We start from the raw sequence: 115,343 nt of genomic DNA on the forward strand, positions 1-115,343 counted from the left end.
TCTTTTGGCTCATATTTTTAAATGTAGTGATTGTATTTTCCACAATATTGTTTTGGGCATTTACTATGTTTTCTGCTTCTTTTGCAGTACATACCGTATCTGAAGTTTGATTCGCTATATCACTTATTACTATATTAATATCATTGGCAGCTTTCATGGACTGGGTTGCAAGATTACGGATTTCATCTGCTACTACTGCAAATCCCCGGCCCGCAGAACCTGCTCTTGCTGCTTCTATAGATGCATTCAAAGATAAAAGATTCGTCTGATCTGCAATTTCATTAATAAATTCAACTATCTCCCCAATAGATTTAGACTTAATCTCAAGAGCTGTAATATTATCAACAACATATTTCGTAATACGGTTTGTTTCCTGGGATTGCTTATTAAGCTCTTCCATTCTTGTAATTCCCTGAGTAATCATATTCTTAGAATCATCTATAGATTTTTCAATATTCTTAAGATTGTCATTAACCACTGTTATTTTATTTGATAATTCATCCATCTGGACTAAACAGTTTTGTGAATCTTCTGCCTGGCCTGCGATTCCATTTCCAATTTCTTCAATAGCCATTGAAATATGATCACTTGATAAAAAGATCGTATTGGAAGCCTCCATAACGTGGATTGCAGAATCTGATACCAATCCACTTACACTGGCAACTTTCCTGATTAAATTTCTCATATTATTAAGCATATCTGTAATATTATGTACAAGAATTTCAAACTCATCTTTACGATTTACACTTACTTCAACTGTTAAATCTCCTTCTGAAATCTGTTTTAATTTGTGATTAATATTCTTAATACATTTTACTATTCCGCCAGAGATAAAACTTCCAATGGACACCGCTACTATACATGCCAATGCAACAATTACAAAAGTAATTGTTCTAATATCATTTGCCTGACTCATAATATTGGTTTTTGGAATTAAGGCCGCGATTGTAATTCCAGTCTCTCCAATTTTATTGTAAAAATAAAGATGTTCTTCAGAATTATAGTTTACATATTGGGAACCTGTTAAATCTTCCCTGTTAAGGCTTTCTATATAATATTCTTCCTTGCTGAACTTAAAATCTTCAATAATTTTCGTATCGTTAGAAGAAGAATTCTGGATAATAATCTCTTTCCCATCTGGCGTTACAAGTCCCACAATACTATTTTCACCAAGATTTAAATTTTTTAGAAAGGTTTCAATTTCACTTCTTTTTACATCAATAACAATACACGCTTTATCTGGTGAGAATTTTCGTATCAAAGAAAATCCATAATCCTTTGAATCTATTCCAAGCTTTGAATCTATAAATAAATGTTCCCCAATCCAGGTATATCCATCCGGTGCATTATCAAGCTGTAACCCTTCCTCATTTTCTTTTAATTCAGTATAGAAACCATTTGTATTTTCTAATTCACTTGTTAGTACAGGAATATTTGTATCCGCAATAATATGTATATTTTCAATAAATTTTTCCAATTCTACTTTTTTCATTAATTCATTATTTATTGTGGTAACATATTTTAATCTTTCTGAAGCCGTATTATTTACCAGTCCTCTCGTAAAATATGACAATTCAGTGTCCCCAACATACTGTTTTGAAACAGCGTCAATGGAATTAAACACATATTCCATATAATCAGAACTCATATTAATTGTGTTGGAAGTAGATTGTTCATAATTTGATATTAATCCATCCGATGATTTTGAATAAGATATAATGCCCAATGCTACTATAAAAAGGACAGGTACAATGAATCCCACTATAAGTTTCTGTAAAATTCCAAACTTCATCTTTTGTTTCGGATGATTGATTAGAACCTCTTTTTTTGGTTTTCTAAAATTTAAGTTACGCAGTTTACTTAAGAAATGAGGGGATTTCCCTCTTATTTTAGGTATCTTGAATTTAGAAATAATCTTATGCTTGCCCATAATTTTCATCTCCTTGTAAGTTTTTCTTTTATTTGTATCCCTTTTCCATTATATTATGACAAGCAAAAAATGTATAGATTAAATTTCGATATTTTTCGAATATTTTATCCTATCATATATTTTTTATTCTTTTCGATTTAGAATTCTTAACTATCGGTTAAAAAAAAATACCTTGTATCAAATGATACAAGGTATTTAAAATTTCTTATGGATTGGCTGTATTAAACTCTAGTTTTGAAGTACTCTTTGACACATTTGAATCGTCTTCCTCAAAGTCCGGAGTACTGCTTGATACATTAGTTGAGCCAAATATAAATGTATGAAGAGCCTCTATGTTAGCTGGCATATTTGGTAATAGGACATCCATGGACCGGATATTGGCTGTGGTATAACCATTATCGATTGGTACACGAAGAGTTTCAAGCTTTGTCGTTCCCAGTGTCACAAATGTTCCAAGATAGCCAACGATATCTGATTTTGGAATATCGGTTGTAACAAGGGGTAGAATATCATTCAGTAGTAAAACTAATTCTGCTACATTCTTAGATTTATATTTCTCAAAAATTGCATTTAAAACCGTTCTTTGTCTTGATGTTCTGCCAAAATCATCCGCTTCTCCACTACTTGCTTTACGATAACGAACTCTGGAATAGCCAAGTGCCTGATTGCCATTTAATGTTTGAGTTCCTGTTTTCACATTACGATTCGCTGGATTAGAAATATAATTTGTGGTATTTAAATATCTGGCTTCTGAGTCTGTTAAAGTAATTTCTACGCCGCCTAATTTATCAATTATACTTTCAAAACCATCAAAATCAACTAATACGGCTCCATCCAATTCAATATCAAAATTAAGCTGTATGGTTTCCTTAAGGAGTGGCATGCCGCCTGTGTGATAAGCTGCATTTAACTTATTATCACTATATCCAGGTATCTGTACATACATATCTCTCATTAGCGAAGTTAATTTAATTGCTTTTTGCTTCACATTCATGGTAGCAATCATAATACTATCAGTACGTCCTCTGGCTCCACCTTCATTAATGGCTTCTTCTCCAACTAATAAAACGTTAACAGTATTTTTATCCTGCCTTAAAGAACCATTCGGCCCCCATTGTACGGAATCAGGATCAATTTCCTCGCCGTTTCCTTCACCCTTTTCAAACTCTTCTTCTTGATTTTTGGTGTTGCCCCAGTCAGTAAAATTTATTCTGCCAAGGAATGCATTTACAACTATAAAAAGTATTAATATTACAGAAACAAGAGCACCACCTGTGATAGCTGTAATTTTAACCCATTTTGGTCTTTTCTTATTTTCTGATGTCTCATCGTCAGATGGATTGTTTTTTGATTTATCAGCATCATCATCCATTTCAGTAGAGATTTGCTTAGCAAGAGATTCGCTTAGTTCCTGCATAAGTTCATCGTCAAAAGTTGATTCTATATTTTTATCATTATCCATTTAATAGCTCCTACAATCGAAAGAATGTTAATTCTTATATGATATTGATATTCTATTAATGCAGACTGGAAGCTCGGAAATTTCATTTTCCCGCTCACGTTGCACTTATCCATAAAGCTATGATAGTTTCTTAGTGCAAGCACAGAAACTATCATAACTTCACGGAGTAATCTGCTTATCGTGGATATTATATCATATTAATACAAATTAGTATTCTGTTTTTTTAAAATTTAAAATAGTTTATACTAATTTTATACCTTGTGTCAATATGGATTTTTTATTCCTTGCTATGAACAACTCCATTTTCATCGATAGTTACGTTAAAAGAAATTTGTTCCATATATTTGTAAAATTCTTTCCATTGTTTTTTATCTTTAAGTGTTGTGTAACCATTATTAGATTGACATGGAATAATAGAGATTACGATTTCATTCTCGGTATTAATTTCTGTTTTTAGAACCATCGTTTGAAATGTGCTGGTACCAAATACAAAATTACCCAGACTATATACGATTGGTTTTCCTCTATAATATTCAATTCCCTGTAATACATGCGGATGTGCGCCAATTACCACATCGGCGCCAGCTTCAATATATAGCTTACCCATATTTCTTTGATAATCTTTGGGGTACTCTGCCCGTTCTATTCCCCAATGGACATATACAACAACAATATCGTGGTTCTGCTTTGCAGCTTTTATCTCATCTAGTAGCAAGGCTGGATCATAAGTTGTAAATAATCCCGGCTTATTCTCCATTGCATTCCATTCGTAGACTGGTATTACTCTTGAGGCGCCTAAGAATGCTATCTTTTTATTTTGCAGTTCAAAACTTTCAAGCAGCTTTGCTTCCTCTAAATTCCTGCCAGCTCCTACATGCTTTATGTTCTCCCTGTCTAAGGTATCTATAGAATCTAGTAATGCATCTATTCCATAATCTAAGGTATGATTATTTGCTAATGTGACGATATCAATCCCCATCTCTGAAAGAATATTAACACGTTCCGGATCCACACGAAATGTATACTGTTTGTCTTCTGCCTGGGTTCCACGGGAACTAAATGGGAACTCCTGATTGACCATCATAATATCTGCTGTAAGCATAATATCTGCTAAATCCTTGGAAAGTATCCCGTGAATTTTATTATTCCCTTTATCATATTGATTTAACTGGTGATTTGACAAAAGCACATCTCCTGCAAATGCAAGTGAGATTGGTGAGTCTGGCTCTTCCACAGAATTTTCTTCTTCAGAAATATTCTCGTCACTTTCTTCTCCTTCAATTATCTCAGGTATATTTTCTTCTATAGGTACAACATTATTTTTTTCCGGAGTATCACTAATTTGTATATTATCTTTAGTATTAAAATAATTGATTACTTCCATTCCTATAACAATAGATAATGTAAGTAAAGAAAATATCATAAAACCTAATAATAAAGCAAATTTTTTTTTACTCATTAATCTTCACATAATTCCTTTAAACAATTTACCACATAATCAAACACTCTTTTTGCAGAGCTAATACTTAATCTTTCATCTGGTGTATGAATATCATGCATATTAGGTCCAAATGAGACAATATCTAAATTATTGATCTTTCCGGCAAAAATACCACACTCAAGACCTGCATGAATTGCTTCGATCTTTGGTTCTTCGCCATAGTCCCTTCTGTATACCTTGACTAAAGTATCTCTTAATTTAGAATCCTTCTTGTACTCCCATGCAGCATAATCACCACGTGCAGTATAATTTCCTCCGAGAAGTTCCGTAATATTTTGTAATTTATCACTTAAATAGCGCTTGTAAGAGCTAAGTGAACTTCTTACCGCGTAAGAGAATATGATCTTACCATCTTCCATATTAAGAATTCCTAAATTTAATGAACTTTCAACCAGTCCTTCAATATCAGAGCTATTTACCTGTACTCCGTTAGGAGCATATAATAACATAGTCATAACATTTTTATAAGATTCTGTTTTTAATACATCGACTTTAGAATTATCATTTAACTTATTTATTCCAACTTTTAAACCAGGTTCACTTGTCTTCAATTCATTCTTATAAACAGCACTAAGTGAATCTATCGTTTCCTTTAAAGTGTCCTCATCTTTACTTTGAACTAAAATCTTAGCGGTACTTTCTCTTGGAATGGAGTTATCTTTTAATCCACCTTTTACTTCTATTAAATCATAATTGATTTTTTTACCGGAATCAAATAATAATCTTCCCATTAATATAGATGCATTGGTACGATTTTTATGAATTTCAACACCTGAGTGTCCGCCTTGTAATCCACTAATATCAATTTGATATATGGTACCCTCTTTTTCTTCATGTTGAAGGGGTATTGTACAGATACTTGTCAGACCACCTGCTGAACTGCTAAGGAGGATTCCTTCATCTTCTGAGTCAATATTAAACATATATTGTCCCTGTAAAGGAGTGGTATCCAGACCTGCAGCTCCATCCATACCGATTTCTTCGTCTGTGGTTATAACAACTTCTAATCTAGGGTGAACATAAGAATCATTATCTAAAATCGCTAATGCATATGCAAGTGCAATACCATCATCTCCGCCAAGAGTTGTACCGTTAGCATAGATAAAGTCTCCATCTACTTTAAGGTCTAATCCATCTTTCATAAAATCATGAACAATTTCTGGCCGCTTTTCACATACCATATCCATATGTCCCTGAATGATAACAGTTGGTTTATCTTCATAACCTTTAGTTGCCTCCTTAACAATTACTACATTAAGGAATTCATCCTGCCAGTATTTTAATCCTCTTGTCTTTGCAAAAGATACTAAATAATCACTAATTTCTTTATTATTTCTTGAGCCATGGGGAATTGCACATATTTCCTCAAAAAATTTAAAGATTCCTTTGTAATCGATTGCACTTAATACACTGTTCATTTAACAGCACTTCCTTTCAACTTAGTTGTTTTTATAAGTAATTGGGAAACAAATCATTATTTCAAGCTTTGTGATTCCCACTTTATAAATGATTAATTTTTAAAACTATGGATTGGTGCAGGAATTCTTCCTCCACGATTAATAAAATCATCACATCCAAATGGATTTACCGGCATTACAGGGGCATAACCCAGTAAACCACCAAATTCTACAATATCTCCTACATCCTTACCAATTACCGGTATAATTCTTACTGCAGTTGTCTTTTGATTTATCATTCCAATCGCCATCTCATCCGCAATAATTCCTGAAATCGTTGTAGTCTTTGTATCTCCTGGAATTGCAATCATATCTAAACCTACAGAACATACACAGGTCATTGCTTCTAATTTTTCTAAAGTAAGTGCTCCCGCCTTAACAGCGTTAATCATTCCCTGGTCTTCACTTACAGGAATAAAGGCACCACTTAATCCACCTACATAAGAAGAGGCCATAACTCCTCCCTTTTTCACTTGATCATTAAGCATGGCAAGTGCAGCGGTGGTTCCTGGTGCTCCGGCATATTCTAAACCAAGTTCTTCAAATATTTCAGCAATACTATCCCCAACAGCGGGAGTTGGCGCTAAAGATAAATCTATGATACCAAAAGGAATATTTAACCTTCTGGAAGCTTCTGTTGCAACTAATTGTCCTACTCTTGTTATTTTAAATGCAGTTTTTTTAATTGTTTCACAAAGTGTTCCAAAATCTGCGCCTCTTACACTCTCTAATGCTTTTTTTACCACTCCCGGACCACTTACTCCTACATTAATAACTGCATCCGCTTCCGTAACACCGTGGAATGCTCCTGCCATAAATGGATTATCATCCGGGGCATTACAAAAGATCACTAATTTTGCACATCCCAGGGAGTCCTTCTCTTTTGTAAGTTCTGCTGTTTTATGGATAATCTCACCCATAAGTTTTACCGCGTCCATATCAATCCCTGTTTTCGTAGAACCAACATTTACAGAACTGCATACCCTTTCTGTACCGGCAAGTGCCTGTGGTATAGAAAGTATTAAATTCTTATCACTCGTTGTCATTCCTTTGGACACAAGAGCAGAATAACCACCAATAAAGTTAACTCCAACTTCTTTGGCGGCTTGATCTAAAGTTTTTGCAATTGTAACATAGTCCTCTGGTGATTTACATGCACTGGATCCTACTAATGAAATCGGAGTTATGGAAATTCTTTTATTTACAATTGGAATACCATATTCTCTTTCAATATCCTGTCCTGTTTTTACAAGATCTTTTGCAACAGTGGTGATTTTCTCATAGATTTTCTGGTTTAACTTATCAAGATTATTGTCCGCACAATCTAATAAGCTTATTCCTAATGTTATAGTCCTTACATCAAGATTCTCATGCTCTATCATCTTGTTTGTTTCTATAACTTCATGTATATTGATCATAATAATTTCCTTTCTTAAATACGGTGCATTTTGTCAAATATATCTTCGTGCTGGCATTTAATATCTACTCCGATTTTATTACCTAACTCTTCTAATTCAGAGGACAGATTGCGGAATTCCTTTGATGCATTATTAGCATCAACAATCATCATCATATTAAAAAAGCCTTGAATAATGGTTTGTGAAATATCAAGGATATTCACATTATTCTCTGCCAAATAAGTACATACTTTTGCTATTATACCAACACTATCTTTTCCTACTACCGTAATAACCGTTTTTTTCATATCTGCCTCCTAAAAATTATATAATTATGTAATCCGATGGTTCATCCCTTTTAGCAACTCTTAGACTTATATGCTCCATCACATTACAGTGATTATTTTCAAGTTCTATTTTCACTGTTTCATATGCTAACTCAGGATAATTATTCTCTTTACTAAGATGTCCCAGGAAAATATGTTTTAATTTGTCATGCAATAATTCACTTATAAGCCTGCCTGAATTATCATTGGAAAGATGACCTCTGTCTCCTAAAATTCTTCTCTTTAAGTGGTAAGGATAAGCTCCCACCTGAAGCATATTTACATCATGATTTGCTTCAAGTAACAGCACTTCAGAACCTTTTAAATTAGATACAATATAATCATCATATTTCCCCAGATCTGTTGCAACGCCTATTTTCTGCCCATTTGATGTAAAGGTATAGCAGACAGGATTGGATGCATCATGTGAAATAGAAAATGGATTCACAGCCATATCATTTATTTCAAAAGTTACATCTGGTTCAATATATCTGAAAAGTTCTTCTGATATTTTACCAATACTTTTAATCCTTAAAATTGCACTAATCGTCTCAACAGTAGCATAGATTGGAATCCCATATCTTCTCGCCATTACTCCTAAGCCACTGATATGATCCGAATGCTCATGAGTAATTAATATTCCATCGATTGTTTTAGGGTCTATATCGATACTGATCAGACCACTCTCGATTCTTTTCCCGCTAATTCCTACATCAACCAGCAGATTAGTATTATTGTTGCCAACATAGATACAGTTTCCACTACTTCCGCTTGCAATACTACATAATTTCATTTTTGTCTTCCTTCTGTTCTTTCGCTCACGTTGCACTTGTCCATAATGTTACATGGCATTCATACATGCAGGCATGAAGAATGCCATGTAACATTATGGACTAATCTGCTTATCGTGGACATTATATCACAATTATATTTAATAATCTATACATAATAAATCAGCTGTATTTCGTTTTATTTAGTCCCAATACAGTTCTGTAATATCACCATCGTTAATTTCAGTGGTAAATTCTGCACTTTCTCCATTCACTTTTAGAATCAGAGAATTACCTTGTGCCACTTTTGTATCAAAAAAATAAAAATCTAAAATATCTACAAAAATATAGCTGTCTTTTCCTGATAATTTTACTGCTGTATCATTTATAAGGATTTCAATCTCTTTTTTTTCTCTGGCAGATACATTAGGAATGGAATTTTGATTTTCCTCCAGGGCTTCTTTGGGTTCTGGATTCTTAATAATATCTTCCTCATTATCTTCATTATCATAATTCTGATTATATAAGTCATTTTCATTATCAGTATTCAAACTGGAGGTTGAAAATACCATACCACTGCCTATCTTGCAATCAATGGTAAAATTCTCATATACCTTTTCTGTCAGAGGAGCAGCAACATGATTCACTTCAATCTGTCCATTATACTCCACATCCATAAATTCAAGAACTTGTTCCAGTGTATAATAGTTTAATATATTAATTTCATCTCCATCAGAAATACTATAGAATTCTGATACTAACTCATTGTTTACCATAACGAATTTAGGGCAGATGATCTTCTTTCCATTAAAAATAAATTCAATTGTACTTTTATATTCGGAAAGTTGTCTTATTTCATATACTGCATCCGCTCCAATTGTGGATTCTTTAATTTCAATTTTGTCATTTTGTGATATGGATGAATTAATACTGGCGATTTCACCGTTAAGCTTAATTACAGCTGCTTCTCCTAATTCTCCCCTTACAAATCTCTTAGATCCATCCAGAGTGAAATTAATTGGCTTTCCCCTTCTTGGGAATAATTTTTCATTTGGGAACCCTACACAAAGGGCTGCATCTACAATAGTTAATTTACTATTATCATACAGTTTCACTCTTTCGTTATTTACTGTAACAGTTATGAAATTGTTTCTTTGGTTATAAAAATTCAAACAGATACCGATTGGAGTAACAAGAAGCGGATCTTTTTTAATTCCTGGTTGTAATATTTCAATTTCATTAAGGACTTCCGCACCTCTTAGGGCTACTCTGTCTTCAGAAAGACCAAGGTGATGGGCTAATAACTTAACAAAAGATGGGATTTTGCCTCCCCCTCCAACAACAAAAACGGCGCTTACTGATTTATCACCGTTTAATTCAATAATTCTATCAGCAATTCCCTTTGTTATTTTATCTACGGTATCTTCTACTCCTTGTAAAACTTCTTCTGGCTGTATTTTATGAGAAATTCCCATAATGTCTTTATAAGTTATTGCTTTTTTCTTTAAACATGCTGCTTTTACTTTCTCTGCAGTATTAAATTCTACCAGATATTTCTGAGCAATCGTCTCAGTAATTTCATCTCCAGCAAAAGGTATCATGCCATATGCTATGATACTGCCATCCTTAGTAATTGAAATATCTGATGTTCCAGCTCCTACATCTACTAATGCTATATTTAATAAACGAAATTTTTCAGGGATTGCTATGTTAATGGCAGCAATTGGCTCAAGAGTCAGACTTGCCACTTGTAAGCCTGCCTTTTCCACTGCTACATATAAACTATCAATGACTTCATCCGGAAGAAAAGTTGCTAATAGTTCTACTCCCATATTTCCAGCTTTATGCCCTTCCAGATTGGTAATAATATAATTATTTAAATAATAACGAACAGCACTATAACCGACACAGTAATAATTGGTATTATCCTCTTTCGTCTCTTCACGTATTACATCATAAGCCTTTTCTACACCAAGAAGGTCTAAGGAATGGATATGTTCTTCTGTAATTACCGTTTCTGACTGAAATTCAAAATCTGCCTTTACTGTGATGGTTTTTAAAACACGCCCTGCGGCTGCAATACAAACATCAGTTAATTTTTTCCCAATTTGCTTTTCTAATGTATTTTTAATATATTCAATTGACTCTGCTACTTTAGGAATATCATGAATTTGACCATCAAGCATTGCCCTGGTTTCATGCTCTTTCATACATTGGGCTACTACTTTAAAGTTTCTTTCGTTCTCTTTATATCCAACAGTACCTACAAGGCTTCTGGTACCGATATCTAATCCAAATACCAGATGTTCTGGATATCTTTGTCCTTCCATACAAAATCCCCCTAAATCATATTAACGCTGAGTCCCATGGACTAATCTGCTTATCGTGGATATTATAGCATAATGGATATTATTTCACTAGCAAAAGTTCAATTTGTTTTATGATCTCGTCAATTGTGCCATTATTATTAATAATTCCTGTTGCATTCTCACGTATGATCTCATCTTTTAATTGATTTTTTAAGATACTTTCAATCTTTTCATCACTATATCCACGACTTCTGCTTAATCTTTCTTTTCTGACTTTACTTGAAACGGTAACTGCCCATACCTCATCACAGATTTCTTTATATCCTGCTTCAATGAGTAAGGCGGTTTCTATGACCACATAATCTACTTTATTTTCCTTGGTTAATCTTCTGATTTCATCAAAGGCATAATTCATTACATAAGGATGGACCATATCATTTAAATCAGCTAGTTTTTCAGAGTCATGAAAAACAATTTGGCTAAGTTTACTCCGGTCGATTTCACCTACTTCATCCACAATACCCTTCCCAAAGTAATTCACGATCAATTGATAGCAGACAGCTCCTTTTTTCATTAATTCATGAGCAATGACATCTGTCAGGATCAAATGTGCGCCGTACTTGTCTTTCATAATATCTGCTACCGTAGATTTACCGCTTCCAACTTGTCCCGTAATTCCAATTATTTTTAGAGCCATCTACATCTTCCTTACCAAATACTTATTTTGCATTATACCAACTTGTTCCTTCATTCACTTCCACTTCAAGAGGTACACTTAAATCAGCCGCTTTATACATTTCTTCTTTTAGTATATTTTTTACCTGTTCCACTTCTTCTTTATGAGTTTCAACTAACAACTCATCATGGATTTGTAATATTAATCTGGACTTTAATTTTAAATTTTTTAATTTACGATTTACTCTTATCATTGCAATCTTGATAATATCAGCAGCTGTTCCCTGAATCGGGGAATTCATTGCAATTCTCTCACCAAAAGAACGTTGCATGAAGTTACTTGAAGATAATTCAGGAACCGGTCTCCTTCTGCAAAAGAAGGTTGTAACATATCCATTTTCTTTACCACTTGCTACCAGTTCATCAAGAAATTGTTTTACTCTGGGATAAGTTTCAAAATATTTATTTATATAGCTTTCGGCTTCTTTTCTTGTGATATTAAGGTCCTGTCCAAGACCAAAGGAACTGATTCCATAAACAATTCCAAAATTAACTGCTTTCGCATTACTTCTCTGAGCACTGGTTACTTCAGCTAATGGGGTATGAAATACCTGAGAAGCTGTAATTCTATGAATGTCCTGTTCCTCCTTATATGCTGCAATTAACCTCTCATCCCCTGACATGTGGGCAAGTACTCTAAGTTCAATCTGAGAATAATCAGCATCTAAGAATATATAACCCTCTTTTGGAATAAATACCTTACGGATTTCACGACCTAGTTCCATACGGATTGGAATGTTTTGAAGATTCGGTTCAGTACTGCTTATTCTTCCTGTGGCAGCAACTGTTTGATTAAACTTGCCATGAATACGTTTGTCCTCTTTGATATAATTAGCCAAACCATCTGCATAAGTTGATTTTAGCTTTGTTAATTGTCGGTATTCCAAAACCATTCCAACTACTGGATCTTCACTTCGAAGTTTTTCTAATATATCTGCCGAAGTAGAATATCCTGTTTTTGTTTTCTTGCCAAATGGCAGTTTTAGTTTTTCAAATAAAATAACACCAAGTTGTTTTGGGGAATTAATATTGAATTTTTCGCCTACAATATCATAAATCTCTGTTTCTAATTGAACTATTCTGGTTCCCAGTTTATCACCATACTCTTTTAATGCTTCCTTGTCCACTTCAATTCCACGTACTTCCATGTCATATAAAGAATAGATCAACGGCATCTCAATCTCTAAAAATAAAGACAGCATGTCCGTATTCTTTAATTCATCTGAAACTGGCTGATACGCACAATAAGCAACATAAGAATGATAACAGCAGAAATTATGAAAAGCTTCGGATTTTTCTTCTTTTGCCTTTATCAGTTTATCTTTTCCCAGAAAATCATTCCTTGAAGGAACTGTAATACTAAGATAGTCTCTTGCAATATCATCATAATAATAAGTATCTTTGGATGGATTCAATAAGTAAGCTGCTACACTCAGATCAAATATTTTACTATCTTCATCTGCTGTAAGATATGGCAGCTGGTTCTTTAAATCAATTGTAGCTACCATGATGTTCTTACTTATGATATTATCCACTTTACTTTTCAGGTAATCCAAATGGATAAAGCCAACTATTCCAATATAATAGACCTGACCTTCTGATGCTGCGATGGATAATCCCAATATATCATCCTCTTCAATAATATATTGAAGCCCAACAAATTTATTGTTTTTCTCTATTTCTTGAAATACCAGCTCTGCCTCATCCAGGGATTCAACAATTTTAAAAGAATCCTCCATACTGTTATGGTGATCAATATTGTCTTGAAATCTATTTAATAAATTCTTAAATTCAAGTTTTTTGAAATATATAAAAACATCCTGATTAAATAAATCCCCTAACTCCGCTTCTTCCAGAGAAAACTCTAATTCACAGTCTGTTTTAATAGTGGCAAGCTTTTTACTGAGTAATGCCAGGTCAATATTTGCCATAAAAGATTCTTTTGCCTTTTTAGGCATAATCTCATCCATATGTTCAATAGCATTTTCAACAGTAGAATATGCTGTAATGATCTTAGTAGCCGTTTTTTCTCCGATACCTGGGACTCCGGGAATATTGTCAGAAGCGTCACCCATAAGCCCTTTTAGATCAATAATTTGAGACGGTGTCACCTGATATTTTTCTATTACATCTTTTGTATTGTAATCTTCAATCTCAGTAACTCCTCTTTTCGTCTTAGGCATACGAATCTTTATGGTATCACTGGCTAACTGAAGTAAATCTCTATCTCCTGATACCAGTGATACCGAGATTCCCTGTTCTTCACATTTCTTTGCTAAAGTACCAAGGACATCATCCGCCTCAAATCCTGGCCTCTCCATGATACATACACCCATCGTTTTTAATACTTCCTTGATGACCGGGACCTGCTCTCTAAGTTCATGAGGCATAGATTTTCTTGTCCCTTTGTATTCAGTAAACATCTCATGTCTGAAAGTTGGCTGATTTACATCAAATGCAACTGTTAAATAGTCTGGTTTCTCTTCATCTAAAATCTTAAATAAAATATTGATAAATCCATATATGGCATTTGTGTGCAGCCCTTCTGAGTTAGTTAAGTCAGGAACTCCATAAAACGCACGGTTTAATATACTATGCCCATCTATTAATACTATTTTTTTATTCATTCTGTTCTCCTTTGTCAGTTGATTCGTTTTTATATTCAAATTGTTTTTTGTAATTTAAAATTTCATTTTTATTCTTTTCGATAAACTTATCAAGAGTGGTTTCTTTATCTAGATAAAAATAATTCTTAATAACATAATTATTACCTTCTTCTTGTTTTTCTACCTCTTTTAATTCTCCAACTACATATTCTCGAATACCAATACTGGATAAAAAGGATATAACACAAATAACAAGTATCAATACTACTCTTTTTCTAATGGAAATTATCTTTTTGTTAATAATCTTCTCTTCTTCTCTTTTTAGTTTATTAACAAATGCAAGATGAAAATCACTTGGAAGATTTCTTTCTTCATCAAGTTGCTTCATACCTGTTAAAAGAGTATAGTATACCTCCAGCTCTTCTTTACAATCGGCACATTTTTCAATATGAATTAAAAAATCTTCTAAAAGATCGCTGTCAAGTTCATCATTAATAAACGGAGTGATATAACTTTGAGCTTCGCTGCAAGTCATCTTACTACCTCCTTATGTTAAAAATATTTTCAGGTGATCGGAAAGCATAATATTTATTAGTTTTACAATTCCCTAAAAAAATTTATATTACCTGTTGCAATATATTTCTAATTATGTTAGAATAATTCTCGCAAGTCACGCGGATGTGGCGGAATGGCAGACGCATCAGACTCAAAATCTGACGGTGGTAACATCGTGTGGGTTCAAGTCCCACCATCCGCATTATAAAGGATTAAAATACTCATTGGACAATTGGTCGAAAACCTTTTCTAATGAGTATTTTTTCATATCTACATCAAATAAGTTCTATGGTTTTAACCACATCTGAATCAGATTTTACCTGCTGGTATATCATGGTGAAGAAATTAGTAAAATATGTGAAATTATCATAAGTGCTATTGATTATTATATATTAAATAGATGCGCAATGCAATCCTGCATTCAAATAATGAATCATCCTGCAAATCAAAAAAAGTATATAAAAAAATGAAAGTGAGGTCACAGTATATGAATAAAACAATTATAACATTTACTCAAATTATGGGGTTGAATCGTATTTTATTAAACGAAGGTCTGGGATATAAGGTACACTTGCAAGATGCCTGCGGCGGCCAGAGTTTTACAATAGGCCCGTTAGATGATAATACAAACGAGGAAAAGTTTGAAGAAGCAAAGCAAGTAGTTATTCAATATTTTAAGAATATTCAGATTGAGTTAGAGTTTCTGACGAAAGAAGCCTTTATTGTGATATAAAGTTTAACTTAAATTAAGTTTTCCATTTTGTTATTTACAAATAATTTCGTATCATATATGATATTTATGGTAAATATTATATATATTACAAAGCTAGTATTTTTATCTGATGACTATCAGCTATAACACTCCCCTTCTAAAGTGTGAGATAATAGCCATTACGTCCCTGGATAAATTCAACTGACAATATAAGGATTAGAAGAAAGGAATTTATTATGGCAAAACAAAATCCAATCGTTACAATTGAACTTGAAACAGGTAAAATCATTAAACTTGAACTTTATCCTGAAATAGCTCCAGTTACTGTGAATAATTTCATTTCCCTGGTTAATAAAAATTTTTATGACGGATTGATTTTTCATAGAGTAATTGAAGGATTTATGATTCAGGGAGGAGATCCGGAAGGTTCCGGAATGGGTGGTCCTGGATATTCTATTAAAGGTGAATTTTCTTTAAATGGTTTTGATAATACATTAAAGCATACTGCTGGTGTTATCTCAATGGCCAGATCTCAAATGCCAAACTCAGCAGGTTCCCAATTCTTTATCATGCACAAGGATTCACCACATCTTGATGGCTCCTATGCTGCTTTTGGTAAAGTTACGGAAGGTATGGAAGTTGTAAATGAAATTGCTACTACCCAGACAGATTATTCCGACAGACCAGCTACACCACAGGTAATGAAAAAAGTTACCGTTGAACTATTTGATGAAACTTATCCAGAACCAGAGAAATGCTAGTTGCAGACAGACGCTTTGCCCTTTAAAGAACTAAAACGCCTAAGGATAAATAATCATTTGACTGCCTTTCCCTCGTGACGGTATATTTCTTTCAAGCCTCTAAACTAATAAAAATGCAATCCATGGAATTGCATTTTTATTAAGAGTCTTGACGAAATATTAACACCGTCCTCAGCCGGACTACGTCAAATCGATTATTTATCCTTAGGCTTTCTTTATATTATTGAAGGCAAAGCTGGTATTTGAAAGAAAGGCCATTTACGGCAAAAGATAATTGTTTATCAAATTAATATTCTATATTTTGATATAATTCATTCAAATAATTAATAATTTTGGAATGGGTATCTTCCCAATCAATATACGGATTTTTAATCACTATTTTTTGAATTGGTAAGTTTTTATTTATAGCGGAAGTGAAAAACTGACTTTGGAACCTTTCCCTCCATCTTTTCCTTTATTTTCATACAGGATTTCACCGCCATGTTTTTCTACGATATATTTGCAGATAGAAAGTCCTAATCCAGAACCTGGTACACTCATATTTCTTGATTTTTCCCCACGATAAAACTTATTGAATATGTATGGAATATCATGTACAGGAATTCCGTTTCCATTGTCCCAAACTGATATTGCAATAAAACTTTCATGATCTTTTAGATATACATCAATTCCAATCTTTCCATTATCCTTCTTTCCATATTTCAAACTATTGTCTACTAAGTTGGTAATAACCTGGGTAATTCTCTGTTCATCAAATGATACCAGCATATTGGAAATATTGTTGTTATAATAAAAATCCATGCTGTGATGCTCTACAACACCCTTGATTTCTTTCACTAAATTCTCTAAGAATTCATTCATATATTGTTCTCTTGGGGTAATTGTAAGCTGATTTATTTCTGCATTTGAATGTTCTAATAGATCACTTATCATTTTTGTTAAAACCTCTGTTTTATCCACTATAATATTGGCATACTTCTGAACTTTTTCCGGTTCTGCTGCCATGCCATCTCTTAACCCCTCACTATATGCTTTTATAGTTGAAATAGGTGTTTTTAAATCGTGGGATATACAAGAAATCAATTCTTTTTGACTTCTTGTAAGTTCTCTCTCTCTCTCCATTTTTGCTTTTAATTCATCTCTCATCAATTCAAAATTATAAGACAGTTTGTCAATATCATCACTCATAACGGAATTTTCTTTTGCTTTTATTACTTTCACATCATAGTTCCCCTTTATGATTGCTTTCGAAGACTCTATCATTTCTTTTACAGGTAAGAGAAGTCGTTTTTTCATATATAAACTATGAAACATCAATATAAAGGATACCAAAATAATTCCTATAACCATCCCTTTAAATATATTCCATATTATTCTTTCTTTGCTTGCTTTGATAATCTTTTCTCTTGGTAAGAAGAATGCTGCAAAACCCACTGTACCTTCTTCCTTGACAATGGCAAATGTGGTCTTGACTATTGATTTATCATTTTCAAACAGACTTTGATCTATTTGGATAAATTCATTTATCGTCACTCTGTCTCCTATTACATAGGATGGTTTTTCACTATATATAATTTCACCTTTTAAATCTACTACTACAAAAGGATATTCCAAAGAAATATCCTTTCTATATTCAAATTTGCCTTTTATAAAACATTTACTAATTTCACTTAATTGATCTGCTGCCAATATACGTGCTTTATTAAAAAAAACAGACTCTGTATATTCATTATATTCCTTGATGCTGAACAATAAGCCCCCAAACATAATGATTATGATGAATAGATTCATTGCTATTTGATTTTTTAATAAAGAACCCTGTTTCATATTATTCACCTGTTATTCCATGATAGATAACTTATAGCCTGCACCCCATACTGTTTTAATATAATCTAAATCGTATTCTCTTAGCTTTTCTCTGATTCGTTTGATATAAACTGCTACACTGCTTATATCTCCATACTCATTTAAGCCCCATACATTTTCATATATTTGTTCCTTTGAAAACACCTGATTATGGTGAACGGCAAAGAAATATAATACCTCAAATTCTTTTGTAGTAAAATCTATCTCTTTCTCCTTGATTCTTGCTACATAACTTTCCTTGTAGAAGGTTAACTGTCCAATTTGTAATCCACCTTTGTCATAGAGAGTTCTCGGCATTTTATCAAATCTTCTTAAATGAGCTTTTACTCTGGCAACTAATTCTAAAGGACTGAAAGGCTTTGTAACATAATCATCTGCACCAATACCGAGACAAATTACTTTATCCATTTCTCCATTCTTTGCTGACAACATAATAATTGGAATATCGGATGTCTCTCTGATTTTTTTGCATATGGTCATGCCATCCACCTTAGGAAGCATGATATCCAATAAAACTAAGTCCGGCTTAAAGTCGTCAATTTCTTCTATCCCCTTTTCTCCGTCAAATGCCAGACTGACTTTATATCCTTCTACGCTTAAATATTCTCCCAGTATCTCTGCTAATTCCTTTTCATCTTCCACGATCAATACTTTGTCTGCCATAAATTCCTCCTTTTACCAACCTCTTTGGGAAAGGAAATGATATAACATTATCTCCCGTTCCTTTATATCCTCCTTATAAAAGGTACCTGTATCCAACTCCCCGTCAATCCTCCCATCGCGAATGAATACTACTCTATTCCCTCTTGCTGCTGCTTTTAGATCATGAGTCACCATAACAATACTTTGCCCTTTATTGTAAAGCATTGTAAAAATATCTAATACATTTTCACCTATACTGGAATTTAATGCTCCCGTAGGTTCATCTGCAAATAAAAGTTCCGGTTCATTCATTAACCCCCTGCAAATTGCTGTTCTTTGTTTCTGCCCTCCTGAGAGCTGGCTTGGAAATTTGTGCTCATGCTCTTTTAAATCCATCTGTTGTAATAATTCTTCCACTTTTTCATTTACATTGGATTTACTGATCCTGGATTTATACGCAGGGCTGACAATATTTTCTCTCACAGTCAGATCAGGGATTAAGTTCATATTCTGAAAAACAAAACCAATATTATCTTTTCGAATTTCTGCCATTTGTTTTTCTTTTAGGTTGGTAATATTTCTCTCCTTTAAATATACATTACCACTGGTCACTTTGTCCATACCACTTAACATATAAAGTAATGTTGATTTTCCAGAACCAGAACTTCCCATAATCACGGTAAAATCACCTTTATATATTTCAATATCCATATTCTTAATGATATTATTTACTACTCCATCAGTAACAAAACTTTTACATATTTTTTCTGCTTTTAAAATATTTTTGCTCATATTAACGCTACCTTTCTCATCTACTCACATGTTAAATCTTTCACCGGGTTATCATAAAGATTCTTTGAAGAAATAATTCCACTTAATCCAAAGATAAATAATGTTATCATATTAGTAATACTTATATTGATAATGCTGTAATCTACTCTATATTCCTTAAACCCAAAGAAAGACAGAGATACCACCATTGTTTTTGGAAAAACCGCTATAAAAACAGGCAGTACAATCATAGTTGAAATAATTGCTATCGTTAAAATATATATTATATTAGCTTTTAAGAGGTGGTTGGAAGAATAACCAATTGCTTTATAAATACTGTTTATTTTGCTAAGATCCTTGTTCTTTAGATAAACAATAGCTATTATATTTAATGCCCCTAAGAGCAGAACCATTACCATAAATGGCATAATTGCTTTTTTCTGTGGTGTACAAATCATATCCATAATAGTTACATATTTGAGTTTTCGATCTATAAATTTAATTTTATTTGAATAATTATCACTATATTCACTAATAAACCCTTCTACCTGACTATTATCCTTTAAATATAAAGATGCTTCTGAATATTGAAAAAATATATCATTTTCTCTTAAGGTCTCTCCCAAAAGTCTGCAGCTTTTCCCCATATCATAATAACTTTGAAAGGTTCCTGATATTAAAAGATTTATTTTTTGATTTCCATTAAAGTAAATCGGTATATAATCTCCTACATGCTTATTTAACTGATTTGCAACAGAATTACCAATTGCTATTTCGTTACTATATCTGGGATTTCTGCCTTCTAAAATTGGCATATCAAGGTTATCATAAGTTTCATAAATCATGGAACTCATAATCGTATCCCCTAATCCTTTTTCCCATTCTAAAGAAACTGGAACATCTGTAGTTGTTGGTATCACTTTTTTTACCCCAGGTATTGCTTTTATTTCTTCCAGGTTTTCTTCAAAATCATTTAAGTCAAGGCTCTCTAATGAAACGTCATGTTTATCAAACCCGATCCAATAATAATTATTTTCCTGCATTGCATCTATCATTGAAAACGCAGTAGAAGCAAAATTTACGCAATAGATTGACACGATACAAGTGATCACAATGAGGATCGTATTTTTTTTACTTCGAAGCATCATTCGAAAGGCCATATTAATTGGTGAAAATCCCATGCTTCGTTTTTTATTCTTTTTAATATTCATCTGGATCGATACCTCTTTGCTAAAGACCTCCAATGGTTTGATGTTTTTTAAATTACGCAGAATAAGATAAACCTGGATGAATACAAAGAAGATAACTATAAATACACAAATAAAACCGGCTTTCAAAATTCCCTTACTTGTGGTTACTCCCAGATTTTTCAATGTTTCTTTGGTAAAGGAATCTGATATGAACTTACTGCTCAAAGCACCTATGACACTTCCAAGTGTCACCAGAAATAAATAAAATTTTAAATAGATACTTGTGATTAAATGATTACTATATCCAATTGTTTTATAGATACCAATAGATTCTTTCTCTGAGATAAGCATATTTTTAATCATATACTGAATCATAATTCCACTTACGAATAAAATTAAAATACTTCCTGCGAACAAAATACCTCCCAGTATTTTCTCCGTCAGCTGATTATCATTAATTCTCGACTCAAGTGTAATACCTCTTCCTTCCAGTATCTTATTGTTTGCCTCTCTATAATAATCAATTAAATCATTACCTGTAATATTTCCTTCTGAAAACACACTGAGATAATATCTACTTCCCATATCCTTTGGAATATTTGTCACAATAAATTCCAAATCAAAAGCGACGCTCATATTATATGGATCTGCATAGATTCCTTTTACAGCATAGGATAAGCTTTCACCAATCTTAATCTTATCTCCTACACTGATCCCATATTCATTAGCAAAGGTATTTGGTATTACGCATTCTTTCTCTCCTAAGTATTCTATATTGAAATCTCCATTTATCATTCGCAAATTCTTATGTAACTTTTCATTATATTCAATCAGATCATAAAATCCTTCTTTTAAATCTGCCCCTACTTTTATTCCATCACGAATATAATAATATTTAGTGATTTCAACATTTCTTACTTTATCCAATTGCTCAAATTTATTTTTTATATTTTGAGCGTATTCCTTTTCGTCATGATATAAATATAACTTCAGCCCTGGTGAATTACATTCGTTCACTAAGTTCTTATATGGATCATTAAAAGAAGTCATAATGATCAAGGAACTTGTCATTAACATGGAACATAAGGCTACAATTAAAATTATAAATAAACTTTGGATTTTCCGCTTACGGATCTTTTTAAACCACATAGTAATCTCCTCTTCTGATAATTATTTCTAACATAATCATATACGGAAAATTTTAAATAAAAATAGGTAAATTATGAATAATTATGAATAAAGTAGATCTTTTGAATATTACTCTTGTTTTTCATTAATTCAATAAAAAAAGTGGTTCCATATGATCAGATTTTCACTTAATCACACAAAACCACTTTTTTTCGTTCAATATAATATTTTATTATTTATCAGCAGGGTCTTTTTTCGTTTCTTCTTTTACTTTATTATCCGTATATGGCATCTTAATATTAGATTTCATATTATTATTCTCGACTTTTTTCAATATTTTCTTAATTGAAAATGCCATTGCTGCAATTATAATTGCCCATATGATGAGATATGGAAGATTTACCACGAACCATACTGCAAAATTCTGTGCTCCCGTTTTAAGATTGAAGAATGTACTGCTAAGTCCGGATCTCATTCGCTGTAGGACTGTCTCATCTTCCACTGGTGTTATATGCCTTACCTCATTAATGCTAAGAGTAATTGTACTATAATCTACCAGATTGTCGAAAGTACGGATCTGAGATTCATAGGACTCTATCTCATATCTCACATCAGATAATCGATTTTCTATTTTTATAATATCTTCCAGTTTTTTTGCATTTTTTAATATATCAATCAGTCTTTCCTGCTCTACAATTAATGCATTTTTATGACTTTCTACATCTACATATTGAAGAGTAATATCTTCTGTAGACTCTGATGAATTCACAACATTTCCCATCTCTTTTACAGCAGCTACAAAACTTTTTAAATTCTTACTTGGAATTCGTATTACCATACTGGCATATCTGGACCCATTTTCATTAAAATAAGTATTTCCGCTTACTTCTGAACTTTCCATATAGCCATTTAAATTCTCAACTTTTGAATTAACAGCCTCTAATAAGCCTTCAAAATCTTTTGTTTCAACATCCATTTGAACTCGTTTGATCAGTTTGCGGTTTGTTTCGACACTATTTGTGTTTTTTGATTCGCTTGTGATTTCTCCCTCTGTTTCAGGTGCAGTGGAATCCGATGTATATTCAGATTGTACTGCGTTATCAGCTGATTCCTCTATTGCCTCCGGCATAGCCACTGATCCTGTTCGGCCTCCATAAGAAGCTTCTTTTTTTGCTCCACATGCAGATGTAAATATTGCAACTAGAATTAATGCGGTTGTTAATAATCTTAAGTTAATCTTTTTCATATAAATCCTCCTCTAAATGAAATATTGAAATTTTAGGGTATTTCAATGGATTTCACTCCCCTATACTATTAATACTAATCAATTTGTCAAAAAGTTGCAATGACAAAAAATAAAGCCATAACTGAATTAAATTTCACTTGATTGTAGCACTAGTTTTTCTTCATAAAGTTTCTGTAATGACATTAGTACTCCTAATTTTGAATGATACCAGGTCAAACCTCCCTGGAAATATACAACATATGGGGGTTTAATTGGTGCATCCGCACTTAGTTCGATAGAAGACCCCTGTACAAATGCTCCTGCTGCCATAATTACATTACAATTGTAACCAGGCATTGGCCAAGGTTCCGGAGCTACATAGCTATCTACCGGTGCAGCTGCCTGTATTCCTCTGCAGAATGCTACTACCCCCTCTTCACTGCCTAATGTAACAGCCTGAATAATATCATGACGTGGCACAGTCCCATTTGGGAATACGGGATAACCTAATTTTTCATAGACATTTGCTAAAAATATGGCTCCTTTTAAAGCTCCCGACACTACCTGTGGCGATAAGAATAATCCCTGGAATAATTGTTGATTGATTCCAAGGGTTGCCCCTACTTCTTTTCCAAGTCCAGGTGCTGTTAAGCGATATGCTGCATTATCAACATATTCCTCTTTTCCAACGATATATCCTCCTATTGGCGCCAGTCCGCCACCAGGATTTTTAATGAGTGAACCGACACAAAGATCAGCACCTGCATCTGTTGGTTCAATCGTTTCTACGAACTCCCCATAGCAATTATCTACCATACAGATTACCTCTGGTTTTATACTCTTGATAAATGAAATTAATTCACCGATTTGATTTACAGATAATGTAGGTCTTGTATCGTATCCCTTGGAACGCTGAATCGTTACTAATCTGGTTTTTTCATTGATTGCATTCTTTATTCCTTCATAGTCAAAAGAGCCATCAGAAAGCAAATCTACTTGTGCATATGTAATGCCATATTCTGCAAGAGAACCTCTCTCTTTTTTAATTCCAATTACCCCTTCCAATGTATCATATGGTTTTCCTACGGGAGACAGAATTTCATCTCCCGGACGCAGGTTACCTGATAATGCAGTACTTAACGCATGTGTGCCGGAGATTAACTGTGGTCTTACAAGTGCAGATTCCGTATGAAAAACAGAAGCATATACACTTTCAAGGGTATCCCTTCCTATATCATTATATCCATAACCTGTTGTAGCCGCAAAATGGATATCACTTAATCGATTCTCCTGCATTGCCTTTAATACTTTCATCTGATTGTATTCTGCAATTTTATCTATTGCTTTAAATCTTTCTGCTAAAGATTCTTCAATATCATAACAAAAATCAAGTACCTTGTTATCAATATTCAAATCATGATACATCTTCTTTAATTCTTCGTTCATCTTTATCCTCTATTCTGTATTTAAATATGTCCTTTAATATACACACTATTTAATAATTTTCTTATCCCTTAATTCCTTTAACATTGCTTCTAAAACGAAGTCATCGTTATCTTCATATTCATTCTTTGGAATCCACGATACTTCTTTTTCTCTTCGAAACCAGGTAAGCTGCCTCTTGGCAAAATGTCTTGTATCTCTTTTTAAAATGTAAATTGCTTCATCTAAAGTACGTTCCCCTTCAAGATATTCAATGATTTCCTTGTAGCCAAGCCCCTGCATGGACACTAATTCTCTGCCATAGCCTTTATTGTAATATAAATCTTTTACTTCATCTATTAATCCATTTCCTAACATTTTGTCAACTCGCTGATCTATTCGTTCATATAGAAGGCTGCGATCATTGGTGAGTACAAAATATGAGAATTGATATGGTGATTCATTCTGTCTTTGTTCTTCATTATGTTCTGAGATTTTTTGGCCTGTCTGATGATAATATTCTAAAGCCCGAATTACCTTTTTTACATTATTCCCATGTATGGATAGATAAGATTTTTCGTCTACTTCTTTTAACATATTATGAAGAAACTGACTTCCCTTAATTTTAGCCAATTCTTCTAATTCTTCACGATAACTGGTATCATTTTCTGTGTCCCTGAAATCAATATCGTATAAAACTGCCTGAATATAGAATCCAGTTCCTCCAACAATGATAGGAATTTTGCCATTTTCATAAATTTCATTCATATAATGATTTGCATATTCTTTAAATTTTACCACATTAAACTCTTCATCAGGTAAAAACTCATCAATGAGATAATGTTTTATTCCCACCATCTCTTCTGGGCGAATCTTAGCTGTTCCAATATCCATATATTTATATACCTGCATAGAATCAGCTGAGATAATTTCTCCATTTACTGCTTTGGCAAGCTTAATAGAAAGTTCTGTTTTACCTACTGCAGTTGGTCCAGTTAAGATAATTAAGGGTTTCTTCATAATTTGATACCAAGTCTCAAGCGAAAATGCTTCCATTTTCATTTGAGGCGCAAACACAAAGGGTGAAAGATGTGTATTTGCATTAATCCTTTCTTCTATTTTTCTTTCACCCTTCTACTCCTCTATATAAGCTGATAGTATGTCTAAGGTGTTCTGTAATGCCTTCATATGTGTTCTTTCCATCCCATGGGAAGCATGAATTCCCGGTCCGATTAAAGCAGCTTTAATATCATTTCCTCCCCGAAGTGCAGCCGATGCATCGGATCCATAATGAGGGAATATATCAATGACATAATCAATCTTTTTCTCTTTTGCAATTTGAATGAATTTCGTGGTAATATCATAATCATATGGTGCTCCGGAATCTTTGGCACAGATAGAAACTTTATATTCACTTCCCATCAGATCATCACCGATTGCTCCCATATCCACTGCTATAAATTCATGGATATCCTCCGGTATATAGCTTGCTCCTACCCCTACTTCTTCATAATTGCTTATTACGATCTTAATCGTGCGCTTTGGAAGAGCCTTTTTACTGCTCAGTTCTTTTAACAGCCCCAGTAAAATACCCACAGAAGCTTTGTCATCCAAATGTCTGGATTTAATGAATCCATTCTCTAAATATTGAAACTGAGGATCATAACTAATATAATCACCCGTTTCAATCCCTAAATCCAAGACGTCGTCTTTGGATTTAATCACTTCATCTATACGGACTTCCATATTTCTTTCAACGCGGCTTAATTCTTTGGCATTGTCATAACTGTGGACAGAAGGACTTTTTGAAAGAATCGTACCATCGTAAACTCTTCCATCTCTTGTATGGATCTTGCAATAAGCACCTTCAATACTTTCCATTGTCATGGAGCCTACCTGCATGATATTTAACATTCCTTCTTTCGTGATTGAACGTACCATTGCCCCCAGCGTATCCACATGGGCAGAAAGTCCGAGCACATTATCATTTTGTCCGGGAACGGTTATGATAAGTCCACCTTTATACAAATATTCTGTCTGATAACCAAACCCTTCTGCTTCTTCTTTGACATATTCAATGACTTTTTTCGTGAAACCGGAAGGGCTTGGAATATTAACTAAGTCTTCTATTTTTTTAATTACATAATTGACAGTATCCATTTCATTCTCCTTATCCCATTTTAAGATATTTTATCACTATACACAAGAATTCCCCGCATTGATTTAAGCGGGGATTCTTCTCTAGTTATCAGATAAAGCAAGTCGGTAGATTGCTTCAATATCATCTACATTTAATTTTACATAACTACCAAGTAAATTATCCTCAGATATTCCCATATGGCTGGCCATTGCCTTGATATCTTCTTCCTTGGCCCCTAACTCTGCAAATGTTGTAGGCATACCAATTAATTTTAAGAATCTCTGGAATCTATAAATTCCTTCATAGGCAGTAGCTTCAGGATGTTCAAAATCAATGTCCACATCCCATACACGATTTGCAAATTGTACAAATTTATTCATATTTTTCTTCATTACAAATTTCATCCATGCCGGCGTAATCACTGCAAGGCCTGCACCATGGGCTACATCATAAAAAGCAGATAATTCATGTTCGATTCCATGACTGCTCCAGTCTTGTTCACGCCCTACACCACATATATTGTTATGTGCAATCATTCCTGCCCACATAATGTTTGCTCTGGCATCATAATGATTTGGGTCTGCAATGACACGAGGTGTTTCTTTAATCATTGTTTTAAGTACAGCTTCACATAAACGGTCTGTTATTTCAACTTCTTTCGTATTAGTAAAATAACGTTCAATGACATGCACCATAATATCTGTTGCACCTGCTGCTGTTTGATAAGGAGGCAAAGTACAGGTAAACTCGGGGTTAAGGATTGAAAAAACAGGTCTTAATGGTTCACCTGCCGCACCCCTCTTTAGCATTCCCTCTTCTTTCGTAATAACAGAATTAGGACTGCCTTCACTTCCGGCTGCCGCTATTGTTAGAATTGTACCAACCGGAAGAGCTTTTGTCACTTCTTTTCCACTGTAGAAATCCCAGAAATCTCCATCATATTTTACTCCTGCTGCAATTGCTTTTGCAGAATCAATGGCACTTCCGCCTCCAATTGCCAGAATGAAATCTACATTTTCCTTTCTGCATAAATCAATTCCCTCATATACCAGGCCGCTTCTTGGATTTGGCTTTACACCACCAAGTTCTACAAAAGGAATCGCTTCTGCATTGAGAGCATTTACCACGGTATCATATAAGCCGCTTTTTTTAACAGAACCTCCCCCATAATGAATTAAGACTTTTGTTCCTCCAAAACGTTTTACATATTTTGCTGCATCTTTTTCAGTATTTTTGCCAAATGCAAAATAGGTTGGTGAATAGAAAGTAAAATTATTCATATAGTGTCCTCCTTAAATAGATATAGTTTTTATTTTAAATCAATTTCATTACTGTTACCAGCTTTATTATTATCATTATAAATTATCATTTCTTGATAATCATGGGATTTCTTCCATCTTCCCGATATAATGAAATATCCATACATTAATAGAGAAAAAGTCGGCCCTGCAATAACTGCCATTGGTACCCCGGAAAAACCAAAGAAATTAGTACAAATAATTGCAACAGGAATACGGATGAGATATTGCGAAAATACAACATTAATTAATGTCTGAATTGCATTTCCGGAACCTCTGATAAAACCAATAAATGGGTGAATAACCGCATAAATAATATATGAAATTGCTGCAATTTTTAAATAATCTATCGTTGCTCCAATCACTTCATGATCCGAATTGAAGATAGAAACAATCTGATAGGAGAATAATAAAATAATTGCAGCTATAACTACAGATATACAGATTCCAAGCTTAATTGCTTCTTTTAGTGCTTTTGTCGCTCTATCTGGTTTCCCTCCTCCAATATTTTGGGATACGAAAGAGACTAAAGACATATTAATCGCATCACTTGGCAGAACTGCAAAGCTGTCTATTTTTATCCCAATTCCATAAACCGCACTATAAACCAGACCAAAACTATTAGCAATACCACTTAGGGTCAACAATGAAACATTAAGCAAAAGTTGCTGCCCTGCTGCTGGGAGCCCTGCGGTTAATAACCGTATTAAATGATTTTTATAAATCCGTATTTCTTTTGGATGAAATGTAATCACATGCTTTTTCATACGAAAGTATACAATCCCCATAATTAAGGAAATTGCCTGGGACATCACAGTTGCAAGAGCTGCACCAAAAGCACCTTTATTTAATAAAGCAACAAAAATGTAATCTAAAATGATGTTAAATAATCCTGCTGTAATCACGAAATACATGGATGATTTCGAATCACCAAATCCCCTTTGAAAAGCACTAATTAAATTATACCCAAACATAAAAATAATACCAATAAAAATAACATGGAGATAATCTGTTGCTGCTGAAAATGCCTGTACTGGTGTATTGACCAGTTTTAAGATATAGGGTGTAAAAAGATAACCAAAAAAGGAAACAATGAGGGATAACACGAGATAAAGTGCAATTGCAGAATTGGCACTTTTCTTTACATCTTCTATATGTTTGTTACCCACATATTTAGCAATTACTATGGCAACTCCAATAGATAAACCAGATATTGTCATAATCATAATATTCATAATCGGCCCACATACAGAAACTGCCGATAATCCAATTGTTCCTGTATATCTCCCCACAAAAAACATATCAACCGCATTATATAATGCCTGAAAAAAATTTGAAATGATTAATGGAAATGCAAATTTTAATATCTGAGTTCTTATATTGCCCGTTGTCAAATCATTTTGAAGTGACAAAATAATCACCTTTTTTCTTAATTATGTATTTAAATAAAGTCTATTAAACATTGTAACTTACTTTATCCCAGAACTCAAGTGTATTCAAGGGAAATTTAAAGACTGTTGCAAAAAAAGTATACCTGCAACAGTCTGAATGAACTAGTATCATAATCTCAATTTTTTATAAATCCCAGCAATGATTTAATGGTCCGCTTCCTTTACCAAGATCTAAATCTGCATTTAAAGCACCTGTAATATATTTTTTTGCTGCCTGGACACTTTCTTTTAAATCTTTATTGTCTGCTATATTACATGCAATGGCTGAAGATAAGGTACATCCCGTTCCATGAGTATTGGTATTATTCACATTCTCTCCATAGAACCAGTATATCCCGCCATTCATATAAAGTAAATCATCACTGCTATCTGCTAAATGCCCTCCTTTAATTAAAACTGCCCCCTTATAATTTTTACCTATTTCTATCGCTGCAAGTTCCATATCTTTTTTGGTATGTATCTGTAACCCGCTCAGGCAACTTGCTTCCGGGATATTAGGGGTGATGATGGAAGCAATTGGAAATAACCTGTCTATGAGAGCCTTCATCCCATCATCACTTAGCAACTTGCTGCCACTGGTAGATATCATAACCGGGTCCAGTACAATATTACTTATTTTATATTCTTCTAATTTTCTGGACATTATTTCTATAATTTCCTTATTCGATACCATTCCTATTTTTACTGCTTCCGGAATGATATCAGTAAATATTGCATCCAGCTGCTTTTCTACAAATTCAGGAGTCATGTCAAAAACCCCATATACTCCTGTTGTATTTTGCGCTGTTAAAGCGGTGACCACACTCATGGCATACATTTTATGTGCAGTAATTGTTTTTATGTCTGCTTGAATACCAGCTCCACCGCTACAATCCGAACCCGCAATCGTTAATATTTTCTTCATTTGAACAATTCCTTTCTTACTAATAAATGCATTTCCTGAGAAGCTTTTGTGATATCCTGTTCTCCAAAAATTGCGGATATTACAGCAACTCCATCTATCCCGCTTCCAGACAATTTCATTATGTTCTTTCTTGTAATACCACCAATGGCAACAACAGGTATCTTCACACGATTGCATATCTCTTTTAAAGTTTCATAGGATACAGTTCCTGCATCCGATTTGGTATTCGTATGAAATACAGCACCAACTCCTATATAATCTGCACCATTCTCTTCAGCCATGATCGCTTCCAAAACATTATGGGCTGAAACTCCTATTATTTTATTCCTTCCTAATTTCTTCCTTGCCTGAATAATATCCTCATCACTCTGTCCAATATGTACCCCGTCTGCATCTACCTCTAATGCAATTTCAACATTATCATTGATTATGAAAGGTACCTTATATTGGTCGGTAATCCTTTTTACCTTCTTGGCGCTTATTAAGAATTCATCATGATCCAGATCCTTTTCTCTTAATTGGATACTGGTGATCCCTCCTAAAATTGCTTTTTCAACCTGTGATTCAAGAGTATCTCCTTTTAACCAGCTTCTGTCCGTTACACCATAAAGTAATAATTTATCCTTATTGAAATTCAATTTTTGCACCTGCCTTTAATTGGTCTTCATTTAATTTACTGATGCAATCAATCAAATGTACCTTTAGTGATGCTGTGCCACTATTTTCTGCTATCATTTTTTCAAGGGCCTGTTCCCCGCAAATTCCCATAGCACATACTGCATTCACTGTTGCATCCATCAATTTTTCTGGATTAGCTCCGCAAAATCCACCAATAAGAGAGGTTAACATACAACCGGTACCGGTAATTTTACTCATATGGGAATTTCCGTTATATATGGTATAATTTTCAACCCCATTGCTAATAATATCCATGGCTCCGGTTATAGCAGCAATACAATCTACTTTCTTAGAAAATGATTTGGCAAATTCAATAATACTTTCTAACGTAGATTCATTAATTTGATCGTTATTACTTGCATCCACACCTTTTGTGCTACAGGAGCCGCTATTAAGTGCTTTTATTTCTGAAAGATTTCCTCGTATCACACAAAATTTGATCGTTTCTAAAAGCCGATATGCCGTTTCTGTTCGAAACTTTGATGCACCTGCACCTACTGGATCTAATATAACTGGTATATTAAGTTCATTGGCCTTTCTTCCTGCTAAAATCATAGACTCTATGGTTCTCTCATTTAAAGTCCCTATATTAATAACTAAGGCATTGCTTATGGATGTTATTTCGGCTGCCTCATTCTTATCATCTGCCATGATAGGAGAAGCTCCTATTGCAAGTAAGATGTTAGCACAATCATTCACTGTAACGTAATTAGTTATATTATGTACAAGGGGTGACTTGTTACGAATTGCAGTTAAATACCCTGTAAACATTCTATTCTCCTTTCAGTTCCACTTTTTCTCCACTTAGAATTTTATTCGTTGTTCTCATAGCACACATCTTTCCACACATAGAACAGCTGTGTTTATCTGCAGGAGGTGTGCTCTCAAAGTATTCTCTTGCCTTGGCTCCATCAATTGCGTAAGAAAACATATCTTCCCAGTCAATCCTTCTTCTTGCATCACTCATTTTGTTATCAATTTCTCTGGCTCCGGGAATCCCATTGGCGATATCTGCAGCATGAGCAGCTATCTTAGATGCTATGATTCCTTCTTTTACATCATTAAGATCAGGCAATCGTAAATGTTCAGCCGGAGTTACATAGCATAGAAAATTTGCTCCATTAGAAGCTGCAATAGCTCCACCAATGGCAGAAGTAATATGGTCATATCCTGGCGCGATATCCGTGACCAGAGGTCCTAACACATAAAAAGGGGCTCCATGACATAACCTTTTTTGTATTACCATATTGGCTGGTATCTCGTTGATAGCCATATGACCCGGTCCTTCTACTAATACTTGTACATTCTTCTCCCAGGCTCTCTTTGTCAAATTACCTAATTCAATTAATTCTGTTATCTGTCCTGCATCTGTACTATCATGAATGCTTCCTGGTCTTAAAGCATCTCCAAGGCTGATAGTGACATCGTATTCATACAAAATGTCTAATAAATCATCGTAGAACTCATAGAATGGATTTTCATTCCCAGTCATCTCCATCCAGGCAAAGAGGAGGGAGCCGCCTCTTGATACAATATTCGTAATTCTATTAGATTTCTTAAAAGTTTCTACGGCATGTTTATTAATTCCAGCATGAATCGTCATGAAATCCACACCTTCTTTTGCATGAGCTTCTACTACTTTAAAGAAATCTTTCGCAGAAATATCCATTAAATCTTTTTCAAGATATCCTATGGCGTCATACATGGGCACTGTACCGATCATAGCAGTGGAGATATCAATCAGTTCTTTGCGAAATGTATTGGTTTTCCCATAATTGCTTAAATCCATAATAGATTCTGCTCCTAATTCTATGGATAACCTTACTTTCTCAAATTCTTTGGAATAATCGGCACAATCACCAGATACGCCAAGGTTGACATTGATCTTCGTTTTTAGTCCATCACCGATTCCTTCTGGGTTTAAAGATCTATGATTTCTATTTGCCGGTATTACAATTTTACCGCAAGCAACTAATTCTCTTAATTTATGTACATCTACCTTTTCTTTCCCGGAAACAGTTTCCATTTCCTTTGTAATAATACCAAGTTTTGCCGCTTCCATCTGTGTTTTATAATTCATATTGATCTCCTTCTAATAATAATTTATTAAGTATTCCCATCTTTCTTAACGTGACGATTAACACCAGAGAAAATCCGGCCCCTGCTAATGTGCTAATACCAAAAGGAAGAATAAAACCATAAAATGCAACTGTTTTATTTAAGAATACTGTAGCAATTGGATATGCAATGACTGCTCCGATCATTCCGGTGCCAACCACCTCTCCCAGAAAAGCCATGATTACACTTTTACTATACTTAAATAAAATACCGGATAGCAATGCACCACACATACTTCCTGGAAAGGCTAATAAGCTGCCTGTTCCTGATATGACACGGATCAATGATGTAATAAATGCCATGCATACCCCATAAACCGGTCCTAAGATCACTCCTGCCAATACATTGATAAAATGTTGTATTGGAAACACTTTTGCTACTCCAATGGGAATGAAGAATGTTGAACAAATCACTCCCACTGCAATTAGAATACCTGCTAACGATAGCTTCCTGACTCTTGACATAATAAATCTTTCCTTTCTTTTATGATCAAATTACAGGTAATTGGGAAACTAATAAATGTTCTAAATTTTAGAGTTTTGCAATTACCTAATGTTCAGATTTAAATATTGTTCTATAGATAAATAACAAAAAAAGAGATGTACCTAACGTTAGATACATCCCATGAATATTCATTCATCTAATTCCCTACGTTGGCATTATCCAAATCAGGTACGGTCGAAACTTTTGTTTCCTCTCAGCCTGTACACACAAGCTCCCGAACAATATTTATTTATTGCATCATGAACAAGTTCATGATCTTGTTGCATTCGCCAGATACTTCGTGCCTGGCTCATTGCTTTCATTGTATCATCAAAGAAACCGATAATCAATTTGTATTTTAAAAAATACATTCAGACAATTCTTTTAAACTTTTTCTCAATCTCATACTTGCTCATAGAAACAATAGTGGGCCGGCCATGAGGACAATGATAAGGATTCTCTAGAGTAAGCAATTGATCAATTAAAGATTCTGCTTCTTTAAAAGATAATTTATTATTTCCTTTCACAGCCGCCTTACAGGACATGGATGCCACTTTCTCTAATATAATATCTGGATTTTCAGACTGGATTTCCTCAACTAAAGTATCGATAAGTTCAATCAGCAACTCTTTTTCTGCGATTCCAAATAAATCAGCTGGTACCGCCCTTACAGAATATTCTTTCCCTCCAAAGGCTTCAATCTCAAATCCAAGTTGATTCAAGCTCTCCAAATGTTTCTTCAAAGCTTCTTCTTCTCTCATACTAAGGGTCAATATGATTGGAGGGTTAATCATCTGGGACGAATATTCTTTGTCTTTAATGGCTTTCATGGTCTTCTCATATAATACTTTTTCATGAGCAGCATGCTGATCAATGATGAACATTTTATCACTATATTCTACAATCCAATATGTGGAGAATAATTGACCAATGATCCTATGGCTTTTCTTTGCTTCCTCAGATAATAATTTATCTTCGAATAAACCGATCTGTTCCCCTTTCACAGTATCTGAAACAGTTTGTGCAGAAACGGCAGTATTCTTGTCTACATCTGTAGAATATTGACTTTGGTTGTCATGCAATACATTGTAATCAGCTGATATTTGGTCCTTTTCCAACCGTTCTATTCTTTCTTCCGGATGAGCTATCATCGATTGAAACTTTCCTATTTCTGTCTCCTTGATCTTTTCAGGAATCTCTCGTTCTACACTTGTAGAATTGTGTCGATTTTCATAGTTCCCTCTTCCAAAGGAATCTCTTTTTGAATCTTCCATACCTTTGATACGATTTTTCTCAAATGGTTCAGGAATGTTTCTTAATTTCTTATCCTCTTCCTTCTCTTTCACTAATACTACTTCAGGAATAAGTTCCTTTCCGGCTAACGCATCTTTAATTGTATGATAAACGATAGAATAAATCTCTTCTCCATTTTTAAAACGAATCTCCATCTTGGTTGGATGAACATTTATATCAATTAATTCTGAATCTATCTCAAAATGCAATGCTGTAAATGGATAACGATGTGTCATGGTATATGGTTTATATGCTTCTTCAATGGCTTTGTTAATGATTCCACTTTTAATATAGCGGCCATTAATATAATAATTCATATAATTCCGATTTCCTCTGGATATAATTGGCTTTCCAATAAACCCAGACATTACAATATGATCACTCTTTCCATTTGCTTCTATAATATTTGCAGATAACTCACGTCCGTAGACATTATAAATAATGTCTTTAAGATTGTTGTTACCTGAAGTATGAAGTTTAATCTGATTATTTACAATGAATTTAAAAGAAACATTCGGATGGGACACTGCCAGGCGTTCAATTAAATCACTGATATACCCTGCCTCTGTTACAGTGGATTTTAAAAATTTCCTTCTCGCCGGAGTATTGTAAAAGATATTCCTTATAATAAATGTAGTACCCTCCGGGCAGCCAATTTCTTCTATACTTTTTTCTTCTCCGCCCTCAATGATATAACGTACCCCATTTATTTCTCCCGGGGTTTTTGTTACGAGTTCAAGTTGCGATACTGCAGCAATACTGGAAAGCGCTTCACCCCGAAATCCTAAACTGGAAACACTTAATAAATCTTCTACTGTTTTTATCTTACTGGTAGAATGACGTAAAAAAGCAATTGGAATATCTGCTTTTAGAATTCCAGACCCATTATCTGTAACCCGGATAAAGCTAATCCCACCTTCTTTAATTTCTGTGGTTATAGCATTGGCTCCTGCATCAATTGCATTTTCTATTAATTCCTTTACAACTGCCGCTGGACGTTCTATTACTTCTCCTGCAGCAATTTTATTAATTGTACTTTGATCTAATATGGTAATATTAGCCATGTAATCACCATCTATCCTTTATCTTTTTCTGAAATTTATATAACGTGTTAAGTGCATCCATAGGAGTAAGACCATTGATATCCAACTCCCTTAATTCCATAATAATGTCATCACTTGCCGGTACACTAAAGAAAGATAACTGATTCTCAATTTCTGTTTTTTTACCTGCCGCTGACTTGGCAGCGCTCACTTCCTGAACTACAAGTTTATCTTCATATGCAGCACCATCTGCCAGACTTGTAGTATCTTTTCCCAAATGAGCTGAATCCACATCAATTCTCTTTGCTTTCTCTGCGATATCATTATTACTTAATTCTTCAACGATCTCCTTTGCCCGGTTCAAAACACTCTCAGGTACACCCGCAAGTTTTGCTACCTGAATGCCATAGCTCTTATCTGCTCCGCCTTTTATAATTTTACGAAGGAATACAATATCTTCTCCCTGTTCTTTTACTGCTATGCAGTAATTATTTACACTCTCAATCTTACCTTCTAATTCTGTAAGTTCATGATAATGTGTTGCAAATAAAGTCTTTGCCCCTAATAATTTAGAATTACTAATATGTTCCACGACTGCCCACGCAATACTCAGGCCATCAAAAGTACTGGTTCCTCTGCCAATCTCGTCTAAAATCAGCAAACTATTATTCGTGGCATTTCTAAGAATATTAGCTACTTCCGTCATTTCTACCATGAAAGTACTTTGTCCGGAAGCCAAATCATCCGATGCTCCAACTCTTGTAAAAATACGATCTACAATACCGATATTGGCTTCCAGGGCCGGAACAAAACTTCCTAACTGTGCCATAAGAACGATTAAAGCCGTCTGTCTCATATAAGTTGATTTACCTGCCATATTCGGTCCTGTGATAATAGATACTCTTTTATCTTTATTATTAAGATAAGTATCATTGGATACAAACAGATCATTAGATATCATTTTCTCAACGACTGGATGACGCCCATTCTTAATATCTATAATCCCATCCGTATTTATATTTGGCCGAATGTACCCACCTCTTTCAGCAACTAAGGCAAGAGAAGCAAATACATCAATTTTAGCAATTGCTTTTGCCGTTGTCTGAATCCTTTTCACCTCTGCAGCAATCGTATCTCTAATTTCGCTAAACAGATTATATTCTAAAGAGAACAGTTTATCCTCTGCTCCAAGAATCATATCTTCCAATTCTTTTAATTCAGGTGTTATGTATCTTTCTGCATTGGCAAGGGTCTGTTTCCTTGACCATGTATCCGGTACAAGATTCTGATAGGAATTAGTTACCTCCAGATAGTATCCAAATACTTTGTTATATTTGATTCTGAGATTCTTAATCCCTGTATTCTCTCTTTCTTTCCCTTCTAATTCGGCAAGCCATGTTTTCCCTTCCGTCTTTGCTTTTCTGAGCTTATCTACTTCTTCATGATATCCACTTTTTATGATGCTTCCCTCTTTTATTCCAATTGGAGGTTCTTCTTCAATAGACGTCTCTATTAAGGAACAGATATCTTCTAATATATCAAGATTATCATATATTTCATTTAATAATTTACTATTAAAACTTTTTAATAAGAATTTAATATGGGGCAGCATGGATAACGATGTCTTAAATGCAATTAAGTCTCTTGGATTCGCACTTTTATAGCTTACCTTACTGATTAATCTTTCAAGATCGTAAATGGGATTTAGATACTCCCGGAGCTCCTCTCTGGTAATTACATTTTCATTTAATTCTGTAATTGCATCTAAACGATTTTCAATTTCATCCTGATTAATCAAAGGCTGCTCTATGTAACTTCTTAATAATCTGGCCCCCATAGCTGTCTTAGTCTTATCAAGAACCCATAGCAGAGAACCTCTCTTCTGTTTTTCTCTAAGGGTTTCAACCAATTCCAAATTTCTTCTGGTGGAACTGTCAAGAATCATATACTTGCTTGTCACATATGGGGTAAGAGAAGTTAGATGGGATAGGGAATTCTTCTGTGTCTCATATAAATACTGCATTACTGCTCCTGCAGCAATCACTCCCAGTGTATAATCTTTTAATCCCAGACCATCCAGAGAGGATACTTTAAAATGCTGATTCAGGCTTCGAACACATAATTCTTCATCATAATACCATGGTTCTAAAGGAGATAATGAAATATTTAATCGGTTTGTTAAATCTTTCGTATCTATATTAGAGATTAAGAATGCTTCATTGCAAATGATTTCCGTAGGAGCAAATTTATTGATCTCATCAATTAGTTTACGATCCGTATCTACCTCAGTTACAAAATAATCTCCTGTTGTGACATCTACTGTTGAAATACCATACACATCTCCCGAATAAAATATCCCCATTAAATAGTTATTCTTTGTTTCATCGAGGACCTGGGTATTGAGATTGGTTCCTGGTGTTACGATACGGATAACTTCTCTTTTTACGATACCCTTAGTCATTTTAGGGTCTTCAACCTGTTCACAGATTGCAACTTTAAATCCCCGCCCAACTAATTTACTTAAATATCCGTCTACTGCATGATAAGGGATTCCACACATGGGAGCTCTTTCATCTTGTCCACAGTTTTTCCCTGTTAAAGTAATTTCAAGTTCTTTCGATGCGGTTATGGCATCCTCAAAGAACATTTCATAAAAATCTCCAAGTCTATAGAATAAGATACAATCTTTATACTGGCTCTTGATTTCCATATACTGCTGCATCATTGGTGTTAATTGTTCCATCTCTTTAGTCCTCTCCTAATAATCCCGTATCTTCTAGTAAATGATCTCCATCCGCTGCTGTAGTAGCAAGTTCATCACAACGCTCGTTCTGAAGATGCCCAGCATGACCTTTGACCCATATAAAAGTTACATTGTGGGGCTCTTTTGCTTTAAGTAAGCGTTTCCATAAGTCAATATTTTTTACAGGTTCATTCTTACCACGTTTCCATCCCTTTTTTATCCATCCATCAATCCAATGTTCATTAAACGCTTTGATAACATATTGTGAATCTGAATATAAGTTTACATTGCATGGTTTTGTCAGTGCCTCTAATCCTACAATTGCAGCCATAAGTTCCATTCTGTTATTCGTCGTTTTCTTATAGCCGCCGGAAAATTCCCGAATATGTTCTTGTCCTTTTCCATCCATATAGGAAAGTATCGTTCCATATCCACCCGGACCATCCGGATTTCCTCTTGCTGCACCATCTGTATATATATTAACTTCCATCTATGATCTCCTAATCTTTAAGTTAAAGGAACCCAGTTCCCATTTAATAGAAATTCATTAGCCAATTCATTGGCATGTTCAATGATATCCTTGGAATAACCCATTATTTCTAATAGTTTAATCGCGTTTTTTGAAACAGCTCTGCCACTATATAATTTATAGTCAAATAAAATATCATTCTCCTGTACTTTCTCCATAAAATGAAAATTATCAAAATGATTTTCTAAAATAGCGGTAAGTTCTATGTCGTGGGTAGCCGCAAAACATAATGTATTTCCCTGAGACAGACTGTGTAATATCTGTGTGGATGCTGCAATCCTCTCCAGCGTATTGGTTCCTCTAAGAACTTCATCAACAAAACAAAGTACGGGATACTTCCCATTTATTTTATCTAAAATTCTCTTTAATGATTTGATCTCAACGATATAATAGCTTTCATTGCTAAAAATATCATCTCTTAATGCCATGGAAGAAAATACTCTAAAATAACTTGCTTCGTATGATTTGCTAACACTTGTATAGATTGTCTGGGATAGAATTGCATTTATTGCCATTGTCTTTATAAATGTGGATTTACCAGAGGCATTGGAACCCGTGATAAGAACACTTCTATCTGCTTTGATTGAATTTACTACAGGTTCCTCTAATATTGGATGAAAGATATCTTCTACTTTAAGATAAGGCTTTGTACCTGATACTAATTTCGGTTCAGAGTAGTAATCAATCTGTTTTCGAAAAGATGCTGCTGCGATCATACTGTCAAGATAACCAATGTTTTCATATAATCCATTTAAAATATCACGGTTTTTACGTAGCGTAGTAAGCATAGTATTAAATTTAATGATATCCACATGAAAAAGCATCCTTAGATAGTCTAATATCATATCTGCAATATCGCCAGCCATGGCATTCCCGCTGATAACAATTCTGGAGCCCTTTTTAAACTTTCGAAAAGCAACTTCTGCTTCTTCAAATATTTTTGTATAATTTTCTATTTGTGGTATATTTAACTTTCGAATTTCTTTTATTTCATTAAGCAAACGAAGGATATAGGAAAACACTGTAAAATATGACTCTATCTCTGCTTTCTTCTTAAAATAAGTAATCATATTATTGGCTATGAAAAATACCGTTAATGAACCACCAATCATAGGGTTGATTAAAATGGCAGCTATAGAAGCAACTAATCCAAGAGCCATAAAATATTCCTTGGCTATATTGATTGATTGAATATTATCTGTGCGGTTAATATATTCATAAATAGATAATTTATTTAATTTCCCCATTAATGCAAACTGGGTTTGGAGTTTTAGCCTATCCTCTTCATGACTCTCGAAATAATTCATGAGGCGGTTTCTTTCTAATAGTTCTTCTTCAGAAAATACGGGCTTCCTAAGTAATGCATAGAGATATTCTTCCCCTATTGCACTTCCCGTATTGTTCAGCATCATATATATTTCTTTCAGATCCAGATCATTATAAGTTATATCGTCAATATCTAAATCTTTATCTTTGACAGATAAATAATATTTCTTTATTGATTCAAATTTTTCACTTGTGTATTCTTCGTCTGGAATCTCTCCCCAGGCTTGTTTTAATTTATGATATAATTTTCTGCGATTCTCTTTCTCATCATATCTGGACTTAAATATTAAAAACACTAATATTGCTAAAAATATATATAAATATTCCATATAAATCTCCCTTTAGTTTTATTCTTTATTATTATACATGACTGTGATTTTATCTTCAAGGGATAAGATAATTTTCATTTTGGCTAACAGCATTCAAAGAGACCTGTCTGCATGTCCATCCACGACTTAAATCAATGAATGCAAATGAATATATAGTAGTATTTATAATATACAAATAGTATAATAGGACTAATTTAAATATTTGAAACAGGAAGGTAAGAATATGAAATTAGATGAAAAAGATTTATCATTAAGCGAATTTAATGGCTGCATCCGCATCATAAAAAAGAAAGAAATTATTTTTGAGAAAAGTTATGGTTATGCAGATTTACCAAATCAAATACCTAATAAGATCGATACTAAATTTGCTACTGCTTCCGCAGGTAAAATTTTTGTTGCTGTGGCTATCCTGCAATTAATTGAAAAAGGAGTATTAAATTTTGATACCACCATAGGCAGCATACTTGATTTTAATTTAAAGGCTATTGATCCTAAAATAACTATAAAACAACTTTTAAATCATACCTCTGGCATACCTGACTATTTTGATGAGAGTCTTTTGAATGATTATGAAGAGTTATGGAAGGACTATCCAAATTATAAAATCAGAGCTTCTTCAGATATTATTCCTCTCTTTATTGATAAACCTATGATGTATCAGGCAGGTGAAAGATTTCAATATAATAATACAGGATATGTTGTCTTAGGATTGGTTATTGAAAAGGTAACTGGTTTCCCATTTGATAACTATCTAAATGAACATATTTTCAGACCGTGCAAAATGCAGGACACGGGATACTATGAATTAGACCGTCTTCCTGCAAATTGCGCCAATTCTTATATATATGATGACAAACTTAAAGAATTCTACATAAATATATATAGTGTAGACGCAAAAGGAACTGGCGCTGGGGGAGCATTTACCACTGTTATTGATGTTGGTAAATTCTGGTCAAAGTTATTAGCCTGCGATTTAATTTCTAAGGACATGTTGAATCAAATGCTTAGGGTACAAAGCCACGATGATAGACATTACTATGGATTGGGGGTCTGGCTTGATCCTGCTGACTCTCATATATTTACTCCTCATATTGAAGGATGTGACCCAGGTGTCAGTTTCATATCAGCCTATAATACGATTAACGATCTTAGTATCACCATTGTAAGTAATATTGGTTGTAATGTATGGAGATTAAAAAGAGATATTATAAATACATTAGAAAAAAACGAATGCTTCAATTAATATTTATATCGTAAAGTAAAAAGCCCGGGGATAAACCATATCCGCCAGGCTCTTTTACTTAAAATTGTATACATATATTGAATTTTAATTAATCGTTTAGAATTCGAACAGCCTTTACCGGTGTTCTATAATACATATTGGAAATCTTAATACCGCTTCTTGGATTGCTGGCATGGATTACCTGGCCATTACCAATACACATGGCAACGTGATTGATTCCGCCACCATTACTATAGAATATTAAATCTCCCGGTCTTGCCTGTGATGAGCTGATTGTTGTACCATTAGTCGCCTGTGCTCTTGAAGTTCTACTGATGCCAATACCAAAATGGCTGTAAATTGACATGGTAAAACCTGAACAATCTGTTCCATTGGTTAAGCTTGTGCCGCCCCAGACATAACGATTACCAAGATATTGTTTTGCAAAGGCAACCATATTAGCTCTTGTTGAAGAAACACCGCTGGATGCTCCCAATTCTTCGTTAGGCACTGCCTTCTTAAGATCATAAGAAATATCGACGAATTCTTTTGAAACCCATCCTTTATCATTATCAACAACTACTTTAACCCATTCATCTTCCGTCTTAATAACTTCTAATTCTTCTTCAATCGGTATTAATGTAATACATGTGGAATCTGTTGATGGTTTTTCACGTACTTTCAAAGTGGTAGTATTTACCGTTGCTGTCTTAACTCCAACTTTCTTCGCTAATTCTTCCGCTTCTTTTCCTGTTGTTAAAAAACTGCTCATTACATAACCGGTAACTTTGCCGGATTTAATCTTTGCCCAGCCATTCTTGTCAATATCATAAATAGTTGCTCCGGCATTTTTAGGGAGTTTTCCGATTATCTTTTCATCTTCGCCTGGTTTTTTTCTAATATTTAGATAATTATCGACTGTAGCGATTCCTATATTTTCATATTTCTTGATAGCTTTTTCTATTTCTGCTTCGTCAGATGTCTCCGGCTCTTCCATTACCGGTTCCTCTTCTGGAGACAGAGTATCATCAGCCATTACTACTGTTGCCTCGGTTGATGCCATATTTAATTTAACAACTGACATATTCCCTACTGTTGTTGTGTTATAAAAGCTATCTAATGAAAGTGAAATTCCTGCTACTGGTTTTTCTACTGTAAATGATGCTGCTATTGTTTTAAGTTGACTTGCTGTTAACAAAGCTGTACCTGCCAAACACAATGTCGATACCTTAACTAAATTTTTATTCACGATGTGCCTCCCTCGCAATCAAAAGATTGCTGCATTTTATATCTTCGCGCAAATTCTTCTTTGCATTTATCTGTGGTTAAAACCACATTTGAATTAAGTTTCATTTTATCTACGTAATTATTACGTAATTGTTAAATTTGTTAAGTATAATTATAACAACTGTTCTTAATTTTGTCAACTATGTGTCAATATTTTGTAATTATATTACACAAATTAGGAAAAGCCTTTAAACACACCTTATCTTTAAAGGATTCTAAAGATAATGATAATAATTATTAACTTTTTTAATACTACAAGCGTAGAATATAAAATAATCTTTCAAATCATCTTTTTATATAAATCAAACTTTTACCAGAAGGCTTGTCCCAGAACAGGTCATGAGCCTCTAATGTGCAAAAAGAAGGAGACAGTTTTGTCTCCTTCCGGCTTTAAATAATAATGCAGATTAATCCACCATTACTATCATTAATAATTTTCTGTAAGGTTTCTTGTAATTTTACCTGGCTCTCATCATTCATTTTACCAATCTTATTCTTAATTCCATCATCAACTAACTGTTTAATAGATTTTCCAAAGATATTAGTATCCCAGATTCCCTCCGGATTGTCTTGGGTATTCTCTTTGATATATGCAATTAAATCATTTGCCTGTTCTTCGCTGCCCACAATAGGTGCGATCTCTGTTTCAATATTAGCTTTGATCATATGAATGGAAGGAGCAACCGCTTTAATTTTAACTCCGTATTTACTTCCGTGTTTAATTACTTCTGGTTCTTCAATACTTATTTCTTCCTGGAACGGTGTCACGACGCCATAACCTTTATAGCGAACCTCTTCACAGGCATTGGATACCTTTTCATATTCCTGCCGTTTCGCAGCCATATCACGAAGAGTGGCGATAAATTGATATTCACCAGTTATCTCAGTACCAATCAGATCACTTAAGATATTATAATAATATTGATCATCAAAATCCACATAGACTTTTACACTGCCATCTTTCGGCTCTATACGGTCTAGTTTGAAGCGTTTTACAAATTGACTGTCTGTAGTAAAATTTCTCATATTAATGTCACGAAGAATAGATAAATTTTTCAGGATTTCTTTCACCGAATTAATTAGGTCTACTTTTAGCCAATGATCATTTGGCAGCATCTCTGCCCATTTAGGTATGTAGAAATCAATTTCAGAGATTGGGAAAACGGAAAGGATTGTTTCCATAATCTTGGTTATATCATCTTTTCTTAATTGTTCACAGTTCACTGGCATAACCGCAACATCATATTTCTCTGATATTTCATCTGCAAGAGCGACTGTTTCGTCAGAATGTGGACGGCTTGAATTAAGAAGAACTATAAATGGCTTTCCAAGTTTCTTTAACTCTTCAATTGTTCTTTCTTCCGGTTTACGATAATTTTCTCTTAAAAGCTCACCAAAACTGCCATCTGAAGTAACAACAATTCCTATAGTGGAATGATCGTTAATTACTTTCTTAGTTCCAATTTCGGCAGCCTCTGTGAATGGAACCTCATAATCAAACCATGGAGTTTTCACTAATCTTTCCTGTTCATCTTCAATATGTCCTGTAGCACCTTCTACCATGTAACCAACACAGTCGATCAAACGAATATTAACATCTGTATCATCAGATAATTTTATTTTAGCAGCTTCTTTTGGGATAAATTTTGGTTCAGTAGTCATGATAGTTCTTCCTGCTGCACTTTGTGGTAATTCATCTACTGCTCTTTCTTTACTATGAACATCATCGATGTTCGGAATAACGAGTAGATCCATGAAACGTTTAATAAAAGTGGATTTTCCTGTTCTTACCGGTCCCACTACACCTATGTATATATCCCCGCCTGTCCTAGCCTTGATATCACCATAAACGTCATACATCTGACCCGTTGTATCGCCAGTCTTGCCTTGGTCTAGCATATTTCACCCTCCCTTAGACTTCTCATCAGAAGGGATAATACCCATTCTGAGTGATTAGAATTTCTTGATAATTATACATATGCGTAACAAAAAAAGATTAGAACATATTCTATTAGTTCTAATCTTTCTATTTACTACTTATCTAGTTTCATTTATTCCATTTTAAATCTGAATATTCTCTTCTTTTGTCTCTGGTAAGAAGATCATCTACTGCTTCTTTCGCCGGTTTGTTTTCAAATAATACTAAATTAATCTGTTCCACAATTGGCATAGGAATATCATGTTTTTTTGCTAATGCATAGGCCGCCTTTGCAGAATAGACACCTTCTACAATTTGTTTCACTTCATCCATAGCTTCATTCATGGTATAACCTTTACCAATAAGGTACCCTGCAGTACGATTACGACTATGTTTACTGGTACATGTAACGATTAAATCCCCTACACCGGAAAGACCTGCAAATGTTTCGATTTTCCCACCCATTGCAATTCCAAGACGGCTGATTTCCGCAATGCCTCTTGTCATAAGGGCAGCTTTTGTATTGTCTCCAAATCCCAGACCATCCGCAATACCAGCTGCAAGTGCTATCACATTTTTAATAGAACCACCTAATTCGATTCCAATTATGTCAGGGCTTGTATAAACCCTGAATTTTTCGCTCATAAAAATATCCTGAATAAAATATGCTGTAGCTTTTGACTGGGCACCAACTACAACCGTTGTTGGAATACCATGGCTTACTTCTTCCGCATGGCTGGGTCCGGATAGTACTGCAACATCTGCATTATTTAATTCTTCATTTAAAATATCTGATAAAGTGTCAAGGGTTGAATCTTCAATTCCTTTCGCCACATTGACCACAATCTGGTTTTCTTTTATGAAAGGTACCGCTAATTTAGCAGTCGATCTTACATAAGGGGATGCAACTGCAAACACGATTAAATCCTTATCTTTACAAGAAACTTCTAAATCAGTTGTTATTGTTATATTCGCAGGAAGCTTTACTCCTGGTAATTTATCTATTTGTTCTCTGTGAGTATTTAACATCTCTACTTCTGCTTCTAGGATTGACCATAATGTTACCTCATGACCATTATTCGCCAAAAGAATTGCAAGTGCTGTGCCCCAACTTCCTGCACCTAATATACTTACTTTATTCATTAGTATTCCTCCGTTTTTCTTATTCACTATTTATTAATTTCAATTTTTTGTCCAAGCTTTCTTTCTGTACCATTTAATAATCTTGTAATATTACCTCTATGTTTCACATATGCAAGTACTGTAAATATAAGACTGACAATAAGCATATGTATTTGACCTGGATAAAAGATTAAAACTCCAATTGGAAAAAGTAATGATAAGGCCAAAGAGCCTAAGGAAACATATCTTGTGATCGCCACTAAGATAACAAAAATTACAGCAGCAGCTAATCCGAATCTCCAATCAAATGCCAGCATAACACCTGCTGTTGCCGCAATACCTTTTCCTCCTTTAAAATGAAGCCATGCTGGAAAATTATGTCCCAGTACTACACCCAGGCCTGTATAGAGTAACAATAATTGTAAATTACCCTCAGGTGCAGGAAAATAAAAACGGATTAGCATAATTGGAATAATAGCTTTTAGGGCATCTCCTAAGAAAGTTAACAAACCCGCTTTAAACCCTAAGGTTCTAAGTGCATTTGTGGTTCCAGAATTACCACTTCCATAATTTCTAATGTCAATATGATTCATTTTACCTACAATATATCCTGTTGAAAAACAACCAAAGGCATATCCTACTACTAGACAAATAATGATTCCCATCATACTATTCTTTTTCCTTCCTTTCCCTAATTAGAAATCTTAATGATGTTCCTTTAAATCCAAACGCATCTCTAATTTTATTCTCGATATATCTGGTGTAGGAAAAATGCATTAATGCTTTGTCATTTACAAAGATAACAAATGTTGGTGGCTTTATGGCAACCTGGGTTATATAGAATAACTTTAATCTCTTACCTTTATCTGATGGCGGCTGCTGCATCGCAGTGGCTTCCATCATTATCTCATTTAATACTCCTGTCTGAATACGAAGGGTCTGGTTTTGAATTACCATTTCAATTACATCAAAAAGTTTTGGTAATCTTTGTCCAGTAAGGGCTGATATAAAAATAATCTCAGCATAAGTCATAAATGAAAGAATTTCTCTTACTTTATTAGTATATTCGTAGATAGTTTTATCGTTCTTTTCTATAGCATCCCATTTATTTACCGCAATGATGATGCCTTTCCCACGTTCATGTGCAATACCAGCAATCTTGGCATCTTGTTCCGTCACACCTTCACTTGCATCAATGACCATTACCACTACATCTGCACGCTCTACTGCCGTTACAGTACGGATAATGCTAAAACGCTCCAATTCTTCTTTTATCTTGCTCTTACGTCTAAGTCCTGCCGTATCAATAAATACATATTCTTTATCATTATGGTTTACCACGGTATCAATGGCATCTCTGGTTGTTCCAGCAATATCAGATACAATGACTCTGTTTTCACCAATTAATTTATTGATAATAGAAGATTTCCCTACATTTGGTTTCCCTACAATTGCAATTCTAGGTCTTTCATCTTCCTCTTCCAATAAATCTTCCGGATTAAAATGTTTGATTACTTCATCCAGCATATCACCAATCCCAAGTTTTGAATTTGCTGAAATTGGTATAGGATCACCAATCCCAAGATTATAGAATTCATATACATCCGGCATTAGTTTATCAAAATTATCAACTTTATTTACCACTAAAACAACTGGTTTTCCTGATTTTCTAAGCATATCAGCTACTTTAAAGTCTGAATCTACTAAACCTTGTCTCACATCTACAAGGAACATAATTACATCAGCAGTTTCAATAGCAATCTCTGCCTGCTGTCTCATATGGGATAGCATCAAATCTTTGCTCTCCGGTTCAATACCACCAGTATCGATCATCGTAAATTGCTTATCAAGCCATGTTACATCTGCATAAATACGATCTCTTGTGACACCAGGATAATCTTTTACAATGGATATTTTTTCTCCGGCAAGAGCGTTAAATAAAGTTGATTTTCCTACATTGGGTCTGCCAACAATCGCTACAATTGGTTTACTCATCTTATATCTCCTTTAAATGATTGTATCAATCAGTGATTTCCCATCTGATTGAACAATACGTATCTTTGTTCCTAAAGTTTTTTCCAAATCTGTAAGTGTATAATCATCAAGTAGGACTTCTTCTCCACTTCGAAGGAGGGCACTTGGTAGAATCAGATACTCTCCCAATTCTTTTCCTTTTAGCTGTTTCATAATATCCTGTCCTGTTAAGAGCCCGGCGACAGTGATGTCCGGTCCAAAAAAATCATTAATAATTGTATAAACATGCACTTTGACATTCGGAAACTTTTGTACTAATTTACTTGTTAAATCTTTAATTGTTGGCGCTGCCAGTTTTCCTGTTGCTATAGACACCGTCTTTTTTCTATCATTACCCTTTAAAGTATCATAATATTCTTCAAACTCATCAATTAAAGAGCGAATCATTCCAACACCATTTTCAATCTGACCATATCCTTCATAAACTTCTGCATCTGGAATTGGCAGTTCTGCAATTAAATACCATTCATCACTTGCATGAACAAACCTCGTCCCGGACTGTTCTAAAAATTGTGCCTGGTATTTATGAATGATATCAAGAACTTCTCTCGCATCATCCTTTTCAAATTTTTCTAAAGGTGCAAGTCCTTCCCTGAATTTTGTAAGGCCTACAGGAACAATAGAAAGACTCAGCATATAAGGCATATAATCAAATAAATCCTTAATGGTTCTTTCTAATTCTTTTCCATCATTGTATCCCTTACAGCACACGATCTGGCTATTCATCTCAATACCATTCTCATAAAGCTTTTGTATCTTTTCCAGAGCATCTCCTGCAAAACGATTCTTTAACATCCTGGCTCTTAATTCTTTATTGGTAGTATGAACAGAAATATTAATCGGTGCTAATTTATATAATATGATCCGGTCAATATCTTCATCCTTTAAATTCGTTAATGTAATATAGTTTCCTTGTAAATATGATAATCTTGCATCATCATCTTTGAAATAGAGAGTTTCTCTCATACCCTTTGGCATTTGATCTATAAAACAAAACATACATTTATTCCTGCATGAATTATAGGAATCCATCAAACCTTCTTCAAATTCGATCCCTAAATCTTCACTAAAATCTTTCTCTATCTCAAGTTCCCATTCTTCACCATCTGGCTTTCGAATAATTACTGTAATTTCACAATCATGAATTAAGAATTCATAATCAAAAATATCTTTTGGTCTGGTATCATTTATACTTATCAGGATATCACCAGAAGTGATACCAAGTTCTTCTGCAATACTTCCTTCTTCAACACATTTTATAATATGTCTTTTTTCAATCATGTTACACCTCAATTAGTTCACTCACACTTGTCAGATCAAGTGTGATACCCATGAATAGCAAACTCTTATTATCTTAACAGTTAATGGTCAGATTGTAAATATGTTCCCTCAAAATAAACATCAACCAAAGTATGTATCATGTTTTTACCTATACAATTGTAAGAAAAGCCGCTAAATTACCTCTCATTCCTTGGGAAGCACGATGGGAATATAACAATGTTGAATTACAACAAGTACAAATTCCAGATATAGATATATTTTCAATAGGGATCCCAGCTTCTAAGAGGATATATTTATTAGCCAACCATAAATCAAGCTGGTATTTTTCGCCTGTTTTTTCTTCGAGTATATCATCTAAATTTCGTTTTGAAAAGGATTGTTTAAATTCTAACACAACATCTTTACTTACTTCATAACAGTCTCTGCAGATGGAAGGTCCAATTACTGCAATCACATCTTTCGGATTGGTCCCATACTGTTTTGTCATAGCTTCTACAGTTTTAAGTCCCATTTTATTTACTGTGCCCCTCCATCCTGAATGACTTAATCCAATGGCTTTTTTCTTCGTATCTACAAAATATAGAGGAACACAATCTGCGTAAAAAGTAACCAAAGGAAGATTGGGTATATTAGTAATTAATCCGTCAATTCCAATGATTTCCCGTTCCTTTGCGACACCTTTCCCCCGGTCTTCTTCTGTTGCCACATGAATCTTTGTATCATGTATCTGATCTGTAAACACCAGATCATTTTCATTCATTCCCATGGACCCGCAGATTCTTTGATAATTGGTCACCACAGTATCCCTGTCATCACCCCTGGTAAAACTTAGGTTCATAGAACTAAGATGTTCTTTACTAACGCCCCCAAGCCTTGTTGAAAATCCATGCCTGATAAAATCTATTTCAGAAAGTGACGGAAAAACAAGAATATTCGGTTCTACCTCAACATTTAAAATACCTTCCATAGAAGGTATTTTATTATAGGTTATATTTGAAATTTGATTTCTATATTTATATTTAATTTTATCTTTATTCACTTGAAATAAACTGGTATTATTTACACATTCTCTCATTCTGTTTAAGCCTTTCTGATTATGGTGTCATTGTATGTAAATACTTCCTGATAAATGCTTATTCATTATAATGTAAATGCATCAGAAATTAGTTTTATCTCTTCCCCTAACATCACCACTACATCGAATCTACAAGGGGTATCTTCACTAATGCCATGAGTTAACATATAAAACCTTGCAGTTCGGATAATAGATCGTTGTTTTCTGACATGAACTGCTTCTTCCGGATAACCCATTTGCAGGTTACTTCGATATTTTACTTCTATAAAAACAATATAGTCTTGTTCTTTGGCAATAATATCTATTTCTCCCAAACGGCAATAATAATTCATATCAATTATAGTATATCCATTCTTTCTTAAGAATTCAGCAGCAAGCTGTTCATGTTCGGCTCCAATCTTTCTTTTATTATACATACCTCTCCTTATTACATATCTTTTCGTGGGAGCACCTTACTTTTTATTCGATCCATGCGATCGACAAATACAAGGATTTCTGAGACAACTTCATATAATTCTTTGGGAATTGCATCCCCTAATTCTAATTTTGATAAAGTGGAAGCTAATCTTTCATCTTTATGAATTGGTATCTGGGATTCTTTTGCCACATCTAATATTTTATCAGCTAAAACACCACGTCCTGTAGCAATGATCTTAGGTGCAACATCAGTACCAGGGTCATAACCAAGAGCAACTGCAGTTTTATTTCTATTTTTATTATTCTCCTGTTTCATCTGTGCTACCCCCTGATATTTTCATTGCAAAACAAAATTTCCTATAAAACTATTTCTATGAATTGGACTCGGGCCCAATTTTTTTAATGACATAATATGTTCACTGGAACCATATCCTTTGTTTCTAACAAATCCATACTGAGGAAATAATTTATCATATTCCTCCATCATACGATCCCTGGTTACTTTTGCTACAATACTTGCTGCAGCAATAGATACACTTTTACAATCTCCTTTAATAATACCAACCTGCTTTATGGAAACTTCCGGTATATGTACTGCGTCATTCAATAATATGTCAGGTTCTACAGATAAGTTTCTAATTGCAATTCTCATGGCCTCATAGGTTGCTTGTAATATATTGATCTCGTCAATACGTGTTGGGGAAATTACTCCAATCCCAACAGAAATGGCATTCTCCATGATGATATCGTATAATTCATCTCTTTTTTTAGCACTTACCTGCTTAGAATCATTTAAATAAAGAATATTCTTATCCTTTGGTAAAATAACAGCCCCTGCAACAACCGGCCCTGCAAGGGGGCCTCTGCCCACTTCATCTATACCACATATATATGAGAAATTGCTGTATTTTTTCTCGAATTCCTTCATTCTTTCTGTTCGAATGATTTCCTGTTCATATTTCTCTTTTTCTTTTTTATATTTGTTAATAAGTTTAATAACACCATTTCTTTCGTCATTACTATACTTATTAATTATATCGTCAATTTTACAGATATCTGAATCTTCAAATTCTTTTTTAATATCACTTATCTTAAGTTCCATAATCTCTCCTCTTATTAATAAAACAAGGATAGGTTGATCTTCCTATCGTTTAGGGAATTCAAGGGTTATTTTTCCTAATTTCCCTCCTTTAAAGTCATCCATGAGCAAGTGGGCTGCTTTATCAATATCAAGTTCGTTTCCTTTTAAAAGACATCCCCTTGCTTTGGCTATATTATTTAAAGTCTCAAGATTCGTTCCTTCTTCTTCCAATTCATACCTGGATTTTAAACTGCCAGGATAATTCTTCTTAAGAAAGTCGATAAGTTCCATTGCTAATTCTGTAATATTAAGTATCTCTTCTTTAATAGAACCGATTAATGCCAGTTTTAATCCTACTGACTGATCTTCAAATTTAGGCCATAAAATGCCTGGGGTATCCAGCAATTCAACATTCTTATTTAAACGTATCCATTGCTTACCTTTGGTTACACCTGGTCTATTTCCCGTTTTGGCTGCTGCTTTTCCGGCAAAGCTGTTTATAAAAGTAGATTTACCTACATTAGGGATACCTACAATCATAGCTCTTACCGGTCTGTTAATAATACCTTTTCTTCGATTACGTTCAATTTTTTCCTTACATGCCAACATAATTACATCATTTACAGCTTTCACGCCGGCACCTGACTTAGAGTTAACTAAAGCTACATGAAAACCTTGTTCTTCAAACCAGGCTTTCCATTGATTGGTTTGTTCCATGTTGGCTAAATCATATTTATTTAATAGAATGATCCTTGATTTATTTTTTGCTATATTATCAATATCCGGATTCTTACTGCTTAAAGGAACTCTTGAATCAACAAGTTCTATTACTACGTCAATTAATTTGATATCCTCTTGCATCATACGTTTTGCTTTGGTCATATGACCAGGGTACCACTGAATATTCATTATATTACCTCTTTATTCTTGTTCTTGTACGTTTTCATCATCAAATCTTGTTTCTGTCGTTAACTGATTTACAAAATTAAATGGTTTTAATCGTATCCAGGCCTTACCGATAATATCCTCTTTCACTATATTCCCAAGGCTGGCAAAACGACTATCTTCACTATTATTACGATTATCCCCTAAAACAAAAAACTCATTCTCATCAAGTAAAATCTCTTCTTCTGCTACACCGGCTGTTGTCATAGGGTCAACTGTAATTTTTTCCTGTAAAAGTTCACCATCAATATATACTAGTCCATCTTTGATGAAAACTTTCTCTCCAGGCAGTCCAATAATTCTTTTTATATTATAAAAACTGTGTTCTTTTCCACTTTGTTTAAAAATAATTATATCAAATCTCTCAGGCTCTGTAAAACGATAGGCAAATTTATTAATTACTATCTCATCTTCATTTAAAAGAATCGGTTCCATGGATTCACCGACCATAGTAGTCTTTTCAACGGCATAATGGATAATAAAATATGCTGCTCCAATTACTAAGATAAGTTCCAAGACCCATATAATTATTTCTTTTAATATTTTATTAACTTTTTCTTTTCTTTCATAGGACTCAAAATTATAACCCATTTAATCACGTCCTTTCATACTCTCCTGTGCAATTATTTATTATATGAATAATAATTTCATTATACAATGTCTTGTGCTTTTATACAAATAAGAAAGGGGACAAAACATATGTGTTGTCCCCTGGATCGTCTCATAAAAAGTTAGGTCTATTTAACTAATTCTTTAACCTTAGCTTTCTTACCTACTCTTTGACGTAAGTAGTTAAGCTTAGCTCTTCTTACTTTACCTTTTCTTATAACTTCAATTTTCTCAATGATTGGAGAATGCAATGGCCAAGTTTTTTCAACACCAATTCCATTAGATGTTTTTCTAACAGTAAATGTCTCTCTTGAACTACCATTTTGTCTTTTTAATACTGTTCCTTCGAATACCTGGATTCTTTCACGGGAACCTTCTTTTACTTTAGCATGTACTCTAACAGTATCACCAACGTTAAAGTCAGCTATGTCAGCTTTTAATTGAGCTGCTTCAATATTTTTAATAATATCGTTCATTTGTGTGACCTCCTTTAAATTTAGATGTTCTTAAATACTTTCTGTAACAGAGGAACATCTCATCTCACAACAACTTACTCTACCACATATCTTCCAATTATGCAAGTAAATTTTTTTATCAGACAGAGCCACCGCCCTGCTAAGCCAAATTAGAAAACACTAATTTATCAATCTATCTGCCATGGCTTCATCAAAAATTTCCGCCATATCAGACTGTTTACCATATTCGAAACCTATCCTTCCATCATATGTCATGGAATCGCAGGAATCGGTAGCGATAAATACACGCAGAATTTTACCATCCTCCCGTGTAAACTTTATCGAAGCAATATATGGACAGCCGGAAAAGCCGTATATCTCCTCGCTGTTTATCGCTCTATCCATGAGCTTTGACAAAGCATTGAGCTTTTCCGGATCATTTACGGTCTGTGACCGCAAATCAGTGATATAGGAACCATCGACTTGCTCTACACGTTCCGGGAAATCAATACTGGCACTTTTAAGAGGAATTTTAAACCATTGTGCATCAAAGCTTCCATAGTCTATTTTCATGACATTCTTTATTTTATCCATAACAAAGCTATATACGGCTTCGTTAAATTCAAGGACAATAAATCCCTGCTCATCCATAGTAGACATAATATAGCCTGCTGAATTACTATTGCCTAAAAATTCATACTGCTTCCCGTCTATATGCAGTCTGGCACCTGTCGAACGTATGGAGCTGTCTTTTACATGCATATATTTCCACGCCTCTTGTGGTGATTTTACATTATCTACAACCTTTGAAGCGGAGAATAGGGTGATAATTTCTTCGAGTTCATCGCCGCTTATGCTGATGAAACAGGAGTATGGCGATGAATAGAACTTTAAGGTATCATCATCTTGATAATAAAATTCAATGCAGGGAGAATTCGCCCTATATAACGACAGACCTGCGTTCTTTCTAATAAAATCAAGCTGAGTTCTTCCGTGTTCTGTAAACGCAAGGATGAATGTCTGATTTGCATATTCGTCAGAGCTTTTGCTTTCACTGAAGCAAAAGCAGTTAAGGTTTTCGTTACCAAGAGGTAGTTCAAGAAGATCATAGCCTTCAATCTCATATAGAATGTTTGAATCAATGTCCTTATCGTAATAACCGATTTGAAGAACCTCACTCTTTGCACCGGCTTCTGAAAAATACCCTATATCAATGCTGCTAAAATCATCATATACGGGAGCATCCATGCGCCGTATGGCTAAGTAATAATCCATGCCATTTCCTGTTGTTCGCCCTATAATATCGTAATGTCCCATCAACATATCAGACAGTTGTTTTGTTCTGCTTCCGTCCATCTGCTGAAATGAGACGTCATCAATATAGCTTTCAACAAGAGCAATATACTCTTCATGAAAAGTAAGTGGCATTGGCTCCGGTATTGCATTCATTGACGATGGAGATATGGAGTCCGTATGCCTACTTCTTTCAGCACCTAGCCTCGTACACGAAATTGTTAAAAGTGTAACAAATAGTAATATAACAAATAAGTACGTTTTTTTCATATTTCGGATACCTCCCAAATTAATTTCCTAAATATCTCCTTTAAAATCCTTGTATGTGATCATACTATGTACGACTCCAAAAACCAGAGTTGGTAAAATGGCTGGATAATTTTTAATCCATATTTCACCCAAAATGAAATAAATAACAGGAAAAACAGCCATACACATTAATATGAACAAATTCTTATAGCCCAAAATTAACAATAGCCAAAGTAAATAATAAGGAATTAAAAATATGATCATACCTATTAGAAATATCCTTTGTAATGGAACATCATTCTTTGTTGAGAAAAAAATCAATAAAACGAATAAAACAGCCTGACTTCCATGCTCTATAATATCTAGTAATACGTGATTTGTACTTTTTGAGGGTAATATCTTAGGAAATGCAAAATAAAGAAAATTAGGTATCATAGGTAATAGAAAAATAAGCAGACCTTTCCATGAAAAACCAAATGAATAATTAATTTAAACCACTCCCGTCTGATTGAGAATCTATTTTTTTCATTGTATCTTCATTAATTGCCTGTTTTAATTGTTTCATATAGCCTGAGAATTCAACTTCCTTCGTGCCATAGGTCAGATTCAAATCATATTCTAATGGTAACCAGGTTGCGATGTCTGCCTCATTATGCTGTATGATCGCCTCCATTTTATCAAGGGCTTTATAAATTTTTGCTTCTAACGTTTCCAAACCATTCATCTCAGCAAATAAATCTGATAATTCCTCTTTATATGGCTGTGGAATGGTATCTAACAATTTAGAAACTGCATCATTTTCAACAGATTCATCTGATTCTGTTTTTAAAAAGGCTGGAATATCGCCGGTAATTGCCTCTCCTAAATCATGACACAAACACATTAATATTACTTTGTTTATATCGGCTTCCGGAAATTCATCTTTCATAAAATAAGCCATTAATCCTAAACGCCAGCTGTGCTCTGCTACACTTTCGTGACGACCTGATGATGTCCATGAGTGACGTGTATTATTTTTTAAATTTTCTGCAATTGACATCAAGTCAAGAAATTTTCTTACATTCATTTGTTTTTTCTCCAATCTACTTTTTACTTTTGATCCAATCTTTTTCTTTATCACTCATTTCAGCCTTTTCAAGTAAATCAGGTCTTCGCTCAGCCGTTCTTAAAATAGATTGTTCCCTCCTCCATTTTTCAATATTTCCATGATGGCCCGAAAGGAGGACCTCAGGTACTTTCTTACCCATAAATTCTTCCGGTCTGGTATATTGAGGATACTCTAATAAATTATCCTGGAAAGATTCGAATTCTGCTGAGACATCATTATTTAAAACTCCAGGAACTAATCTTGATATTGCATCCATTAAGACCATGGCTGGCAACTCACCGCCAGTCAGTACATAATCTCCTATGGAAATATTGTCAGTAACAATCATCTCAAGAACACGTTCATCAATTCCTTCATAATGTCCACATAGAAAAATAAGGTCTTCTTCTTTGGAAAATTCCTCTGCTTTCTTTTGATGAAAGACTTCCCCTTGTGGCGTTAAGTAAATCACTCGGGGTCTTTGATCAGTTTTCGTATACTTCTTATCACTATTATCAATATTAATCATCTCTATGATACTTTTATATGCGCCATATATAGGAGGCGCCTGCATAACCATACCAGCTCCTCCTCCATATGGATAATCATCTACTTTAAGATGTTTGTTTTCTGAGAAATCTCTTATATTTACGGTATTTAAGTTAATCTGGCCTTTTTCAATGGCTCGTCCTGTAATGCTGGTATTTAGACCATACTCAATCATTTCTGGAAACAAAGTCAATACATGAAAATTCATCTTATCTTCCCTTCCCTGCTAATCCAACAAGCCTGGCATAATGTGGGCCTGAATCTGTTTCTGTTCAATATCAACGTTTAAAATACATTCTTTGATATAAGGCAGTAAAATTTCTTTTCCATCTTTGGTCTTTACCACATATACATCGTTGGCACCAGTCTGCAGTACTTCAATAAGTTCTCCCAATTCCTGTCCCTCATCTGTAATTACATTACAGCCAATTAAATCGAAGATAAAATATTCACCTTTTTTAAGTTTAACGGCATTTTCTCTTGTAATTAAGAGATCTTTGCCCTTATACTTTTCTATATCATTTATATTATCGATACCTTTGAACTTTAGAATTACAATTTGTTTAAAATATTTAACTCCTTCAATTTCAAGGTTAATCTGTTCTTTTCCTGTATCTAAAATAATATTTTTTAATTTTTTAAATTGATTGACATCATCTGTTGTTGGAAAAACCTTAACTTCTCCTCTTATTCCATGGGTAGAAGTAATTACGCCAACTCTTATTAAATTATCCATACTATCTCCTTTGAAACTTAAATTATATATTTATTTCAAGAAAAGAGACTGCCTCAGTTCATGAGACCGTCTCTTAATAATTATTGTTGAATTTCAACAACAACTTTTTTATCATCTTTCGATGCGGCTGCTTTCACAACTGCACGAATTGCTTTTGCAATACGCCCTTGTTTACCGATAACTTTACCCATATCATCTGATGCTACTTTAAGCTCAACAACAATGGATTTCTCAGTTTCTGTTTCTGTTACAACCACTTCATCCGGATGATCTACAAGTGACTTAGCAATTACTTCAACTAATTCTTTCATTACCTTGCACCTCCACCAAGCATAGCTTGTTGCGTGAATTTTTTACTAGTTAATTATTTAATAATACCAGCATTTTTAAATAGCTTATTAACTGTTTCAGTAGGTTGTGCACCGTTTGATAACCATTTTTTTGCAGCTTCTTCATTCACATTGAAAGCGCTTGGTTCCTTAGTTGGATCATAAGTACCAATTTCTTCGATGAATTTACCATCTCTTGGAGATCTTGAATCAGAAACAACTATTCTATAGAAAGGAGCCTTTTTTTGTCCTAATCTTTTTAATCTAATTTTTACTGCCATTACATTTCACCTCCTTAAAAACATTCCTTTGTTTTTGTTATATTTTTAAATGCCATCAGCTTAAACCAACAACAATATTATAACCTTTCTTAAAAACCAAATGGAAGCTTAAATCCGCCTCTCTTTTTCCCTTTGCCTGACATCATACCAGACATTTGTTTCATCATCTTTCTGGAATTTTCAAACTGTTTTACTAATTTATTCACTTCGCTGATATCTACACCAGCACCAGCAGCGATTCTTTTCTTCCTGGAAGGATTTAAGATGTTGGGATTAGAACGTTCTTCTTTCGTCATGGAATAGATGATTGCTTCCACACCAGACATTGCATTCTCATCAATGTCTACATTCTTAAGCTGGCTTCCAACTCCTGGCATCATACTGAGAATATCAGTAAGTCCGCCCATTTTCTTAATCTGCTGCATCTGATCCAGAAAGTCATTAAAGTCAAATTCTGCTTTACGCATCTTCTTCTCTAATTCTTTGGCTTTATCTTCATCAATTTCAGCTTGTGCTTTATCAATCAATGTGAGGATATCGCCCATCCCTAAAATTCTTGAAGCCATCCGGTCCGGATAAAACTGTTCTAAATCAGAAAGTTTTTCTCCCATGCCGACATAGAGGATCGGTCTTCCAGTAACAGCTCGAATGGAAAGGGCTGCACCACCTCTGGTATCACCATCTAACTTAGTAAGAATAACACCATCGATACCAATCTTTTCATTAAACATCTCCGATACATTAACTGCATCCTGACCTGTCATTGCATCAACAACTAAGATTGCCTGATGTATTTCAACATTTGTCTTAATCTCAATTAATTCTTCCATCATCTCTTCATCAATGTGAAGACGTCCTGCAGTATCAAGGATTACCACATTAAAACCATTCTTTGCGGCATGCTCGATTGCTGCTTTTGCAATATTCACCGGCTTATGTCCATCTCCCATAGAGAATACATTCACACCTTGTTTTTCACCATTCACCTGTAATTGTTTGATTGCGGCAGGTCTATATATATCACAGGCTACAAGTAAAGGTTTCTTACCCTTACTCTTTAGCTTTCCGGCTATTTTAGCAGTAGTTGTTGTTTTACCGGCACCCTGGAGACCACACATCATAATTACTGTAATCTCATTGCCTGATTTTAGGGCTATTTCAGTAGTCTGATCACCCATCAATTTAACCATTTCTTCGTTAACTATCTTTATTACCATCTGTCCAGGAGTTAAACTGCTCATAACATCCTGTCCAATCGCACGTTCTTCTACCGACTTTATAAAATTCTTAACAACCTTAAAGTTAACATCTGCTTCAAGGAGTGCCATCTTAACTTCTTTTAAGGCAGCTTTTACATCTGCTTCTGATAATCTGCCTTTTCCTCTGAGGTTCTTAAATACATTCTGAAGTTTTTCGGATAAGTTATCAAATGCCATTCATGCACCTCCTGCATTTATCATTATAATTCATTTAATATACTACTGGATAATTCTTCTATTTCGTCAATTCTTGATATCTCTTTCGTTTCTTTTATCAAATTAGATATCCTGATGATTTCATTCACTTTTTCTTTCGTATTTTTAAATTTATCGACTAATTTTAATTTTACTTCATAATCTATCAGCTGCTTACTGCATCGTTTAATAATATCGTGGACTCCCTGTCTGCTAATACCTGCATCCATTGCAATCTCACTTAACGATAAATCATTTTGAATATAATCTTCAAAAATTTGTTTCTGGCTTTCTTTCAGTAATTCTCCATAAAAATCATAAAGTATGGATAATTCTATTCGATTTTCAATAATATTGCTCTGCATAAATCAAACACCACCTGTAAAGTAATTTTCTTTACAGGTGGTAGTATATAACACTTAAGTGTGCTTTGTCAAGACATAAATATAAATAATGGCTATAATTTTATACCGGATAAGCGCCATTCGCTGTATCTGCAATTGTTTGATCTACTTTTGTCTTTTGAGCCTGACGATATTTAAAGAACTCAGTAGCTACCTGAGGGAATAAAGCATAAGATAAAATATCTTCATCCTGCTCTTTATATTGAATCATTTCTGCCTCTATCTTCTTAAGTTCCGGTTCTAAAAGATCGGCTGGACGGCAGGTAATTGGTTTATCATCTCCAATTGCCTTCTTTTGAACTTCTGGATCAAATGGTTTTACTGTCTGACCATATTCTCCACGAAGTACTGCCTTACTTTCTTTTGTCAGCATCTTATAACGTTCTCCGGCTAATACATTAAGTACTGCCTGTGTACCAACGATTTGACTTGAAGGAGTTACGAGAGGCGGTTCCCCGAAATCTTTACGTACTCTTGGAATTTCTTTTAAAACTTCATAATATTTATCTTCTGCTTTTTGTTCTTTTAATTGTGAAACCAGATTGGACAACATACCACCTGGTACTTGATATAATAAAGTCTTTATATCAACCCCCATAACCTTTGGATTAAGAAGACCACTAGCCAATGCTTCATCCCTCATTGGTCTGAAATAATCTGCAATCTCAGCTAATAATTGCTGATCAAATCCGGTATCGTATGGAGTTCCCTTAAATGTTTCAACCATAACTTCAGTTGCCGGCTGACTTGTTCCCATAGAGAATGGAGACATTGCCGTATCAATTACATCACATCCAGCTTCTACTGCTTTCATATAAGTCATTGCAGCCACACCGCTTGTATAGTGAGTATGAAGTTGAATTGGAATTTTAACAGCTTCTTTCAATTCTGTAATTAATGAAGTTGCTTCATAAGGAACCAATAAACCTGCCATATCCTTTAGGCAGATAGAGTCTGCACCCATTTCTTCAATTCTTTTTGCCATACTAATATAATACTCGTGAGTATATGCATCTCCTAAAGTATAGGAAATTGCCACTTGTGAATGAGCTTTTTCTTTATTTGCTGCCTTTACGGCACATTCAAGATTTCTCAAATCATTTAACGCATCAAAAATACGAATAATATCAATACCATTAGCGACAGATTTTTGTACAAAGTATTCAACTACATCATCTGCATAATGACGGTACCCTAAAATATTTTGACCTCTAAATAACATTTGAAGTTTTGTATTCTTAAATCCTGCTTTTAATTTTCTAAGCCTTTCCCATGGATCTTCTTTAAGGAAGCGAAGTGATGCATCAAAGGTAGCTCCACCCCAACACTCAACCGAATGATAACCAACTTTATCCATTTTATCAATGATTGGAAGCATTTCTTCTGTTGTCATTCTTGTTGCGATAAGAGATTGGTGCGCATCACGTAATATTGTCTCAGTTATTTTAACTGGTCTTTTTGTTTGTTCTGCCATTGCGAAACCTCCTGTTTTTATAATCTATAATTATTTCCCATATGTGAAATTGCAAAACTCCTATTTACCATAGATTGCAAGGAAAGTACCAGCGGCTACCGCTGTTCCAATTACACCTGCAACGTTAGGTCCCATAGCGTGCATTAATAGGAAGTTTGTCGGATCTGTTTCAGCACCTACTTTTTGTGAAACCCTGGCAGCCATTGGAACGGCAGAAACACCTGCGGAACCAATCAGAGGATTAATCTTACCACCGGATAATTTACACATAATCTTTCCTATAATAACACCGGCAGCGGTTCCAAAAATGAAAGCTACCAGGCCTAATGCAACAATTTTTATTGTTGATACTTTTAGGAATGCTTCCGCACTTGTGGTGGCACCTACAGATGTTCCTAATAGTATAACAATTATGTACATAAGTGAATTTGCGCTTGTTTCTACTAATTGTTTTACATTGCCGGCTTCTCTAAAAAGATTACCAAGCATAAGCATACCCACAAGTGGTGCGGTTGTTGGTAAAAGAATAGATACTACAATCGTGATGATAATAGGGAAACATATCTTTTCAAGTTTGGAAACAGGTCTTAACTGCTCCATCTTGATTGCTCTTTCTTCTTTCGTTGTTAATAATTTCATAACCGGTGGTTGTATGATAGGAACCAGCGACATATAAGAATAGGCTGCAACTGCAATTGGTCCTAATAAATCCGGTGCAAGTTTTGATGCAAGATAGATAGATGTAGGACCATCTGCTCCGCCTATGATACCGATTGCTCCAGCAGCTCCGCCAGAAAATCCCATCAATAATGCTCCCAGATAAGCTACATATACACCAAACTGTGCTGCTGCTCCAAGAATAAAACTCTTTGGATTTGCTATCAATGGACCAAAGTCTGTCATTGCACCAACACCTAAGAAAATAAGTGGCGGGAAGATTCCCCATTCATCTCCAACATAAAAATAATGCAGCAATCCACCAGGAACAACATTCCCTGCTGCATCTACAGTTGGCCTTGCCATAATCTCCGGAAATAAATTAACAAGTAACATACCAAATGCAATAGGTATTAATAATAATGGTTCAAAATCATGTCTGATTGCTAAATACAGAAAAATTAACGCAACACCTATCATTACATAATTTCCCCAGTATAAATTCTGAAAAGCCATCTGGTCTATCAGACCTTGTAATGCATTACTTATATACTCCATATGTTTACCTCCTGGGTTAGTTAAAAACTAGTTAAGTGTAGCAATGATTTCTCCTGGTTCCACTGTTTGATTCTTCGCAACATTAATGCTTGCTACTACACCATCATTTGGAGCAACGATTTCATTTTCCATCTTCATGGCTTCAAGAATAACTAATACAGTGCCCTTCTTAACAGTATCGCCCACATTTGCTTTAATGTCTAAAATCTTACCAGGCATTGGTGCATTTACTTTTGTTGCCCCTTGAGAACCTGTTGGTGCCGCCGCTGGTGCTGGCGCTGCCACTGGTTGAACTGGCACTGCCGGCTGAGCTGGTGCCACTGGCTGAACTGGTGCTGCTGGTTGAACTGGTGCTGCTGGTGCTACATAAGAACCTGCTGCAACTTCTTCCACTGCTACTTGATATACTTGACCATTAACGGTTATATTATAATTTCTCATTATTGATATCCTCCTATTGATTACGCTCTAATCCAAGTTGCCTTATTTGCTTTTTTAATTGATCGTACAACAAATCCATCCGCTGGAACATTATCTCCCATGGAAGCCATGATAGCTGCTGTTATTACAGCTACTAGCTGAGCATCTCCAATTAAGTTTTCTTGTTCGCTTGCTTCGATTTGTGAAATAGTAGTATCTACTGCTTGTCTAACGGCAGTATTTGTTTCCTCTTTTTTTTTAAAGCTGTCAACTAACATAGGTATGAACTTCAATGCCCAGATAATAATTGCTAAAAAAATTAATAGTACAAAGACTATACCCATACCAAACGCTGTATCCAACAATCCTTTGGTTAAAATTTCTCCCATATGATTCACCTCGACTTTTCTATGGAAAGTATTCTGAATTGAACACTATTATTCTTACAATATATGAAAGTTATATACTAGATTGTTCCATGTTTCTTAGATGGTCTGCTATCTCTTTTTGTAAATAACATTTCATACGCGTAAATTAAATGCTTTCTTGTAGTATCTGGTGAAATGATACTGTCCACATATCCTCTTTTTGCGGCTGCTTCCGGGCTGGATTGTAATTCCTGATATAAAGCTGCCTTTTCATTGATAACAGCCAGTGCTTCTTTGGAGTTTTTAATTTCATCTCCATAAATGATCTCAGCTGCTGCCTTGGAGTCCATCATTCCAATTTCAGTACCTTCCCATGCAAAGACTAAATCTGCACCAATATGTTTAGAATTCATTGTTACATATGGGCTGCCATAAGCTTTACCAACAATAACATTTACTTTAGGGACAGTTGCGTTGGCAAATGTATAAGTCAATTTTGCTGAAGCAATAGCAATAGATTTCTCTTCTTCCACTGTTGCTTTAAATCCAGTTATATTTGTAAATGTCAATACAGGAATATTAAAAGCATCACAGATTGAAACAAATCTTGCTGCTTTATAACATCCAGCGCTTGTTAAAAGACTATCAAACTTCTCAGTTGCCTTGAAATTTGAATCAAGAATTTCAGTACGGTTAGCTACAGCTCCTACTGTCATTCCATTTAAACGAATAAACCCGGTTACCATTTCTTTTGCATAATCTGCTTTTACTTCAACAAAAAAACGGTCATCCGATATTTCGCGAAGTGCTACTGCAGTATCTTTAAGATCTATACCTAAACTTGGTACGACACGATTTAAATCATCCGTACATTCTTCATAAGAAGCATCATCTTCATTGTTTGAAGGCAAAATAGTAATTAAAGTCCTAATTTGAGCTAAAACAGAAGCATCATCTTCACCAACAAAATCCACTACACCTGCATTTGCTTGAAATTCAGCCTTGCTGGTATCTAGCTTTGCTGTATAATTACCATCCAGTGCATTTGGTGAACTAACAAATAGATTTGCTTGCTTTGTCATAAATGTAAAATCACTTAATGAAGCAGACACTGAAACACCACCACCACTGTGGCCAAAAATACCAGTAATTTGTGGAAGTACACCAGATGCCAAAGATTGTTTTAAATAAATCTCTCCAAATGCATTTAATGCATCTGTAGCTTCTTGAAGTCTCAGACCTGCACAGTCAACTAATCCAATCACAGGTGCTCCAACTTTTAATGCCAAGTCATAAATATGTGTAATTTTTTTTGCATGCATTTCACCAATGGTTCCATTTAATGAACTGGAATCTTGACTATATACATAGACCAGGTTGCCATCAATAACGCCATAACCGGTAATTACACCATCTGCAGGGATTTCTTTTTGCTGCAAGTTAAAATCAGTACTTCTTTTTGTCACCAAAGCGCCAATTTCAACAAAACTATTATCGTCAAGTAAAGAGAGTATTCTTTCTCTTGCTGACAATTGTGCTGTGTTACTCATTTTAAGCCCTCCAATTTATATTTTTTTAAAGTAAAACCAAAATTCCACCGATTATAATTGTATACCTTTTTCTTATAAATTTCAATATAAATTACTATATTTTGCATATTTTTTAACAATTATACAGTATTCAATAAAATCACATTTTTAGGGGATAAAAATTGCATAATTCGAATTTCATCCCTCATCATCTACCATTCTATATCCCACTCCCACTTCTGTAATGATATATTGGGGTTCTGCAGGATTTTTTTCTATCTTGCGTCTTATATTCGCCATATTTACTCTAAGTGCTTGATTTTCATTTATAAATGGCCCCCATATTTCTTTTATGATGCTTTCATGAGTTAAAACCTTTCCTATATTTTTCGACAGTAATGTAATAATTTTATATTCAATTGGTGTTAAATGAACGATCTTATCCTCTACTTTAACGATTCTTTTTTCGTAGTTAATGTTAAGATTGCCAATGGATATTTCTGACTCTGGGGAATTATTGCTCATTTTATTACTATGTCGGATCCCAGTCCTTATTCTTGCCAGTAGTTCAGAGGTACCAAATGGTTTTGTAATATAATCGTCCGCTCCAAGATCTAACGCTCTGACCTTATCTTGTTCATATTCCCTTGCAGAAACAACTATTATAGGAAGAGTGCTCCAGGAACGAATTTGTTTAATGATTTCTTCTCCATCCATATCCGGTAATCCTAAATCAAGTAGGATTAAATCCGGGCAATGGGATGTTGCCAGTGAGATTGCATCTTTCCCATTATTTGCTTTAATAACATTATAATTATGAGTCGTTAAGATAGTTGATATGAAATTGCAAATTACAGTTTCATCCTCAACTAACAAGATTAATAATTTATGATTCACTATCTGTCCCTCCTTCTAATGGTAAGGCAAATCTAAATATAGCACCGCCGCTTATATTATTTTCAACTTCCATTTTTCCATGGTGAGCTTTGATTATAGACATGCAGATTGAAAGTCCTATTCCCATACCTCTTGAGGAATCCGAGGCTTTCTCTTTCTTTGGATTGAAATTATCTAATAGATAAGGCAGATCCTGTTCCGTGATTCCTTCCCCATTATCGCTTATTTCAAAAATCGCTGTATCCTGTTCTTTCTTTACGTCTACATTAATTTCTATATCTACTCCCGAATGTTTAATTGCATTTTCCAATAAATTTATAATTACCTGCTCGATTAATATGCCATCCATTGGAACAATTAAAAGTTCATCGGGCACCTTCACATTTATCTTACAATCTTTAAATCTTTTTCTTGTCCTTCCAATTGCTGCAGCTACAATTTCTTCTGCTGCTTCTGGACATTTCCTGACTTCGCTGGACTCTCCGTTGATTCTTGTGACAGATAAGAGATTTTCAACCATTCGTATGAGCCATTGTGATTCTTCTTTAATATTAGATATCAGGTTCAATTTCGTATCTTTATCTAAAGTATCACTATTTTCTAAGATCGTTGAACTTGCTCCTAAAATTCCTGTCAGGGGGGTTCGTAAGTCATGAGAGACAGCGCGCAGCAAGTTGCTTCGCATCTTTTCTTTCTCAGACTGAACAAGAATAATTCTCTGTTTATCTGATAGCTGTTGGCGTTCTAATGCCATTGCTGCGATTGAAACAATCATTCTTAGAAATAGGAGGTTGTTCTGATCTATAAAGGAGCCATTCATACAGGATAATCCAATGACACCAAGTACTTGTCCTCTTGAAATGACAGGTATATAGAACACTTCTGACGCCATTTGGACCTCTGTTCCTGCCCCTGCTCTCTTTTGATTTAAAAATACCCAGTGAGCTACTGCTTTTTCAGCTTCAGACATCATAAAATCCATATCTTCCTCTTCTTCATATTTCATTAAAATTCCCTCTGCTCCATTAAAAGGATCGCTGATATAAAATATGACCGAGCGACGAAAAATTTTTATTATATATTCATTGGTCAGATGAACAATGTTCGTAAGTCCGGTAGTTACAAGTAGTTTTTTATTTATCTCATATAGTATTTCTGTTCGTTTTTCCCGTTCAAATGCATAATTAGCCTGTGCTTTCACTCTGACAGTTAACGTACTAGTCGTAAGAGCTACAAACAGCATAATGGTAAATGTAATGAGATCACCCTTTTGTATTGCTATAAATGAATAATATGGTTCTGCAAAAAGATAATTAAAGATTAAAACACTAAAAACAGACCCTGCAACACCATAAATATAACCAGTGGTAACCCTGGATATAATAAGAACAGATAATATATACATCAAAATCATATTTTCATTCTCTATATGAATCCTATTTAAAAATAGCGAGATCACACTTGCACAAATTAGAGTGAATAAAGTAATTCCCGTATCTTTCCATGTCAATACAGGTTTAATCAATAAAATCTTTGGATTCTTACGATATGTCTTAGTAATATTATGATCCGGTAATACATGAATTTCTACGTCAGGTAAAAGAGACATCAATTTATCTTCCAGATCCAACTTAAATATGTTTATAAATGTTTTTTTATTTCTACTTTTACCTACTGCAATATCAGTAGTACCTGTACGTTTTGCATATTCCGCAACAGCCATGGCAATATTATGCCCATTAAGAGTAACTACTTCTCCCCCTAACTGTGTAGCAAGCTCCATATTAGATTGAAGGCTTTTCTTTTCACTGTCTTTTAAATATAAGCCCTCATCACTCTCAACATAAACGGCTGTCCAGGCCGACGAAAATGTTTCTGCATTTTTCTCCGCCCAATAAATACATTTTGCAGAGGTAGGTGAACTGCCTATACAAACAAGGAACTTCCTTGTTTCAGTAATTTTATCCATATCCATACTCCTTTTAAATTCTTATTCATTCAAAAGAAACCCTCGTAAGTTATACGAAGGTTCCTGTCATTTTATCTAAAAATACTTTTGAATTTTTTACGGATGCTTCTTTCCTTGATCTCAATATATCATGATTTACCATAGTTTGTATATCATCTTAACTAAATTCTAATTAAGTGAATATGTTATTGATCTATTTTCCTAATCCGTTGCTTTAAAACCATTGAGAATTATAACTCTTTGCATTTTTCATTACAATATATATTCTGAATCCTTAACACAATCTTTATACCATAGCTTACTGTTATCATTCGTATTAAAAGAGGATATTGCAAAGTATAAACATCTACTATGGGATCATTCAGATACTTATTTTGCACTATCCCCTTATGAATAATTATTCTAAAAATTCATTTATAACTTTATCGAAGCACCATTTAAAATCAATCTTTTCAACATCTCCATTGGTCACTATCGTGTCTACCTTACATATCTTGCCATCTACTAAATACTTAATTTCACCAACAACTGTTCCTGCTTCAACAGGAGCAGCCAGTTTATCTTTAAGTTCATATTCTGTCTCAATGATTTCATCATCTCTCATAAGCATTCCATATTCAGGTCTCTTAACTTCCAGGCCGACCATTGCAGTTTGGCCGATATACTGAGTCTGGCCATCTTCAACCATGATTGGTTCTAACTTCCCTTGATTCAGCTCAATCTCATCAAAAGTGCGGTATTTATAATTTGCCAATCCATAATTCATTAATTTTTTAGTGTCTACCCATTTATATCCTTTATTATTTGGCCAGCCACAGGCAAGTAATGCAACAATAAAAGTCCTTCCATCTCTTTCAAGTGCACCTACGTAACAATATCCCGCTTTTCCTGTAAAACCGGTTTTACCGGATAAGGCCCCATCCATCATAGTAAGAAATGCATTATGATTTCTGCAGGAGAAAGAACGCTTTCCTTCAATATCAGAGAATGTATGGTTCGAAGTCCTTGTAATCTTTAGAAATTCATCTTTTTTGGAAGATTCTTTGATACAATAGCTCATTATCCTTGCAAGATCAGCAGCTGTAGTAGAATGTGCTCCCTGACCATCTGTTGCATCCAATCCATTTGGTGTCACAAAATGTGTATCTTTGCAGCCAATTTCCTCTGCTTTCTGGTTCATAAGCTTTGCAAACCCTTCTACAGAGCCCCCAATATGTTCTGCAATTGCAACCGCTGAATCGTTGTGGGATTCCAGCATGAGTGAATACATTAAATCTCTTAGTTTATATTTTTCTCCCGTCCTTATATTCAACTGAACATCCGGCATTCTTGCTGCATATGATGATACAGTTACAACATCATCCATATTTCCATTTTCAAGAGCGATAATTAAAGTCATAATTTTAGTTGTACTTGCCATTGCTAATTTTTTATTACTGTCTTTTTCATAAAGAATCCGATTATTTGAAGCATCTAATAGAACAGCTGAAGTTGCATAAAGTTTTATATTTTCCTGTTCTGGCTTTTCCTTATTTTCTTCCTTTTTTTTGTTTTCTACATCTGTAGAATCCTTATTGTCCTGCCCATTTAAATCTTCCTTTTGTTCTGAATTATTTTCTTGCTCCATGCTGATACGAGAAGTATTATTTATTCCATCACTGATACCATCAGAATTTATTTGATAAAAATAATACCCGTAAGAAACAGAACACATTAACACTCCCACCAGAATAGAACTTTTAATCTTTTTCTTCATATACCCAACCTAATTAATTTCTTATTTAAATGTATAAATCATAATTGTTTTTTATTACTATAAAATTTATGGTCCTCCGGAAAACATATTACAATCTAATAAAAAGACTATTTTAAAATATTCTTCTCTCAGCTTATACAGAAGTTATATTTTAAAATAGCCTGTTTTTATGATATTTATACTATTATTTTCTTTTAAAGTTATTCATTGCAATGGATAACATTAATTTTATACGATTCAGCTGATTTACATGAGATATTCCTGGGTCATAATCAATGGGGACAATATTAGTCTCAGGGTATTTCTCCTTTAAAGGTTTAATCATCCCTTTTCCGGTAATGTGGTTAGGAAGACAGGCAATCGGTTGAACACATATAATATTTTTTACTCCATTTACAAGAAATTCAATCATCTCTGCTGTCAAAAGCCATCCTTCACCCGTCTGATTTCCAAGAGAAAGGATGGAGGATGCAATTCCTGCCAGTTCTTCTATGGATGTTGGAGAAGTAAATCGTTTACTTTTATCTAATTCTTCCTTCATTACTTTACGATAGCTTGTAATATAATTTGCAAAAAAATCATTCATCTTTTTATTTATTTTATTTCCCGCAAGATATTTATATTTGAAATTATAATTATAGGCAGAATAGAAGAAAAAATCCGTTAAATCAGGAACGACTGCTTCTGCACCACTATCTTCTAACAGACTGACAATATCGTTATTGGCAGTAGGATGATATTTTAACAGAATCTCACCTACAATACCTACTTTCGGTTTCTCTATCTCTAACAACTCCAGATTTTCATAATCTCTTATGATTCCCCGGATATTTTTGTGATACTTTCTTTTATTATCCAGTCTGATACTTTCCTTTATTTTTTCTTTCCATTTTTCATAAAGAGCTCCTGAAGCTCCTTTTTCTTTTTCATAAGGCCTGGTTCTATTTATGACTCTCATTAACAGATCCCCATAGATTAAAGCCATAATACACCGGTTAATAAGACCGATCGAAAATTTAAAACCTGGTTGTTTCTCGAGACCTACTGCATTTAATGAGATAATAGGCACATGCTCAAAGCCTGCCTGCTTCAAGCCGAGTTTTAAGAAACCAATATAGTTAGTGGCTCTACAGCCACCACCAGTTTGCGAGATGATCACTGATGTGTAACTGGTATCATATTTACCGGATTTTAAAGCTGCTATGATCTGGCCCACTACAATAATTGCTGGATAGCATGCATCATTATTTACATATTTCAGGCCTTCTTCCACTGCTTTTTGATCTATTGCCGGTAAAACCTCTAATTGATACCCGCAGGCTCTTGTAGCTTCTTCAATGAATTCAAAATGGATTGGAGACATTTGAGGTGCCAGAATAGTATGTGTCTTTCTCATTTTCTTTGTAAATGGTACTTTATGATAGGACATATCTTCCGTCTCCGGTTTATATTTCTTTCTGTCTCTTTCTTCCATTGCTGCTTTTAAAGATCTGATCCTAATTCTGGCTGCACCTAAATTATTGCCTTCATCAATTTTTAACATGGTATACATTTTTCCGCCGGATCCAAGAATCTCTGCAATCTGATCTGTAGTAACAGCATCTAACCCACATCCAAAAGAGTTTAGCTGTATCATGTCAAGGTATGGCTCTTTTGCAACTAAAGAGGCAGCTCTATATAATCTTGAATTATATACCCATTGATCCACAACTCTTAAATGATATTTTAATGGCTCAAGATGGGATATACTATCTTCTGTTAAAATTGCCAGATCATAAGAATTAATGATTTCTGGAATTCCATGATTGATTTCCGGATCTACATGATATGGCTTTCCACACAAAACAATACCTTTCTTGTGGTGCTTCCTTAAAAATTCTAATGTTTCTTCTCCTTTCTTTTGGATATCTTTCTTGTATCGTTCTCTTTCCCTGCCTGCAGCTTGTACTGCTCTTGTTGCTTCTTCCATTGTCACATTAAATTTAAAAAATTCATCAATGATACGATTTATAAGTATCTTTTCATTATCTAAAGAGAAAAAAGGCCCCATAAATTTTACATTATTTGCTTCTATCGCATCAATATTATTCTTGATCACTTCCGGATAGGAAGTTACTACAGGGCAATTGTAATGATTATTTGCATCATGAAATTCTTTTTTTTCATAAACTATGGATGGATAGAAAATTAATTTTACCCCTTTTTCTATCAGATCCATAATATGCCCATGGGTAAGTTTAGCCGGATAGCAAACAGATTCAGATGGAATAGTTTCTATCCCTTTCTCATATAGCTTCTTCTCTGATATCCCAGACAATTCTACCCGAAATCCCAGTTCTGTAAGCAGCGTAAACCAGAAGGGATAATTTTCATACATATTAAGAACCCTTGGGATTCCAATGATCCCTCTTTTTGCATCTTCTAATGGTAATGGTTTATATTGAAATGTCCTTAGATTTTTATATTGATAAAGATTTGGGAGTTCCTCATATTTATTTTTATCTAAACCTGCTCCTTTTTCACATCGATTTCCGGAGATAAATCTTTCTTTCCCTGAGAAACTGCTGATGGTTAGTAAGCATGTGTTTCCACATTTTTTACATCTCTTATAATCTGTTGAAATATTAAAATCTTCTAAGGATTCCCCGGTCATTAGTGTGGATACATATCCTTCTTCATATCTTTCTCTCCCTATTAAGGCTGCACCAAAAGCTCCCATTAGACCGGCTATCTCTGGTCGTATTGCATTTTTTCCGGATATTAATTCGAAACTTCTAAGTATTCCATCATTATAAAAAGTTCCGCCCTGCACTATGATCTTCTCGCCCATATCCTTATCATCCCTGATCTTAATGACTTTAAACAGGGCATTTTTAATGACGGAATAGGATAAACCTGCGGAAATATCTCCAATGGTCGCTCCCTCTTTTTGAGCTTGTTTTACCCTGGAATTCATAAATACAGTACATTTTGAACCTAAATCAACAGGAGCCTTTGCATATAAAGCTTCTTTTGCAAATTCGGATACTGTCATGTTCAAAGAACTGGCGAATCCTTCAATAAATGAACCACATCCGGAGGAACAGGCCTCATTCAAAAGAATATTATCAATTGCTCCTTTTTTTATTCTTAAACACTTCATATCCTGTCCACCAATATCCAGGATGAAATCTACCCCAGGCAGGAAATACTCTGCTGCTTTATAATGAGCAATTGTTTCGATTTCACCTAAATCTACATGCAGTGCTGCCTTAAGTAACGTTTCTCCATATCCGGTAACCACAGAATGAGCAATCTTTACATCCTTTGGAAGTTTTCTATATAATTCTTTTAAAATATTAATTACTTTTCTTAGTGGATCCCCTTCATTGTTTCCATAATAAGAATATAAAAGCTCTGCTTTTTCTCCTATGAGTGCTATTTTCGTGGTGGTAGAACCGGCATCAATTCCTAAAAATGCCCTGCCTTTATATTCTTCCAGAGCCATTCTTTCTACCTTCGATTTATTATGTCTATCTTTGAATAATTTATAGTCTTCCTCACTTTGAAACAGTGGATCTAATGTATGAATATTATTGTCAGTAATATTTGTAATTGATGCTGCCTTTTGTGTCAATTCCTCCAATGAAATTATATTCTTTTCTTCTGACAGGAGAGCTGCTCCTATTGCCACGAAGATCTGTGAATTATCCGGCGTTATCATTTTATCTTTGGATAGTTTTAAACTCTCTGCAAATCTTTGCCTGAGTTCGGATATAAAATAAAGAGGGCCTCCTAAAAAAGCAACCTTTCCTTTGATTGGTTTTCCACAGGCAAGACCACCAAGCGTCTGATTGACTACAGCCTGAAAAATGGAAGCTGCGATATCTTCTTTCCTTGCTCCATCATTAATCAGAGGCTGTATATCTGTTTTGGCAAATACTCCGCATCTGGAGGCAATTGGATAGATTACTTTATAATTTTTTGCCAATTCATTTAACCCTAAGGCATTTGTATTTAGCAGGGTTGCCATCTGATCAATGAAAGCGCCGGTTCCTCCGGCACAGCTTCCATTCATTCGATATTCCAATCCGCCTTTATAATAGATGACCTTTGCATCTTCACCACCAAGTTCAATGACCACATCAGTTTTTGGTATGAGTGTTTCTACGGTTTTAGAACATGCCATCACTTCTTGTACAAAATTTAAGTTCAGCCACTTAGAAACAGAAAGTCCTCCTGAGCCAGTAACACTGACAGTACAGGAAAGATTCCCTAATGCTTCATAGCAATCCCCTATCAATTTGATTATCGTACTTTTTATATCTGACATATGTCTTTTATATTCACTGTATATCAATTCATTTTTCTCGTCCAGAATTACAATTTTAACTGTAGTTGACCCTATATCTAATCCTAATTTATAAATACTCATATATAACTCCTTTTAAAATTTTTCCAAAGATATCCATCATTTACTTCTTACTTAATTATTATTTACAGATATTTTCGTAAAATTCATCCGGAGTTAAAAAACTTTGAACTAAAGTAATGCTTCCAAATCAGATTCTCCTAAAACAGTTATTCCATTCTTCACCAACAGCTCTGCCGTTACTCCATTTCCATCCATTAGTCTGCCTGAAAAAGTACCATCATAAATTCTTCCATAACCGCAGGAAGGACTGCGTTCTTTCAAAATTGCATATTTACAATCATAAAAAACTTAGCTGTTCCATCGATTCTTTTTCTTCAAACTCATGCAAATATTTAAAGATATCATCATTATTACATACAATATTATACTTTTTACATTCTTCATAAAATATACCCATAAGTTCCTTATTATGATCACTCATAATTTCATAAGCATATCCATATTTTTTATGATACCTTTCTTTCATTCCGGGAAAATGTTGATCTAATTTTTCATAAAAATATTCCCTGTTTCCTTCTCTTAGGGTTAATCCTATTCCAAAACATATAATTCCATATACTTTTGCTTCAATGCAATAGTTTAGTAATCCCCTTAAATTCTCTTTGGTATCATTAATAAATGGTAAGATTGGAGTCATCCAGACTACTGTTGGTATATCGTGCTCTTTCATTACCTGTAGAACCTCAAAACGTTCCTTTGTGGTACTTACACTGGGTTCTATAATCTTACACAAGTCTTCATCATAAGTGGTCAGTGTTGTTTGTACCACACATTTTGTCTTAGCGTTTATCTTCTTTAACAAATCCAGATCTCTTAGAATTCGATTGGATTTCGTTTGAATGCTGATTCCAAAGCCATATTCTTCAATGAGTTCCAGACTTTTTCTAGTAGATTTCAGCTTATCCTCCATATGAATATATGGATCGCACATAGCCCCAGTTCCGATCATACATTTCTTTCTTTTTCTTCTCAAGGAATCTTCTAATAATTGATTTCCATTACTTTTTATTTCCACATCTTCAAAATCATGCTTCATGCCGTAACATTTACTTCTGGCATCACAATAGATGCAGCCATGAGTGCAGCCACGATATAGATTCATACCATTCTTTGAAGATAGTATTCCTTTTACTTCCTTATAGTGCATAATTTATGACCTCGTTTTTATTAATCAATCTCATGTAATAAAAAAGGCATAAAACAAATTATGTTCTATGCCTCATGATAGTCTATATGTTTTTTAATAAATTCATTACCGGAACATTGTAATTAATCTGTTGTGATGCAAAATAATTGGATTCTTCTTGTTCTTCTTCATTTTTATTTACTTCTGCCAGCAACATATCTAATAGCTTTAAATAATCAGGATAAGAGAAAATCTCATCAAGTTTTTTATCTGTGTCTTCCATAACCACTGGTTCCTGTATGATAGTAACCGGCGGTAAGTTTGGAGCCTCAGTCTGACTGCTGCCACTTTGATTAGATGGTCTTGTAGTTACTGTTGCGTTTGTATCAATATTCTGTCCCATATAATTAGTTACTTTTACAACATAATTCTGAGTTTCTTTAAAAGGAGGAATTCCTCCATACTTGGCTACATTACCACTTCCTGCATTATAAGCGGCTAATGCCAGTTTGGTATTACCATCATATCTTTTGAGTAATCCAGCAATGTATTTAGTGCCACCCATAATGTTCTGTTCTGCATCGAATGAATTCGTGACTCCAAGTTCTTTCGCTGTTGCAGGCATCAATTGCATTACTCCTTGTGCTCCGCTTCTTGAAACTGCATTCGCATTAAAATTAGATTCTGCTTTGCCAATTGCCTTAATTAAATTTACAGGCACATTATATTTACTGGCAGCTTTATCAAAAATATCATCCATAGATTTGGTTTCTCCAAGAAAAGAAGAAAAGTTCGATTTACCTGTGCTTGTTTTCTTTGTGGATTTTATACCATTCATATTCTGTTGTTCAATATTTGATATCCCATTCACTTGTGACATGATATTCTCCAATCTATTTTCTAATCATCTGTACTTATCCAAATTATTATGGCACCATTATGCAGATTAGGAGCTAATCTGCTTATTATGATTATTATACTTAAATTTACATATATTTTCAACATAAAAATCGAAAATATATTATTTTTCTACTTTAACCATTCCTCTTTCTCTAATAATAGTTGCTCTATTTTTGGTGTACATCTCCTGCCACCGCATGGTCCGCTGCCTGCACCCGTTATGCCTTGAACTTCCTTTAAAGTACCAGCTCCCTCTCTAATTGCTCTCTTCATGGTAGATCTTGGTATTCCTTTGCAGATACAGACTTTTGTCATCTTATCTATAATTTCTGTATTTCTATTTTCCTCCAATTTCATTCTCCCTTCCATCCATGATCATAATGATCAATCATATGCAGATCTTCATTTTTTATTCAAAGACTCATTTAGCGTGTGCCAGGCTAAAACAGCACATTTTACTCTGGCCGGCATATTAGATATATTCTTAAGAGCAAGAGCATCTTCCAATTTCTCAAGTTCCTCTTCTTCTGTAATTTCCCGCTTGATCATACCCAGGAAAGTCTCTATTAGTTCTTTTGCTTCTTTTACTTCCTTTCCCTTGATCAGGTCAATCATAATAGATGCAGAGGCCTGAGATATAGCGCAGCCAACACCGGTAAATCCTGCATCTTCAATCCTGTCATCAACGATTTTTATTTCCAGTTCAATTTCATCACCGCAACTGGGATTGTGACCTTTTTCTATCATAGTTGCACCTTCTATATGATGTTTATTATGCCCGGAGGCATTATGGTCCGTTATGATTTCAGAATATATACTATTTAGATCCATACCCCAGCCACCTCCTTGTATTTTCTAAGGCATTTACAAATTGATCTATATCTTCTTTGGTATTGTACAAATAAAAGCTTGCTCTGCAGGTTGCGTTCACATTCATATATCTCATAAGTGGATGGGCACAGTGGTGACCCGCTCTGATTGCCACCCCATAAGAATCTAAAATACTTGCTACATCATGGGGATGTACCTCTTTTACATTAAAGGAGATTACCCCTGCTTTTTTATTCATGTCCTTCGTTCCATATACAGTAATATGAGGATTTTCACTTAGTTTATCCAATGCATAGCTTACTAATTCTTTTTCCAATTCCTCTATTTTTTCCATTTTAAATTCATTAAGATAGTCAATTGCAGCGGATAATCCAACTGCTCCACCTACATTTTGAGTTCCTCCTTCAAATTTATATGGTATTTCCCCATAGGTGGCTTCCTGTTCCCAGACATACTCAATCATATCGCCACCGTAGAGAAATGGAGGCATCTTCATGAGAAATTCTTCTTTACCATAAACCACTCCAATTCCCATGGGCCCTAACATTTTATGCCCGGAAAAAACAGCAAAATCAGCATCTAAATCTGTTATATTTACCTTTATATGAGGTACACTTTGCGTAACGTCTACAATTGCCAGCGCTCCCACATCATGGGCTTTCTTTATTATCTTTTCTACCGGGTTGATCACTCCAAGTACATTGGAGATATGAATCACAGAAACAATCTTCGTTTTCTCTGTTATCTTACTTTCGATTTCCTCATGAGATATTAATCCCTCTTCATCCAGGTATAGGTATTTTAATATTGCACCTTTCGCTTTTGCTACCTGCTGCCATGGAACCAGATTTGAATGATGTTCTGCAATGGATATTACGATTTCATCCCCTTCTTTGATAAAATTCATACCATAAGAATACGCCAGTAAATTAAATCCTTCCGTTGCACTTTTTGTAAATATGATTTCTTTCTCTTTCTTCGCTCCAATGAAGTTTTTTACCTTGCTTCTTGTGTTCTCATACATTTCAGTGGCCTTCACACTAAGAGAATACGCTCCCCTATGAGGATTGGCATTATAAAGCTTATAATATTCCTCTACTGCACCTAAAACAGATAAAGGTTTCTGGGTCGTAGCAGCACTATCTAAATAGGCCAGCCTTTTATCATTTATCTTCTGATGGAGGATTGGAAAATCCAATAATATATTATCCATAGACTAATTTCCTCCTAATCTCATCATAAATGATTGTCTTTATATTTTTATCCGGTATTAAATCAATAATTGGACGAATATTAGCCTCTATTATTAATCTTTTCGCTTCTTCTTCCCGAATACCTCTTGTCATAAGATAAAATAATTTATTCTCATCAATTTTGCCAGCACTGGCAGAATGTTCTCCCGAAACATCTTCTTCTGTACACAAAAGAATTGGAACAGATTTATTCTTTGCTTCTTTACTAAGTAGTACAGCATATTCTTCTTCTTTTCCAATTGATCCGGATGCACCCTTCTTAAAGTCAATGGTACCTCTGAATGTCTTTTGGGATTTATCCATCAATGCACCTTTGACTTCAATATTACTTTGGGTTTCTTTTCCATAATGGTTTATTCTATAATTCATATCAAGGGTTCTTCCCTTATCTCCAATATATACCGTATGCACACTGGCAGAACTGCGATATCCTTCCAGCTCTGAACAGACATTGGTTACACTGGTTTTTGAACCTAGTTCCACCAGAATAAAATTCACCCTGGCATTCTCTTCTAATTTGACTATACTACCATCTAAATGTATACTTTTATCAGAAAGAGATTGCACTTTTATAAGATTTATTGTTGAGTTCTTCTTACCGTAAATACGGGTTAATCCATTATGAAAACTATTTGTTTTATCTTTAGAATCATATTCAATAATGAATGTGCTTTCGCTGCCTTCTTCAGCAATAATGATATTATTATCATATATCACATCGGAGTCCGTATCGAACTCATAATGAATTGTTACTGGCTCTTTGATTCTTTGGTCCTTATTTATCTTAGCATAAAAACCCGTGTTGTAATTATCTTTCACAAGTTCACTTAACTCTTTACTGATTCCATCATATTGGAAAGAATTTAATAAATCTATAGAAGAATTCATTTTATCAATTGGTTCAATATCTATTGAACTGTTCTTCCCAATTTGCAATATATCTAATGTATATGGCTTCATTTCCGGCATATCCCTGTCAATAGAGATATCATTGACTCCAAGCCAATTCCATGTCCTGACCGGAATATAATTTATATTATTTAATAAATTCTCACTCATACTCTCACTCCTATCCTATGGTGCCTTCTAATTCCAGCTTAATCAGATTATTCATCTCTACTGCATATTCTAATGGAAGTTCTTTCGCAATAGGATCTGCAAATCCACGTACAATCATGGCCTTTGCCTCTTCCTCACTAATACCTCTTGTCATTAGATAATAGATTGTATCATCGCTGATCCTTCCAATCTTAGCTTCATGTCCAATCTCCACTTCATTATTTCTGATATCTAACACAGGAATCGTATCTGATCTTGAGAGATCATCTAGCATTAAGGATTCACAAGATATGACTGATTTTGCATGATGGGCATTCTCCGTCACTGTAACCGAACCTCTATAAACTGCTGTTCCACCGCTTTTTGAAATGGATTTCGTACTAATGGCAGAAGAAGTATATGGTGCTGCATGAACTACTTTCGTACCTGTGTCCAAATACTGATCCTTTCCTGCAAATGTAATTCCGGTAAATTCTGATTTTGCATTTTCTCCCTTTAAGATACTCATTGGATATAACATGGAAATCTTAGAACCAAAGGAACCGGATACCCATTCAATAGTACCATTCTTTTCAACAACGGCTCTCTTTGTATTCAGATTAAGCATATTCCTGGACCAGTTTTCAATGGTTGAATATCTTAATGTTGCTCCTTCTTTTATATACAGCTCAACACAGCCTGCATGCAGATTGGTCACATTATATTTGGGAGCAGAACATCCTTCAATAAAATGAAGTTTCGCATTCTTCTCTAATATAATAAGTGTATGCTCGAACTGGCCTGCCCCTGGTGAATTCAAACGAAAATAAGATTGAAGAGGAATATCCACCTCCACTCCTTCCGGAACATATACAAATGATCCGCCCGACCATACTGCACCATGAAGAGCTACAAATTTATGATCACTTGGAGGCACTAATTTCATAAAATATTCTTTAATAATATCTTCATATTCTATAATTGCAGATTCCATATCGGTATAAATAACTCCTTGTTTTACAAGGTCTTCTTTAATACTATGATATACTACTTCTGAATCATATTGAGCTCCAACTCCTGCAAGGGATTCCCGCTCAGCTTTTGGAATTCCCAGTTTTTCAAAAGTGTCTTTAATTTCTTCCGGAACTTCGCTCCAGTCACTGTTCATCTGGGTATCCGGTTTAACATAAATAACAATATTATCCATATCAAGTTCATCAAGAGCCGGTCCCCATGCAGGGAGTTCTATTTCATTATATATTTGTAAGGATTTCAGTCTAAACTCAGTCATCCATTCAGGTTCACTTTTCTTTTCAGAAATATCTAATATAACTTCACGAGTTAAACCAGTTTTGGTTTTATAGCTAAATTTGTCTTCATTCTTTATATCATAGATTCCTCTATCTAAATCTTCTATTATGGTTTTCTTTTTTTCCATAGTCACACCTCCCTATGAACGGACGATATCTTTAAAATCTGCAAAACCATTATCAATGACTTCTTTTGCTAAGGAAGCATCACCGGTTTTTACAATCTTGCCATCTAATAAAATATGAACATAATCTGGTCTTAGATACTCTAACATCTTACTATTATGAGTAATAATGATTACTGCATTTTCTTCATTTTTAAATTGATTTATCCCATTTGACACTATCTTGACCGCATCCACATCCAGACCTGAGTCTGTTTCATCTAATACAACCAGTTTAGGATTTAAGAGCATCATTTGAATAATTTCATTTTTCTTTTTCTCGCCACCAGAAAACCCCACATTTAAATACCTGGCAGCATAACTTTCATCAAACTGTAATAATTCTAATTTTTCTTTTAATTCTGTTCGAAATGATCTCAATTTAATAGGTTTCCCTGTAATTGACATTCTTGCACTGCGAAGTAATCCTTCCACTGTAATTCCAGGCACTTCTTCTGGTGTCTGAAAAGATAGAAAGATCCCTTTTCTTGCTCTTTCATCTGTTTTTATATCTATTATATTCTCTTCCTCGAATAGAATCTCTCCACTTGTCACTTTATATCTTGGGTGTCCCATAATTGCATTGGCCAGGGTAGATTTACCGGCACCATTGGAGCCCATGATTACATGGACTTCTCCTTTATTCACTGTTAGGTTGAGCCCCTTTAATATTTCCTTTTCCTCTGTTTTTGCATATACATCTTTAATTTCTAATAATCTATTCATAATCATCGACTCCTATATTTATTTCCAATTTAATTCCGAGTTTTTTAATTCCGACTAATTTACTTGGATATCGATATTATTCTATTACTATACACTTTGTTTGTCAACTATGTATTCTGCTATTTTAAATTTTTATCCCAAAAAAGGAACTGTTCCTAGAAATATAGAAACAGTTCCTTTTTTAAAAGTATTTTCGATTTCCCCAAAGGTTACTCTTCTTTAGGTCCATATATTCATTATAAGCTCTCTCTAGAATTTGTTTTTCATTTGAGAACTTTAGCAAATGATAAGCTTCATGGAATTTATAATAACCAGAATCCATAAAATACTCTTCACGTTGTGGTTTACTATAGTAACTATCAGTCATCATTAAGTACCAATGAACTTCTTTCATTACTGTGTCAGAAGGGGTATTAAAACTATACTGACTCTTACCGATATATTTAATTATAGATGCATCAGCACCAGTTTCTTCTTTGACCTCACGAATAGCAGTTTCTTTGTATTCCTCTCCTTCTTCAACTGTACCCTTTGGCAAAACCCATCCCTCATATTTGTTTTTATAATTTTTATACAGTAATAAAATTTTACCCCTAAAAATGACCACACCGCCACAGCTCGTTGCTTCAATCATCGCAAATCCTCCTGTTATGCTGACCTAAAGATATATTAAGTAGCCATTACTTTTTAATATATGCTTTTAAGTCGAGTGTGTCTCTTTACTTAAGATAAGTATACAACGTTTTGTATGGGTTTTCAATCACTATTTGTAATAGGAGGAATATATAGGAATATTTATCGATTAAAATATTCCTGAAATATTTTCTTGGCAATAGGTACTGCATGAGAACTTCCAGTACCTGCTCCCTCAACGATGATACTGACTACCAGTTGAGGTTTATCTGTTGGAGCAAAGCCAACAAACCACGCATGGGATTGCTGCTTATCATTAAATTCAGCGGAACCGGTTTTCCCTGCGGAATGTATCCCTAAGCCATTCAGTGCTGAGCCAGTTCCACTGGTTACTACTTCTTCCATCATCTGGGTTAATATCTTTGCTTCTTTTGAAGTCATTAAAGTACCATAAATGTTAGGTACATTTTTCTTAATTAAAGTACCAGAAGAATTTGTAATGTGGTCCACTACATATGGTGTCATAAGAGTTCCACCATTGGCTATGGTAGCTGTAATTAAAGCATTATGAAAAGGTGAAACCAATGTTTTTCCCTGCCCGATCACTGTCTGAGGTACTTCCGATTTTTTAGAATGAGAATCAAGTACAAAACTGCTTTGCTTATAAGGAATATTTGTTGGAAGACTACGATTAAATAAAAATGTTTCATTTAATTTACGGAAAGAACCTATATTTAAACTAGTACCCATATTGGCAAATGAAGTATTACAGGATTCTGAAAAAGAATGGAGTAAATCTACCTTTCCATGTTTTTCATTCTTGTAACAGTTAATGGATACACTATCAAAGATTCCTTGTCCGCTACAGGTATATTCATAATCTTTATAAGTATTTTCATTTTCTCTGATATATTCAAGGGCAGTCAGTATTTTATAAGTGGAACCAGGAGGATATAACCCCTGCGTTGCACGATTTACCAAAGCAGAATTATTATCCGTATCATCCGTTAAGTCTTCCCAATTCCTACTTACTTCATTAGGATCATAATCCGGCTTGGATACCATTGCAAGTATTTTCCCTGTACTTGGCTCTAATACGACAACAGCTCCCTTTTGACTGCCTAATGCATTGTAGGCTACTTCTTGTAACTTTACATCCAGGGTAGTTATAATATTATCTCCAGGATTCTTAACACCTGATATTTCATTGTATACCATCATAATAGGGTTATTGTGGGAAGTTAAAAGATTAAAATTCTCACTTGACTCAATTCCCGTTTTTCCTTTTTCAAATCTCCCAACAATATGGGCAAACATTTCATCATAAGGGTAGACTCTTGAAGTATTCCCTTTTTTATCTTCTACGGTTTTTGCCAATGTTTCTCCATTACTTCCTTGAATCTCTCCTCTGATCACACGCTCTGCTAAAAGATCCTGCCTCTTGTTATAAGAATTATTGATGACTTCATCGCTATCTGCAAAAAGAAAGTAGGCAAAATACGTAGTAAGCAGCACAAATAACCCAACAAAGATATAAGTAATCATGACAATTTCCCGGTTGGGATTCTTTGTCTTGTCCAGGCTCTTAATATTTTCTTCTATAAGAACGTCATTATTCTCTTTCTGGTTCCTGTTCATCTGCTTTTTGAATTTTTTCTTTTTTTGTTTTTCTTCTTTCACTATTACCAACCTCATTCTGGTTTAACACATACATTCCCTGAATAATGCTAAACATAATTATTGTACTAAGTGCAGAACTTCCTCCATAGCTGACTAATGGTAAGGTTACCCCTGTGGATGGAATGAATTTAATTGCTCCTCCAATTGTCAGGAATACCTGAAATATATACATTGTACTTAAACCTAACGCAACCAGTTTATAGAACTCTTTCTTCATCTTCATTGCTATATTTATAAACATAACAAAGCAGCTAAGACAAATCAAAATAATACATATGGCAGTAATGGCCCCCAGTTCTTCTGAAATCGCCGAAAAGATAAAATCACTTTCAACAACAGGTATACTGTTAGGTAATCCTTTTGCCAACCCAAGGCCAAACCATCCTCCTGTCCCGATAGCAAATAAAGACTGGGCCACCTGATATCCTTCTTTATCGATATAAGTCCATGGATCCCTCCAGGCTGTGACACGCACCTTTACATGAGAAAATAAAAAATAAGCGATATAAGCTGCAATGGAGCCTAGTCCGAATCCTGAAAATAAATAAAGTGATTTCTTAGTCGCAGCATACAGTACAATCAGGAAAGTCACAAAAAAGATAAGCGCACTTCCTAGATCCCTTGATACTACAAATACAAGTACATATACTGCTGCAAGTATTGTAATCTTTATGAGATCTTTAAATTCCTTATAGTCTGATAACAATGATGCTATAAAAAATACAAAGATAATCTTTACAAACTCAGAGGGCTGAATCAAAATTCCAAACACATTGATCCAGTTCGTTGCACCATACTTAGTAGTTCCAAATACTAAAACCAATAACAAAAGTGACAGTCCGACAAACCCATAGATCCAGCCTAATTTACTTAAGTATTTAAATTTTTCTATGATTACTGGTACGACTAAGCATATCCCAAAGGAAGCACCAACAATCATAAATTGTTTTATGACCATGTCAAAAGAAAGCCTTGTTAATATGACAAAGCTAATCATGATTAAAAACAACATATTATTAAGAATATAAGCTGACAATTTCTTATACACCAGTTTATATACTAATTTCACAAGGATAAAGAAAGCAACTTGCGCAAAATAAAGATATACCACTTTTATATTTTTAGAATCTAAAAACAATAGCCCATAACAAATAAAATGCACCAGATACATTAACAGGCTTTGCTTATGAAATATGTTCCTTTGCCTTACTTTATTAGCACTCCGAAAAGCAGTAAAACAATATAATGTATAAATGGTAGTAAATATAATAATGATATATTTTGATAACTGAAAAACTATATTCTCCATGTTGTCACCTGCTTCTTATCTTTATTCGATACCACGTTTAAAATGTCCTCTTGTAAATTCTTTTAATGTCAATGAGGCTTTTTTATGATTCTTATATACATCCACAAATCCACGGATAATATTTGCAGTATCCTTCTTTTCTTCTATCGTAAAGTTTAACCGGATGTTTCTTGGTTTCAACTCACTCACTTCATGGAAATTATCCAACAAAGAAATTGGTTGACTATTATATATTACATTATAACAATAATTACAATAATTCTTAACATAAAAATTTTTATTATATCGATCTGTCAGATTGGCAAATACGCTGTTTTTAGTACAGCCTTTCGTGGTTTTCATTAAGCATTGGGCAGAGACCATCAAAGGCAGATGTCCATATACGATAATATCAGAATCCCTGCATCCCAGTTCTCTTAACTCACCATAATTTAATTCTACAGAAGCTGTATAATGTGTAATGCCGCGATTTTCATAGAACTTTTTACTTTCTTTATTCATAGTATAAACATTATAATCCAATATAATCTTTGATGGAGTAACCTTAAGATCATTCACAAGATAATCATACTCTTCAAAATTCTTAATGAGAAAGCCTTTAATATTATCTAATGCTTCCAGAATAAATTCTTTCTTTTTAAGAAAAACTTCACAAGTCTCCCTGCGAAAAACAGACGGCAGCACAAGATAAAAGTTTTTCTTATTATTTACTACCTTTAGAGCCGTTTCATTTATTGTTTCAAATGGCAGCTCCGCCATATCAATATAAACGTTATCCACTTCTTCAATGGAAAGTACCGTATCCAATAATCTTGTATCTATTAAATTTACACTTAATCCAATAGAGTCTCTTTCTCTATCCTCACTGGTTTTTTCCTGAGAAGATTCAATAGGATCATCTTCTCTATGGTTATTTTTATTGATTTTACCATCATCAGAAATGGAAATATTACTATTTATAACTTCTCTTCTATATTGTTCGACAATCTTGACTTCTAACTTAATAAGAGCAGCTCTGCGAATTTCATTTAAAAATGCCACCGGAATAAAGATATTATCATCTATAATTATTTCCAACGCTTCAAATACAAACTCTGTTGCATTGGTTTTTTCTAATTGTGTACGTATCTTATCTTTTGACATTGGCTGGTTTAAAGCCGGTTCTACCACATTTCCATATTCTTTCACAGAAATTCCAGAAAGCGATACCTCAAAAACCATTGGTTCCCCTGTTTTCCCAATAAATCTCCCCTGTATTTTCTCTTTAATTCCATTGTCGATATATAGACCTTTGATCTCATCCAATAATCTTTGATTTTTTGTTCTGTATACAGACTGGCCTTTTTTCACCGGTGATTTAGGCAAAAAGTTTGCTTGAATTACAGCACCCCTTTCCCCTCCGTTTTTTACAGTAAATTCATAAATCCCTTCATTTTTCTCCCGTATTTCTAAAAGATCCTGGGGGTTAAGGTTATGACTTAACTTAATCTGCGCCGTATTTCCTTTTACTCCTATTACAGATCCAATAAGAATGCCATTATGATTCGGGCGGTCCAAAGAAATCATATTTTTACTGTTATGTGTATCATAATAACCATTGGTAAAACTGCCCCGATTATAAATGTCCATTAATTCTACGATATCATCCTCATATTCCTTTTTGTTTTTTTCTATATACCTGTTATATTGGTCTTTACCCAAGTCCGTATAAAGATCAACATATTTACGGTACTTGCTGACAACAACGGCAGTATATTCCGGTCTTTTCATCCTGCCTTCTATTTTAAAAGAATCAATTCCCGCTTCTATTAAATCTGGAACCATGGATAAGGTACAGATATCCTTAGGGCTGAGCAGGTATTTATGGTTCAGATTAGATATCGCTCTTCCATCTTCTTTTAATTCATATGGCATTCTGCAAGGTTGTGCACATCTTCCACGATTGCCGCTTCGTCCACCCAGCATACTGCTCATTAAACATTGCCCGGAATAACAGTAACATAATGCACCATGAACAAAGGATTCAATCTCAAGATTCGTATTCTCCCTGAATATTTTTATTTCAGCAAGGTTTAATTCCCTTGAGGTCACCAGCCTTGTTACTCCCATCTCTTCCAGTATTTTTAGACCACCGGCCATTGTAAGGGTCATCTGAGTGCTCACATGGATTGGCAGATCCTTAAAATGTTCATGTATAAATTTAAGTACTCCCACATCCTGAACAATAACTGCATCAATCCCATGCTTATAGTACTTTACCAGATACTCATATAATTCATTCTCAACTTCCGAATCCTTAAGTAACGTATTAATGGTCAGATATATATTCTTTCCATGTAAATGGGCATAGTCAATTGCCTTTCGCATATCTTCTTCTATTAAATTATTGGCATATGCCCTTGCTCCAAACTTACTTCCTCCAATATATACAGCATCTGCATTGGCATTCACTGCTGCTATAAGGCTTTCGAAAGATCCTGCCGGAGCTAATATTTCTATTTTCTTCATATATTTCACCTATTATAAAATGGCTGTCATATGTATTCTGACAGCCATCGATTCTCTAAAATTGTTGATGTTTTTTGCTTTCTTCAAGCTCAGTTTCTAATTTAACAATCCTTTTTTGAGCTTCATTATATTCTTTCTTAAGTTCAAGAAGTTCCTGGGTTATAGAATCAAGTTTTGTTTGTGATGAAATTACCTCATGCTTCATATTGAATAATTCCGTACTTTTTCGATCACTCTCTTCTTCTTTCTCTTTTAACTTCTTTAAAGCTTTAAAATAATCATCTGCAATATTTATCTCAAGTAATACATTTTTCAAATTGTCATCCAACCTGGAATAACTTTCTTTTGTTTTAAATTCAAGGTATTTCCCATTGATATATGACGCAACCCGTTGCAGATATTCTGGGCTTTCATATCCACATAAGGTAAATCTCTTATTATTAATTATTACCTCAATATCAGTCATAGTATTCATAAAATCACCCCTTGTGTCTAAAAATAATCCCATCTCTATTCATATTATAACTGATAATCAAATAAAAACAACAGTTATTTTTGTTACAGTTCAGCCATGCAGATAGTTTCTTACAAAATGCACGTGGGTGCTTGCACACTAAGTGCAGCTTGTAAGAGACTATCTATATGGCGCTCTGCCAAAGCGAGATGTAGCGAAGCGAAATCGAGCTTATGGCTGAACTGTAACAAAATATTTGCAGGCAACTTCAGCCATGCGAGATGTAGCGAAGCGAAATCGAGCTTATGGCTGAACTGTAACAAAATATTTGCAGGCAACTTCAGCCATGCGAGATGTAGCAAAGCGAAATCGAGCTTATGGCTGAACTGTAACTCAACTTTAGCCATACAGGATGTAGCGAAGCGAAACCCCGCTTATGGCTGAATCAGTCCAAAATGTTTATAGGTAATATCTGTTACAACCCGGCCTCTTGGAGTTCTCATTATAAGTCCATTCTGAATTAGATATGGTTCATAAACATCCTCAATAGTTCCTGAATCTTCTCCAATAGCAGCGGCAATTGTATCAAGGCCTACTGGCCCTCCGGAGAATTTTTCGATCATTGTAACAAGAATATCCCTATCAATATTATCAAGTCCAAGCTTGTCTACTTCTAAAAGGTCCAAAGCAAATTTTGCCACCTCTTCAGTAATCTTTCCATCATATTTTACCTGTGCAAAATCCCTGACACGCTTAAGCAGTCTATTGGCAAGTCTTGGTGTCCCTCTGGAACGTCTGGCAATCTCACCGGCTCCCTGTTCATCTATATATACTTTAAAAAGACCTGCAGATCTTATAATAATCTCTTTTAGTTCTTCTGTTGTATAAAACTCAAGACGATTTACCACGCCAAACCGATCCCTTAATGGAGCAGTAAGCATACCGGCTCTTGTAGTTGCCCCTACTAAAGTGAATTTAGGTAAATCAAGACGAATAGATCTTGCCGATGCACCTTTCCCTATTACAATGTCAATTGCAAAATCCTCCATTGCCGGGTATAGAACTTCTTCTACCTGACGATTTAATCGATGGATTTCATCAACAAATAAGAGGTCTCCCTCTTGTAAATTATTAAGAATTGCTGCCATCTCACCTGGTTTCTCAATGGCAGGTCCGGAAGTGATCTTCATATTCACATCCATCTCATTGGCAATGATACCGGCCAGCGTAGTTTTACCAAGTCCTGGGGGACCATAGAAAAGAACATGATCCAAAGACTCTTTTCTCTGCTTTGCTGCTTCAATATATATTTTAAGATTGCTTTTTGCTTTCGTTTGTCCAATATAATCTTTTAATAACTTTGGCCGAAGACTGTTCTCAATCTTATAATCTTCTTCTATTAATTCCGTTGTTATAACACGTTTCTCCATTGGTCATGCTCCTTATATGTTAAGGGTTATCTTCTTTAAGCTAAGTTTTAATATATCTTCTGTACTCATATCTTCAGTAATGTCAATGTTGCGAACCGCTTTAAGGGCATCTGTACCAGAATATCCAAGGGCAACAAGAGCTTGGATTGCATCATTTTTAGCATCCGACATCTGTGCATTAAGGATCTTCCCTTCCTCGTGATTGAGAAGCTTCTGTTCAAATGCATCTTCCAGTTTCAGTTTATCTTTTAACTCAAGAATTAATTTACCTGCAGTTTTGGAACCGATTCCCGGTGCTTTGGATATGGATTTCACATCATCTGAAAGGATGGCAAATCTCAGATCATCCGGAGTAATGGTCGATAATATTCCTAAAGCTCCCTTAGGCCCAATTCCATTCACTGTTATTAATAATTTAAATATATTAAGGTCATCCCTGCTTAAGAAACCGTATAAACACATAATATCTTCTCTTACATACAGGTAAGTATATACCTTAACATCCTTACCTGTGCCAGGAAGTTCATTCATCACAGATAAGGGCACTCTGATCTCATAACCGATATTATTATTCTCTACCACAATGATATCTTCTACGATATCTGTTAATTCTCCCTTTATGTACGAAATCATATGATACCTTACCTTTCTGTCTTTACTTGGTAAAATTATAATATATATCCGAAGATTATTCAAGACCTTTCGAACAGATGTTTATGGGATTGAATGAAAAATGTAAGTGCCAAGCTACGTAAGACAGCCTCCCTCCCAAAATAAAACCTCCAAACTGTTTTACATCTGTTTGGAGGTTTTATTAAATTGTGGGATTTGTTTATTATGATACTATAATCCCCCTCAGATTTACTTTTTAACGACTGACTCTGCATTTAGTCCCGTACTCGTTTCTGTTATTTTGCCCAATGTTACTTCGACTAAGGATCCTTCCATAATATTGTCATCTAAACTATCATATTGCAGTTCTAAAGTTTCGAAATAATCAGAGACTACCTGTAAAGGTTTCCTTTGCGTCACTTTTGCTACAAATATTCTGTTATTTGTTCGTGCTAAGGGCATAAAATTATATAAATTATTGACAATATAATAATATTCAATTTTTTTATTTTTCTCAATAATCATAACACTTTTTCCCCCATCACTGTATTCGTCCTTATAGTAAGTAGAAAAACTTATAATAAAATCTTCACTCTCCATACCGCTAATTTTTATCTGCCAATCATCACAAAAAGGTATCCTACCATTTTTAGAAATTATTATTTTCTCTTTGGAAATAGTCTCCCTCAATAAATGTAAAAGATTATTATGGATAACTTCATCCTCGATAATCATATAATTTTCATTAGAATTTTTTCTAATCATAACTTCACATTTAGTATCCATATCTACCTCATCTAGGTTAATTTCCGATTTGGAGCATCCACATACTACAGTCATCGTTAAAAGAATAGTTAAGTATAATATTATTCTTTTCATTTATCCTCCTTTAGAGCTTTATGTTCAAGTAATCTTTCATTTGTAAATATTATATATTAATTAATCATTAACGAATATTACTTGGCGATGTCTCATTTGATAATGTACCTATTCTTTTAATGCTTCCATTATTAATTTCAAACACCCTCCATAAGTTTCCTACCTGATTTGTCGGAACATAATAAGTAGCAGCCAAAGAGTTACCCTTATATACCTTTACACTTGCTCCTGATACAGACAAATCAGTTGAAGTTCTACTGTTTCTGTTACTATAGTCATGAACAGAATACCTATATAGCCCATTTTTATCAACTCTAACTGTTATTGTAATTGTTTCCGGTCCATAGGAGGTTGTATCATCCACATCAAGCTCGGCAATTACTTTCCCTTCATTTGAAAATGAACTATTACCATAATATACATGAAAACTATAGTCATCTGTTATGCCATTAATATGGGAGTCCAAATCAGCTGGTATACTTCCCCAAGTTAAGACAATTCTATATTCATTATCTGCCAATACAGGAGATAACACTGCATCCTGGTTCCGATTCTGTCCAGGTAAGGTAGTTACGATATTAACATATCCCGTAATGTACCCATCTTTGGATAATTCAGCAGTGTAATATCCTCTATCTAGAGTTACCACATATTTCCCGGAAGCATTTGTGGTTACTGTATCACCAAAATAATTACCATATTTTTTATTCCATCCCTCTCTAAATTTGATTGTTACATCTTTTAAGGCTTCACCAGTAATGGCATCTTTTACCACACCATAAGCTTGATTATCTAAAATAGAATTTAAAAAATTTTCTTTTACTAACACTTTTTCCAGATAAATAACTTCATTTGCAACTACTTCAACATCATATACTACAAGTGGAAGATATCCGCTCTTATAAAATTCAATATGATATGTACCAGGATCCAATTCTAAGTCAAACTCACCATTTGTATTTGTATTAGTAACATTAGCATAGTTTTTAATAATACCATCTGATGTTGAATATCTATATGCAGAAACCATCACATCTTCAATTGGATCATTTGACACATCTTTTTGTGCTATACCAAGTATGATCCCTGTTGGATCAGTACCTCCAGAATTATATCCCTTTGTTGCAATTGCTTTTTTTACTGCTTCACCTGCATTTACTGTATCATATTTATAGGTTCCTGAGTTCTCTGTTAATCCAACAGAATTTGCAGTGCTTAATATAATATTTTTAACCTGAAATCCAGTTAATGCAGGATTTACTGAATATACCAAAACCGCAGTACCTGCTACATGAGGCGCAGCCATAGAAGTTCCATTCCAACTTGTTTGATCATAAGAACTTCCTATAACTGTACTATAAATATTATTACCAGGTGCTGCAATATCTACTCGTGTTCCTATGTTACTATAACCAGCAAGAGAAGTAGCCCCCAACCCGTAAGCTCCAACAACAATAATACGATTTTTAACTTCCGTTATGTTATTTAGGAAACTATTATATTCAGCTAGCGCTCCACCTTGGATGCCTGTTTCACCGCTCTTTGGTAATCTATATCCATAGGTTTCATTTGCATCTGCAACGTAAGATATATTATTAACATTGCCAGCTGCTGCCACTACCACAAAATCAAAACCTCGGGTTACAAGTCTTCTTAAAAATGCCCCTAAAATTTTTCCATTGGATTGAACATATTTAATAGCAGCTGCATTGTTCATAGAAGCTGCAAAACACTCCAAACGTCCAGTATTCTGGGATACATTGATAACTCTTGTTCCATTTCCAATAAGCAATGCAAATGCATATTTGTATTCCATAACCGTAGTATCTATTTTTTTAGAAGTTTTATCTGTATCTGTACCTGACGTTGAATATGCATACAATTCTTTGTTCACTGCTATGCCTGTAATTCCAACACCATTATCAAAGCCTGCTGCCATAGTACCAGAAACATGGGTTCCATGAGAATCTCCATTCTTATTAATATAACTATCCTTAGGGTTATTCCATATCTTTGTATAGTTTAAATCCTGGTGTTTACTATCAAACATATTATCAATTAGCCCAATTTTAACAGGGTACATATCACTAATATAATTCCATGCTTCTGGTGCATTGATGGCTTCTACACCCCAGTTAGAACCACCTGGTGTTGTACTCCATACATTACCTGTTCCAGTTGCAGGCCATTCTGTATCAGTAGTTGGGTAAAAGTCTTCCTCTATCCCCATTACTAGGTTAAGATTAGTCTCTTCTATAAAATCAAATTGAGATAACACTGCTATATATTCATTCATTTGTTGGTATGTTTTATCTTCTATAAATTTTATCTGGTAATCTCTGGTAAATTCAATACATCCAATTATTTCAAATCCATATTCATTACCAAGTGCCTCAAATTGAGCAAATTGGGAATTTTCTGTACCTACCAAGTTTAGCTGATTTTTTGCATATTGTATTCCATCTGTTTCTATACAGATATCCTCCGGCCTAAGTTCTTGAAAATATGCTTTACCAATTACTGAATCTTCTGTACTAACTGTTATGTATTTACTTTCGTTATTATTATCAATAATTATTTCACTTAATTTGTAATTACATGGTTTATTTAATACATTTCCATCTACACCATTAAAACCAATTGTGATTGCTCGTCCAGGTTCAATATTTTGATTATATGTCGCATTCTTAATTACATAATGACCACCAGTTTTATTTTGAATAACACCATTCCAGATATTGTTTATCTCTTTATCAAAGTCAAATTCTAAAACCCAATCTTCAATTGCCATTTCACTAGTATTCGTTATTGTTATAGCACCTGAAAAGCCTGATCCCCAATCACTATATAAAGTAAAAACCACCTCATAACCATTACTATCCTTATTTCTATTGACTAGCGGAATAACATAGCTTTTGGGATAATCCACCTCATTACCAGATGCTGAAAATCCAAAGTTTACTGATCCGCCTACCGGAATATCCTGATTCCAACCAGCATTTTTTATTACATAGGTCCCCTCTTCATGACTTAGGATAGTTCCATTCCAAATATTTGATATTTCATTATTCATATCAAATTTCAATGCCCAGTTTTCAATAACTACTGACCCCGTATTTTTAATTGTAATGTTTCCGTTGAATGCACCTTCCCATTTGTTATCAACGTTAAACTCAACCTCAAATCCATCACCAATAAACTTGCTGTTAGTAATACTTATTGCCGAATTCGTTACAGTCTCTATGTCTGTTGTAAAATTACCCATAGATGATTCATTAGTTACATTTGATCTTTTTATTTCTGTACTCATTGCTTTCACTTGGACTTTAGTCAAAGGCGATATTATAATAGATAGTACCATCAGCATTGACGTAATTCCTTTTAATATACGTTTATTTACTTTCATTGCACTTTTTCTCCTTTTCATTCTTAATAAGAATAAGATTAGTTAAGTTTACCCCGGATTATGCTCTTGGCTAAAGTATAATAAAGTTGTAATATTATGTCAATACATATTGTCATATTTTTCTATTATTTGTTGTTTGTTTCCACTTTCCTGTGCCATCATCCAGCACAGTTTTATAGAATGTTCACACTAATAAAAGTACCTTATCTAGATAAATAGGATTATCCATTCTAAGGTACTTAAAGTTTAAATATTTAATTTAAATTACTTTACCATTAAAACTTAATAAGATATGGCTAAAGCGCATCTCAATTACATTAACTAAAATCTCTTGTAAAAATATCGCTTCTTTCCAACAGACTTTCTACAGTATCAAATCCAAGCCTGTGTAATAATTCTATGACATATGGATTATCAATTGGTGTAGGATAAGTTGCTTCATCTCCATAAGCATTTACATGGTCTCTTCCTTCTTCTACCGAAATGATTCTCTTAGGTCCACCGACACATCCACCACGGCAACCCATTCCTTCAAAAAAATTCGCCTTGGAATTGCCGTCAATCAAATCATTTAACATTGCTTTGCAATCAGGTACTCCATCTGCCTGCTGTGTGTGAACCGTTATATCACGCTGCGGGTTTAACCGTCCTACAGTGGCTCTTACAGCTTCGCTGACTCCACCTGTACGGGCATATATTCTGCCTGCTCTGGACGAATGATCTTTCTCACTTTCTTCCATTTTGGCCGGTTCAATTTCCAAGGCTTCAAAGATATCCTGAATCTCTTGAAATGTAAGTACATAATCTACATCGCCGATCAGGTCCTTTTCTCTTGCTTCTGCTTTTTTGGCCATACAAGGTCCAACAAATACGACCAAAGCATCCGGATGTAAGACTTTGATGGCTCTGCCACAAGCAATCATTGGTGAAACAGCTGCTGGTATATGTGGCATCAAATCATTATAAATTTTACGAATCATAGCGATCCACATAGGACAGCAGCAACTGGTCAGTTGATAATCAGATTCTTTCAAGATATTCTTATCAAATTCCAGAGCTTCTTTTAAAGTTAAAATATCCGCAAATAAAGCCACTTCCACCATGCCATCAAATCCAATTGCTTTCATTGCATTACGCAGCTTCCCAGGTGTTACATCACTGCTAAATTGTCCTAAAAAAGCTGGGGCAATGATAGCATATGACAGACCTTTATGGGCTCGTACTGCTCTAAGGGCAGGAATTATATCTTTACTTGCAACCAGCTTATTACCACGACAATCATCAATACACTGGGAACAGCCGATACAATTATCACCAATCTTAATGCCTTCTTCTCCTACTTCAATCGCATCAAATTCACATTTTACAGAACAATCGTGTTTTTCACCTGATGGGCAGTCACATTTATCAAATTTCCATATCACAGGATGTTTCTCAGGATGAAGTAAGCAGTCAAGCTGATGTGGATCATATTCTAATCCGTTTTTCTCAAACTCCTCTAAATTATCGCCATCAAGTGTCGCTTTTAGTAATTTGTGATACAATTCTTCAAAGGTTGTCATAGTTACACCCCCAACTTGTAAAATAAGAACTATTCTTCAACTTTAATAACAGATACAGGGCAACCTTCTTGTGCTTCAATTGCTGAATCTTTAACACTTTCAGGAACTTCTTCTACATATACTTCTGCAATTCCATCATCTGCCATACGAAATACTTCTGGACATGTTTCTGGACATAGTCCACAACTGATACAACCATCACGATCTAAATATGCTTTCATTGTCTCACTCCTTTCATTTTTAAAATTTCATACACTATTTATTATTATACCAACATGTCATATTTATACAGATTAAGAGCTTAATCTGCCATATTGGAAAGTAGATCATGGACAAGTTCATGATCTTGTTACATTCGCCAAATGCTTCGTGCTTGGCTCATTTCCTTTATTATATCATGTTAATACATTATTTGCACTATTTACTAACATATGTATAAAAAGTAATATACATACTAATACAATGAAGTATAATAAAAATAAATTAAACTTTTAAAAAATTTTCAAATATCTGAAGTAGATATAAAATCTGCCTCGTTATATATAAAGAGGCGATAGAAAGGGGATGGGAAAAATCAATCGCGAAAGGTACCTAGAAAATTTAATTGACAACTATGGAAATTTGGTTTTTTCCATATGCTTTAAGATAACAGGAGAATATTTTGAGGCCGAAGATTTATCCCAGGAAACGTTTCTTTCGGTTTATAAACATCTCGAAAATTTTGATGGAAAGAATGAAAAAGCATGGATATGTAAAATTGCAACCAACAAATGTCTGGATCATGTAAAAAGTGCAGGCAGGCGGCAAGTGCCAACCAATGAAGAATATTTCAGACAGGTAGAAAGTAAAGCACAGTCGCCCCTGGAGGGGATTCTTGAGGATGAAGTCAAGAATAAACTATATACTCTCTGCCAAAGTCTAAAACCGCCTTATGATGAAGTCGCCATTGCCTATTTTTGCAAAGATCTGGAGATAAAAGAAATTGCTAAGAACACAGGAAAAAACATTAAAACCTTGCAGACCCAGGTTTACCGTGCCAAGGAAATGTTGCGTAAGTTATGGAGAAAGGAGTATCCACAGAATGAATCAGAAATCTGAACATTTAACCAATGAGTTACTAGATGCTTTTAATAAAAATACTTTAGATAATGATACATATCTAAGTGTCTTAAGCCATATATCTTCTTGTGAAGAGTGTTCCTCACTTTATAGTAATAGTTTTTCACAAACAGATATGATTTGTGCACCACATTATCTAAAATCATCCATTATGGATCACATCCACCACAGTAACGAAATTGTTCAAATAGTCCAAAAACAAAGAACATCTATCAATCACCAGTTATTCTTTTATAGTTTAAAAATTGGATTCGCAATGTGTGGCGCTCTGCTTTTCCTTTATTCCGGATTATTAAGTAAAAACACGAATAGCTATGCAAAGGAAATTCCAATAGTCAAGATGAATACAATTGATGACTTTAATAACAAATTATATGAATTCTCAAACAAATTAATCATGGAGGAAAATAATTATGATCAAGAAAAAAAGTAGTTTTTTAACATTTATATTTTCAATGTTGCCTGGCGGCGGTCAAATGTATATGGGATTTATGAAAGAAGGACTATCTCTTCTATCTGCCTGTGCTTTAATAATATTTCTAGGAAGCTGGCTTAATATCAGCCCCATTATGTTTGTCCTTCCTGTAATTTGGTTCTATTCCTTTTTTGATGCTATGAACAAAATGTCACTCACCCAGGAACAGTTGGAAAAACTGGAAGACAAATATTTATTCCAAATAGATAAACTGCCAAGTATTAATCCAAATTTATTTTCAAAATATAAATTATATATTGCATTATTACTTATATTTGTTGGTCTCTCTATTCTTTGGAACAATATGCTTAATGTAATTTCCGCATTCCTTCCCGGCTATATGGTAAATGTATTGTATCGTATTTCAGATAGAGTTCCACAGCTTATTGTAAGCCTTTTCATTATTTATGTTGGAATTAAACTTATCTCAGGTAAGAAAGAAGAATTAAAAAGCGAAAAAGATTTTCAGCCACAGGACGATACTGTTCATGATGTAGTGATTCAGGAAATTGAAATTAAAGACAATGCGGAGGAAATATAAAAATGGATAATAATATGGAGCAAGTATTAGACCATCCAATAGATACTAATTTAAACAGTAATAGAGAAAAAACAGAAATCATAAGAAGCCATAAAGTTGGTACCATAACATTAGGTGCTTCTCTCATCTTTTTTGGTATTTTATTTATTACGAAAACTTTTACTAATCTTTTAACTTACGAATTCATCCTAAAGCTTTGGCCGGTGATATTTATACTCTTAGGCTTTGAAATACTTATATCCTATATGACAAGCAAGAAAGATCGATTTGTATATGACAAGGGAGCAATCTTTTTAATAATACTCCTTTCCATGTTCTCTATCTGCATGGCATGCGCTGAATTTCTTGTAAATTATTCTTATAGATATTTTTATTAAAATCAAACATACACCTTATTATGTTTGATTTAGAAATAAAGAGTAGTGATTATCCTCTTTGGAACTTTTAAGAGTTCCAAAGAGGATAATCACTACTCTATTTATTTAGGACTGGAACAAGGCCGTTAAGTTTCTATAATAAAAATCATATATTAAAATGTTCTATAATTTATAATAAACAAATACGTTCCTTCTTTTTTATTGATCTCGAATTCTTTCATTAATTTATAATTGGGATTATTTCTTAAATAATTTCTAACGTATGTGGGTTCATTGGAATAAAGAATAATCTTACCATCTTCCTTTAATACAGTACCAGCCTGTTGAAAGAACTTTATATACAGGCTCTCCAGATCCTTTTCATACTTTCTGGAACCTTTCATGGACAGATTGGTAATGATCTCATCAAATTCATATTCATGCCTGAAATCGAAAAAGTCACGATTAATGTAATTGATCACTGTATGATCTGATTTAGCATTCTCTCTGGCTTTTTCAATTGCATCTCCATAAATGTCAAGTCCATAAATAGGGTTTGCCCTCACTAATTTATTACGTTCTATCAACATAGTCCCAACACCGCAGAACGGATCTAATATCTGTCCATCTTCCATGAGATAATCTTTTGCAAGGTTTGCCACTAATGCTGCATTTACTGGATGAATACTTGCTGCAATGGTATTCTTCCTGTATTCAAACCGTTTATCTTTAAGGGTATTCAGCTTGATTAATGTATTATATAATCCATCTTTGTTTTCAATCAAACGAATTTCAAATTCGTAATTAGAAGTAGAATTGATTAGTTTTCTATCCGTTCCTCTTTCTATTTCCGCTGCAATTCTTTTTGCTAGAATACTTTTCTTATCTAATTCAATCTTACTTTTAATTTCAATTCTAAAATAAAATGGCGCCTCACCTTTATGTCTTAATAAGATAAAATCCAGCAGATTTGCTTTTAACAAAGCTTCACTTATGGCAGAGGGATTTGCAGCAATGGCATTTACTCCTGGCAGCATAAAAAGGATTTCTGAATAGGTACGAATAGATAATATTTCATTCAGATCATCTGTTTTAACGTATACCCCAGCATTCATTTCTTTATGTTTTCCATTCTTTATCTGCTTGCGGGTAACATCTTTATGATTACGGTTTGTAATTAATATAAGGTCCGATAAAATATGATATCCAGTAAATTTATGTGTTTTTGGCGGTTCAACCATAAGCAGCATATTATTCAACACACGAATTTGTTCCTCAATATGTTTTTTGTTGGATTCTTCATATTCCTCATGGGTCAAATTCTCTAACAATGATTTTAGTTCTGGCACTAACTCAAGATAATTAAGGAAACTGATTGCTGCCAGATAAGCACTTTTTACAAACATTTGAACTTCTTCCTGATAAGCTTTAAAAAGCGGTTGTAAGAATTCATTATCACCTAGCTCTCCCATAATCAGAACAGTATTTTTTCTTACTTTGGGATCTTCTGAAGTTAATAATCCATAGAATACAGAATAATCCTTTCCAAGCATATATGCCAAAGCTCTTCGATTGTTCTCGTCTTTTATCTCTTTCTTTAATTCAATTAAATTCTTCCGGACTTCATTATTATTAATAATATTTTCATATAACTCTCTTATCATATTGTAGCGGGCGAAACTCGCCCTCTCCTTTCATACTGCTATGACCATTTACATCAATGTTGAAAATAGATTCAAAACTGGCTGATATAATTTTAGCCATAAAGGTCTTTGCTTCCACTGGTCATAAGTAATTTCTTTGGAAACATTAAATGTATTAAGAAAATCTTCTTTTATGACTTCATTCACTTTAGAATTACTTACCCAGATACCGCACTCATAATGAAGGTAAAAACTTCTATAATCCATATTAATAGTACCAACAATTGCACAGTCTTCATTAATAATGGATTTTGAGTGTATAAATCCCTCTAAATATTCATAAATCCTTACTCCATTTTTTAATAATTCTCCATAATTATAATTGGTTAATATTTTTACCTGTTTTTTATCAGGAATAAAAGGAGTAATGATCCTAACATCAATTCCACTTTTTACTGCTGTTATTAATGCTTGTTTCATGTCATCTTCTAACACAAGATATGGTGTCGTAATATATAAAAATTTATCTGCATATTGAATCATTTGCTTATATATATTCTCAATTGGGTTTCTTGGATTATTAGCCGGTCCATCAGAAATCACATGACAGTAGGCATCATTTTGTGGAAAATCCAATGTTGGGCGATATTTATCGTAATTAATATAGCCCTTAGAAGATGCAACTTCCCACATTTGAAGAAATGTTACAGTCAGTCCCCAAACTGCATCCCCAGTTAATTTTAATGCGCTATCTTTCCATACCCCAAATCTTGTCACAAGATTTGCATACTCATCGGCAAGATTTATTCCACCGGTAAATCCAATATTTCCATCAATGACGATTATTTTTTGATGATTACGATAATTCATATATAACTTTCTTGTATATTTATGGATCGGATTAAATGCCTGTGTCTTAATACCTGCCTCCTTCAATTTACTCCAAAATGATTTTGATGTACGAATCATTGCTCCAAAATCATCATAGAGAAACTTCACTTCAACACCTTCTTCCACCTTTTGTGAAAGAATTTCAAACATCCGATCGCTTAAATCACCCTCCGCAACAATAAAGAAATTTATTAAAATAAATTTCTCTGCAGCTGCCATACTGGAAAATATATCTTCAAAAACTTCTTTCCCCATAGAATAATAGATAACATCATTGTTTTTAAAAAGTGGAAACCCCTCATTTATCATATATTTAGAAAGTCTTGCCTTACTTTTGAATTTATTTACAAATTCATTCATAATAAAATCATCCTGAACCAGGAACGATGTGCCATGCTTCATCTTTGCTAAAACTCTGTCTTCTATTTTCTTTTTTGAACCTTCCTTCCCCCATAAACCATACATAATATGGCCGGTTACTGGTAGGGCAAGTACAATACAGATCCAGGATATCTTATAGGATGGGCTTTTATGGTCATTTACTAAAGATATAATGATTGCAATACTAAGAACCTGTAAAAACCCATAGAAAAATGCGGAAAAACTTCTTAAAACAAAAGAGATAGCAACAATAAAAGAAATCTGTAATAATACTAAAATCCCTACGGTTACCACACGGATTATTCCACTTATATTTGCTTTTACTTTTACTTCTGCCTTCATGGTAATCTCCAAACTATCATTGTTTATATGTATTCGTTCCATTACCATTTCCTTGAGAATTTACTTTTTCCTTTTAATTTTAATATGTAATCTGGCTTTTAAATCTTTTAATGCCCCTTCTTTATTCATTACTTTAAAATTAGGAAAGGCCTTTAATATACGAAGATGTATTAAATTCTTATACCCTAAGATTTTCTGATATTGATTCGTAAATAACTTAAGCCGTTCATATATTTCCTCTGTTTTTTCTTTTAGTTCAAGAGTTTCGATCCGTTCGAGATTATCTTCGATTTTATTTTTGAACTTTTCTATGATATCTGAGATTTGGGATTCTGTGTATCTGCCAATTAATTCTTCTTTTGCCTCATAAATTTTAGTGCTTACAATATATTCTCTAAATTCTTCCCTTAATTTATGCAAGATTGTAAGTTTCTCATCAAGCTGCATGGTGAAAATAAATGTGACAGCCATATCACAAGTAATCATTATAAGAATAATATATGCAATAATTTCACCAGAATTTCTAGGAATATTTTCAATTAAAGTATCAGAAAAAGGTTTCAATACTTCAATCATCAATACTGATAAAAAGCCCCAAAACAAAGAAGAAAGTAAGCATATACGGCCATTTATATTATATTTGAAATTGCTGTAATCCCACCATTTCGCATGAAATATCTTCTCCATTAAATAAGAGGTCACATACTCTAAGAGCGTAGCTAATATCATACCTCCCAAATATATAAAAAAGACTTGATTTTTAAATGGAGAAAAAACAATCATAACAATTGTAGCGCCAATCCCGTAAATTGGTATAATAGGCCCATTTAAAAACCCTCGGTTAACTAAATTCCCTGTTTTAACCGATACATAACATGACTCATAGATCCATCCAAAAATACTATAAATAATAAAATTGTAATAGACATCATATAATTCATACCCAAAGAATTTAAAGCCCCACATATTATGTCTCCTTTTCCAATCATTTATACGAAATAGATGAGTTATTATTTTATTCATAAGATATAATCTATACTTAAAATTTATACCATATTCGACGAAATAATGGAAGTACTTTCTATTTTAAAAATAATATGATAAGATTAGTTTTAGTTGCAGTTTGTGCAATAAATCATTTAAAGAAAGAGGTAAATAAACGTGCAGATCTTTCAAAAAAAATTAGAACAATCTCCAAACTATCTGTTTGATAATAAATGTAAAAAATCCGATATTCTGTATTTTGATATCGAAACTACTGGATTTTCCCCAGAAACAACAGTTTTATATCTTATAGGCTGTGTATATTACCTGGAAGATGGTTGGCATAGTATTCAGTGGTTTGCTGATGACAGAAACAGTGAATTGAAAATACTTGAGTCTTTTTTTGAACTTTTAAAAAAATATAAAATTCTTGTTCATTTTAATGGAGATGGCTTTGATATTCCTTATATTCTGAAAAAATGCAAACAATATCATCTTGATTTTAGTTTTGAAAATATTGAAAGTGTTGATATTTATAAAAAGATCTTACCTTATAAAAGATTCTTGAAATTAGAAAATTTGAAGCAGAAAACAATTGAAAAATTTTTGGATATGAAAAGAGATGATAAATATTCTGGTGGAGAATTAATTCAGATATATGGCACCTATCTGAAATCCAGATATCAAAACAATGTGGAGGATAAGGAATTACTTCACTTACTTCTATTACATAATGAAGAAGATATTATTGGATTATTAGGTGTGACTGCCATTCTTAATTATTCTGATATTTTTACGAAAGATATTGAGGTTACATGTGCTTCGCTCATGGAAGAAGAATTAATTCTGAATATACATTTAGCATGTAATTTACCTAAGAGAATCAGTTTTGGAAATGATAGCTGTTATTTCATTGCATATAAGGAAAATGCAACAATTAAGATTAAATTATATAAAAATGAGCTTAAGTTCTTTTATGATAATTATAAGGATTACTATTATCTTCCAGAGGAAGATACCGCAATTCATAAGAGTGTAGCCTTTTATGTAGATAAAGATTTTAGAACCAGAGCAAAAGCTGCAAACTGTTATAGCAAAAAGACAGGTTCCTTTGTCCCTCAATATGAAGAAATCCTGACTCCATATTTTAAAATTGATTATTTTGACAAGATTACATATGTTGAAACCACCGATGAGTTTATGGCTAATAAAGAACAATTAAATCAATACGCAAAACATATTTTAATTCATATGAAATAACTAAAATATTTATGAAGAACAGAATCATCAGCTATAAAAACTAAAAAAAGACAGTTACCTGTCTTTTTTTAGTTTTTATTCAGCTGCAATAATTTCTTTTTTGTTATAAGAACCACAAGCCTTACATACTCTGTGTGGCATCATTAATTCACCGCATTTACTGCATTTTACTAAATTGGGAGCAGACATTTTCCAGTTTGCTCTACGGCTATCTCTTCTTGCTTTTGAAGATTTATTCTTTGGACAGATAGACATGATTACACCTCCTTAAAGTTTTTGAAGATATCACGGATAACTGACATTCTAGGATCAGCTCCTGTGGATTCACAGTCGCATGTCCCATTGTTGAGATTTGTGCCGCAGACATTACATATGCCCTTGCAGTTTTCTTTACATAGAACTTTCAAAGGAAAGTCTATTAAAATCTCATCATAGACCAATACGTCTACATCCAGATTGTATCCACTAATATAATTTAATTCATCTAATTCCTTCGCACGTTCCTCTTCCGTTTCAAGGAAGTCAACTTCTTTCGATATATGTATATCAAAGTCCGTCACAACGTTCTCAAGACATCTGCTACATGGAATATTAAGAGCTAACTTAGTGCTGGCCTCAATTGAGACTCTTCTCTCACCTAGATTAGTGATTGAAATCTTTACTGGTTCTTTATAAGCAAACTCATATCTGACACCCCTTAGATTAAATTCCTCTAATCCATTAGGAACATCCATACGAAGGTTTTTGTCAGGAACTGACATAATTTCCGATAAGCTTATGAGCATAGTTTTCTCCTGTCTCCTAAAATTCCACACTTAATGTATTATAACTATTTCACTATAATTTGTCAACAATAAATCCAATATTTAAGCTTATTATACCCTGATTCAAATTATTTATTTACAATAGCTACAGTTTCTCTTGCGATTGCAAGTTCTTCATTTGTAGGAATTACGCAAATTTTAACTTTAGAATCGTCTGTTGAGATAATAACTTCTTTTCCTCTGATTTTATTCTTCTCTTGATCAATCTTAACACCAAGAAATTCTAAATAAGAGCATACTTCGGTTCTTAAATCAGGGTTATTTTCACCTACACCAGCTGTAAATGCAATAGCATCCACACCATTTAATGCAGTAATATAAGATCCGATATATTTTGCAATACGATAATTGTATACTTCGATTGTACGTTTTGCGTCTTCATTGCCTTCAGCAGCAGCGTCTTCTAAGTCTCTGGAATCACTTGATAAATTAGATACACCGAGCATACCTGATTTTTTGTTTAGAATATCCATAATTTCATCTATGGATAAATTCTCTTTATGAGCAATAAATTCAATGATCGCTGGATCAATATCACCGCAACGGGTGCCCATTAACAGCCCTTCTAATGGTGTTAATCCCATACTTGTATCAATAGATTCCCCATTCTTTACTGCTGAAATACTAGCGCCATTTCCTAAATGACAAACAATTACTTTGGAGTTATTTTTATCTAAGCCGCATACATCAACGACTCTCTTAGAAACATAGCTATGGCTTGTACCATGAAAACCATATCTTCTAACTTTGTATTTTTGATAATATTCATATGGTATCCCATAAAGGAAAGCTTTACGTGGCATTGTTTGATGAAATGCCGTATCAAATACACCAACCATAGGTACATTTGGCATTAATTTTTTACAAGCTTCAATACCAATTAAATTTGCCGGATTATGAAGAGGAGCTAAATCGTTGCATTCTTCCACTGCTTTGATAACTTCATCTGTAATAAGAGTAGATCCTGAGAATTTTTCTCCACCATGTACTAATCTGTGACCTACTGCACCAATTTCACTAAGAGATTTAATCACTCCATGATTTTCATTTGTTAAAGTATCTAAAACTAATTTTGTTGCAGTCATATGGTCATCCATATGTTCTTCAATAGTTATCTTTTCTCCGCTTGGAAGTTTATGAACTAATTTACCGCCTTCAATTCCGATTCTTTCGCAAATCCCAGATGCTAATACAGCCTCACTAGCTGCATTAATTAATTGATATTTTAATGAAGAACTACCACAGTTAATTACTAATACGTTCATCTTATCTACTCCTTTTTATCATATATTATTTGTTTGATTATTTACTAGCTGCTGCTTGTACAGCTGTAATTGCGATAACACCAACAATATCATCTGCAGAGCAGCCTCTTGATAAATCATTTACCGGTTTGGCTATACCTTGGGTAATTGGTCCATAAGCTTCTGCTTTTGCTAATCTTTGAACTAGTTTATATCCAATATTTCCGGCATCTAAATCCGGGAAAACTAATACGTTTGCAGTACCTGCTACATCACTGCCAGGAGCTTTCGAAGCACCAACACTTGGTACAATAGCCGCATCTAATTGAAGTTCTCCATCGATTTTCATCTCAGGATATAATTCTTTCGCAATCTTAGTAGCTTCTACCACTTTATCTACATCCCCATGTTTTGCACTGCCCTTGGTTGAATGAGAAAGCATACCAACTACTGGTTCTTTTTGTACCAATAAATCAAAACTCTTAGCAGAGCTTCCGGCAATGGCTGCTAATTCTTCTGAATTAGGGTTCTGGCATAAACCTGCATCTGAAAAAATGAAAGTACCATTTGCACCATATTCACAGTCAGGAACAACCATAAGAAAGAATGCAGATACAAGTTTTGTGTTTGGGGCAGTTTTTAATATTTGAAGAGATGGACGAAGGACATTTGCTGTAGCATTTACAGCTCCTGCTACCATACCATCCGCATCTCCTGCTTTTACCATTACAACACCAAAATATAGAGAATCTTTTGTAAGTAATTCTTTTGCCTGCTCAGGAGTCATTCCTTTGCTCTTTCTCACTTCAACTAATAAATCAATATATCCGGATAATTTATCTGTTGTCTGAGGGTCTACTATTGCTGCCTTTGATAGATCTAAATCCCCTGCAGTTTTAAGAATTTCTTCCTTGTTACCAATGAGAACAACATTAGCTACCTCTTCTGCTAAAATTTTAGATGCTGCTTCTAAAGTTCTTTTGTCACCTGTTTCTGGTAATACTATCGTTTGTCTATTCTGTTTCGCTCTTTTTTTAATTTCGTCAATAAATCCCACGACTATTTCTCCTTTCGTATTTAAACTCGCTTATATCCATTGTACATCAAATGTTTATTGTATACAAGACAATTTTCATGAAATCATGGACAAATTTTAGTACAAAGCAATAATTGTTAATTCTTATTAAATTGTTCCAATTATAGATATTGATAATTTACGATATACTTGTTATCATAATGATTAACATTTGCTTTGTACATCACATTTGAAAATTCTGCCGAGTAAAATTAGTTTCATTTCATTTTACTTGACTTGGAGGAAATAGATATGAAAGTTGTTGGACTTATTACAGAATATAATCCTTTTCATTACGGACATCAATTACATATAGAAGAAGCAAAAAGGGTCACAGGGGCAGATTATGTCATTGTAGTAATGAGTGGTAATTTCGTGCAAAGAGGTACTCCTGCTCTTATGGATAAATATCTTCGTACCCAAATTGCTTTAGGGCAAGGAGCTGATATCGTAATTGAGCTTCCCGTTTGTTATGCTACTGCAAGTGCTGAAGCATTTGCCCTGGGCGCAATATCAATTTTAGATAAAATTGGTATTGTAGACAGCCTCTGTTTTGGAAGTGAATGTGGCGATGTTCATAAATTGGGCATTATCGCTGATATCTTGTTAAATGAACCACCTGAGTTCAAAAATCGACTTGGGAAATTATTGAAATCCGGGATTACCTATCCTGCTGCCAGAAGTCAGGCACTTATAGATATTTATGGGTCTGTAGATACCGACACCTCCTCATTGCTGAATTCCCCAAATAATATATTGGGAATTGAATATATTAAAGCTATTCATAGTTTAGACAGTAAAATTATACCTTATACAATCAAAAGAATTTCTACCGGATATCATGATCTTACTCTGGATACTAAAATAAGCTCTGCAAGTGCAATCCGTACATCAATATCCAATACTGATTCACTAAGTTTTATACAGCCAAATGTTCCAACAGATGTGTATCGAATATTAGAAAAGTATTTTAACAAAACATTACCTATTTATGAAGATGATTTTTCCCTCCTTTTACAATATAAATTATTATTAGAAAACCCTTCCGGTTTAAGTGAATATCAGGATGTTTCTTCTGAATTGGCCAAAAGGATCTATCAATTGAGAAAGGATACTTATTCCTTTTCAGATTTATCTCTTGCCATAAAGACCAAACAAATTACTTTAACCAGAGTCTATCGTTCATTACTGCATATTCTTCTTAACATGAAAGTGAAATACTTTAATGAATTTAATTGTAATGGTTATTCCCAATATGCAAGGCTTCTTGGTTTTAAAAAAGAGGCCAGTAAATTAATCAGGATCATAAAAGATATGGATACCATCCCTGTAATCACAAAAGTAGCAGATGCCGATAAGAGTCTATCAGAACTTGGTAATATTATGTTAGCCCAGGATATATTTGCAGCTGACCTCTATAATCAAATAATCTATGAAAAATATAAAGCCAGACAACATAATGAATATACCAAAGGTGTTATAATTAAGGATTAGGACAAAATGCTCCTAACTCTTTAGGTATAAAAAGACAGCCCTGACATAAATATGTATTAATAGTGTCAGGGTCTTATTATGCTTAAATGGGGGTAATCAATGCACGTCTCTAAAAGATCAATATTAAATATAAGTTTCGTTCTTTTTTTAATACTCATGTTTATATATCCTATCGCTACAATAAAAGGAGCAACCAGTGGACTGCTTTTATGGTTCAACACCGTATTGCCTAATTTATTACCTTTCATTATTGTATCCAACATCATAATTAAATTAAATATTACTGATTATATATGTAACGTCTTTCGCCCTGTTTTTGAAAAAATATTTAAAGTAAGTAGAAATGGCTGTTATCCGATTATCATAGGCTTAATGTCTGGTTATCCTCTTGGTGCCAAAACTTGTGGTGATATGGTGACCTTAAAGAAGATATCAAAAGCGGAGGGGCAGTATCTTTTGGCATTATGTAATAATGCAAGCATAACCTATATCATCAATTACATAGCGATTACTACCTTAAAAGAACCTTCCCTTCAATATGTCATCTTAGGTATTATTTATATGTCTTCCTTCGTTAGTTCTTTACTAAGTCTTAAAATATTTCATTTACAATGGGATATTTCAGCCCATAACGATATGCAGCAGCAAAGCTCTCATATAAAAAAAGCATTCAATTTTCGAGAAATCATAGATAATTCGATTATGAATGGTTTTGAAGTTATTACCAAGGTTGGCGGCTATATCATTCTGTTTTCAGTAATTTCCTATATTATGATAACGATTACTTCTACTGATAACTTAAATGCTCCTCCCTTTATTTTAGAAATCATAAAATTCACAAGACTTTTTATAATGGGTATTCTGGAAATAACAACGGGAACCTATCTAATCGGTGGGGCTAATATTTCATTCCACGCTAAATTTCTCTTAATTGTTACAATAACCGCATTGGGTGGATTTTCCAGCTTGGCTCAGACGTATAGTGTGTTGCATCAATCAAACCTGTCAATCAAAATCTACATAAAAACAAAGATAATGAATGCAGTAATTGCATCCATTATCTCATATTGCTATATTCTTATATTTTTATAATATGTATTAATATAAATCTTCAATGAAAGTATTTTCATCAAATTCAAAGTCATCATTACTATTTTCTTCCCCTTGCTCTTGATTGGATGTAGTAGCTGCTTGTACTTCTGCATCCTTTTCATTGGAAGAACTATATAACTGATCACATAATTCTTTTTTGTTGTTCACTACGATATCAAGATTATCTTTTAAAGAATCCACTAGCTTTTCTGATTTGGTTCTTGTGCTTTCATAAGCATTGGATAATACTTTTTCAACTTCAGAAAGCATTTCCTCTGTGTATCTAAGGGCTCCTGTACGGATTTGGTTTGCATCATTATTTGCAGACTGAAGAATTCTATTTGCTTCTTCATTGGCCTGTTCAATAACACTATTTGCCTGATAGTATGCCTGCTGCATTATTTCATGCTCATCAATCAGTGCATTGGTTCTTTCCCTGGCATCTGCTAAAATAGTTGCTGCCTGCTCTTGTGCATCATTAATAATGGCATCCCTGTTTGCAATAATCTTCTGATATCTTTTAATTTCATCTGGTGTTCTAAGTCTTAATTCATCTAAAAGATCATAAAGTTCATCCTTTGGTACGATAACTTTAGTTGATGAAAGGGGCTGCATTTTACAACTTTCAACAAATTCATAAATGTCCTCAATCAATTGTTCAATCTTACTTGTACTCATAATTATACTCTCCTATCAATCATTCATGCTTTTTCTAAAGCAGTTTATATACTATCAGATTTTTTTATGTCTTTATATTTTTGATACACCTTATCTACGATTTCTTTCGGAACTAACTCATCTATTCGCCCATTATACATGGCAATTTCCCGCACGACACTGGAACTTAAATATGCAAACTCAACACTGGTAGTTAAGAAAACAGTATCAATTCTTGGATTTACTTTATGATTAATCTGTGCTATCTGTAATTCATATTCAAAATCTGTGACTGCCCTAAGTCCACGTACTATAATATCAGCTTTTTTTAAATCTGCAAAATCTACCAATAGTCCTTCAAAAGCTTCTACTTCTACATTGGGCATGGATTTTGTTACTTCTTTTAACATATTAACACGTTCTTGTACAGTAAACAATGGGTTTTTAGAACTGTTGATCAATACACCAATTACTAATTTATCTACCAGCCTTGAAGAACGAATGATAATATCAAGATGTCCTAATGTTACAGGATCAAAACTTCCTGGGTATATACCGATTCTCATTAAATTTCCTTTCCAGTCTTCCTGCGAATAAACACATGCTTATTGGTTTTATAATTTTTTATCTTTTGAATTTCGAAGTTACTGTCTTCAATATAATTAAATTCTGTATTTATGGATGCCTCCACTATTATAGTCGTATCCACATGAATCAGAATGGAGTTATTAAGATAATCCAATATCTCTTTTTCATAATCCTGATTATAAGGAGGATCCATAAATATGATGTCAAAGCTTTCTTTTTTTGATTCCATCATTCTAAGGCCAGACAAAATATCATTATTGTATATTTCTGCCTTCTCCATTAATTTTGTTGCATCTAAATTACTTTTAATACAAGATACTGCTATTTTATTGTTCTCAACAAAAGAAGCCTTTCGTGCCCCACGGCTCAGTGCCTCAATCCCAATCGCACCGCTTCCACTAAATAAATCAAGAAAGTTTGTATCATACAAAATAGGATGAATCATATTAAATAAAGTTTCTTTTATTCTATCTGTGGTAGGTCTCGTTTCTAACCCTTCCACCGTTTTTAACTGGACACGTCTGGCACTACCAGCAATCACTCTCATTACATCATTCCTTTTACTTTAGTAAAACTAACAATTATCATTAAAACTCAGTTATAGTTCATATCATATCTGAATTAATTTTTACTTTATAGTGTACAGTTTATATCAAATTGTATCAAAATTCAAGAAATACTTTAAAAAATTCCCCAATTATTCCGATAATAGTAATCATTTTTTGATTGAATTACAACAAATAATTTGAAAAAGAAGGCTGCTTAAAATTAAGCAGCCTTCTTTTTATTTAATTAATTATATTCAGTTGTTTTGAGTTGCTTATTTACCAGCCATTGACTCTTCTTGTCTCTTAATCATCTGACGAACCATTTCTCCACCGACAGATCCATTTTGTTTAGAAGTTAAATCACCGTTGTAACCATTTGATAATGGAACACCGATTTCGTTCGCAACTTCCATCTTAAATCTGTTTAATGCTTCTCTCGCTTCAGGGACTTGCGTTCTTTGACGTGACATAATAAACTCCTCCATTTGTTATTTTGAGAGATGCGGTTAAATGATATTTCATTAAATCATAATGACTATTTCATTTTTGATATAAATACTCTTTCACAATTGTTTTATCTTATTTACGATAAATTTTTTATGATGCTCTCAAAATAATATAGTGATGTTATTAAGTTACGCTATTATTATGCGCAATATATTTATATATACACTGGTAATTTTTTCTACTTAAATATTTTGATCAAATCAATTTACTGCTCCAATCACATCATCTTTTATAATCTGCGTTAACTCGTCTTTCGTTGGGGCATCTATTGTAACCAGACGATTTGCCTGATTTACAATGATTTTTTCAAATACATTTCGAATCCCACGGGCATTGCCAAATATTTTTAATTTAGATTTTGGCATTGTGTTAAGTTTATCTTTCACTTCCAGCGTAGCATCTTCAGAAATTTTTAAATCTGTTCTTTTCGCCATGGTATTCAAGATATCAATAAGATCCTCTGTTGTATAATCAGAAAATTCAAGAAATTTATTAAATCTTGAAATCAAACCTGTATTAGATTTCAAGAAGTTTTCCATCTCTTTCTTATATCCTGCTACGATGACTACCAGATTATCCCTGTTATCTTCCATCATTTTAACTAAAGTATCGATTGCCTCACTGCCAAAATCATTAGAACCAACTCCATTGGTTAACGAATACGCTTCATCAATGAACAATACGCCACCAATTGCTTTTTCTACTACCTCTTTTACTTTTAACGCAGTTTGGCCAACATATCCGGCAACCAGGCCGGCACGGTCTGTTTCAACCAGGTTCCCATCTGATAGGAGCCCTAATTCTTTATATATTTTTGCAATTAATCTGGCTACTGTAGTTTTTCCTGTTCCCGGATTTCCTGTGAATACCATATGAAAAGACATATCCATCTGAGGCATATTATAAGTTTCCCTTAATTTTCTTACTTTAATTAAATTTATTAAAGAATTAATTTCTTCTTTCACATTGGATAGACCAACTAATTCATTTAATTCTGTAAGCAGACTGTCTAAATTATCTTCTTGTTCCGTCTCCTGAATATCATTTTTTACTTCTTCTTTACTCATCTCTTGTAAGCTCATATTATCCTTATGATTAGTCTTTCCTTCGATATGAGAATGGGAATCCTCTTGTTTATGATCCTGTATTGAACTTTTACTGCTGCTTTGTGTACTTGACTCTAATAGTTCGAAATTTATATTGAACTGATCATCACAAATCTTACGAAAAATATACTTATCATCAATTTTAGAATTATTTTTTGCTTTGGTATCTAAAAAAGCACTGATTTTCTTATAATACTCCTGAATATACTTCATAACATACATATCTTTTGAATTATTTAAGTATGACATTGCTAATAAAATATTCAGCATTGCATCAAAGAATACAACCGTTAAATTCGTATTTTTCTGGGAATCTCTCAGTCCACACAGTTGAAGTATAATTGGTGGAGCATTCATGATTTTCTTCGCATGATTCAAAATTTCTGTCGTTGGTTCCTCATCAGCAGGGTACATAATTGCATTTGTATTAGGAATAGATATGATAAAGTTTTTTATCTCATCATCTGTTTTATTACAATATACTGAAAGATTTATTAAAACAGACTGAACATATATATCTAACATTTCATAGATAGATTTTTGCAGCACAGATTCCGGATTATCCCAATAACCCTCATTTGATAAAAGACCACAATACTTTGTCAATAATATATAATTGTTTTTTGCAATTGTGTACAATCTACTGTTTGTATAAGAATGCATGTTTTCACCCCGTGTCGTATTTATCAGATTTTGATATGACTTAATCGAACATACTTGCATATCCATTGGATCCTTAAATCAAAGTTGAAAGATTTCTTCCCACTCCTTAATATTGTACTATAAATTTTAAAAAATAAAAATATAATTTCTGAAATTAGAGTAATGTATTTCCAGAGTAACTCATGATTTTTTCACCAAGATTTGGTTGTTTTTTGCATATCTGTGCAATATCTGCTTCTGACATCGTTTTTGCTGCTTCATTCGCATTTTTTAATATAGTTGCATCTGTATAGATGTCCCCTAATTTGAACTCCATAATTCCACTTTGCTTTACTCCAAACATATCTCCAGGCCCTCTTAATTTTAAATCTTCACTGGCAATAAAAAATCCATCATTGGATTTATTCAATATTTCCAAACGCTCTTTGGTTTCCTTGCTGTCAGAACCACTTACAAGAATACAATAAGATTGATATTTACCCCTGCCAACACGTCCGCGAAGCTGATGAAGTCCTGCAAGCCCAAAACGCTCTGCATTCTCAATCATTATTACTGTAGCATTGGGAACATTTACTCCTACTTCAATAACTGTCGTGGAAACCAATACCTGAATTTCATTTTTTTTGAACCGGTCCATAATATCATTCTTTTCTTTGGCCTTCATCTTACCATGTAAATATTCTATATTAATTGAACCAGGCAATGTATCTTTTAACTTATCGGTATATTCAATTACATTTTCTGCCTCAATCATTTCACTTT

At 34.0% G+C, this 115,343-nt stretch carries 102 protein-coding genes, 1 tRNA gene, 1 pseudogene and 1 riboswitch (2 of these 105 cut by a window edge); of the genes and pseudogenes, 11 read left to right on the top strand and 93 right to left on the bottom strand.

The window, feature by feature from the left end:
- The 11 genes from EDD66_RS06725 to EDD66_RS06775 form a co-directional block, all read right to left on the bottom strand.
- On the bottom strand, positions 1-1,930 hold the 5' portion of the coding sequence (locus EDD66_RS06725; RefSeq protein ID WP_170164271.1) for a methyl-accepting chemotaxis protein. Its footprint begins 251 nt before the window's first position; 1,930 of the gene's 2,181 nt are visible here — the first part of the coding sequence; its start codon is at positions 1,928-1,930; its stop codon lies beyond the left edge, outside the window.
- Positions 1,931-2,135: 205 nt separating this feature from the next.
- Positions 2,136-3,392: an LCP family protein gene (locus EDD66_RS06730; RefSeq protein WP_123608792.1), complete on the bottom strand. Its 1,257-nt coding sequence runs from the start codon at positions 3,390-3,392 to the stop codon at positions 2,136-2,138.
- Positions 3,393-3,669: 277 nt separating this feature from the next.
- Positions 3,670-4,851: a CapA family protein gene (locus EDD66_RS06735; RefSeq protein WP_123608793.1), complete on the bottom strand. Its 1,182-nt coding sequence runs from the start codon at positions 4,849-4,851 to the stop codon at positions 3,670-3,672.
- Positions 4,851-6,311, bottom strand: coding sequence for an aminoacyl-histidine dipeptidase (locus EDD66_RS06740; protein WP_123608794.1), 1,461 nt, complete (start codon positions 6,309-6,311; stop codon positions 4,851-4,853). Before EDD66_RS06740 ends, EDD66_RS06735 begins: the two co-directional genes overlap by 1 nt.
- Positions 6,312-6,403: 92 nt before the next feature.
- Complete coding sequence (locus EDD66_RS06745; protein WP_123608795.1) at positions 6,404-7,768, bottom strand: PFL family protein; 1,365 nt, start codon at positions 7,766-7,768, stop codon at positions 6,404-6,406.
- Between the two features lie 14 nt (positions 7,769-7,782).
- Positions 7,783-8,055: an ACT domain-containing protein gene (locus EDD66_RS06750; protein WP_123608796.1), complete on the bottom strand. Its 273-nt coding sequence runs from the start codon at positions 8,053-8,055 to the stop codon at positions 7,783-7,785.
- Positions 8,056-8,071: 16 nt separating this feature from the next.
- Complete coding sequence (locus tag EDD66_RS06755) at positions 8,072-8,866, bottom strand: MBL fold metallo-hydrolase (protein ID WP_123608797.1); 795 nt, start codon at positions 8,864-8,866, stop codon at positions 8,072-8,074.
- Between the two features lie 180 nt (positions 8,867-9,046).
- Complete coding sequence (locus EDD66_RS06760; protein WP_123608798.1) at positions 9,047-11,173, bottom strand: cell division protein FtsA; 2,127 nt, start codon at positions 11,171-11,173, stop codon at positions 9,047-9,049.
- Between the two features lie 79 nt (positions 11,174-11,252).
- Positions 11,253-11,849, bottom strand: coding sequence for a dephospho-CoA kinase (gene coaE / locus EDD66_RS06765; protein ID WP_123608799.1), 597 nt, complete (start codon positions 11,847-11,849; stop codon positions 11,253-11,255).
- Between the two features lie 22 nt (positions 11,850-11,871).
- Positions 11,872-14,514, bottom strand: a complete 2,643-nt coding sequence (gene polA / locus EDD66_RS06770; protein ID WP_123608800.1) for a DNA polymerase I — start codon at positions 14,512-14,514, stop codon at positions 11,872-11,874.
- Positions 14,507-15,028 carry an anti-sigma factor family protein gene (locus tag EDD66_RS06775; RefSeq protein ID WP_123608801.1) on the bottom strand — a complete coding sequence of 174 codons (522 nt, stop codon included), beginning with the start codon at positions 15,026-15,028 and terminating at the stop codon, positions 14,507-14,509. Before EDD66_RS06775 ends, polA begins: the two co-directional genes overlap by 8 nt.
- 139 nt (positions 15,029-15,167) lie before the next feature.
- Here EDD66_RS06775 and EDD66_RS06780 point away from each other — a divergent pair.
- The 3 genes from EDD66_RS06780 (at position 15,168) to EDD66_RS06790 (ending at position 16,521) form a co-directional block, all read left to right on the top strand.
- Positions 15,168-15,250: transfer RNA gene (locus EDD66_RS06780), tRNA-Leu, on the top strand.
- A gap of 285 nt (positions 15,251-15,535) precedes the next feature.
- Entirely contained in the window at positions 15,536-15,781 is a 246-nt protein-coding gene (locus EDD66_RS06785; protein WP_123608802.1) for an RDAC family protein, read from the top strand.
- Between the two features lie 215 nt (positions 15,782-15,996).
- Positions 15,997-16,521, top strand: coding sequence for a peptidylprolyl isomerase (locus EDD66_RS06790; RefSeq protein WP_123608803.1), 525 nt, complete (start codon positions 15,997-15,999; stop codon positions 16,519-16,521).
- A 402-nt stretch (positions 16,522-16,923) separates the two neighbouring features.
- Here EDD66_RS06790 and EDD66_RS06795 read toward each other — a convergent pair whose 3' ends face one another.
- From EDD66_RS06795 to EDD66_RS06885, 19 genes are all read right to left on the bottom strand, one after another.
- On the bottom strand, positions 16,924-18,348 hold the full coding sequence (locus tag EDD66_RS06795) for a HAMP domain-containing sensor histidine kinase (protein WP_123608804.1): 1,425 nt from the start codon (positions 18,346-18,348) through the stop codon (positions 16,924-16,926).
- Positions 18,349-18,360: 12 nt separating this feature from the next.
- On the bottom strand, positions 18,361-19,050 hold the full coding sequence (locus tag EDD66_RS06800) for a response regulator transcription factor (RefSeq protein ID WP_123608805.1): 690 nt from the start codon (positions 19,048-19,050) through the stop codon (positions 18,361-18,363).
- 12 nt (positions 19,051-19,062) lie between these two features.
- Positions 19,063-19,821: an ABC transporter ATP-binding protein gene (locus EDD66_RS06805; RefSeq protein ID WP_123608806.1), complete on the bottom strand. Its 759-nt coding sequence runs from the start codon at positions 19,819-19,821 to the stop codon at positions 19,063-19,065.
- A gap of 20 nt (positions 19,822-19,841) precedes the next feature.
- Entirely contained in the window at positions 19,842-22,139 is a 2,298-nt protein-coding gene (locus EDD66_RS06810; protein WP_123608807.1) for an FtsX-like permease family protein, read from the bottom strand.
- Positions 22,140-22,350: 211 nt separating this feature from the next.
- Positions 22,351-23,364: a DUF4349 domain-containing protein gene (locus tag EDD66_RS06815; RefSeq protein ID WP_123608808.1), complete on the bottom strand. Its 1,014-nt coding sequence runs from the start codon at positions 23,362-23,364 to the stop codon at positions 22,351-22,353.
- Between the two features lie 126 nt (positions 23,365-23,490).
- The gene (locus EDD66_RS06820; protein ID WP_123608809.1) at positions 23,491-24,789 is read right to left on the bottom strand and encodes a methionine gamma-lyase family protein; all 1,299 of its coding nucleotides are present in this window, start codon (positions 24,787-24,789) and stop codon (positions 23,491-23,493) included.
- Between the two features lie 45 nt (positions 24,790-24,834).
- Positions 24,835-25,785: a tRNA (adenosine(37)-N6)-dimethylallyltransferase MiaA gene (miaA, locus tag EDD66_RS06825; protein ID WP_123608810.1), complete on the bottom strand. Its 951-nt coding sequence runs from the start codon at positions 25,783-25,785 to the stop codon at positions 24,835-24,837.
- A gap of 114 nt (positions 25,786-25,899) precedes the next feature.
- Positions 25,900-26,925, bottom strand: a complete 1,026-nt coding sequence (locus tag EDD66_RS06830; RefSeq protein WP_123608811.1) for a M42 family metallopeptidase — start codon at positions 26,923-26,925, stop codon at positions 25,900-25,902.
- An 81-nt stretch (positions 26,926-27,006) separates the two neighbouring features.
- Positions 27,007-28,185: an iron-containing alcohol dehydrogenase gene (locus tag EDD66_RS06835; protein ID WP_123608812.1), complete on the bottom strand. Its 1,179-nt coding sequence runs from the start codon at positions 28,183-28,185 to the stop codon at positions 27,007-27,009.
- A 29-nt stretch (positions 28,186-28,214) separates the two neighbouring features.
- A complete protein-coding gene (locus EDD66_RS06840; protein WP_170164272.1) occupies positions 28,215-29,615 on the bottom strand; it encodes an MATE family efflux transporter in 1,401 nt (466 codons plus the stop codon).
- A 163-nt stretch (positions 29,616-29,778) separates the two neighbouring features.
- Complete coding sequence (gene thiD, locus EDD66_RS06845; protein ID WP_123608814.1) at positions 29,779-30,558, bottom strand: bifunctional hydroxymethylpyrimidine kinase/phosphomethylpyrimidine kinase; 780 nt, start codon at positions 30,556-30,558, stop codon at positions 29,779-29,781.
- Positions 30,555-31,196 carry a thiamine phosphate synthase gene (gene thiE, locus EDD66_RS06850; protein ID WP_123608815.1) on the bottom strand — a complete coding sequence of 214 codons (642 nt, stop codon included), beginning with the start codon at positions 31,194-31,196 and terminating at the stop codon, positions 30,555-30,557. The genes thiD and thiE overlap by 4 nt, the downstream gene beginning before the upstream one ends.
- Positions 31,183-32,007, bottom strand: coding sequence for a hydroxyethylthiazole kinase (thiM, locus tag EDD66_RS06855; RefSeq protein WP_123608816.1), 825 nt, complete (start codon positions 32,005-32,007; stop codon positions 31,183-31,185). The genes thiE and thiM overlap by 14 nt, the downstream gene beginning before the upstream one ends.
- 1 nt (position 32,008) lies before the next feature.
- Positions 32,009-33,316 (bottom strand): phosphomethylpyrimidine synthase ThiC, encoded by a 1,308-nt coding sequence (gene thiC, locus EDD66_RS06860; protein WP_123608817.1) that lies wholly within the window; start codon positions 33,314-33,316, stop codon positions 32,009-32,011.
- Complete coding sequence (gene thiW / locus EDD66_RS06865; protein ID WP_123608818.1) at positions 33,306-33,818, bottom strand: energy coupling factor transporter S component ThiW; 513 nt, start codon at positions 33,816-33,818, stop codon at positions 33,306-33,308. The genes thiC and thiW overlap by 11 nt, the downstream gene beginning before the upstream one ends.
- A gap of 164 nt (positions 33,819-33,982) precedes the next feature.
- Positions 33,983-34,086: riboswitch (TPP riboswitch) on the bottom strand.
- Positions 34,087-34,208: 122 nt separating this feature from the next.
- Positions 34,209-36,194: a DNA mismatch repair endonuclease MutL gene (gene mutL, locus EDD66_RS06870; protein WP_123608819.1), complete on the bottom strand. Its 1,986-nt coding sequence runs from the start codon at positions 36,192-36,194 to the stop codon at positions 34,209-34,211.
- 4 nt (positions 36,195-36,198) lie between these two features.
- Positions 36,199-38,916, bottom strand: a complete 2,718-nt coding sequence (gene mutS / locus EDD66_RS06875) for a DNA mismatch repair protein MutS (RefSeq protein WP_123608820.1) — start codon at positions 38,914-38,916, stop codon at positions 36,199-36,201.
- A 4-nt stretch (positions 38,917-38,920) separates the two neighbouring features.
- Complete coding sequence (rnhA, locus tag EDD66_RS06880) at positions 38,921-39,406, bottom strand: ribonuclease HI (protein ID WP_123608821.1); 486 nt, start codon at positions 39,404-39,406, stop codon at positions 38,921-38,923.
- A 17-nt stretch (positions 39,407-39,423) separates the two neighbouring features.
- Entirely contained in the window at positions 39,424-41,100 is a 1,677-nt protein-coding gene (locus tag EDD66_RS06885; protein ID WP_123608822.1) for a MutS-related protein, read from the bottom strand.
- Between the two features lie 223 nt (positions 41,101-41,323).
- On the opposite strand from EDD66_RS06885, the gene EDD66_RS06890 reads away from it, so the two are divergent.
- Positions 41,324-42,343 carry a serine hydrolase domain-containing protein gene (locus tag EDD66_RS06890; RefSeq protein ID WP_123608823.1) on the top strand — a complete coding sequence of 340 codons (1,020 nt, stop codon included), beginning with the start codon at positions 41,324-41,326 and terminating at the stop codon, positions 42,341-42,343.
- A gap of 88 nt (positions 42,344-42,431) precedes the next feature.
- Here the strand turns inward: EDD66_RS06890 and EDD66_RS06895 are convergent, their stop codons facing one another.
- The 50 genes and pseudogenes from EDD66_RS06895 to EDD66_RS07150 form a co-directional block, all read right to left on the bottom strand.
- On the bottom strand, positions 42,432-43,571 hold the full coding sequence (locus EDD66_RS06895; protein WP_123608824.1) for a C40 family peptidase: 1,140 nt from the start codon (positions 43,569-43,571) through the stop codon (positions 42,432-42,434).
- A 428-nt stretch (positions 43,572-43,999) separates the two neighbouring features.
- Complete coding sequence (spoIVA, locus tag EDD66_RS06900) at positions 44,000-45,508, bottom strand: stage IV sporulation protein A (protein WP_243115319.1); 1,509 nt, start codon at positions 45,506-45,508, stop codon at positions 44,000-44,002.
- 148 nt (positions 45,509-45,656) lie between these two features.
- Entirely contained in the window at positions 45,657-46,670 is a 1,014-nt protein-coding gene (locus EDD66_RS06905) for an NAD(P)H-dependent glycerol-3-phosphate dehydrogenase (RefSeq protein WP_123608825.1), read from the bottom strand.
- Positions 46,671-46,696: 26 nt separating this feature from the next.
- Positions 46,697-47,314, bottom strand: coding sequence for a glycerol-3-phosphate 1-O-acyltransferase PlsY (gene plsY / locus EDD66_RS06910; RefSeq protein ID WP_123608927.1), 618 nt, complete (start codon positions 47,312-47,314; stop codon positions 46,697-46,699).
- A 4-nt stretch (positions 47,315-47,318) separates the two neighbouring features.
- Positions 47,319-48,644, bottom strand: a complete 1,326-nt coding sequence (gene der / locus EDD66_RS06915; RefSeq protein WP_123608826.1) for a ribosome biogenesis GTPase Der — start codon at positions 48,642-48,644, stop codon at positions 47,319-47,321.
- A gap of 12 nt (positions 48,645-48,656) precedes the next feature.
- Positions 48,657-49,964, bottom strand: a complete 1,308-nt coding sequence (locus EDD66_RS06920) for a DUF512 domain-containing protein (protein ID WP_123608827.1) — start codon at positions 49,962-49,964, stop codon at positions 48,657-48,659.
- A gap of 148 nt (positions 49,965-50,112) precedes the next feature.
- The gene (pgeF, locus tag EDD66_RS06925; RefSeq protein WP_243115320.1) at positions 50,113-51,039 is read right to left on the bottom strand and encodes a peptidoglycan editing factor PgeF; all 927 of its coding nucleotides are present in this window, start codon (positions 51,037-51,039) and stop codon (positions 50,113-50,115) included.
- 65 nt (positions 51,040-51,104) lie between these two features.
- Positions 51,105-51,455, bottom strand: a complete 351-nt coding sequence (locus EDD66_RS06930; protein ID WP_123608828.1) for a YraN family protein — start codon at positions 51,453-51,455, stop codon at positions 51,105-51,107.
- A gap of 11 nt (positions 51,456-51,466) precedes the next feature.
- Entirely contained in the window at positions 51,467-51,772 is a 306-nt protein-coding gene (locus tag EDD66_RS06935) for an EscU/YscU/HrcU family type III secretion system export apparatus switch protein (RefSeq protein WP_123608829.1), read from the bottom strand.
- A gap of 21 nt (positions 51,773-51,793) precedes the next feature.
- On the bottom strand, positions 51,794-52,558 hold the full coding sequence (locus tag EDD66_RS06940; protein WP_123608830.1) for a ribonuclease HII: 765 nt from the start codon (positions 52,556-52,558) through the stop codon (positions 51,794-51,796).
- A gap of 42 nt (positions 52,559-52,600) precedes the next feature.
- Positions 52,601-53,446, bottom strand: a complete 846-nt coding sequence (gene ylqF, locus EDD66_RS06945; RefSeq protein ID WP_123608831.1) for a ribosome biogenesis GTPase YlqF — start codon at positions 53,444-53,446, stop codon at positions 52,601-52,603.
- A gap of 12 nt (positions 53,447-53,458) precedes the next feature.
- Positions 53,459-54,073 carry a signal peptidase I gene (lepB, locus tag EDD66_RS06950; RefSeq protein ID WP_123608832.1) on the bottom strand — a complete coding sequence of 205 codons (615 nt, stop codon included), beginning with the start codon at positions 54,071-54,073 and terminating at the stop codon, positions 53,459-53,461.
- 146 nt (positions 54,074-54,219) lie between these two features.
- A complete protein-coding gene (gene rplS / locus EDD66_RS06955) occupies positions 54,220-54,567 on the bottom strand; it encodes a 50S ribosomal protein L19 (protein WP_123608833.1) in 348 nt (115 codons plus the stop codon).
- Positions 54,568-54,726: 159 nt separating this feature from the next.
- Positions 54,727-56,109 (bottom strand): hypothetical protein, encoded by a 1,383-nt coding sequence (locus EDD66_RS06960; RefSeq protein ID WP_243115321.1) that lies wholly within the window; start codon positions 56,107-56,109, stop codon positions 54,727-54,729.
- Between the two features lie 463 nt (positions 56,110-56,572).
- On the bottom strand, positions 56,573-57,154 hold the full coding sequence (locus EDD66_RS06970; RefSeq protein ID WP_123608835.1) for an HD domain-containing protein: 582 nt from the start codon (positions 57,152-57,154) through the stop codon (positions 56,573-56,575).
- Positions 57,155-57,170: 16 nt separating this feature from the next.
- The gene (gene trmD, locus EDD66_RS06975) at positions 57,171-57,932 is read right to left on the bottom strand and encodes a tRNA (guanosine(37)-N1)-methyltransferase TrmD (protein WP_123608836.1); all 762 of its coding nucleotides are present in this window, start codon (positions 57,930-57,932) and stop codon (positions 57,171-57,173) included.
- 18 nt (positions 57,933-57,950) lie between these two features.
- On the bottom strand, positions 57,951-58,460 hold the full coding sequence (rimM, locus tag EDD66_RS06980) for a ribosome maturation factor RimM (RefSeq protein ID WP_123608837.1): 510 nt from the start codon (positions 58,458-58,460) through the stop codon (positions 57,951-57,953).
- Between the two features lie 80 nt (positions 58,461-58,540).
- A complete protein-coding gene (locus EDD66_RS06985; RefSeq protein WP_123608838.1) occupies positions 58,541-58,771 on the bottom strand; it encodes a KH domain-containing protein in 231 nt (76 codons plus the stop codon).
- Positions 58,772-58,824: 53 nt separating this feature from the next.
- Positions 58,825-59,070 carry a 30S ribosomal protein S16 gene (gene rpsP / locus EDD66_RS06990; RefSeq protein WP_123608839.1) on the bottom strand — a complete coding sequence of 82 codons (246 nt, stop codon included), beginning with the start codon at positions 59,068-59,070 and terminating at the stop codon, positions 58,825-58,827.
- Between the two features lie 89 nt (positions 59,071-59,159).
- Positions 59,160-60,506, bottom strand: a complete 1,347-nt coding sequence (gene ffh / locus EDD66_RS06995; RefSeq protein ID WP_123608840.1) for a signal recognition particle protein — start codon at positions 60,504-60,506, stop codon at positions 59,160-59,162.
- Between the two features lie 23 nt (positions 60,507-60,529).
- Entirely contained in the window at positions 60,530-60,889 is a 360-nt protein-coding gene (locus tag EDD66_RS07000; protein WP_123608841.1) for a putative DNA-binding protein, read from the bottom strand.
- Positions 60,890-60,989: 100 nt separating this feature from the next.
- The gene (locus tag EDD66_RS07005; RefSeq protein ID WP_123608842.1) at positions 60,990-62,402 is read right to left on the bottom strand and encodes an oxaloacetate decarboxylase subunit alpha; all 1,413 of its coding nucleotides are present in this window, start codon (positions 62,400-62,402) and stop codon (positions 60,990-60,992) included.
- Positions 62,403-62,462: 60 nt separating this feature from the next.
- Positions 62,463-63,617 (bottom strand): sodium ion-translocating decarboxylase subunit beta, encoded by a 1,155-nt coding sequence (locus EDD66_RS07010; RefSeq protein ID WP_123608843.1) that lies wholly within the window; start codon positions 63,615-63,617, stop codon positions 62,463-62,465.
- A gap of 27 nt (positions 63,618-63,644) precedes the next feature.
- The gene (locus EDD66_RS07015) at positions 63,645-64,058 is read right to left on the bottom strand and encodes a biotin/lipoyl-containing protein (RefSeq protein ID WP_123608844.1); all 414 of its coding nucleotides are present in this window, start codon (positions 64,056-64,058) and stop codon (positions 63,645-63,647) included.
- Positions 64,059-64,078: 20 nt separating this feature from the next.
- Positions 64,079-64,426, bottom strand: coding sequence for an OadG family protein (locus tag EDD66_RS07020; RefSeq protein ID WP_123608845.1), 348 nt, complete (start codon positions 64,424-64,426; stop codon positions 64,079-64,081).
- Between the two features lie 77 nt (positions 64,427-64,503).
- Complete coding sequence (locus EDD66_RS07025) at positions 64,504-65,955, bottom strand: acyl-CoA carboxylase subunit beta (protein ID WP_123608846.1); 1,452 nt, start codon at positions 65,953-65,955, stop codon at positions 64,504-64,506.
- Positions 65,956-66,132: 177 nt separating this feature from the next.
- Positions 66,133-66,831, bottom strand: a complete 699-nt coding sequence (locus EDD66_RS07030; protein WP_123608847.1) for a response regulator — start codon at positions 66,829-66,831, stop codon at positions 66,133-66,135.
- Positions 66,821-68,800 (bottom strand): DUF4118 domain-containing protein, encoded by a 1,980-nt coding sequence (locus EDD66_RS07035; RefSeq protein ID WP_170164273.1) that lies wholly within the window; start codon positions 68,798-68,800, stop codon positions 66,821-66,823. The genes EDD66_RS07030 and EDD66_RS07035 overlap by 11 nt, the downstream gene beginning before the upstream one ends.
- 397 nt (positions 68,801-69,197) lie before the next feature.
- On the bottom strand, positions 69,198-70,556 hold the full coding sequence (locus EDD66_RS07040; protein ID WP_243115322.1) for a D-alanyl-D-alanine carboxypeptidase family protein: 1,359 nt from the start codon (positions 70,554-70,556) through the stop codon (positions 69,198-69,200).
- A gap of 184 nt (positions 70,557-70,740) precedes the next feature.
- Positions 70,741-74,970, bottom strand: a complete 4,230-nt coding sequence (locus tag EDD66_RS07045; protein ID WP_123608849.1) for a 2-hydroxyacyl-CoA dehydratase — start codon at positions 74,968-74,970, stop codon at positions 70,741-70,743.
- A 108-nt stretch (positions 74,971-75,078) separates the two neighbouring features.
- A pseudogene (locus tag EDD66_RS07050) lies at positions 75,079-75,252 on the bottom strand (DUF523 domain-containing protein); the annotation flags it as partial.
- Entirely contained in the window at positions 75,248-76,117 is an 870-nt protein-coding gene (locus EDD66_RS07055; protein ID WP_123608851.1) for an SPL family radical SAM protein, read from the bottom strand. The pseudogene EDD66_RS07050 and the gene EDD66_RS07055, both read right to left, overlap by 5 nt.
- Before the next feature lie 82 nt (positions 76,118-76,199).
- A complete protein-coding gene (locus tag EDD66_RS18810) occupies positions 76,200-76,976 on the bottom strand; it encodes a lytic transglycosylase domain-containing protein (RefSeq protein ID WP_123608852.1) in 777 nt (258 codons plus the stop codon).
- 149 nt (positions 76,977-77,125) lie between these two features.
- On the bottom strand, positions 77,126-77,347 hold the full coding sequence (locus tag EDD66_RS07065) for a (2Fe-2S)-binding protein (protein ID WP_123608931.1): 222 nt from the start codon (positions 77,345-77,347) through the stop codon (positions 77,126-77,128).
- A gap of 51 nt (positions 77,348-77,398) precedes the next feature.
- Positions 77,399-77,827: a Fe-S cluster assembly sulfur transfer protein SufU gene (gene sufU / locus EDD66_RS07070; RefSeq protein ID WP_123608853.1), complete on the bottom strand. Its 429-nt coding sequence runs from the start codon at positions 77,825-77,827 to the stop codon at positions 77,399-77,401.
- Positions 77,814-79,040 carry a cysteine desulfurase gene (locus EDD66_RS07075; RefSeq protein ID WP_123608854.1) on the bottom strand — a complete coding sequence of 409 codons (1,227 nt, stop codon included), beginning with the start codon at positions 79,038-79,040 and terminating at the stop codon, positions 77,814-77,816. The genes sufU and EDD66_RS07075 overlap by 14 nt, the downstream gene beginning before the upstream one ends.
- On the bottom strand, positions 79,033-80,139 hold the full coding sequence (sufD, locus tag EDD66_RS07080) for a Fe-S cluster assembly protein SufD (RefSeq protein ID WP_123608855.1): 1,107 nt from the start codon (positions 80,137-80,139) through the stop codon (positions 79,033-79,035). Before sufD ends, EDD66_RS07075 begins: the two co-directional genes overlap by 8 nt.
- Positions 80,140-80,149: 10 nt before the next feature.
- Positions 80,150-81,556, bottom strand: a complete 1,407-nt coding sequence (gene sufB, locus EDD66_RS07085; RefSeq protein WP_123608856.1) for a Fe-S cluster assembly protein SufB — start codon at positions 81,554-81,556, stop codon at positions 80,150-80,152.
- Positions 81,557-81,568: 12 nt separating this feature from the next.
- On the bottom strand, positions 81,569-82,318 hold the full coding sequence (gene sufC, locus EDD66_RS07090; protein ID WP_330510913.1) for a Fe-S cluster assembly ATPase SufC: 750 nt from the start codon (positions 82,316-82,318) through the stop codon (positions 81,569-81,571).
- Positions 82,319-82,499: 181 nt separating this feature from the next.
- A complete protein-coding gene (locus EDD66_RS07095; protein WP_123608857.1) occupies positions 82,500-82,952 on the bottom strand; it encodes an NUDIX hydrolase in 453 nt (150 codons plus the stop codon).
- A 161-nt stretch (positions 82,953-83,113) separates the two neighbouring features.
- On the bottom strand, positions 83,114-84,631 hold the full coding sequence (locus EDD66_RS07100) for a peptidoglycan D,D-transpeptidase FtsI family protein (RefSeq protein WP_330510914.1): 1,518 nt from the start codon (positions 84,629-84,631) through the stop codon (positions 83,114-83,116).
- Positions 84,564-85,940: an FtsW/RodA/SpoVE family cell cycle protein gene (locus EDD66_RS07105; RefSeq protein ID WP_123608858.1), complete on the bottom strand. Its 1,377-nt coding sequence runs from the start codon at positions 85,938-85,940 to the stop codon at positions 84,564-84,566. Before EDD66_RS07105 ends, EDD66_RS07100 begins: the two co-directional genes overlap by 68 nt.
- A gap of 21 nt (positions 85,941-85,961) precedes the next feature.
- Positions 85,962-88,448, bottom strand: a complete 2,487-nt coding sequence (locus EDD66_RS07110; protein ID WP_123608859.1) for a peptidase U32 family protein — start codon at positions 88,446-88,448, stop codon at positions 85,962-85,964.
- 55 nt (positions 88,449-88,503) lie between these two features.
- Entirely contained in the window at positions 88,504-88,923 is a 420-nt protein-coding gene (gene zapA, locus EDD66_RS07115) for a cell division protein ZapA (RefSeq protein ID WP_123608860.1), read from the bottom strand.
- A gap of 413 nt (positions 88,924-89,336) precedes the next feature.
- Complete coding sequence (gene ruvB / locus EDD66_RS07125; protein ID WP_123608862.1) at positions 89,337-90,332, bottom strand: Holliday junction branch migration DNA helicase RuvB; 996 nt, start codon at positions 90,330-90,332, stop codon at positions 89,337-89,339.
- A 12-nt stretch (positions 90,333-90,344) separates the two neighbouring features.
- Complete coding sequence (gene ruvA, locus EDD66_RS07130) at positions 90,345-90,965, bottom strand: Holliday junction branch migration protein RuvA (protein WP_123608863.1); 621 nt, start codon at positions 90,963-90,965, stop codon at positions 90,345-90,347.
- Positions 90,966-91,193: 228 nt separating this feature from the next.
- Complete coding sequence (locus EDD66_RS07135; protein WP_123608864.1) at positions 91,194-91,823, bottom strand: hypothetical protein; 630 nt, start codon at positions 91,821-91,823, stop codon at positions 91,194-91,196.
- Positions 91,824-91,890: 67 nt separating this feature from the next.
- On the bottom strand, positions 91,891-95,229 hold the full coding sequence (locus EDD66_RS07140; protein WP_170164274.1) for a cellulose binding domain-containing protein: 3,339 nt from the start codon (positions 95,227-95,229) through the stop codon (positions 91,891-91,893).
- A 317-nt stretch (positions 95,230-95,546) separates the two neighbouring features.
- On the bottom strand, positions 95,547-96,791 hold the full coding sequence (locus EDD66_RS07145; protein WP_123608866.1) for a [Fe-Fe] hydrogenase large subunit C-terminal domain-containing protein: 1,245 nt from the start codon (positions 96,789-96,791) through the stop codon (positions 95,547-95,549).
- Between the two features lie 29 nt (positions 96,792-96,820).
- Positions 96,821-97,012 carry a ferredoxin gene (locus tag EDD66_RS07150; RefSeq protein WP_123608867.1) on the bottom strand — a complete coding sequence of 64 codons (192 nt, stop codon included), beginning with the start codon at positions 97,010-97,012 and terminating at the stop codon, positions 96,821-96,823.
- Positions 97,013-97,355: 343 nt separating this feature from the next.
- Between EDD66_RS07150 and EDD66_RS07155 the strand changes: the two genes are divergently transcribed.
- The 4 genes from EDD66_RS07155 to EDD66_RS07170 are packed head-to-tail and all read left to right on the top strand — an operon-like array spanning position 97,356 to position 99,303.
- Positions 97,356-97,889, top strand: a complete 534-nt coding sequence (locus EDD66_RS07155; RefSeq protein ID WP_123608868.1) for an RNA polymerase sigma factor — start codon at positions 97,356-97,358, stop codon at positions 97,887-97,889.
- The gene (locus tag EDD66_RS07160; RefSeq protein WP_123608869.1) at positions 97,873-98,343 is read left to right on the top strand and encodes a hypothetical protein; all 471 of its coding nucleotides are present in this window, start codon (positions 97,873-97,875) and stop codon (positions 98,341-98,343) included. The genes EDD66_RS07155 and EDD66_RS07160 overlap by 17 nt, the downstream gene beginning before the upstream one ends.
- Entirely contained in the window at positions 98,324-98,926 is a 603-nt protein-coding gene (locus EDD66_RS07165; protein ID WP_123608870.1) for a hypothetical protein, read from the top strand. The genes EDD66_RS07160 and EDD66_RS07165 overlap by 20 nt, the downstream gene beginning before the upstream one ends.
- 2 nt (positions 98,927-98,928) lie before the next feature.
- A complete protein-coding gene (locus EDD66_RS07170) occupies positions 98,929-99,303 on the top strand; it encodes a LiaF transmembrane domain-containing protein (RefSeq protein WP_123608871.1) in 375 nt (124 codons plus the stop codon).
- Positions 99,304-99,455: 152 nt separating this feature from the next.
- Here EDD66_RS07170 and EDD66_RS07175 read toward each other — a convergent pair whose 3' ends face one another.
- Genes EDD66_RS07175 through EDD66_RS07185 form a run of 3 tightly spaced genes read right to left on the bottom strand, consistent with a single transcriptional unit; the run spans position 99,456 to position 103,505 of the window.
- Entirely contained in the window at positions 99,456-100,946 is a 1,491-nt protein-coding gene (locus EDD66_RS07175; RefSeq protein ID WP_123608872.1) for a methyltransferase domain-containing protein, read from the bottom strand.
- A 48-nt stretch (positions 100,947-100,994) separates the two neighbouring features.
- Complete coding sequence (gene cls / locus EDD66_RS07180; protein ID WP_170164275.1) at positions 100,995-102,581, bottom strand: cardiolipin synthase; 1,587 nt, start codon at positions 102,579-102,581, stop codon at positions 100,995-100,997.
- A gap of 18 nt (positions 102,582-102,599) precedes the next feature.
- On the bottom strand, positions 102,600-103,505 hold the full coding sequence (locus EDD66_RS07185) for a putative ABC transporter permease (RefSeq protein ID WP_170164276.1): 906 nt from the start codon (positions 103,503-103,505) through the stop codon (positions 102,600-102,602).
- Between the two features lie 195 nt (positions 103,506-103,700).
- Here EDD66_RS07185 and EDD66_RS07190 point away from each other — a divergent pair, with 195 nt between their 5' ends.
- Positions 103,701-104,783, top strand: coding sequence for a ribonuclease H-like domain-containing protein (locus tag EDD66_RS07190; RefSeq protein WP_170164277.1), 1,083 nt, complete (start codon positions 103,701-103,703; stop codon positions 104,781-104,783).
- Between the two features lie 75 nt (positions 104,784-104,858).
- Here the strand turns inward: EDD66_RS07190 and rpmF are convergent, their stop codons facing one another.
- The 4 genes from rpmF to pta form a co-directional block, all read right to left on the bottom strand.
- On the bottom strand, positions 104,859-105,038 hold the full coding sequence (gene rpmF, locus EDD66_RS07195) for a 50S ribosomal protein L32 (protein WP_123608876.1): 180 nt from the start codon (positions 105,036-105,038) through the stop codon (positions 104,859-104,861).
- A 2-nt stretch (positions 105,039-105,040) separates the two neighbouring features.
- On the bottom strand, positions 105,041-105,568 hold the full coding sequence (locus EDD66_RS07200) for a YceD family protein (protein ID WP_123608877.1): 528 nt from the start codon (positions 105,566-105,568) through the stop codon (positions 105,041-105,043).
- Between the two features lie 107 nt (positions 105,569-105,675).
- Complete coding sequence (locus EDD66_RS07205) at positions 105,676-106,872, bottom strand: acetate/propionate family kinase (protein ID WP_123608878.1); 1,197 nt, start codon at positions 106,870-106,872, stop codon at positions 105,676-105,678.
- A 37-nt stretch (positions 106,873-106,909) separates the two neighbouring features.
- The gene (gene pta, locus EDD66_RS07210; RefSeq protein WP_123608879.1) at positions 106,910-107,908 is read right to left on the bottom strand and encodes a phosphate acetyltransferase; all 999 of its coding nucleotides are present in this window, start codon (positions 107,906-107,908) and stop codon (positions 106,910-106,912) included.
- A gap of 270 nt (positions 107,909-108,178) precedes the next feature.
- On the opposite strand from pta, the gene EDD66_RS07215 reads away from it, so the two are divergent.
- Both EDD66_RS07215 and EDD66_RS07220 read left to right on the top strand, forming a co-directional pair.
- Positions 108,179-109,420, top strand: coding sequence for a nucleotidyltransferase (locus tag EDD66_RS07215; protein WP_123608880.1), 1,242 nt, complete (start codon positions 108,179-108,181; stop codon positions 109,418-109,420).
- A gap of 99 nt (positions 109,421-109,519) precedes the next feature.
- A complete protein-coding gene (locus tag EDD66_RS07220; protein WP_123608881.1) occupies positions 109,520-110,512 on the top strand; it encodes a hypothetical protein in 993 nt (330 codons plus the stop codon).
- 6 nt (positions 110,513-110,518) lie between these two features.
- Here the strand turns inward: EDD66_RS07220 and EDD66_RS07225 are convergent, their stop codons facing one another.
- The 6 genes from EDD66_RS07225 to recG all read right to left on the bottom strand — a co-directional run.
- Entirely contained in the window at positions 110,519-111,190 is a 672-nt protein-coding gene (locus EDD66_RS07225; RefSeq protein WP_123608882.1) for an ATPase, read from the bottom strand.
- Positions 111,191-111,234: 44 nt separating this feature from the next.
- Positions 111,235-111,735 carry a pantetheine-phosphate adenylyltransferase gene (gene coaD, locus EDD66_RS07230; protein ID WP_123608883.1) on the bottom strand — a complete coding sequence of 167 codons (501 nt, stop codon included), beginning with the start codon at positions 111,733-111,735 and terminating at the stop codon, positions 111,235-111,237.
- Positions 111,735-112,304: a 16S rRNA (guanine(966)-N(2))-methyltransferase RsmD gene (rsmD, locus tag EDD66_RS07235; RefSeq protein WP_123608884.1), complete on the bottom strand. Its 570-nt coding sequence runs from the start codon at positions 112,302-112,304 to the stop codon at positions 111,735-111,737. Before rsmD ends, coaD begins: the two co-directional genes overlap by 1 nt.
- Before the next feature lie 273 nt (positions 112,305-112,577).
- Positions 112,578-112,775, bottom strand: coding sequence for an alpha/beta-type small acid-soluble spore protein (locus EDD66_RS07240; protein ID WP_123608885.1), 198 nt, complete (start codon positions 112,773-112,775; stop codon positions 112,578-112,580).
- 237 nt (positions 112,776-113,012) lie between these two features.
- On the bottom strand, positions 113,013-114,581 hold the full coding sequence (locus tag EDD66_RS18695; protein ID WP_243115323.1) for an AAA family ATPase: 1,569 nt from the start codon (positions 114,579-114,581) through the stop codon (positions 113,013-113,015).
- A 154-nt stretch (positions 114,582-114,735) separates the two neighbouring features.
- A protein-coding gene (gene recG, locus EDD66_RS07250; protein WP_123608887.1) for an ATP-dependent DNA helicase RecG crosses the window boundary here: on the bottom strand, positions 114,736-115,343 show its 3' portion. It continues 1,432 nt past the right edge of the window; only the last 608 of its 2,040 coding nucleotides appear in the window; the start codon falls outside the window, past its right edge — the gene reads right to left on this strand; it ends in the stop codon at positions 114,736-114,738.

Source organism: Mobilisporobacter senegalensis (assembly GCF_003752155.1).
In the GTDB taxonomy this organism is placed as follows: Bacteria; Bacillota; Clostridia; order Lachnospirales; family Lachnospiraceae; genus Mobilisporobacter; species Mobilisporobacter senegalensis.

Bases quoted from the DNA above. Each gene is read 5' to 3' on its own strand.
- EDD66_RS07200 (WP_123608877.1), bottom strand. From the start codon at position 105,568: ATGCTCATAAGCTTATCGGAAATTATGTCAGTTCCTGACAAAAACCTT.
- EDD66_RS06940 (WP_123608830.1), bottom strand. From the start codon at position 52,558: ATGGAACTTAAGATAAGTGATATTAAAAAAGAATTTGAAGATTCAGAT.
- zapA (WP_123608860.1), bottom strand. From the start codon at position 88,923: ATGAATACTATGACTGATATTGAGGTAATAATTAATAATAAGAGATTT.
- EDD66_RS07040 (WP_243115322.1), bottom strand. From the start codon at position 70,556: ATGAAGAAAAAGATTAAAAGTTCTATTCTGGTGGGAGTGTTAATGTGT.
- EDD66_RS06920 (WP_123608827.1), bottom strand. From the start codon at position 49,964: ATGATTGAAAAAAGACATATTATAAAATGTGTTGAAGAAGGAAGTATT.
- EDD66_RS06755 (WP_123608797.1), bottom strand. From the start codon at position 8,866: ATGAAATTATGTAGTATTGCAAGCGGAAGTAGTGGAAACTGTATCTAT.
- mutS (WP_123608820.1), bottom strand. From the start codon at position 38,916: ATGGAACAATTAACACCAATGATGCAGCAGTATATGGAAATCAAGAGC.
- trmD (WP_123608836.1), bottom strand. From the start codon at position 57,932: ATGAATTTTCATGTATTGACTTTGTTTCCAGAAATGATTGAGTATGGT.
- cls (WP_170164275.1), bottom strand. From the start codon at position 102,581: ATGGAACGAATACATATAAACAATGATAGTTTGGAGATTACCATGAAG.
- EDD66_RS07240 (WP_123608885.1), bottom strand. From the start codon at position 112,775: ATGTCACGTCAAAGAACGCAAGTCCCTGAAGCGAGAGAAGCATTAAAC.
- EDD66_RS07105 (WP_123608858.1), bottom strand. From the start codon at position 85,940: ATGGAGAATATAGTTTTTCAGTTATCAAAATATATCATTATTATATTT.
- EDD66_RS07035 (WP_170164273.1), bottom strand. From the start codon at position 68,800: ATGGATAAAATTACTGAAACAAGGAAGTTCCTTGTTTGTATAGGCAGT.
- EDD66_RS07165 (WP_123608870.1), top strand. From the start codon at position 98,324: ATGATCAAGAAAAAAAGTAGTTTTTTAACATTTATATTTTCAATGTTG.
- EDD66_RS07005 (WP_123608842.1), bottom strand. From the start codon at position 62,402: ATGGCAGAACAAACAAAAAGACCAGTTAAAATAACTGAGACAATATTA.
- EDD66_RS07095 (WP_123608857.1), bottom strand. From the start codon at position 82,952: ATGATTGAAGCAACGAGCTGTGGCGGTGTGGTCATTTTTAGGGGTAAA.
- rpmF (WP_123608876.1), bottom strand. From the start codon at position 105,038: ATGTCTATCTGTCCAAAGAATAAATCTTCAAAAGCAAGAAGAGATAGC.
- EDD66_RS06815 (WP_123608808.1), bottom strand. From the start codon at position 23,364: ATGAAAAAGATTAACTTAAGATTATTAACAACCGCATTAATTCTAGTT.
- EDD66_RS07225 (WP_123608882.1), bottom strand. From the start codon at position 111,190: ATGAGTACAAGTAAGATTGAACAATTGATTGAGGACATTTATGAATTT.
- EDD66_RS18810 (WP_123608852.1), bottom strand. From the start codon at position 76,976: ATGTCACAAGTGAATGGGATATCAAATATTGAACAACAGAATATGAAT.
- EDD66_RS06805 (WP_123608806.1), bottom strand. From the start codon at position 19,821: ATGAGCAAAAATATTTTAAAAGCAGAAAAAATATGTAAAAGTTTTGTT.
- EDD66_RS07075 (WP_123608854.1), bottom strand. From the start codon at position 79,040: ATGGATAATATATTATTGGATTTTCCAATCCTCCATCAGAAGATAAAT.
- EDD66_RS07160 (WP_123608869.1), top strand. From the start codon at position 97,873: ATGAATCAGAAATCTGAACATTTAACCAATGAGTTACTAGATGCTTTT.
- mutL (WP_123608819.1), bottom strand. From the start codon at position 36,194: ATGGCTAATATTACCATATTAGATCAAAGTACAATTAATAAAATTGCT.
- sufD (WP_123608855.1), bottom strand. From the start codon at position 80,139: ATGAGTGAGAATTTATTAAATAATATAAATTATATTCCGGTCAGGACA.
- rsmD (WP_123608884.1), bottom strand. From the start codon at position 112,304: ATGAGAGTGATTGCTGGTAGTGCCAGACGTGTCCAGTTAAAAACGGTG.
- pgeF (WP_243115320.1), bottom strand. From the start codon at position 51,039: ATGAGAGAATGTGTAAATAATACCAGTTTATTTCAAGTGAATAAAGAT.
- EDD66_RS07135 (WP_123608864.1), bottom strand. From the start codon at position 91,823: ATGAAAAGAATAATATTATACTTAACTATTCTTTTAACGATGACTGTA.
- EDD66_RS06905 (WP_123608825.1), bottom strand. From the start codon at position 46,670: ATGAATAAAGTAAGTATATTAGGTGCAGGAAGTTGGGGCACAGCACTT.
- EDD66_RS06835 (WP_123608812.1), bottom strand. From the start codon at position 28,185: ATGAATAATTTTACTTTCTATTCACCAACCTATTTTGCATTTGGCAAA.
- EDD66_RS07055 (WP_123608851.1), bottom strand. From the start codon at position 76,117: ATGCACTATAAGGAAGTAAAAGGAATACTATCTTCAAAGAATGGTATG.
- miaA (WP_123608810.1), bottom strand. From the start codon at position 25,785: ATGAAGAAACCCTTAATTATCTTAACTGGACCAACTGCAGTAGGTAAA.
- coaE (WP_123608799.1), bottom strand. From the start codon at position 11,849: ATGGCTCTAAAAATAATTGGAATTACGGGACAAGTTGGAAGCGGTAAA.
- EDD66_RS18695 (WP_243115323.1), bottom strand. From the start codon at position 114,581: ATGCATTCTTATACAAACAGTAGATTGTACACAATTGCAAAAAACAAT.
- EDD66_RS06735 (WP_123608793.1), bottom strand. From the start codon at position 4,851: ATGAGTAAAAAAAAATTTGCTTTATTATTAGGTTTTATGATATTTTCT.
- EDD66_RS06970 (WP_123608835.1), bottom strand. From the start codon at position 57,154: ATGAATGTAAGAAAATTTCTTGACTTGATGTCAATTGCAGAAAATTTA.
- EDD66_RS07185 (WP_170164276.1), bottom strand. From the start codon at position 103,505: ATGTGGGGCTTTAAATTCTTTGGGTATGAATTATATGATGTCTATTAC.
- sufC (WP_330510913.1), bottom strand. From the start codon at position 82,318: ATGAATAGATTATTAGAAATTAAAGATGTATATGCAAAAACAGAGGAA.
- EDD66_RS06930 (WP_123608828.1), bottom strand. From the start codon at position 51,455: ATGTATAATAAAAGAAAGATTGGAGCCGAACATGAACAGCTTGCTGCT.
- EDD66_RS06890 (WP_123608823.1), top strand. From the start codon at position 41,324: ATGAAATTAGATGAAAAAGATTTATCATTAAGCGAATTTAATGGCTGC.
- EDD66_RS06740 (WP_123608794.1), bottom strand. From the start codon at position 6,311: ATGAACAGTGTATTAAGTGCAATCGATTACAAAGGAATCTTTAAATTT.
- ffh (WP_123608840.1), bottom strand. From the start codon at position 60,506: ATGGCATTTGATAACTTATCCGAAAAACTTCAGAATGTATTTAAGAAC.
- EDD66_RS06830 (WP_123608811.1), bottom strand. From the start codon at position 26,925: ATGGATACTGTCAATTATGTAATTAAAAAAATAGAAGACTTAGTTAAT.
- thiW (WP_123608818.1), bottom strand. From the start codon at position 33,818: ATGTCAAGAGTCAGGAAGCTATCGTTAGCAGGTATTCTAATTGCAGTG.
- spoIVA (WP_243115319.1), bottom strand. From the start codon at position 45,508: ATGCTAGACCAAGGCAAGACTGGCGATACAACGGGTCAGATGTATGAC.
- EDD66_RS07025 (WP_123608846.1), bottom strand. From the start codon at position 65,955: ATGAGTAACACAGCACAATTGTCAGCAAGAGAAAGAATACTCTCTTTA.
- EDD66_RS07020 (WP_123608845.1), bottom strand. From the start codon at position 64,426: ATGGGAGAAATTTTAACCAAAGGATTGTTGGATACAGCGTTTGGTATG.
- ruvA (WP_123608863.1), bottom strand. From the start codon at position 90,965: ATGATTTCGTACATAAAGGGAGAATTAACAGATATCGTAGAAGATATC.
- thiD (WP_123608814.1), bottom strand. From the start codon at position 30,558: ATGAAGAAAATATTAACGATTGCGGGTTCGGATTGTAGCGGTGGAGCT.
- EDD66_RS07215 (WP_123608880.1), top strand. From the start codon at position 108,179: ATGAAAGTTGTTGGACTTATTACAGAATATAATCCTTTTCATTACGGA.
- EDD66_RS07010 (WP_123608843.1), bottom strand. From the start codon at position 63,617: ATGGAGTATATAAGTAATGCATTACAAGGTCTGATAGACCAGATGGCT.
- EDD66_RS06935 (WP_123608829.1), bottom strand. From the start codon at position 51,772: ATGAAACAGGAGAATAATAAAAATAGAAATAAAACTGCAGTTGCTCTT.
- EDD66_RS06985 (WP_123608838.1), bottom strand. From the start codon at position 58,771: ATGAAAGAATTAGTTGAAGTAATTGCTAAGTCACTTGTAGATCATCCG.
- EDD66_RS06775 (WP_123608801.1), bottom strand. From the start codon at position 15,028: ATGACTTGCAGCGAAGCTCAAAGTTATATCACTCCGTTTATTAATGAT.
- EDD66_RS07205 (WP_123608878.1), bottom strand. From the start codon at position 106,872: ATGAACGTATTAGTAATTAACTGTGGTAGTTCTTCATTAAAATATCAA.
- EDD66_RS06960 (WP_243115321.1), bottom strand. From the start codon at position 56,109: ATGAAAAAAACGTACTTATTTGTTATATTACTATTTGTTACACTTTTA.
- rplS (WP_123608833.1), bottom strand. From the start codon at position 54,567: ATGAACGATATTATTAAAAATATTGAAGCAGCTCAATTAAAAGCTGAC.
- sufU (WP_123608853.1), bottom strand. From the start codon at position 77,827: ATGGATCTAAATAGTATATATTCTGAAATCATAACGGACCATAATGCC.
- coaD (WP_123608883.1), bottom strand. From the start codon at position 111,735: ATGAGAATCGGTATATACCCAGGAAGTTTTGATCCTGTAACATTAGGA.
- EDD66_RS06885 (WP_123608822.1), bottom strand. From the start codon at position 41,100: ATGGAATATTTATATATATTTTTAGCAATATTAGTGTTTTTAATATTT.
- EDD66_RS07110 (WP_123608859.1), bottom strand. From the start codon at position 88,448: ATGAAGAAAATAGAAATATTAGCTCCGGCAGGATCTTTCGAAAGCCTT.
- EDD66_RS06730 (WP_123608792.1), bottom strand. From the start codon at position 3,392: ATGGATAATGATAAAAATATAGAATCAACTTTTGACGATGAACTTATG.
- EDD66_RS07000 (WP_123608841.1), bottom strand. From the start codon at position 60,889: ATGCAGAGCAATATTATTGAAAATCGAATAGAATTATCCATACTTTAT.
- EDD66_RS07150 (WP_123608867.1), bottom strand. From the start codon at position 97,012: ATGAAAGCATATTTAGATCGTGATGGTTGTATCAGTTGTGGACTATGT.
- polA (WP_123608800.1), bottom strand. From the start codon at position 14,514: ATGAATAAAAAAATAGTATTAATAGATGGGCATAGTATATTAAACCGT.
- EDD66_RS07140 (WP_170164274.1), bottom strand. From the start codon at position 95,229: ATGAAAGTAAATAAACGTATATTAAAAGGAATTACGTCAATGCTGATG.
- lepB (WP_123608832.1), bottom strand. From the start codon at position 54,073: ATGGGTTATAATTTTGAGTCCTATGAAAGAAAAGAAAAAGTTAATAAA.
- EDD66_RS07220 (WP_123608881.1), top strand. From the start codon at position 109,520: ATGCACGTCTCTAAAAGATCAATATTAAATATAAGTTTCGTTCTTTTT.
- thiM (WP_123608816.1), bottom strand. From the start codon at position 32,007: ATGTTTACAGGGTATTTAACTGCAATTCGTAACAAGTCACCCCTTGTA.
- EDD66_RS07045 (WP_123608849.1), bottom strand. From the start codon at position 74,970: ATGAGTATTTATAAATTAGGATTAGATATAGGGTCAACTACAGTTAAA.
- EDD66_RS06760 (WP_123608798.1), bottom strand. From the start codon at position 11,173: ATGGAAGGACAAAGATATCCAGAACATCTGGTATTTGGATTAGATATC.
- EDD66_RS06820 (WP_123608809.1), bottom strand. From the start codon at position 24,789: ATGAACGAAGAATTAAAGAAGATGTATCATGATTTGAATATTGATAAC.
- EDD66_RS07145 (WP_123608866.1), bottom strand. From the start codon at position 96,791: ATGACAACCTTTGAAGAATTGTATCACAAATTACTAAAAGCGACACTT.
- EDD66_RS07155 (WP_123608868.1), top strand. From the start codon at position 97,356: ATGGGAAAAATCAATCGCGAAAGGTACCTAGAAAATTTAATTGACAAC.
- EDD66_RS06785 (WP_123608802.1), top strand. From the start codon at position 15,536: ATGAATAAAACAATTATAACATTTACTCAAATTATGGGGTTGAATCGT.
- der (WP_123608826.1), bottom strand. From the start codon at position 48,644: ATGAGTAAACCAATTGTAGCGATTGTTGGCAGACCCAATGTAGGAAAA.
- EDD66_RS06750 (WP_123608796.1), bottom strand. From the start codon at position 8,055: ATGAAAAAAACGGTTATTACGGTAGTAGGAAAAGATAGTGTTGGTATA.
- EDD66_RS07175 (WP_123608872.1), bottom strand. From the start codon at position 100,946: ATGATAAGAGAGTTATATGAAAATATTATTAATAATAATGAAGTCCGG.
- EDD66_RS06745 (WP_123608795.1), bottom strand. From the start codon at position 7,768: ATGATCAATATACATGAAGTTATAGAAACAAACAAGATGATAGAGCAT.
- EDD66_RS06810 (WP_123608807.1), bottom strand. From the start codon at position 22,139: ATGTGGTTTAAAAAGATCCGTAAGCGGAAAATCCAAAGTTTATTTATA.
- EDD66_RS07170 (WP_123608871.1), top strand. From the start codon at position 98,929: ATGGATAATAATATGGAGCAAGTATTAGACCATCCAATAGATACTAAT.
- rpsP (WP_123608839.1), bottom strand. From the start codon at position 59,070: ATGGCAGTAAAAATTAGATTAAAAAGATTAGGACAAAAAAAGGCTCCT.
- EDD66_RS07015 (WP_123608844.1), bottom strand. From the start codon at position 64,058: ATGAGAAATTATAATATAACCGTTAATGGTCAAGTATATCAAGTAGCA.
- rnhA (WP_123608821.1), bottom strand. From the start codon at position 39,406: ATGGAAGTTAATATATATACAGATGGTGCAGCAAGAGGAAATCCGGAT.
- rimM (WP_123608837.1), bottom strand. From the start codon at position 58,460: ATGGATAATTTAATAAGAGTTGGCGTAATTACTTCTACCCATGGAATA.
- EDD66_RS06790 (WP_123608803.1), top strand. From the start codon at position 15,997: ATGGCAAAACAAAATCCAATCGTTACAATTGAACTTGAAACAGGTAAA.
- sufB (WP_123608856.1), bottom strand. From the start codon at position 81,556: ATGGAAAAAAAGAAAACCATAATAGAAGATTTAGATAGAGGAATCTAT.
- EDD66_RS06800 (WP_123608805.1), bottom strand. From the start codon at position 19,050: ATGGCAGACAAAGTATTGATCGTGGAAGATGAAAAGGAATTAGCAGAG.
- ylqF (WP_123608831.1), bottom strand. From the start codon at position 53,446: ATGAATATTCAGTGGTACCCTGGTCATATGACCAAAGCAAAACGTATG.
- ruvB (WP_123608862.1), bottom strand. From the start codon at position 90,332: ATGGAGAAACGTGTTATAACAACGGAATTAATAGAAGAAGATTATAAG.
- EDD66_RS06795 (WP_123608804.1), bottom strand. From the start codon at position 18,348: ATGAAACAGGGTTCTTTATTAAAAAATCAAATAGCAATGAATCTATTC.
- plsY (WP_123608927.1), bottom strand. From the start codon at position 47,314: ATGGGAATCATTATTTGTCTAGTAGTAGGATATGCCTTTGGTTGTTTT.
- thiC (WP_123608817.1), bottom strand. From the start codon at position 33,316: ATGAATTATAAAACACAGATGGAAGCGGCAAAACTTGGTATTATTACA.